Source organism: Streptomyces sp. NBC_01750, from assembly GCF_035918095.1.
Lineage (GTDB): Bacteria > Actinomycetota > Actinomycetes > Streptomycetales > Streptomycetaceae > Streptomyces.
Genome location: NZ_CP109137.1, coordinates 7,834,646 through 7,948,078, shown reverse-complemented (window position 1 = coordinate 7,948,078; position 113,433 = coordinate 7,834,646). Strand labels below are relative to the sequence as shown.

Below are 113,433 nucleotides of genomic sequence, written 5' to 3'. Positions count from 1 at the left end.
CGTGTTCGGCAGCGTACTGCCGCATTCCGGCGGCCCGGTGGGTGTTGAGATTGTCCCAGATCAAGACGATCGGGGCGCCGAGTTGCAGGTGAGCACGCACGACCAGGTCGCGGTAATCGCTCCAGGCGAAGCTCTTGCGCCCTGAACCGGGATGCTTGCGGTGACGATAGGGCCGGAAGATCAGCCGCGATGTCTCGCCGGGCTTATAGCAGCACAGGGCCGCGATCGAGAAGCGGCGCCAAGAGCGTCCTCGCACCCGCACCACCGGCGTGTGCCCCCGCCGGCTCCAGGTGCGGGCGAGGGACGGTGTCATCGAGAACCCTGCCTCGTCCTCGAACACCACGTACGCCCCGAGCGCCGCCGCAGTCATTCCACGTGCGGCCACACGTCCTTCTTCCACAACCCCACCGCGTCGTCGTCCCGTTCCACAGCCCGCCGGGCAGGCGACTGCCAGGACCAGCCGTGACGGTGCAGCAGCCGCCACACCGCCGCTGACGAGCAGTCCACCCCGAACTTCCACCAGATCAAGGCCCGGATCCGTCCCAGCGTCCAATGCTGGTCCTCCCAGCCATGCACGGCCGGCCCCCGCGCCAACTCCCGCTCCAGTTCGGCGAACCGCTCATCAGATACCTTCGGCACCTTCGCAGGCCCCGACGTCGCCAGAGCCTCCATACCGCCCGCCCGCCAGACGCGCCGCCACCGCTCCACCGACCGCGCACTGACCCGCAGATCCTTCGCGATCACCGCGTTCTTCTCGCCCCGCACGAACCGCTCACCAGCCTCGAAACGGACCCGCTCCCGAGCCTGCTGCCCCTCGGCGGTCAACCCGCCACCCTGCGCATACCGCATATCACCGGCCTACCGCAGGGATCACCACCCGTCACCCCCTCCGACAACACCTCGAAGAGGTCATTAGGTCTCGCAGTGCGTGGTGCACCAGCAGGAAGGCGAAGATCTCCTGCTCGGCGCCGCGGGGGTGCTGGGAGCGTAGGACGAGGCGGGGGCCTCCGAGATGAGTCTTGATCTCATCCAGCGTGCTCTCGATCTCCCATCGCTGGGCGTACAGCGCGGCCAGCGAGGCGGCAGGGCCGGCTTTCGGGTCGAGGATGGTGGTGATCAGCCGGTACACCGTGTCGCTGCCGTCGCGGCCGAGCGTGTACTCGATTACCCGGACCCGGGCCGGGTCCGCGCGACGGTTCTTGTCCCGGGCCGCAACAATCTCCGAGAGGTAGGAGCCGTCCTCCAGCAGGGCCCGGACGGGGAGTACGGCGTCGTTCCTGACCCGCCACGGCAGGTCGGCGCCGGTTGCGGCGGCGGCCCGCCACAGGTCGAAGCCGCGAAAGCCCCGGTCGGCCAGCAGTAGCATGCCCGGCGTCAGTGAGCTGAACAGGCGCTGGGCCAGCTCGGTTTCATGGACAGCCAGCGGTCCCGCCTCCGCCGCGAAGACAGCGTGGGTGCCGCACTCGGCCAGCGCGGCCACCCTCACCTGCGGATAGGCGCTCTTCTCCTGTCCGCGGCTGACTCCCGGGCGGCCGAAGAAGGCGGCATTGGCCTCGGTGTCCGGCACGTCGAAGGTGGTGCCGTCCACCGCGACCAGCCGCCACCCCCGATACCAGGCCCCGCTCGTGTCCTCGGTCGCCACCGGCCGGCACACCCGGGCAAACAGTGCCTTTAGCGGCTCCGGGCCCAGTCGCAGACGGGCCCGGCCGATCGCCGCGGTGGTCGGCACCTGCCAGGTCCCCTTCCACCGGCCCATCCGCTCCAGTCCGTGCGTCAGGAGTCGGGCGACCTCCTCATAGCCCTGCCCGGAGAACAGACACATCGCCAGCACGAAATAGACCACCACCCGGGCGGGCAGCAGCCGTTGGCGCTGCTCGACCCGGCCACATCCCGCGACCACCTCATCCACCAACTCCGGCGGAAACGCGCGGGTCAGCACCCCAATCGCGATCCGATCCGAAAATCGGTCATCCGACGACGACTTCACCTGTCCGGGCCTTGGCACACCACACCCAACGACCCGAAAACCCCAAAGTCACCGGTATTGGGTCTAGAGGGGGAGCGCGCAGTTGCTCAACGGTGCGAAGAAGCTGTGCCTCATCGGGGGGAGCAGCGAGTGGGAGGACCCGGACGTGCTCGGTGAGATCGAAGGATCGAGCATCGACCCACAGTGGCCAGCCCAGCCCCCGCCGAGGCGTGTAGAGCAGTTGCCGGAACCGGGGTACCAGAGGCAGACGGCTTTCGATCACCTCACGCACCGCCTCGACCCGGAAGCGACCATCCGGATCGAGCAGCCTGGTGCCATCGAGGATGGCGAAGGCGCCTATGGTCTCGGGCCAGCCGAGATCATCCGGCCACAGCAACATGAGATCCTGCGGACCCAACCGCTCCATGATCGCCACCCGGGGTCCGGGCTGGGCAGGCTTGGGCGCTCCACTGGACTTGTTCATGATCCCACCTCCCGTCCAGGACGAGGTCAGGAACATCCCTGCCAGACTCCATTGTCACGCTTACCCGAGTTGCGGTGAAAGGTGCAGAAGTCCCGCTCGCCTCAAGACGGGTCCTGCCCGCGGCCGACCGTTTTCAGGACGGGCAGTTTCCAGGGCAGCGCCCACATCGGCCCACCGCTGCGCACGCTGGTGCGGCAACGATCAAGCCGCAGAGATCGGCGGCGCCGGGCGTCAGCGCCGCCGGTGGCGTGCCGCCCTCCACACGCCCGTGCCCCGCCCGCGTCAGACGGAGTGCCGGAACCTCCGCGGGCCCTCCCCCAACCCTGCGTCCTGCCAGCGTCCCGAATTCCGAGCTCGCCCGCTGGACAGGCCGCCTGCCGAGGCTCGCACGGGGAACGGATCGAAGCATCCACCCAGGTCAGCGAAGCACCAACCACCTCCTACGGAACCGCTGCTGAACTCGTGACCAGCGGATTCAATCCGTTGAGCCAAAGTCCTGAATCCATGTTGGCGATGAGACGTTTCTGCAGGTCAGAAGCCTGCACAGTGGGGCGGGTGGGACTCGAACCCACGGCCGACGGATTATGAGTCCTTTCCGGATCTTCCGACCCCTTCCCGATCCTGCCTCGATCTTCCCATATCTGCAGGTCAGGGCACTACTGACCTCCGCCTGCCTCCGCCGGCTTCCTGATCCTTCCGGGTCCTTCCGTCCACTGCGGGTCCACTGCGGGTCCGCTCGTACCCGTCCTCACGCACCGCAGGCACGGCGCGTTCAGCCGTCCGCCCAGGTCAAGGTCTTCGAATGGGAGGGGAGTTGAGGTCTGGCGCAGCGGAGTACCTTACCGACGAAAAGGCCCCGCCCTCTTCGTCCGAGGGTGGAGCCGCACGACGTCTTCGCAGGTGAGCCGCCTATTCATAGGGTACTCGCTGCGCTTCAGGGGTGGCGTCGGGACAGCCACATGCCGCTTCGGTCGCGCCAGCATTCCGAGGGGATCGACGATCGCCGACAGCCGCTCCCCTTGGAATGGAGCCGCCACCCGATCGAGCAAACTCGAGATCCTGAAGCTGGACACCGGTTCGCTGGGTTGTGGCTTCTTGTCGATGAGGCCGTCGCCGTGTGCCCGCCCTACGGGCATCCTGCCGGCGAGAAGGAGAGCAGCCGGTGTCCATAGCCAGCCCCGAGATGAGAGGCCGACCGCGCGGCGCGCTGTGCGGTACGCCCGCTTCACCATCGGCTACAACATCTTCGACCTGCCCATGCTGCGACCGATCCGACCTCACACAACCTACGACATCGCTCAGCGTATCTATATAGTTACAAGGGGTAGCCATCTGGCTACCGGACCCAGCACGGGTGCCACAGTCGCGGCTTCGCCCCTGCACGGGCTGCCCGAGCGAGACCCAAGGAGTACCGGATGACCACTGCGGTCCAGAAGACGCGGGTCCAACGGCGTTTCGAGCTGTTGGACGTGGACAACAACGGAAAAATCGACGCCCAGGACTTTAAGGCCGAGGCGCAGCGCATCGTGAAGGCGTTCAAGGAGAGCGAGGAAACCCCGCGGGGCAAGGCCGTGATTGACGCCTACCTGAGCCAGTGGAGCTACCTGGCCCAGAAGGCCGGTATCCCGGAGGCCGGCTCGCTGTCCCCGCAGCAGTTCGCCGACGTGGGCGAAGAGCACATGTTCGGCCTGGGCGAGAGTGGATTCTCCAAGGTGCTGCGTCCGGCCATCCAGGCCATCGTCAACCTCGTCGACAGTGACGGTGATGGCCGGATCAGTCCGTCCGAGTTCAAGGTGTGGCTCGACGCCATGGGCGTGGACTCGTCGCAGGCTCAGGATGCCTTCGAGCAGATCGACATGGACGGCGACGGACAGCTCTCGCTCGAGGAGATGGTCGAGGCTGTCCGCAGGTTCGTTTACGGAGAGAGCGACGTCCCGCTCCTCGGCCGCTGACCCAGGCTGCATCCCGCCCGGGGGCGGCCGTTCCCCGGGCGGGCCACTTACGTCGGCGGACGCGGTCGCGCCCGCCGACGTATCGCAACGACCACATTGAGCGCATCACGCGATGTCAGCCGACGTGTTTCGGTTGTGGTCGGCCGTGCCTGGATCAGGATTGGCCGTCGGCGACGCTCGCCGACGGCGGCGAGATCATCGCCAACGTCACTCTCCTGAGTGGCCAGGCGTGATGTGTTCGGCCCCGGTCGCCTCCGCCCAAGTCAAATGCTGGGTGAACCGTGCCCGACATCCGAAAGGATGAATTCGAAGAGCGGGAAATTGAGGACCCGGCAAAGACTCCGCCTGCAGGCTGGCTGTCGAATCTTCCGGCGCCCGCACCGGTTCCTGATATGAGTCGTTCTGCTATTGGGAAGCGGACGTATGATTATGGCCTCGAGCGGCAGGATCGCCGCCGACTTACACTGCTGCCGGATCCGGGCTGCCAAGAAATGCGTAATGTATGCGAGATGAAGACCGTCAGCCTCCTCGACGTCGCCAGCTACCTGCCCAAGAAGCGTGTCAGCGCCGACTTTTACACTGATTGCCCTGGTGCTGACGGCAACCTTCGCGAGCACCCGATGTTCCGGCCACCGGAATACCGGCACCATATCGCCCCGGACGAGAGCCCGGTGGACATGATTGAGCAGGCTGTACAGCCACTCATCGCCCGACACGGGAAAGCCGCGATCCGTGACGTGGACGTGCTACTCGTGCACACCTTCCTGCCCGATCTGCCGTTTACCGGATGCGGCACTGAGGTCGTGCGGCGGCTGGGATGCCGGCCAGAGTGGCTGATCGACGTACACAACAGCGGCTGTGCCGCTTTCGTATACATGATGAAGCTAGCTCGACAGATCATCGCTACGACCGACGCCAGGTCCGCGTTGATCTGCACGGTGCAGAACATGGCGGGTCAGTGGTTCGTCCAATCCGATGTACGCAAGTTGGCCCAGGCAGCGATTCCTGGCGACGGCTGCGGCGTTGGCTACTTGACCGACTCGGAACAGTCACCGGTGCTCTCCGTGGAGTGTCAGCACATCGGCGAGTACGCAGGGGCCATGAGGGTGGCACTGGATGACGGGCGCAAGTACTGGGAACCCGGCGAGAGTCAGGTTCGGATCCACTTCACTGAGCAGGGCCTCGGTAACGTAATGAAGCGCGGCAGTCGGCTGATCCCTGAAGCCGTGACCAAGGTGTGCGCAGACATCGGAGTAGTGCCGTCGGCGATCGACGCACTGATCACAAACCAGCCGAACCGCACCTTCCTCCGCAATTGGCGGGAAGCACTGCAGCTGTCCCCGGAACAGCACCTGGATACCTTCGAGATGTACGGAAATTTGTTCGGGGCCGCCGTCCCGGTGACCTTGGATCAAGCTGTTCAAGAAGGCAAGCTGGCTGACGGATCGCTGCTTGTCCTCGGAGGCTTTGCGCACGCCGGTGACTTCGCTGGAGCGGCCGCCATTCGCTGGAACGGGAGAAGATAGACCGCAGTGGACCGGCAGGCAGAGGCATCGAACCCACTGGTCCTCCGGTCGCGCTTCTCCATTTTACCTGGTCACAGGGCTCTTCTGATGTCTATAGAGCTACTGAGGTTGAACTCGTGGAGTCGTAGGGGCTGACGGCTCGTGGGTCCTGCGGTATCACCAAGAGCATGCGGTATCCACAGGGAGGCGGGCTGACCGCCGAACGACAGCAGTTCCGCGAGGAGTTACGGCTCCAGGCGGCCGAGCGGTTCGCCCGGGGTGAGGCAAGCTCGCTGATCGCCAAGGAGCTGCGCGTCAGCGTCCGGTCGGTGCAGCGATGGCGGCAGGCGTGGGACGAGGGCGGTCCGCGAGCTCTGCGATCGCAGGGGCCGGCGTCACTGCCGAGGCTGAGTGAGAAGCAGTTCGCCCAACTGGAGGCGGAGCTGGCCAAGGGGCCGGCCGCGCACGGCTGGGAGGACCAACGGTGGACGCTGTCCCGGGTCAAAACCATGATCGGCCGACGTTTCCACCTGACCTACACCATCCAGGGCGTGCGGAAACTCCTGGTGCGCAATGGCTGGTCCTGCCAAGTGCCTGCCCGTCGGGCCATGGAACGCGACGACGATGCTGTCGCTGGGTGGGTCAAGGAGGTGTGGCCCTGCGCGGAAGACTCGCGGCGGCCCGTGGAGCCTGGCTGGTCTTCGAAGACGAAGCCGGATTCTCCATGACGCCGCCGCACGCCAAGACCTGGGGCAGGCGAGGGCGCACGCCAGTGGTCCGGGTCCGTGGCCGCTCCCGCAGACGGATATCCATCGCCGCGCTGACCTGCTACAAATCCGGCCACAGATCCCGGCTGATCTACCGTCCACGCAGGGACGACGGCCGGCGCGACGGACGCAAGAGCTTCTCCTGGCGCGACTACCGGGACCTGCTGATCGCCGCCCACCAGCAACTCGGCGGCCCGATCGTACTGGTCTGGGACAACCTCAATGTCCACAAGGCTGCCGGACTACGGGAGTTCGCCGCCTCACGGGACTGGCTGACCATCTACTACCTGCCGCCCTACGCACCCGACCTCAACCCCGTGGAAGGGATCTGGTCACTGCTGCGGCGCGGCTGGCTGTCCAACGTCGCCTTCAGCACGCCGGAGCACCTCATTCGACGCATCCGCCGAGGCTTACGGCACATCCAGTACCACAGCGACCTCATAGACGGCTGCCTCGCCGAGACCGGCCTGACCATCAACCCCTGACCACAGACGACACCACAAGTTCAATCTCAGTAATGCTCGTCAAGTTAGCGGTAGTTCGTGACTCACTCGATCGGGGCGCGTCGAACCAGTCAGCGGTTCGGTCGGGTCGAGCCGCGGCGGCGGGTGCAGGGCTACGTGCGCGGCTTGCTGGGCCGGTGGGCCTCAAGAACAGCCAGCAGATAGCCGAGTAGGCGGGCCACGACACCCCGTACGGACTGCAGCAGCTGCTGTCGTGGTGCCAGTGGGACCCGGATGAGATCCGTGACGATCTGCAGGACTAAATAGCCAAGCGGCTCGGTCAGCCGGACGGCGTGCTGATCGTCGACGAGACCGGCTTCCTGAAGAAGGGCGCTGTCTCCGCCGGGGTGCAACGGCAACACTCCGGCACCGCGGGCCACACGGAGAACTGCCAGATCGGGGTATCCGCCGCCTACGCCTCCGCCAGGGCCGCCCTGGTGGATCGCGAGCTTTACCTGCCCAAGTCCTGGACCGAGGATCCCGACCGATGCCGCGCCGCCCGGATCTCTGAGAGCAAGTCCTGCGCGACCAAGCCGGAACTTGCGCGCCATGGTCCGGCGGGCGCTGGAGTCCGAGCTGCCGATCGCCTGGGTGACCGCGGATGCGGCCTACGGGCAGGAGTGGCACTTCCGGCGGATGCCGGAGGAAGCCGGTGTCGGTTACGTCCTGGCGGTGCCCAAGTCGGAATCGAACGCGGACTCACCGGAAGGGCGGCGCACGTAGCCCATCGGCAGGGTGAAGCCCAGCTCGCCGCGCGGGCCTTATTCACCTTCCCGGCCTGCATTCGCTGCTTGATCAGGTGGAGTTCAACCTCCGGCATCGTCCCCTTCAAGCCCAGCAGCATCCGATCGTTCACATCGACGAGGTCATACACACCGTCGGTGTCCGCCAGCAGGGCGCCCGAGAGCGCGCACAGCTCAGTAGAAGTCTCTCCCCGAGCGTGCCAGACGGGATATCTCGATGCCCAGCACCAGCCCGACATGTCTCAAGGAGACCTCGCTGACCAGACGTTGGAACCCGGGACGGGTGACCGCGCTGGATCCCGAGCGGCCCAGATCGTCGTCGATCACCACCACGCGTGATGCCTGTCAGCCGAGTGCCACCGCGCGATCTACCAGGGCGTACTGCAATCGGGTCGATTCCCCGTGCTCAAGAGCCTGCTGTCGGGTCGACTGAGATCCGCCGCCGTAGTACCAGGCAGCAGCAACCTCTCACCGGCCACCAACGCCGGCCTCCAGCCGCGTAGGCAGGGGCAAGCCGAGTTCCGTGGCCATCGCCTCGGCGGTGCGCGTCAGACCTTCCTCCAGCGGCACCATGGTCTGCCAGCCGAGCAGGTCGCGTGCAAGGGAGGTGTCGGGGCAGCGCCTGGCCGGATCGTCTACCGAAGGCGGGAGAAACAGTAGCGGCACGGTCGAAGCAGTGAGTTCACGGATCACGTCGGCGACGTCACGAACTGTCTTCTCGTCCTGGCTGCCGATATTGATCGGACCCGAATGGGACGCGGCTGTGAACGCGAGCAGGCCACGCACAGTGTCGTCCACAAAGCAAAGTGACCTGGTCTGCTCGCCGCTACCGGTGATGGTCAGCGGTTGCCCGGTCAGCGCCTGCCGGATGAATGTCGGTACCATTCTCCCGTCATCCGGACGCATCCGAGGTCCGTAGCTGTTGAAGATCCGGACGATGCCGGTGTTTACGTCGAGTTCTCGCCGGAAACACGCCGTCAAGGATTCGGCGAACCGTTTCGACTCGTCGTAAACGGCCCGTGGGCCGACCGGATTGACGTGGCCCCAGTAGCTTTCCGATTGCGGGTGTTGCTTCGGGTCGCCGTACACCTCCGAGGTGGATGCCAGCACGAACCGTGCTCGCTTCGCCTCCGCAAGCCGCAGCAGGTTCCAGGTTCCCGCGCTGCCCGCTCGCAGCGTGGCGAGCGGCAGCTTGTAGTAGTCCACGGGCGAAGCCGGCGATGCGAGGTGCAGTACGGCGGCAACCTCATCTGCGATGTCGAACGGTTCGGAGATGTCGATTCGACGAAAGCGGAAACGTGGATGATCCACCAACACCGCGATGTTGTCGAGCCGGCCGGTGGACAGGTCGTCCAGGCATTCGACCGACACCCCGCGCGCAATGAGCGCGGCGCACAGGTGCGAGCCGAGAAACCCCGCACCGCCCGCGACGACCACCCGGTTGCCGGGTGCGAGTACCGGTTCCATTTTTCTCCCTGTCTCGCTTCTGTGTGCGTACTGACGGCAAGCGCGTTCGGGAAAGAAGTCGCGGGCACGTTCCTCATCAGGTCCAGGAACGGTGAGGCTCATTCAGCCTCGCTCGCGTACGGAGGCGAGTTCTCCCGCTTCCCGATCCGGATCGGCCAACGCCGGACGAAGCACCGTCTGTTTCCCGGAGAGTCTTGCGGCCGACGAGTTCACGAACTCCTCGATGTCGGCGACGAGGTGCTCGGCTGGCGGAAGCGCGAGCATGCGACGCTGAATTCCCTTGGCGCGCGCCCGGAACACCGGTTCGGTGAGCACTCGCTCAACCGTCGAGGTCAGCGAGTCGATGCTGAGGTCCTCCAGCCTCAGCGCAAGGCCGGCACCCAGCTGCTCGATGCGCTCCGCGTTGGCGGGTTGTTCGGCGAACAGCGGCAACCCGACCATCGGAACACCCGAGGAGAACGCTTCGCGCGTGCCATTGAATCCGCAGTGGGTAATGAAGACGTCGGTCGCCGCCAGCAACGTACTCTGCTGCACGAAAGACATCAGGTGAACGTTGCTGGCACGCGCTCCCTGCCACTCCGCGGGATCGCGCTCCGCGCCGAGCGCGACGACACCGGTCACCGGCATCTGCCCCAGCACCTCGATGATGGTGTCCAACGGGGACGGTCCATTCCCCAGCATCCAGCCGGCGATCGAACCCAGGCTGGCCAACACCAGCGGCCGGTCCGCAGGGAGCTCCGCCACCGCAGGATCCAGTGTCTCCGTTTCCGTCTCCGGTGGCCGGTAGTGACGCCCGCTCTGCAGCCGGAGTTCGTCCGGGTGGAACGCTTCCGGAACCACCGACGCCCGAAAACCGCGCAGGGGAGCCAAGGGATCGACGACCGGCGGCAGGCGCCAGGCAGCGCGTTGACGGTTCAGCTCTGCGAGCACTACAGGGTGGCCGTAGGGCGCGAGGGGTGCGATGACGTCGAGCGTGGCGTGCGGAACTCCGAGGTACTCGGCGGCCAGGTATCCGCCGTACTCGGTTGTCTCGCGCACCACCACGTCGGGTCTCCAAGACGACAGTGCCTCCACCAAGTCCGCCGCGGCGCGGCTGCCCATCAGGGTGATGAAGGCATGCCCGAACATCTCCGGCGTGCCGGCGGTCGTGACCCCGGGCCGGAGGCGCGCGCCCGACTTCCGGGCCAGTTCCTCATCGCCGAGGATGTCCGCCATCGAGATCGCGTTCGGCAGTACCAACGGCCGCAGCCCCGCCCGCTCGACGTGGTGCGCCAGCTCGGCTCCGGTCGCGACCACCACCTCGTGGCCTGCCCGCTGCGTGAGCGCCGCGATCGGCAGCACCGTTGGAACGAGATGCGAATAGATGGTCTGCGCGGTGAAGACTACGCGCACTGCGATCTCCTTCGTTGCCTGCCCCGGGGAAGCCTCGGACTGCGGGTTGTTCGCGATCCCATCACCGAACTTAGAAGAGCAGAAGGTTCCCCGCCTTCGGACTCACGCGACGCGCAGTCCCCCGATCGTGATGAACTTCAACCCGATCAGGTCATCTTCAGGGCCTCCAACGGATACCCCCGCTTGCAGATCGCGCGTGCGGGTCATGATTGCTGGTCGCGGCCTACTCACGCACGAACTTGACGATGCGTCGGACGGACGAACCACACCACGCCGCCGAACGAGTTACGGAGCGCGGCCCTCACGGTCCGCCGTGCCTTAGGGTTTCCAACCGTCGAGCTCCTCGGCATGCGAATGGAGCATTACCCCTCCGATGGAAGAGAAAGCAAGCATGGATGCGGAAGTTACGCGGACGGCACGGAAACAGCTCTTCGGTTTTTTCGAAGGGGGCTTGGCTGTCAACGTGCTGTCTGCCACAGCCAGGCTGGGTATCGCCGATCACCTCGCCGAGCGGCCGCACAATGAGGTCGAACTGAGCGATGCGCTCGGAGCCGCCGACCCCGAGATCGTCGTGAGGTTCTTGAGAGTCGCCGAATCCATGGGACTTGTCCGGCGAAGCCCAGATTCCGGCCGATTCGAGGAAACGCCGATGTTGACCCTGCTGCGCCGGGAGGACGGATCTTGCCGTAACACGGTGCTGGCGTTCACTGCTCCCAGTTACAGCCGTCCTGCCGAGATGGCTCACCTCGCGGTGCTCAGCGGGCGGTCAACCACAAAGCAGGCGTTGGGCAAGGATCTATGGGAACACTATGCCGATAATCTCGAAGAAGCCACGTGGTTCGCCGGTGCGATGCACGAACTGACCAATACGGTGGCGGACTGCGTGCTCGCCGGCTACAGCTTCGCGGGACGCGACACGGTGGTGGACGTGGGAGGAAGTCACGGAGTCTTCCTCTCTCGGATCCTGCTTTCCCATTCCGAAGCAAAGGGGATCCTGTTCGATCGTCCGGAGGTGGTCGAGCAAGCACGCCGGCCCCTGGACGACCTGGGTCTGACTTCCCGCGTGCGTTTCATCGGCGGAAACTTTCTTCGCGAGGTTCCCGACGGCGGGGATCTCTATGTGTTGAAGAGCGTTCTCTGCGACTGGGACGACGAAAACTGCACGCGGATCCTCTCTTGCTGTCATGATGCCATGGGAACCGACACCCCTCTGGTCATCGTCGACTGGCTCCGTCCGGATCAGTCCGACGTCACGCTGGACTCGATCGACTTCCTGCAAGCGGTTCTGGTCAATGGGCGCGTCCGCACTTTGTCACAATATGAGACTCTTCTTCACGCTGCGGACCTTCGGCTCAATCGAGTATTGAGAACCGCCACCGGGAGTGACATGCCTGCGACGGTGATGGAGGTATTCCGCCGCTGAAGTTCCGGACGGGGGATTCCGGATCACGGTCGCCATCGAACGGCGGCCGCAGCGGCAAAGTCGCCGGTGCGCGAAGTCGGAGAGCATCACCAACGACCCGCTGCCGACTGTGCCGTCGCAGATAGCGCGGTCCAGAGCCACCGGGATGCCCGCACCGAAGAGATTGCCGCACTGGTCGAACGTTGTCAGGATGCCGTTCGACGGGAAGGCAGAGGGCAACCCGCCATTGACTCAGTAAAATGCGGTTGGGTTGGCCGGTCACGAGCAGGTCGCTCCTCGGTTCCCGCACCGATTCATCGGCACGCTCGCCTTACGTCCGCCGGGATCCGTGCTTCCGTGGTGCAGTACGTCCTCGGTGGTGTCCTCCGCGAACCGGATCTTCAATACTCCGATGCCCGGTTGCCAGTACTTGCGGCCATCGCTGGAGTCGAGGGTCATCTGACCGGCGAGTTCATTGGAAGGCGGCGTCTCGACGTGGAAAATCGGCGATTCCGCGGATCGCCTCAGCAGCGCGACCGCTGCGCCATCGCCGGAATGGCGGCCTCACGTCTCTTCCGCACCCCCAGGGCGGTTTCAAAGCCCCGGTGATCATGTGAGTGTGCAGGTCACGGCGGTATGACGATGTTCGACTGGCGCCCGGTCCGTACGCAACGAAGCTCCGGTTGACGGGGTTGTGACTTCGACAAGTCGCCCTGAAAAACCGCAGCTTCGATGTGCGTCAGTCTGCCACCGTCTGCGTGATCAAGGCGCCCGTCAGCACCGGGCGATCAGGCCGCTGGTCCAGCGGCCGCAGACCTTGGCCGATCCGCGGCACCGGCGCGGGAAGCGTCACCCGTTCGTGAGCGTGCTGCTGATCGCGTGCTCGGCAGTACTGACCGGGCCCCGCTCCTTCGCCGCGATCGGCCAGTGGGCACGAAGAGCCCCGCAGGACACGCCCGTCTGGCTCAGCGCCCGCACCGCGACGGCCTTCCAGGTGTGCATCGCGCCGAGTGCGGCGACCATCCGCCGGGTCCTGAACGCCGCCTGCCCTGGCGGTCTGGCCAGCCTGCTCGGCCACGACCCGGCCGGCGCCGAGACCCTGGCGGTCGACGGCAAGAGCGCCCGTGGCTCGCGCCATGGCGAGATCCCGGCCGCCCATCTGCTGGCCGCGATCACCGGGACGGGCCGAGTCGTCAGCCCACTGCGCGTGCCGGACAAGAGGAACGAAATCACCTGCTTCGCCGCCCTGTTGGCGCCCTATCACCTGGCCGGCGTCACAGTCACCGAGGATGCTCTGCACCGCCAACTCGCCGCTCTGCCCTGGAGAAGGCGAGAGCGAACTCGGTGTCGATTTTCCCCACGCGGTCCAGGTCGCGAAGATTGTCCGGCACCGAACCCAGCGCAAGACCGGCAAACGCAGCCGCGGGACCGTCTACGTCATCACCGACCTGACCAGCCGCCGAGCGTCCCCTGAACGCCTCGCGAAGATCGTCCGCTCGCAGTGGACGATCGAGAACCGGCCATTTTGTCCGTGACACCGCCTTCGCCGAGGACGCCTTCAAGGTCCGCACAGGACACGGCCCGGACAACATGGCCACCCTCCGCAGCTTCGCCATCAACACACTGCGAGCCTTCGAGACCACATGAACATCGCGGCCGGGCTTCGCGACATGTCCCACGACAGCTTCCGCCGCCCACTGGACCTACTCGGTCCCGCCTGAGCTGCACTCATCCAAGATCAAAAGACTTTGCAACAGCCCTGTCCGCACCCCAGGCGCGGTACTCACGCGTCCACCTTGGACCAGTCGGGAGTGATCGGCTGCCCATGGGCGTGCCTGTACTCGCAGATCTTCTTCAGGTTCTGCAGCTCGATCCAGTGACATGCGTAGAACAGGTCCCAGAACTCGCCGACCCACCGGCGGCTGGGGGCCGGGGAGAGTTCCGGCCACGGATTCCGGTCGTAGAAGGGGTGTCGGCAGTTCGTCCACAGCACCACCGAGCCCGGACGGTTGAGGACGAGCTGTGCGTCCACGACGCGCATCAGGTAGATCATCCAGAGGTGCTCGCCCTGGTCCCACGCGCAGTGGTAGTCCACCGTCATCGCCTCGGGGTTGGCGAGCGTACGGACGTAGATCTGGGTGCTGTTGTCGCACAGCATCTCGTTGGCGACGCACAGTCCGGGTTCACCGGTCTCGGTCACTTTGCGCAGGGTGAGCGTCCACTCGGCGAGACTCCTGGTGTCGGCCATGTAATCGTAGACCTCACGGGGCGGGGCATCGATGTGCTCGCTGAGTGAGCAGTACTTGCCGAAGATCTCTTCGTGGTGCCATTTCGGACGCGTGAGCCCCTGCATCTTCTCAAGGGCCTCGGGCTGCGGGCAGTTCTCGATGCGGACCAGGCCGGGAATAGCGGTCAACGTGGACACGGAACCATCTCCTTTTCCAGGAACAAAGTGACGGGTGGGACCTCATCGACGTCACAGTCGACCGAGATGAACGTCGGCCCCGGCGTGGTGTGCGCGTCGGCGAGTGCACGGGTGAGTTCTTCCGCCGAGGCGGCGTTCCGGGCATCGAGGGAAGGGAACATCGCGTTAATTCCGGCCGCCAGATCTGTCCGCCCGAACCGGTTATTGCTGTAGCCGTCTCCATGGAAGACCCGCACTCGGGTCGCGCACATGGCGTGAGCGTTATTGTTCAGAATGACGAACGTGATGGGCAGCCCGTACTCGACGGCGGTGTGCAACTCGAACCCGTGCATGTAGAACGAGCCGTCACCGGCAATTACGTAGACACGGCTCGGCCTGTTGGGGGCGGCGAAGCTCGCACCGATCGCGGCACCGAACGTGTAGCCCATGCCCCCCATTCCGAGGGTCACCACGAACCGGCCGTGCCGGGGCGCTGGAAGGTGGTGAATCGCCGCCGCACCGCAGTTGCCAGCGTCGACGAACACGGCCGCGTCGCTCGGCAACGCCTCCTCGATCACGGCCATGATGTCCCGGTAGCCAAGACCACCGCCCGGCCGGGCCGGCGCCTCCAGGTGCCTGACGTGCGGGCCCGGACCGAAGACGCCGCCGGGCGCTTCGCCCAGCCGCCGGATCAGCGCGGGCAGCGTCTCGGACAGGACCCCGGTCACCACGACGGCGTCGACGTATGGCTGCTCAGGGGACAGGCACACCACGGGCAGGCTCGCGAGCAGATCCTCCAGCCCGTCGCGCGCGACGATCGGCAGCCTGGTCCCGATCAGCAGGCAGGCCGAGGAACCTGCCAGGGTCTCGGCGACCGTCGGGTGTCCCCCCATGCCCCCGCACACGCCGACGAAACGAGGATCGGTGTTGTCAAAGACGTCCTTGGCATCCGGAGTCACCGCGATCTTCGCGTCCAGCTTGTCCACGAGCCGGGCCAGTGAACCGCGCGCATTGGCGCGCGCCACACCGTCACCGGCAATGACGAGGACTCCACCGGCGCGGCTGGCCGATTCCAATACGGACGACGCATGTGAGAGGTTCCGGTCGAGCGGCGCGGGGTCGGCCTGCGGCCGGGGGGACACGGTGGGCACGGAGTCGGTCAGCCCCTGTTGCACGTTCTTGGGCAACAGCAGAACAGCGGGGCCACCGGGCGACGACAAGGCGGCAGAGACCGCTTCGCCGAGTCGCCAAGCCACCTCGTCCGGCGAGCTCACTCTGGCGCAATAGCGTGACACCGGGCTGAAAATGCGCTCCGCGTCCAAAGTGCCGTTGCAGCCGCTTGAATCCTGGAAGGCGCCGCGCCCGTTGAAGTGGGTCGCGGATTCACCGATGAGCGCGAGCACCGGGATGCGCGACGTGTACGCCTCGCCGAGCGCGGCTACCACGTTCAGCGCGCCACCGCCCGATGTGGTGGTGACGACACCTAGGCCGCCTCCGATCCGGGCGTAGCCGTCCGCCATGGTCCCCGCGGAAAACTCGTGCTTGGCCAGGATCCCGGTCACTGTGGCGCTGCGGTGCAACGCGTCGTACAGGTCTTCAATGTTGGCGCCACTCACACCGAACACGTGAGTGACCCCAAGCGATGCGAGTTCACCCACGAGGCGGTCCACCGTCCGGACCTGGGTGACGTCGGCCCGCGTGCTGTGGTTGGCGATCCCACCAGTCGGCGGTGAGAAGCTGTCCGCGCTTTGCATGAATTCCTCTGGATAGGGGCATGGACGGCGAGTCCACCGCGTAGGCGATTCATCATTCGGAGTACTTACTAGCATGGATCAACGCTCAGACCATGGCGGACCCTTTATCGGAGCAGGGAGAGCAGGGGTGACGTTCAAAAAAGTTCAGCCGATCGGGGGCTGTGCGGGTCCGACGGGACCTGCCCCATGCGGTGCACCGCATGCCCGCGTCAAGTGAAACTGATGCGACTCTTTCGGGTTAATCATTTGACACCGGCAACAAATGGCGACAAGAATTCCGGGCGCAGCTGACAGGATCAGATGTCGGACCGGGGAGGAGGCATCGTGACGTCGGGTGCCCCGCATGAATCGACAGACTTTCTTCCGGATGGCCGCACAATTTCGTGCACGTCACCATCGGAAATGTTGGCCGTCTGGGAAGACGTGACCCAGAACAGCGCGTATCTCATGGCGGTGCAGGGGCTTGGCTCCGGTGCGCTGATCGCGGACGTGGGGGCGCACTACGGCCTCGCCGCCGTCTTCTTCGCCGATCACGTTCCCCATGCGAGGATCCTGGCGTTCGAGCCCGCGCCGCCGACCTTCGAGTGCCTGCGGGACAACCTGTCCCGACACGTGCCGGGCGGCCGTCCTTTCCGTTACGCGCTCGGGGCGAGGCCGGGGAACCGGAAGCTCACGTACTCGCCGGTTGCTCCCTGCACTTCGACGATCCATGTGGACAACGTGGACGACCGGCGCACCATCGAGGCACTCATCACCAACACGGGTGGCAACGCCCAGGAGGCGCTGGACCTCCTGCGGCTGCGGGATGCTGCCGAACAGAGTTTTTCGGTGCCGACCACCACGTTGACCGAAGTGTTCAAGGAGCACAACGTCGGAACCATCGATCTCCTGAAGATCGACGTCGAGCGCGCCGAGATCGAGGTGCTCGATGGGGTGAACGGCGAGTTGTGGCCGCGCATTCGTCGAATCGTCATGGAAGTTCACGACATCGACGACGGACTGGCGAACGTGGCAAACCGACTCCGAGCGCGGCAGTACGAGGTGACCGTGTCACAGCCGGCGATGTTCCGGCGAACGAGCCTCCACATGGTCACCGCGATGCGGTACTGAACCAGGATCCGCGGGCTTGATTGATGCCCTCTTTGTCGGCCTTGGGTGGGACGCCCTGCCCGGGCGGTCGGTCGCGCGGCGCTCAAGCCGCCCGGTGGCAGCGGATCCAGGCTGCCTGGCCGCCGTCGCTCAGGAGGTCGGTGCCGGTGATGTAGAGCGAGCCGGGGCCAGTGAGGAAGGCGACGGCGTCGGCGAGGGGCGCTGGGTGCGGGGGATGCAGTCAGTGTGGAGAACGGTGATCTGCCGCTGCTGCTGGCTCTGGCCGCTCACAACAGCCCTTGCCGTCAGCACAACGCCGTAACTTCATGGCCTTGGTCTTTGAAGAGAGGGTTGAATCCCGCGGGCAAGGGTTCCAAGAACGTCCCTGAGCAGGGAGTGAGCCGTTCGGAGTCGCTTCGGCGAGGGCTACGGAGCCCGCCGCCGTGCTTCTTGCGCCCGGCGGATCGCATGCGAATAGCCGGGAACGGTGCCGAAGGGAATGTGATTGGCCTTCAGCCGCTCGGGGTGGACGCCGCCGAGCGGGCGCTCGGTGCAGCCTTCACCGTGCCGGGCCTGGACTTGGGGCAACGGCCGGTGCGGCGCGGATTGCCCTTCGGTATCGCGCGGTTCCCTCTCGTACGACGGCAGACCTGGCGACCATAACCCTCTGCGGCAACGGCCGGTGCGGCGCGGTCGACAAGCGGCTGCCCAACAGCGAGCCCAAGCTCCGCGAGGTGTTCGGCAAGCTGGGCTGACGATGCGGCGGATCGCCGACCTCTATCCCGGCGAGGCCAAGACCGATGCCCGCGTCATGCCGCACACGCTCCGCTCGGTCGAACTGGAAGACGAAACCATCGCCGAGCTGGAGATGCTCGTCGGCTGGCGAGCATGGCGCTGTTGACGCAGGAGATCCAGGCAGCGATGGACGCGATCGCCCGCGTGCGCCCCAGAGGACTCCTCGTCTACACCGTCCGCCACACGGGCGCCGCCCCCCGATTCTCGATTGCGCGTGCATCCGGTGGACGCCTTCGAAGAGGGCGAACAGCCGCGCCGACTGTGGCGGATCACCCAGACCAAGCGATGGCCGACGGCGCGTGCGCCCACGGCGCCTTCGGTCAGGCCGCCCAGCCTCCTGCGAGCCTTCCATTTCCTCGTGTCCCCTGAGCGTCCACTGGATCTTGCTTTTCGGCTCCGCTGCGTCACTTCCAGCGGCCGAGCTTGTTCTGCATCGCCGCAGGTCAGCGCCTCGGAAGGAGCACCCACGCGCCCGCCATAACACTTCAAGCGGTACTCGTGAGCAGCGGATTCTCTCCGTTGGACCCGAGTTTGTGACTCAGAGCCACCGAAGAGACGTTTCTGCAGGTCAGGGCACGTGACTGGTGGGGCGGGTGGGACTCGAACCCACGGCCGACGGATTATGAGTCCTTTGGTGATCGTGACGGCCTTTGTCCTTCTGCTCAGATCTTGGGCGCTTACGCAGGTCAGTGGCGGTATTGCTTGTGACTCTTGAACACGCTTTGCAGGTCTGTGCAGATGCTTGTGTCCACACAGCGTCCACACAGCGCCCCTTCACGCGCTCGGTGGGCCACACAATCGGCTACTCGACACAGGCAACCGCGGGGAGGACGTACCAGCGCGCGGCGGAGAGCCTTTCCGATGCGACTGGGCTCCACCCCACAATGGGTGGAGCCCGGTGGCGAATCTGACTACCGAACCGACGGGTCTGCTCGCCGCGCGTCCCGACGGCATTCAGCAGGAGGCCGGGCACCGCTAAGCCCCGCTTGTCAGGCAGCAGCCGCCATGGCGGTCAACGACGCTGCCGCTGAACGCCGTCGGCGTTCGTTCAGGGGAGCTCGTGTCTGATCGACGGTTGACGTGTCGGTATCCGTGAGCAGGCCGATCAGCGATGTGCGGGCGCGCGCGACACGTGAGCGGACGGTCCCGATCGGACAGCCGATGGCCTCGGCCGCCTCGGCGTAGGGCAGCCCCAAGAGCTGGGTAATCACGAACGCCTCGCGGCGCTCCGCTGGGATGATCGCCAGAAGTTCTGCGAGTGCTATCCCGTCCTCGAAGCCCGGCACCCCACGGGGCTGGGCCTGCTCCGCTACTGCCTGCCAGTCGTCGCGGTCCGACACTCTGGGACGCGCGGCCGCATGGCGAAGGCTGTCCACCACCGTGCGGCGCGCGATGGACAGCAGCCAGGTCCGTGCCGACGATCGGCCCTCGAACCGGTGGAGACTGCCCAGCGCCCGGAGGAAGGTCTCCTGCGTGAGGTCGTCGGCGGCCTGTGCGTCGGCGCTGAGATAGGCCACATAGCGCCAGATGTCGCGGTGCAATGCGCGTACGAAGCGGTCCACGGCAGCGGGGTCGCCGCCACGCGCGGCCAGCGCCCACTGGGTCACGGCTTCATCGGCGCTGTGCACGGTCCGCGTCTGTTTGGTGTCGCCAGGGGCGGTGTGGTGTGGGGGCAGGGCAGGGGTCATCGCCACTTGTCCTTCGAACGATTCGGGATCCGGCTCCCGCGTGATCGGCAGGGCCGGTGAGTGGTACGGCCTGCCGGACGGCATGGCCGATGCCCGGAGCGCGCGGTGAAAGACGACGCGCGTCCGGGGAACCAGCTGTCAGACGACAGCGATCCCGGGTGGTGGGCCTCGTGTGGTGAAGGCGGTGATGAGGAGCAGTTTCCGCAGCACGACTGCTCGGCGTACCCGTCGAACGTGGATGCGCGGCCGGTGCGGTGGCGCGGTCAGACGGAAGATCAGGCGCAGGGGAGCTACCAGCCAGCCGGCGAGTGATCGCAGAACGCGGAATGCGCCCCGTTCGCCGTACGCGAGCCAGAAGCCGCACAGCAGCGCGGCCAGAAGATGGGCTGCGAGCATGCCGGTCGGCGACATGTGGGCGGCCATACCGTCTCCGGCAGACGGGAGCGTGCTGTCCGCCATCGCCCCCATGGCGTGGTGGATATGGCCGCCCCCGTCGGGAAGCACCATGTGGGCCGTGGTGGGGAGGGACGCGTGCACGTGACCGCCTGCGCTCCCGGCAACGCTCAGTGGTTCAGCGGTAGGGAGCGTGGTGAAGTTCTTTGATCCGCACAGCAGGTAAGCGACCCATTGTCGGGTGAAGGAAGCACTCTCCGGCAGTGCGGGGTTCACGGTCGCCTGGGCCAGTGAGAATGCTGTGTGCAGAACGGCCTGGGCCGCGACCGTGACCGATGTGACGACGAGGACGCCCCGCTCACGGGCCGCAAGCGCCCAAGCGGTTGCGCATGTGGTGGCGAACGCCGCCGACATGGCCCACCAAGGGACGGATTTCCCCGACATGAGCGCATGGCCGACGGCCGCGAGCAGCACGCAGGCGGCTGCGAAGGTGGCAGCCCGTAGCGCGCGGCAACATCGGCCTGGAGTCATGGCTGGCTCATCCTTGCATTTCCTCCCGTGATGGGCACGGGCTGGTACGGAAATTGAATGACCGACGCCTCACTTGAGGGGATGTGGTGTACGCCACAAGATGCTCCTGGAACTGGGGAGTTGGCTTGTCCGACTTCTCTGCATAGCCGCCGGAGGGACCGCGGCGTGGAAGGGGGCATCGGTGGCGGCGTCGACATCGGATACGGATGGCCGGACGGCGCGATGGCTGACGGTTCTGCTCACATGCGCGATGGCCTTCTCGATGCTGCAACTGTTCCTGCTGGGTGCGCTCGGTCCTCGGCTGGTGGACGAACTGGGGATCTCCGCCACGGTGCTCGGCCTGACGACGACGATCGGCTTCGGTACGGCGGCCGTGCTGTCTCCCGTGAGTGGGCGGATCGTGGACCGAATCGGCCCCCGGCGTGGGCTCGTTGTGCTGCTGGTGGTGACGGCGGCCGCGCTGGCGGCGATCGGTGCCGCGCCGGGAACCGGACTGCTCTTGGCTGCTGTGGCGCTGGGCGGTCTGCCCCAGGCGTTGGCGAATCCCGCGACGAACAAGGCCATTCTCGCTGCCGTTCCGCCCGCGCGGCGGGGGGCGGTTACGGGGATGAAGCAGTCGGGGGTTCAGCTGGGGGCCTTTGCGGCGGGACTGCCTCTTGCGGCACTTGCCGGTGGAATCGGATGGCGTGGCGCGGTGTGGACGGCCGCTGGTGCGGCTGTCCTGGCCTCCCTCTGGACGCTGCGTGCCATGCCACTCGATCCGCCACCGCCGGCAGTCGGAACGTGTGCGTCCCTCGCGCCCCGCGGGCATGTCGCCTGGCTGGCCGTTTTCTCGCTGCTCCTGGGCGGCGGCATCGCCTCCGTCAACACCTACCTCTCGCTGTTCGGGGCCCAGGAGCTCGACCTGGGACCTACCGCGGCCGGTGCCCTCGTCGCCGTGCTGGGTGTCGCCGGGATCGTTGGCCGGGTGGGGTGGTCCAAGGCGGCCCGGCCAGGGCGCGCCGAGTGGCTGCCGGGGTGGCTTGCGGCCGGTGCGGTCGGGTCGGCCTGGCTTCTCATGGCGGCGCTCTATGTTCCTCCGCTCGCATGGGTGGCTGCTGTGGCCGTGGGTGTGTTCGCCGTGTCGGGCAACGCCGTCTCCATGGTTCTGGTCATGCAGCGGGCCGAACCCGGCCGGGCGGGGCAGGATTCGGCGCTGGTCGCCGCCGGATTCTTCGCCGGTTTCGCCGTCGGGCCGCCGTTCTTCGGTCTGCTTGCGGAGGCCGGCCGCTACGGGACGGGCTGGCTGGTGGTGGCGGCGGAGTTCGCGGCAGCGGCAGTTGTGGCGTTCGTATGGGCGGTACGCGACCGGCGTGAGCGGGCGGGTGCATCGGCATGAGTTCGCAGGAACGCTTCGGCGAGGCACTGGCTGTGGTCCTGGAGAGAGTGGTTGTCACCAAGGCGGAAGTCGGGGCCCGTTTTCCGCTGTTCGCCGATCCGGTGAGCGGACGGTGGACAGCGACGGGCCGGGGTTCGTGGACCGGTGGATTCTGGGCGGGGCTGCTGTGGTTGCGGGCGAGGCAGACCGGCGAGAGCGACGACAGGGCCGCTGCATCGGCGTGCACGGCGCGCCTGGCGCCCTGGGCGGAGGCCGACACAGCCACCCGGGGGCTGATCCTCTGGTACGGCACCGCTCTGGCTGCCGGGGACGACCGGGCGGCTGCACTTCGCGCTCGTGCCGCCCGCGCCTGCCTGACGGCCATGGACCATGAACTCGGCCTTGTGCCTTGGGGATCGGCGCTCGGCGGACCCCGGATGCTGGCACGTGCTGACGGCGTTCCGGGTGTGGTGCAGTTGCTTGTTGCCTCAGGTCCCGGAGGAGCCGTGGCGGCGGGTCAGCATCTGTACCGCCACCTCGACCTCTGCCTGAGGGACGACCAGCTGCAGCCGGCCTGGCACTTCGCCGCAGATACGGGTTGGCAGCCCTGCGACGACCCGGCGCCGGGCTGGAGCCGTGGCCGGGCGTGGTTGCTGCTGGCGGTCGCTGACGCCCTGCACAGTCGCGAGGCCCGGGGGTGGCGGCCGGACCGCCTGGAGGCCGCAGCCGAACAACTGGTGGCCGATGGCGCTGCCTTGACCGGCTCACTCGTGCCGCTGGCCGACGAGAACCGTCCGGAAGGGCACCTGGACACGTCGGCTGCCGCTGTCACTGCTGTTGCGCTCCTCAAACTGGCGCGTCTTCGTGGGCCCCGGTCCACAGAGTTCTCGGACAGGGCCGCCGCGATCCTGGGGCGTCTGGTCTGCGCCCATCTGTCCGCGGGCGACGGTGACCGCCCCGCCGGCATGCTGCTGGACGGCTGCTACGACGCCGGAAAGGGCATTGCCGTGCAGCACGAACTGATTTGGGGCGACTTCTTCCTGGCGCTCGGCCTGGCCGCCCTCTCCGGGCTCGTCGACGTCACCGAGGTGTAGAGGTGAGCTCCTGCCCGTAGCCGCGCAGGACCCGGCGCGCCACGGACGTGATGTGGAGTTCGTCCGGACCGTCCAGGATGCGGGCAGCGCGACCTGTGCGGAACAGTGCCGGCAGCGCGGTGTCCGGTCCGAGGCCGGCCGCACCGTGCACCTGTATCGCGGAATCGGTGACCTGCTGGAGCATGCGGGCCGCTGCGACCTTGGCCAGACCCACCTCGGTGTGCGCGTCCCGCCCGGCGGCGATCAGCACCACGGCTTCGTGAACGAGCGGGCGGGTCGTGCGCAGGGCCAGCAGTGCGTCGAACACGTGCTGCTGGACGAGTTGGTGCCCGGCGAGCGGGCCGCGGGATCCGTTCCGGGCGACGGCCCGTTCACACATGAGGTCGAACGCCCGGCGGGCTTGGCCGAGCCAGCGCAGACAGCGCAGGGTGCGCCCCAGTTGGAGTCGCTCGCCCGCTATGGCAAGCGCCTGCCCTCGTTCGCCGAGCATGTGGTCGCCGGGGACGGTGACGTGATCGAGTTCGATCTCCCACTGGCCGGCCGCGCCGAGCAGGGGCAGTTCCCGCACCGGCCGGAAGCCTGGGGAGTCGGTGGGTACCAGCAGCAGGGAGAGCCCGGCACGGTCGCCGGTCGTCCCGTCGGTGCGGGCCAGGACCGTGACCAGGTCGGCGTCCGCAGCTCCTGAGGTGAACCACTTGCGGCCGGTGACGGACCAGCTTCCGTCCGCGTGTTGCTCGGCGCGCGTGCCGGTCATGAACGGGTCCGTGCCGGGCACGTCGGGCTCGGTCATGGCATAGCAACTGCGCATGTCCCCGGTCACCAGGGGTTTCAGGTAGTCCTCGCGGACGCGGGCGCTGCCGTGCCGCGCCAGCATTCTGACGTCGAGCAGCGAAGCGGATCCGAGTGCCGTCGCGCCGTGATCGCTCGCGCCTTCGGCTTCGGCGAGTTCGGCGTACCCGGCCAGGGTCAGGCCGCCGCCGCCCAGTTCCCCGGGCAGCGGCAGGGCCCACAGTCCGTCTGTCCGGGCCTGGCGTTGCAGGTCACCCATGGCCGCCGCGGCTGCGGGCCCGCCCGCGTCCAGGACCGGTTCTTCCGGGATCACCCACCCGCGGATGAAGTCCTCGACACGTTTCCGCAACTGCGCGGTGCCATCGCCGCTTTGTGGGCGTTCGGCGCCCCTGCCGTCTCGACTCTCCATTTTTCTCCTCCAGTTCATGGGAACCCATGGGAACGGCTGTCCGACTGCTCCTACGTGGAACTGGTCGGGTGCGAACCGGCCCGAGTTCCCGCGTACCAACAACCCGGGCGACGGCACCGCCGCCGCGCCAGGAGAGGAGAGGCATGGCGTCACCAGTCACCACGCGGACGGTCCGGCCACTCGACACTCTGCGCTTCGATACCTCGGGACCGCCGGAGATCATGAAGGTGATCGGCGACCATCTGCGCCGTCTCGGCGCCGAGACGGCCGCCCACGCCACCGGCGACTCGCCAACCGGTCGCACCCAGCTCACCGGCGGGGGCTTTCGACCGGCAGAGGCGCACACGACCTGGTCGGTTCCCGGGACCGGGATCAGCGACGAGGCCACTGTGCAGGCGGCCACCGGCATCATGGCCGTGCACGGACGAAGGGACGGCGCACCGCGGGGCCTGGCCGCCGACTACACGGCCACGGCCACCGCTGTCCTCACGGTGCAGGGGCTCCTCGCCGGACTGCTGGCCCAGGCCCGCGGCGTGGACGCACCGACCCGGCTCACGACACGCGCCGACCACGCCGGACTGCTCGCCGTCTCCCAGTACCTCGCCGCCGCCGGCGCCGACGAGGGGGAGGCGGCCGAAATCGCCCCCGGGGGGCCGCCGTTCACCTCGGCCGACGGTGTCCTCTTCGAACTCGAAACCCTCGATCCGGGCGCCTGGGCCGGCTTCTGGCGCGGACTGGACGCACCGGCCGACGCGATACGGGCCGGCTGGCGGCCTTTCCAGTTCCGGTACGCCACTGCCTGTGCCCCCTTCCCGCACGTCCTGCACACCACGACGCAGGCGCACGCCCTGGAGCGGATCCGGCAGGCCGCATCGGTCTCGGGCGCCGAGGTGTGCGTTCTCGGCACGCTCGCCGACAGGGCAGCGGAGCACGACGGCGCCGCGCCGTGGTCCCTGGACCTCATCGGGCCCACCGGCCGCAGAGGCGGCACGCCCGTCCCGACCCCCGTCCGGCCGCTGGCAGGGCTCACCGTCCTCGAAGCCGGCCGCCGCATCCAGGCTCCCCTCGCGGCACACCTGCTGGGACTGCTCGGTGCCGACGTGATCCGCATAGAGCCCCCGGGCGGCGACCCACTGCGCGGCATGCCACCCGCCTGTTCAGGGATTTCCGCCCGCTGGCTCGCCCTCAACCGGGGCAAGCAGGCCGTCGAGATCGACATCAAGTCTCCGGGCGACCGGCGCCGACTGCGGGAGATGGCGGCGGAGGCCGACGTCTTCCTGCACAACTGGGCTCCGGGCAAGGCGGCCGAGCTGGGTCTGGACGCCGAGGACCTCGCCGAGGCCAACCCGGCACTCGTCTACGCCTACACCAGCGGCTGGGCGGACCGGCTGCCCGATGCTCCGATGGGAACGGACTTCATGGTCCAGGCACGCACAGGTGTCGGCGAGGCCGTACGGCCCGAGGGCGAGCCACCAGCGCCCTCCCTGATGACCCTCCTCGACGTGCTGGGCGGGCTGATCGGGACCGAGGCCGTGCTCGCCGGGCTGCTGCTGCGCGAACGCACCGGCCACGGCGTTCGCGTGGACTCCTCGCTCCTCGGCGCCGCCGACACCCTGACCGCACCCGCCCTGGCCCGGGCAGCTCGGGGCGAGAGCCCCAGGAAACCGAGCGGATTCCGCCGTCCCCTGCCGACGGCGGACGGCTGGATCGCGCCCAGCGACGACCGCTCCACCGACGCAGCCGCGTACGACCTGCGCAACCTGCCCACGGACGAGGCCCTGCGGCAGCTCCGCGCCCACGGGCTCACCGCGACACCCGTCACGACCGACATGTCCGGCCTGCACGACGACCCGCGCTTCGCCGGCTCGATCAGCCGCGACACGCACGGCGCCCTCACCGTCCGCGACCCCTGGAGCTTCGTATGACCCCCGGCACGAACACACTGCACGACCTGCTGCCCGCCGAACTCCGCCGCTCCTGGGTGGTCGACGGCACCTGCCCCGACCTCGACCTCTACAGCCTGTTCCGCGCACGCCAGATCGCGGACCTGCACCGGACCGCCATCCTCGATGCCAAGGGCAAACTCTGTTACACCGCCCTGGACCGCAAGGTGCGATGTCTGGCCACCGGCCTCAGAAACCTCGGCATACGACCGGGCGATGTGGTCGGCACTCAACTCCCCAACAACCGGGGCGCCGTCATCGCCGATCTGGCAATCGCCGCCGTGGGTGCGGTTGCCCTGCCGTTCCCGGTCGGCCGCGGCAGCCTGGAGGCCGAGTGTCTGCTGCGCCGCGCCGAAGCCGTCGCGGTCATCACCGCGAGCGAATACCGGGGCTCGCATCACGCCGCCGACCTGCGCACCCTGTCCACGGCGCTTCCCTCACTGGCCCACGTCATCGCGGCAGGACCAGGGACAGCCCCTGAAGGAACGATTCCGCTCTCGCAGCTGATGCGCTCCGACCCCAGCGGCTTCGTGCCCGCCCGACCCGACCCCGAGAGTGCGGCCCGCATCCTCGTTTCGTCCGGCTCGGAGGCGGAGCCGAAGATGGTCGCCTACTCGCACAACGCACTGGCCGGCGGACGCGGCAACTTCCTCGCCTCACTCATCCCCGACAAGACCCCACCGCGCTGCCTTTTCCTGGTGCCCCTCTCCACCGCCTTCGGCTCCAATGGCACCGCGGTCACCCTCGCGCGGCACGGCGGCACGCTTGTCCTGCTGGATCACTTCACCCCGGAAGCCGCACTCGCGGCGATACGGGAGCACGAGCCCACGCATATCCTCGGCGTGCCCACCATGGTCCGCATGATGCTCGACCGGCTCCGCGAAGCGGGCGACAAGCTCCCCTCCCCGACCGCCCTCGTGCTGGGCGGGGAGCCTCTCGACGAGACGACGGCAACAGCCGCTGCGCAGGCGTTCGGCTGTCCCGTCGTCAACCTCTACGGCTCGGCTGACGGTGTCAACTGCCATACAGGGCTGGACAACACGACACCGCGCACCGACAACTACGGGGTGGTCGCCGGCCGCCCCGATGACCGCGTGGCCGAGATCCGCATCACCGACCCGCAAACCCAGGAGGCGCTGCCAGAGGGCCGCGTAGGGGAAATCGTCGCGCGCGGGCCGATGACTCCGCTGTGCTACGTGGGCGACCCCGGACTCGACGCCCGCTACCGCACGGCCGACGGCTGGGTACGCACAGGGGATCTCGGTTTCCTCGACGAGGACGGTGTCCTGCACGTCGTCGGACGCCTCAAGGACATCGTCATCCGCGGCGGCGCGAACATCAGCCCCGCCGAGGTCGAACGCGAGCTCACCTCGCACCCGCTGGTCCGTGACGTGGTGTGCGTGGGTGTGCCGGACGAGCTGATGGGCGAGCGGCTGGCGGTCTGCGTGGTGCCGCGATCCGGGGACGGCCCCACGCTCGAGTCGCTGTGTGAGCACCTCACTCAGTGCGGGCTGGAGCAACGAAAGCACCCCGAACACCTGCTGGTCGTCGAGGAGCTTCCGTTGACTCCGGCGGGCAAGCCCGACCGCGCTGCCCTCCGGGCAGACGTGGCCGAGAGCGCCCACCCGGCCCCCACGACGGCTCCTCTGGTCCAGGCGGGCTGACACACAAGCCCGTCCGAGACGGAACAGGGAGGGCGCGCGGGTGCGCGCCCTCCCGCCCTTCGCTAGGCCGCGCGGCCCCGCCGGACGAGCCCGACAGCCAGGTCCACCACGAGGAACCCGAGCAGCGTGACACCCAGAACCGGAAGTGCCCAGCCCAGGGCCGCGATTGCCGGTACACCCACGATCAGCACGGGCAGTGGCAGTCGGCGCCAAACCCCACGGGCCGGGGCCTTCCCGAACGTGGCCTTGCGGTCGTCGCGGGTCGGCCGCCGCTGCCACCACATGCGGTAGCCCCAGAAGGTCACGAGGACCAGGCCGATCGCGATGACCGCCAGCACGATCTGGTTGACGATCCCGAACAGCACACCCATGTGCCCCTGTACGCCGAGCTTGCTGAGCTTGGCCAGGACCGGATAGTCCGCCCACCGGCTGTGCGACGTGACGTCGCTCTTCTCCACGTCCACCGCGACCTGGTCGTAATGCACCGGCCACACGTTGTCGCCCTGGGCCACGGTCCACGTACTGGCGGCGTCCGCCGGAGGCGTCACCTCCACAGTGCCGCCCAGGCCCGCCTTGCGTGCCACGGCGAGCGCAGCATCGAAATCGGCAGGATCCGCCGAGGCCGGCTCCTTCTCGGCGCCGTGCCCGGCATGCTCTGCGTGCTCGTCCTCGGGGGCCGCCTCGGCGCCGGGCAGCGCGGTGTCGAGTTCCGGTGCATGTCCTCGGACTGCGTCCAGCAACTGTCCGAAGCGGTCACCCGCGTAGTGGGACCACGTCAGGCCGGTCGCGCTCAGGAACAGCAGACCGACGGCGAGCCAAACCCCTGTGGCTGCGTGCCAGCTGCGGGTGCGACGTACACCCCTTGCGGAGCGGTCCGGAAGCAGGACGCCGCGCATCGACTTGGCGCGCTGCCCGCGGCTGCGTCCGAGCCACAGCACGAGACCTCCGGCGACGATCACCCACAGCCAGCTGGCGGCGACCTCAGAGTAGAGGCGGCCGGTCTCCCCCAGGTGCAGATTCCGGTGGAGGTCGTCAAGCCATGTGGTGAGCGGCGTCGAACCCCACCAGGTGGTCAGGTCGCCCTGCACCTTCGCGGTGTAGGGGTCGACGAAGACTGTGCGCTGATTCTCGCCCAGCTCCGGAACCGACAGCACCACCCGGGTGGTGTCCTCGGGGCCGGTCGGGGTGATGACCGACGCCAGGGTGCCTTCCGGGTGGACGGCGCGGGCGGCGGCGATCTGCTCCGCCAGCGGGCGCGGTTCACCGGCGACCTGCTCGACGCGCAGTTCGTCGCCGTAGACGAGCTGGTCGAGCTGAGGCGTGAAGGTGTAGGCCAGCCCCGTCAAGGCGGCCACGAGCAGGAACGGGGCGACGAACACCCCGGCGTAGAAGTGCAGGCGCATCAGCAGAGCACGCACGCCCTGCCAGGATCGGCCCGAGCGGGCGGTGTCCGTCGCATCTTCGGACGCCGCTGCGGCAGGAGGCGCAGCGACGGGTGTGTGGTCGGGCTGCGATGTTTGTGGCGGTCTGGACGACATCGGTTCTCCCCATGGGTGCCCGCCGCAATGGGCGGGGCAAGCAAAGCCGGTAAGTGGACTCCGCCGGCCGGCGGTGGCGGGTGCTGGCCTTGGCCCGGAACCGACTTCGCCTCTGCGCACGCCTTATCGGCGCCGGTCGAGACCGTACGGCGCAGGAGAAGGGCCAGGGGACGTCAGGCCGGGCACGCCATGGGAGGGCCTCGCCGAGGGCGGCAACGGGCGAGCAGAACCCCGAAGGCTGCGTGCACCACCGCCGGAGGAGTGGCATGCGGACGGGGTACTACCGGGGATGTCACGGCCGGGTGGCGGCAGATGCGCGGCACGACCAGCGCGGCCAGTCGGGTCAGAACCCGTTCGCCGTAGATGACGCAGAGCGCGGTTCCGAGGGTGGCGAGGGCATGCGACGACACCGTTCCCGCGGTCATGGCAGGGGCCGCTTCGTGCCCGGCCGTCATGTGGGCGTCGGGCATGTGGCCGGCAGCGGAGTGGCCGCTGTGCGAGGCAGGCATCGGGTGCCCGCCGCCGTGTGGCATCGAGAGGTGGTGCAGGAAGAGGTGCAGGGCGAGCTGCATGCCGCCCAGCATCATCGTGGTCACCTCGAAGCGGCGCCAACGACCGCCGCAGACCACGGCGCCCGTCACGGTGAGAGCGGCGAAGAGCGCGAGCAGCGGTCCCGGGCCCGGTAGCCGGCCACCGGCGACGACATGGCTCACGGCACCCAGGAACAGGCATGCCGAAGCGCACAGCAGACCCCTTGAGGTCCGTGTCACCCAGCTTCCCGGTCTGCGCACCGGCTCAACTTAGCCAGTGCTCGGGGAGGCGTCGGCGGGTTCGGAAGAAGTCATTCCGTGGCCGATGAAAGGGGGCTTCGTCCGGTCGGCTGTCAACGCGCCGCTGTGGGAGCCCTGTTGTGTCCTGCGGACCGGACGGCGAACGACGCGCGCAAGGGACGTGGAGCTCCTCGGGTGGCGGGAATCACACAGGCTTCACGGGTGACGCAACCGGAAGGGGCAGCCCGTGCCGGGGCTGCCCCTTCCCGCTACGACGAGTGCCGTGGCGGGCTGATCAGGACGCCCCCATCCCCTTCTTCAGCTCAGCCGCCGCGTTGCGGTAGACCGGCAGCAGGTCCAGGTCCTCCCCCGGATAGTTGACGATCTTCACCTGCTTCGCGCCGGAGTCCGGCAGCACCGTGCCGGTCGACATGTGCGCGTTGTCCAGGACGAGGGCGGGCTTCTTCTTCGACAGCTCGGCGAGTTGCGCCGGGGTCACGGGCTCAGGGCCGTACGTTCCGACCACCGTGGCACCCGCGAGCTTCGCCGACCAGGCGGTGAAGACCTGGGTGACGACGTTGGGGCTCTTCCCGCCCGGCCAGGCAGCCTTCACGTCCTTGGACAGCTTGGCGTACTCGGTGTCGAAGGTGCTGTTCCACTTCGCCGCGGCCTCCTCGGTGCCGAACAGCTTGCCCAGTCGCGCCACCTCGGCGTTGACCTTGCCGGCGTCGTTGTCGAGGTTGACCTCGACCAGCTTGGCCTTGGAACCGGCGGCTTCCTTGATCTTCGCGGCGTACGGCTCGAAGGGCGCGTACAGCACGAAGTCGGCCTCGGCGACGGCGGCGAGGTCGGACGGCTTCGGGTCGTAGTCGGGGGCGTGGTGAACGGACTGCGGCACGATGACCTTCACGTCCTCGGCACCGGCGGCCTTGGCGAAGGCGCCTTCCCATGTGGTGGTCACGACCACCACCGGCGTCTCCTTGCCGTCTGCTCCTGCCTTGGCCGACGTGTCGCCGTCTTTGTCGCTGCCGCAGCCGGTGGTCAGGAGGAGCGCCGCGCTCAGTGCGACGAGGGAAGCGATACGGACGCAGGTGCGCGCCATGAGGTGTTTCTCCGTTCAGGTACGAGATGGACGGCGAGGACGACTGCCCCCGCCGTCAGGACGAGGACCGGTCCGGGTGGCCAGTCCAGCCAGAGGGCCACGAGGAACCCCGTCAGGTTGACGACGACGCCGATACCGACCGCCCACAGGGCGATCGACTTCAGTGAGCTGCCCAGGCGCCGGGCCGCGAGCGCGGGCAGCAGGGTCAGGGCGTCCACCAGCAGGGCGCCGGTCAGCTTGATCGCCCCGGCGACCGCGATGGCGACCAGGACCAGCAGCGCGACGGTCAGCGCGCGCACGGGTACACCGGAGCACTGGGCGAGCTCACGGTCGTACAGCAACAGCGCCACGTCCCTGCGGCGCCACCAGAACAGGCTCGGCACGACGACGGCGAGCACCCCGAGGACGACCAGGTCGGCGGTGCCCACCGAGAGGATGGACCCCCACAACAGGGCGAACGCGCCGGAGGCGTTGACGCCTGAGACGGCAAGGAGGAGCAGCGCGGCCGCGATCGCCAGGCTCATCAGCAGGCCCATCGCACCGGACAGTCCGTCCGGGGTGCGGGCCAGCGGGGCTACACCTGCGCCTGACAGAGCGCATGCCACGAGCGCGCAGAGCATCGGGTCGAGACCGGTCAGCAGGCCGACGGCGATGCCGAGCAGAGCCACATGCATCATCGCGAAACGCACCGGCATGATGTCCAGCCCAACGATGATCACTCCGACCACCGGCAGGCCGATCGCCGCGAGCAGAAGCGCGAACCCGGCCCGCTGTACGGGAACGAGCTGCAGGAGCGCACCGACGTCGGCGGCGGCCAGGTTCACCGGACCTCCCTCAGCCGCCCGGCGGCCATCTCCAGTACGCGGTCGCACCGTTCGGCGAGCGTCCGGTCGTGGGTCACCACGACGAGCGTGATGGGCAGAGAGGTCAGGACGTCGGCCGCTTCCTCCTGGCCCGCGAAGTCGAGCGCAGCGGTGGGCTCGTCGGCGAGCAGTACCTCCGCCCCTGCAGCCACGCAGCCAAGAGCCCGCGCGAGATACATGCGTTGCAGCTGGCCTCCCGAGAGGGTGTGGAGAGGGCGTCGGGTCAGCGCACCCACCCCCAGCCGGTCCGCCGCCTTCGCAGCATCGGACGGTGCGCCGCTGCTGGCGAGCAACTCGTCACCCCGTAGCGGGAACCGTCCGGCCGCCGGCTTCTGGGGGATCCAGGCACAGGCCTTCCGCCGCCACGCCCAGTCGGCCGCCGAGCGGGTGCCGCGACCGCCGATCAGGATGGTGCCGGTCACCTGCTGGTGCATGCCGAGAACGGCACGCAACAGGGTGGTCTTGCCCGAGCCGTTGGTCCCGGTCAGCGCCACGCGTTCGCCGGCCGCGATCTCGAGGTCCGTGTCGGCGACGGCCTGGACCCGGCCATGACGGCAGACGACCCCCCGCATGCGTACATCCAGCCCACCCATTCACGCACCCTTCTGACTTCCGCCGTCCCACGCGTCAGTAGTCGGAGGAGGTGCCCTGCGAGTTCCCGGGCAGAAGAGGGAAATTCACCGGGTGGTCAGCGCCGCACTGCCGGACCCGTACCCGTGATGTGGCTGACAGCCGGCCGAGCAGCATGAATCAGGACATTGCCGGTGGGCCGGCGGGCGCATTGATCCGGCACCGACAGGCACCGTTCTCTTGGCTGCGCAAGCCTGCTGATGCACCGATGCCCGTGCCTTGGCTACCGAGGATCGATGCGTAACCGACGGCGAGCGGAATCACGGGACCGTGGAGGGAAGGCGGTCCGATCGCCGGGCGGTGCACCCGGCGATCGGTGGGCGGGTCAGGCCAGGGCGATTCCGTCCAGCTTGCCGCCCCTGGCGTCGTCGACGAGTGAGGAGAACTGGTCGGCGCTCATCTGAATGCGCTGCCCGAAGTCGTCGGTGAGGACGACTCGGCGCTCGGCCGGGGCGCTGGAGTCGATGAACAGCTGGGGACAGCCGCAGTCGCACTTTCCGCAGAACGTCGCCACGGGCTCCAGGGCACTGATATCGGTCATGTTTCTTCACCTCCGTGGGTGCGGCCCGCCGGCGTCAGAGCCGGTGACCGCGGGAACTGTCCGGGGGATACCCCCTGCGGTGAGGGAAGACGCCTGCCGTCGCCACATGCTGGAGCGTGGTCGGCGGCCGGTGGGCGCCCCGTGCAACCCCGTGCTTCGGTCGGGTCGGAAAGACGGGAACCGCTGGTGCTCTGCAACCGACTGATGGAAGGGAGGCGTCGCCTGCACGCGCATTCCGCGGCGGCCCGGTTCCTGTAGACCACCCATCCGCATGGTCGTCGATGAAGTGCCCGCAACGACGGCGCCAGTCGGCCGCCCCGTCACGTGACGTGTGTCACATGCTTGCTTCGGAACCCCGCCTTCCCTGGATGCGACTTCTTGAGCCGGTAGGGGCGATCTGAATCTTGCGTATGAGATCTGGAGAACCGGTGATGGACGAGTCCGTGCAAACCACCCCCGGCGCGGGGCGGGCATTCCGGAGGGCGGCGCCGCCGCCGGCCCTCTGCGGCTTCCTTGTATTGATGGCAGTCGTGTTCGCGGTGTCGTACGTCGTGGGTGCCGCAGCCGGGCCCGTGTCGCCCGGAATGCACGGCGCGACCACCAGCGGTGGCGGGCAGCACGACGGTGGAGGCGAATCAGGCACTCAGCACGGGCACGGAGGAAGCCGCTGATGGGCGCGGAAACGGAGACCGTCCTCCTCACCACCGATCTGACCGTCGGCGGAATGACCTGCGCAGCATGTGTCAGGCGCGTAGAGAAGCGGCTCGCCAAACTGGACGGCGTCACCGCCACCGTCAATCTGGCCACCGGACTTGCCCGGGTCAGTCACCCAGCGGAGATCCAGCCCGCGGAACTCGTCTCAGCGGTGGAGAAGGCCGGTTACACAGCTGCTCTCCCCGAGCCCGTCAAGAAGCCGCAGCCCGAGGAAGAAGGCAATTCGGAAAACGCACGGCAGGACCGCGACCGGCTCCTGATCACGGCTCTGCTCGCGACGCCGGTGCTTGTGCTGTCGATGGTGCCCGGCCTGCAGTTCCGCAACTGGCAGTGGCTGTGCTTCGCACTCGCCGCGCCGGTCGCCGTGTGGGGAGCCTGGCCATTCCACGTGCGGGCGGTGCGCGGTCTGCGGCATTCGTCGGCGACCATGGACACACTGGTTTCGCTGGGCGTGGCGGCGTCCTTCTCATGGTCGGCCTACGCGCTGTTCCTCGGAGGAGCGGGCGAGCCGGGCATGCGGATGCCGTTCGCACTGGTGCCCTCCGCTTCGAACGGGGCCGCGCACATCTACCTCGAAGCAGCCGTCGGTGTGCCGCTGTTCGTGCTGGCGGGCCGGTTCCTGGAAGCCCGGGCCCGGCACGGCACGGGCGCTGCGCTGCGGTCGCTGGCCCGCCTTTCCGTCAAGGAGGTGTCGGTACGCGAGGACTGCGGCGAACGGCGCGTGCCCATCGCCGAGTTGACGATCGGGCAGGTCTTCGTCGTCCGTCCCGGCGAGCGGGTGGCCACCGACGGCGAGGTCGTGGAGGGCAGCTCCGCGGTGGATCTGTCCTTGGTCACCGGCGAGAGCGAGCCGGTCGAGGTCGGACCGGGATCGGCGGTGGTCGGCGGCGCGCTCAACGCGGGCGGGCTGCTGCTGGTACGGGCAACGGCGGTGGGCACGGGCACCCAGCTCGCCCGAATCACCCGGCTGGTGACCGAGGCGCAGGCCGGCAAGGCGAAAGCGCAGCGGCTGGCAGACTCGGTGGCAGGGGTCTTCGTGCCGGTCGTGCTGGCCCTGGCCGTCACCACGCTGGGGTTCTGGCTCGGCGCCGGAGCCGACCCGCAGGCCGCTCTCACCGCGAGCGTGGCTGTCCTGGTCGTGGCGTGCCCGTGCGCGCTGGGACTGGCGACCCCGACGGCGCTCATGGCCGCGACCGGCCGCGGCGCCCAGCTGGGTATTCTCGTCCGCGGCCCTCAGGCACTGGAAGGGCTGCAGCACATCGACACGGTCGTGCTGGACAAGACCGGCACGCTCACCTCCGGGCACATGACCGTCGCCCGGGTCACGGCTGTGCCAGACGGACTCGGCACCGACGCGGTGCTCAGGCTCGCCGGCGCGGTCGAGTACGGCTCGGAGCATCCGCTGGGCCGCGCGCTCGTCTCGTACGCGCGGCGGGCCCTGCCGGAACGTCCGTTGTCGGACGTGCGCGACTTCGGCACCCTGGTCGGGCGGGGAGTACACGGTCGGGTCGGGGACCGACTCGTCGAAGTCCGCGCCCCCGAAGGCGAGTTGCCCACACACCTGGCAGACGCGCTGACCGCGGCCGAGAGCGCCGCGCACACGCCTGTCCTCGTCCGCGTGGACGGGGTGGCCGAGGCCCTCATCGAAGTCGGCGACGTCGTCCGCCCCGGAAGTTACCGGGCGGTGGACCGATTGCGGCGGCTCGGCGTGCAGCCGATCCTCGCCACAGGTGACCGTGAGGGGCCCGCCCGGTCGGTGGCAGCGGCACTGGACATCGAGGAAGTGCACGCCCGCTGCACGCCCGAGGACAAGACCGGTCTCGTACGGGAGCTGCAGGAGCAGGGCCGCCGGGTCGCAGTCGTCGGCGACGGCGTGAACGACGCTGCCGCGCTGGCCGGGGCCGACCTCGGCATCGCCATGGGTACTGGCACTGACATGGCCATCGGCGCGGCCGACGTGACACTGGTGCGCGGCGACATCGAGGCCCTGGCGGACGCCGTCCGCCTGGCCCGGCGCACACTGGGAACGATCCGCGCCAACCTCGCATGGGCCTTCGGCTACAACGCCGTGACCGTACCCCTCGCCATCGTCGGCCTGCTCAACCCAATGCTCGCCGCGGTGGCGATGTCGGTGAGTTCACTGCTGGTGGTCGGCAACAGCCTGCGGCTGCGCGCCTGGCAGCCGTCGCCCACGCGGAGCCGCACAGAATGACAGAACAGAACCCCTGGCGGCCGACCCGTCGCCGGTTCACCGACATCCTCCTGGCTGCGCTGGCACCCGTCGCGGCGTGCAGCGTCGCGCTGGGCGGCCTCACCACATGGGTGGGAGCGGGAAATGCAGGCACGCCGGCCCGGATCGACGTCGACCCCGGTCGCGTGTACCTGCCGGACGGGGACAGCAGGTACACCGCGGCATTCTTCGTGATCGCCAACTCCGGCAATGCGGAGGACCGGTTGACCGCCGTCACCTCGTCGGCCGTGCTCGGGGAGATCACGGTGCCCCGTCATAGCAGCATCGGGAGCGGTGCGGCATACCGGGACGGAGTGAACTCGGCGACCGTCCCCGCCGGGAGCGAACAGTCCATGTCGCAGTACGGCCTGAACCTCACCCTGAGGCCGAAGTCTGGGTGGCGAGCCGGCGACATCGTGCCGTTCACGCTGCACTTCGAACACAGCGGGCGGATCGAGACCGTCGCCGTGGTGGTCCGTCCGAGCCGGCCCGGTGAGCCACGGGATGGATCCCAGGTTTGAGCAGTTCGGCCCCGCACTGGTCTGGACGGCTTCTTCCGCTTTGGCGGACACCGTCGGTGTGGTGGTCAGGCCGCTGATCTCGGATGTCCGTCAAAGCGCATCAAGCCCACATCGGCCTCGATCGCCACCGACGTCCGGTGCAGGAGTCTTGAATGCCCCGGCGATTCCCTGTGTCCACACAGCGTCCACACATCACGGCGTCTGGGCCTTGGGAGCAGGCTGAAGACCGGTGGGAGCGGCGCCTCATCGCAGGTCGCACACGGCCCGCCCACCGCGGACATGTCACGCGCCGAAGTCCTGAGCAGCGGATTTTCTCCGTTGCGGCAAAGTTTCAGGCCCCGACCTCGGAAGTAACGTTTCCGCAGGTCAGGGCCCTAGATGGTGGGGCGGGTGGGACTCGAACCCACGGCCGACGGATTATGAGTCCGCTGCTCTGCTCTACCAGGTAATTCGCCCCCTCAACACTTCCCGGTCGTCGGCATGCAACTGGCCGCAGCCAGCACCGGGAATGCCCTTGCCGCACCCACCGAGCCTTGCCAACCATGCGACAGGGCGTGTCGGCAAACCTGTTGTTGAGCTACTGGACGCCCCGGGATGGCCTGGGTCCTGTGTCCGAGACCCAGATCCGGGCCATTCCCGGACCAGGTCGCCATCCGCCGCCGGTCGCCGTTCCGTTTCCGCAGGCCAGAGCAAGGTGCCTCGTGTGTACCACCATGAGACGAAGAATCTCCTGGTGGGCTATTCGCCGAAGAAGTTGGGGTTCCTCTGGGGGGCAGTTGAGGATCTCTGAACTGCAACTGTGCGGGACAGAGGCCCTCTTGCTGCGGGCTGTATCACCTCGCCGGACCGCAATCGCGCGACGTGCCGTTTGCCCCAGCCTGTCTCAACCGGCTCCCACCGCCGACCAGTATCTCCGGATTACTGCCGGGTGTTCGGTGTCGCTCAGCCGAGGCAGTGCGGCTGGAAGCCCGGATCGGCCGGACCCTTGCGCTGCAGGGCGTTCTGCACCCACTGCGCGACGACCTGGTCCTTGGTGGCTTGGTCGTGTTCGGTGATGTCGAGCGGGCACTCGTCCTGCAGCAGGACGTTGGTGACGTCCTCTGCCCGGCCGCTGAGGTAGGAGCTGGTATAGGGGACGACTACCTCGTCATACTTGGTGGCGATCTGCGTGTAATCGGGACCTGCTGGGGCCTCGGGGGCGGCGTTGAGTTTCTGAAGCAGGCCGGAGCCGGCGGTCTGGTCCACGCAGGCCGGGCAGACGGTGGCTCCGGCCGCGAGCGCCAGCGGGTTCGAGGTGCCGTGGTTCGAGGGCGCGATGCCGACAAGGTCATCCACCTTGGAGGCACCGCCCAGGAACTTGATGTAGTAGCGCGGCATCATCCCGCCCTGGCTATGACCTACGAGGTCCACCTTGCGTGCGCCGGTCGAACCAAGTACGGCGTTGACGAAGTCGCGCAGCTCGGCCGCCGACTCGGGTATGGGGTCGGTGGCCGCATGCCCGTAGTTGAAGGCATACACGCAGTAGCCGGTGTTCGCGAGCTGCGGCGAAAGCGTGGCCCAGTTCTCGGCCATGGTCTTGAAGGTGCCATTGACCAGGACGACCGGCTCCGGGTGCGCCGAGTCCGGCTTGCAGGACCAGTCATTCGCGCCGGCCGGTGGGACATCGGTGACGTCGGCCTGAGCAGTGATGAGGGGACCCATGAAGCCGAGGGCTACCGCAGCGGCGACAGCGGTCAGAATCCGGCGGGCGGCGCGCAGGCGCATGGGGCGTTCCTAACGTCAGGCCTCACTCGAGGTCGGTTCCACAGTGCCGAACCAATAAGCGGAATAGTTACTTCCGAGTCAGTAGCGGTCAAGCCTGCGATCCGCGCTGCATGTCACACCGCCTGAGCCTTGAGGTCGGAGTCGATGTGTGGTCATTACGGTGCGGGGACGGAACGATCAAGCCGTGGTGCTCACGTATGACCTGATACCTCGTCGCCAACTGCCGGACGTCCCAGGGCGGTTGTGCATCGCGCCGTCGCCCGACAGCGGCCAGGTGGTTGCGCGCCCCTTACCGGCGGTCGAGTGACGAGGTTCGCAGTATTGGCAAACGTCGCAAGTTGCGCGCTGCCCGCATCCAACTCGCAGCTTGACGACGCGTCTTGGGGACTCCGACGATCTCCGGCCGCTGCGTGAAGAGGCCCTGTTATCTAATCCCCTTGCAGCGGCAGGGACGGGGCGGCGTGATCCTCTCCGGTCCTGTTCGAGTACCGAAGGTATGACGTCTTCTCTCAGCCGGGCACCCGATGCCTCGACGTAGATCGACGCAACCTCGCGTACGCGCGCGGTAGCGGTCGCGTGGACGCCGATGGGATGCCTTTTGTCGACACGACCCTGATGTCTCCCATGAGAGCGGCACCGTCGGCGTCTTCGTGACCGCCAAACTCCGTTGGGGCAACCGTCAAGGTACCTGAGCACGGACGCTCCACATGATGCGTCGCGGGAAACAGGTCCAACTCAAACAGTTGGAGCAAAACACCAGGTCAGAGCAGTGGAAACGCAAAGCGCCTCACCGAAAACGTGTGCAGTACGGGCGTTACGTGCGCGCCCCTGACGCAGACCGACCCACGTCGCGCGGTTGTGGCAAGTCGGTTCGACTAACACACCTCCATAACATGGGGCACCCCTCCAGGTGAGCCACAGTCAGGTCGAACCGGATGCCCGGCGAGCAAGCCAGACCCGGTCGGGTCGGACCCACCTGCTCGACGCAGCGCCCGCCGGCCGCTTGCGATTCACCACGCTCAGCACGCCGCCACAGCCTTCACCCACTACGTCGCAACCTGCGGGACGAGGCCAACCCCAGCCGCCTTGGCCCGTTCGACGCCGAGGCCGCGCCGAAGGGCGAGGCTGGAACGGCGAGATCGAAGGCATCGATCTCATTCTGTCCCTGTACCGGAAACACTCCGAAGCGCAGCGACTCGCCGATTCCGCGCACGTGCACCTCTGCATAACCCTTACCCATGCAAAGAACAGGCCACGTTCACCTGAATCGTCTGCACGGAGTGAGCAGTTGTGGCTGAACCGGCGTACTGAGGGTGGAGGGCAACCCACGAAGCCTTTCCATACCGGAGGTACTTCACCCGTGACCACCACCAAGCCGGCCCCGACCCGGGTTGACGATCGCGAGGCGGACGATCCGGAGGGTTGGCAGTTCAACTCATCCCTCGTCCTCACCATGTTGCTGCTCCTCGTGGTCATGCTGGAGGGGCCGATCCGCCGGGCGTTGTCCGCGCCGGTGATGCAGAGCTGGACGACCGTGTTCGTCGCGGTGTTCGTCCAGGCCCTGCCCTTCCTCGTCCTCGGCGTGCTGCTGTCGGCGATCATCGCGGTGTTCGTCCCACCCTCGTTTTTCGCCCGCGCATTGCCGAGACAGCCCGCCCTGGCGGTGCCGATCTCCGGGATGGCCGGGGCGGTCCTGCCCGGCTGCGAGTGCGCCTCCGTGCCGGTGGCCGGGGCACTGGTGCGCCGCGGCGTCACCCCCGCGGCGGCGTTCGCTTTCCTGCTGTCCGCCCCGGCGATCAACCCGATCGTGCTGACCGCGACCGCCGTAGCGTTTCCCGGCAACCCCGAGATGGTCCTCGCCCGGTTCGTGGCGAGTCTGCTCGTGGCGTGCGCAATGGGCTGGTTGTGGCAGCGGCTGGGCCGCACCGACTGGCTGCGCCTGCCGGACCACCCGTCGTTCGACAGCCTCACCAAGGGGGCGGCGTTCTGGGGATCCGTACGGCACGACGTGATGCACGCCGGCGGCTTCCTCGTCGTCGGCGCGATGGCCGCGGCCACCCTCAAAGTCGTGGTACCGGCGGGTTGGCTGCATGCCGCGGCCAACAACCCCGTGGTGTCGGTCCTCGCCCTGGCGATCCTTGCGGTGCTGTTGTCGATCTGCTCCGAGGCCGACGCGTTCGTGGCCGCGTCCCTGTCCCAGTTCTCGCTCACCGCCCGGCTGGCCTTCCTCGTCGTCGGACCGATGATCGACCTGAAACTGTTCGCCATGCAGGCCGCCACGTTCGGCCGCGGGTTCGCGCTGCGGTTCGCTCCTGCCACCTTCACTGTGGCCGTCCTGATATCGGCCCTGGTCGGGGCGGTGCTGCTGTGAACCGGCAGGCCCAAGCAGCCGTGCTGTTCCTCGTCGGAGTGGCGGTGCTGCGCGCCGGCTTCACCGACCTCTATCTGCGCTACGTCAAGGCCGGGTTGCGCCCGTTGCTGATCGTGGCCGGCATCGTCCTGATCGCCGCCGCCATTGCCACTGTCTGGTACGAAATACGACGGCCACGAGCGACCCAGGAGCACCAGCCCGAGCATGAGCACCAGGCCGAGCACGGCCACGCCCACCACGAACCACGAATCTCCTGGCTCCTGGTCCTGCCACTGTTCGCTCTGATCCTGGTCGCCCCACCCGCACTGGGCTCCTACAGCGCGATGCGTACCGGCACGGCCCTGCAAAAGCCCTGGGGCTTCTCAGCCCTCCCCGCCGGCGACCCCCTCAAGCTCAGCGTCGCCGACTACGCCGGCCGAGCCGTTTACGACCACGGACGCTCACTCGACGATCGGCAGATCAAGATCACTGGTTTCATCACCCTCGACCGCAACGGCGCGCCCTACCTGACCCGCATGGTCCTCAACTGCTGTGCTGCCGACGCCCAGCCCATCAAGGTCGGCCTGACCGGACAGGTTCCCCCCGTCATGCAACCCGACGCGTGGCTCGAAGTCACCGGCACCTACACCAGCAAGCAGACCAAAGACCCCGTCAACGACGGCGTCATCCCCTTCATCAACATCAGCCAGGCCAGACCGGTCCCGGCCCCACACAACCAGTACGGAGACTGAAGTAGTCAGGGACGCACATCCGCTGCCAGGCGGGCCGAGCCTGCCACGAGTGAAGCGGTGAACCGGTGCCGCGGCGCTGTGAGCACTTGCTGTGCCGGTCCCTGCTCGATGAGCTCACCGGCGTCCAGTACGGCGATCCGGGCGGCAGTCGCTGCGGTGTCGAGGTCGTGGGTGATCAGGACCAGGGCCAGTTCGGGTCGGTCTCGCAGCAGGACGGCGAGCGTGTCCAGGAGGCCACGTCGGGTGACTGTGTCGAGGCCGGAGGTGATCTCGTCGCAGATCAGCACCCGCGGCCGGGCGAGCAGGGCCCGGGCGAGCGCGGTCCGTTGGAGTTCGCCGCCGGACAGTCGGCCGGGTCTGCGGCGTACCAGCTCCTCCGTGAGGCCGAGTCCGGTCAGGGTGTTCAGGGCCTCGGCAAGAGCCTCTCGCGGGTCTGCTCCTCGCAGCCGCACCGCCGTGCGCGCCACCTGGTCCAGGACCGGTCGGTGTTCGTCGAACGCGGCGTTGGCGTCCTGGAAGACGTACTGGACCGCGGCCAGTTGTTCACGGGTCCGGGCGCGCAGGCTGCGCGGGAGCGGGGTGCTGTCGAGGAGGACTTCGCCTTCGTAGTCCCGGTGGAGTCCGGCGAGGCAGCGGGCGAGGGTTGTCTTGCCGCTGCCGGAGCGGCCGACGACGGCCAGGCACTCGCCGGCGCGGAGGGTGAGTTCGGGGATGCGCAACACCTCCCTGCTAGCGGTACCGTCGCGGTGCCGGGCGGTGAGGCCACGTACCTGGAGTGCCGTCTGTCCTTCGCGCGTCGGCGGGGTGTCACCCGTCTTCTCGTCTGCCGCCAGGAGTTCGGCGGTCCAGGGATGCTGCGGTGCAAGCCACAGTTGCTCCGCGGAAGCTGCCTCCACCACTCGGCCGGCACGCATGACCAGAACCTCATCGGCCAGGGCCCGGATGACGTCCAGGTCATGGCTCAGCAGGACCACTGCGATGCCCTGCCGGGCGACCGCAGCCAGCTGGTCGACGATGCGCCGCTTCGTCAGCACGTCCTGCCCCGTGGTCGGTTCGTCCGCGACCACCACCCTGGCGCCGAGCAGCAGTGCCTGTGCCAGGACGGCGCGCTGCTGCTGGCCGCCCGAGAGCTGGTGCGGATAGCGCCGAAGCAGGGACTCGCCCTCCGGGAGCTGTGCGGCGGAGAGGGCGTGCAGGATGCGCGTCCGGGCGGCGGCCCGGCGCTCGCGCCTGGGCAGGCTCCGCACCTGGTCGCGGGCGATGTCCCGCAGCAGTGCGCCGACCCGGCGTACGGGGTTGAGAACGGCGCCGGGGTGCTGGGGTACGTATCCGACGAGGCCGTTGGATACGCGTACGTCGCCGGTCACGCGGGCACCCGCCGGGTACTCGCCCAGCAGCGCGAGGCCCGTGGTCGTCTTGCCGCTGCCGGACGCGCCGACGAGCGCGGTGACCTTCCCCGGCCGGACCTGAAAGCTGACGCCGTCGACGATCGCGCGGCCGTCGATCTCGACGCGTAGGTCCTTGATCTCAGCGACCGCGGTCACGTGCGTTTCCTCTTTTCCAGTACGGCGTCGAAGAGCAGGTTGCCGCCCATGGTCAGGGCGACGATCAGCAGGGCCGGGACGACCACGGCCCAGGGCTGGACGAACAGGCCCGTACGGTTGCGGTCCACCATCACCGCCCAGTCGGAGGCGTCCGGCGCGACTCCCACGCCGAGGAACGCCGCAGTGGCCACCAGGTAGAGCGCGCCTGTGAGCCGTACGCCCGCGTCCGCGGCGAGTGTGCGCGCGATCGACCTGCCGACATAGCCGATGGCCATGCGCCACCAGGTCTCGCCCTGCATGCGCAGTGCTTCTACGGCCGGGCGTGAGGCCGCTTCGGCCGCGGCCGCGCGGACGATCCGCGCGGCGTCCGGGAAGTTGACCAGGGCCACCAGCAGTGCGAGGCCCACCGATCCCGGCGAGAAGACGGCGGCCACCAGCAGGATCAGCAGCAGCGACGGCACGGCGAGCAGCACGTCCACGGGCCGCATCAGCAGCTCTTCGAGCCACGTCCGATGGGTGAGCGCGCTGATGAGTCCGAGCGGCACGGCCACCAGGTAGGCCAGGGCAGTCGCGGTCAGGGCCACGAGGACCACGGACCGTCCGCCGAGCAGCACGTGCCGCCAGACGTCCCGTCCGACGAAGTCGGTGCCGAGCCAGTGTTCGCCGCCGAGGGTGAAGGAGGCGGCCCGTGGGCCAGGGGCTCCGGCGAACAGCGGTCCGAGCAGGGCGAGGGCGAGCGGTACGCCGACGATCAGCGCACCGAGCATGGCGCGGTGCCTCATGCGGCCACCCCCGCCCGGGGCGCGAAGCGGTGGGCGACCAGGTCGGCGCCCAGATTGAGGACGACAGCGGTCAGCCCGAAGATCACCGCGAGGCCCTGCACCACGGGAACGTCCCTTTCCGCGACAGCATTCATCAGCACCGTTCCGAGCCCGGGGATCACGTACAGCGCCTCCACGACGATCACTCCGCACAGCAACCAGTCGACCGTGCGGGCAAGTTGCTGGGCGGCAGGCGCAATGGCGTTGGGCAGTGCATGCGTGTAACGGATGCGGGCGCCGGAGATTCCGTAGCGGCGGGCCTGGGCGACATACGGCGAGGCCAGCGCGTCGATCATGCCTGCCCGTACCAGGCGCGCCAGTGAGCACACCGGCCGCGACAGCAGGACGAGCACGGGGAGGACCAGCGCCGCGGGGTGGGCGAGCAGATCGGTGCCGTATCCGACGGCGGTCGGCGGCAGCCAGCCAAGACGTAGGGCGAACACAGTGACCAGCAGCACGCCGAAGGCGAACTCCGGGACCGCGTACACGCCCAGCGTCACCGAACTGACGAGCCGGTCCACGAGCCGCCCCTCGTGGCGGGCGGACAGCACACCGAGGCCGACCCCGGCCGGTACCAGCAGCACCATCGTGAGCACGGCGAGCAGCACGGTCGGCCCGAATCCGCCCTCGATGTACGTGCTGACGGGCCGCCCCGAGGCCAGGGACGTGCCGAAGTCGCCGTGCAGCAGCCCGGCCGCCCAGTGCGCCAGGCGTTCGTGGGCGGGCTGGTCCAGGTGCATCGCCTCGCGGATGGCCGCGATCCGCTCCGGGTCGGGCTGGTCTCCGGCGAGTGCCACGGCGGCGTCGCCCGGCAGCGCCTCGGTGAGGGCGAAGACGAGCAGCACGACGGCTGCCGTCTGCGCCACGCCGAGCAGCAGCCGCCGGGCGACCCAGGACCGGAATCCGATCACGCCAGCCAGACCTTGTCGAAGCGCGCCCAGTCGAGGGAGTTGGCGGGCGCCTTCTGCTCGACGCCCCGGACGCCCCGGGCGGTGCCGAGGATCCAGTCGGCGAAGCCCCAGATCAAGAAGCCGCCCTCGGTGTGCAGGCGGCGCTGCATGCGCTCGTAGACGGCGGCGCGGTCCTTCTTGTCCTTGGTGGACTGGGCCTGCTGGTACAGGGCGTCGAAGTCCTTGTGGCGCCAGTGAGTTGCGTTGGTGGTCGACCCGGTGAGCAGGCGCTGGGAGATGTGGGACTCGATGGGCATGGCGCCGGAGCGGTAGGACGCCAGGGTCCCGGAGTCGAGAATGTCCTTCCAGTAGCTGTCCTTGCTGCCGGTCTTGATCTCGATTCTCACTCCGGCCTTGGCCGCCTGGTCGCGGAAGATCGCCGCGGCCTCAGTGAAGCCGGAGGCGACCGGGGAGGTGTCGAGAGTGACCTTCAGCTTGTCGGCCGCGGCCTCCTTCAGCAGCTTGCGGGCCCGGTCGAGGTCCTGTTCACGCTGCGGCAGGCTGCCGGCGTAGTACTCGTAGCCCTTGCCAAACAGGTCGTTGCCGATCTCTCCGGCGCCGGACAGGGCGCCGTCGACCAGTTCCTTGCGGTCAGCGATCAGGAAGAACGCCTCGCGGACCCGCCTGTCGTCGAACGGAGGCCGGTCGGTCTTCATGACGAAGCCCTGCATGGCGCTGTTGCGGAGCCGGACGATCTGGATCTGCCCCTTGTTCTCGTGGGCGCGGGCGGTGGCGGGGTTGAGCTCGTGGGCGTACTCGACCTGCCCGCCGAGCAGGGCGTTGGCGCGCGCCGATTCCTCGTTGGCGACGACGAACTCCAGCTCGTCGAGGTGGGGGGCGCCGTCCCAGTAGGCGTCGTTGCGCTTGAAGACGGCCGACTTGCCGGGCGCGAAAGAGACGAAGCGGAACGGGCCGCTGCCGACCGGCTTCTTGTCGAAGTCCTGAGCACCCTCGGGGACGATGTACGCGCCGAACGCCGCGAGCACGTTGGGGAATTCGGCGGTCGGGCGCTTGAGGACGAACTCGATGGTCCGAGCGTCGAGGGCTCTGCTGGCCTTCAGGTCGATGGGCTCCAGCGACGCCTTGGCCCGGAACGCCTTCGCCGGGTTGGCGATGCGGCGGTAGCTGTAGAGGACGTCCTGGGCGGTCACCGGCTTGCCGTCGTGGAAGGCGGCCTTGCGCAGGGTGACCTTCCAGCGGTCCAGTCCCGCGTTCGGCTCCCAGGACGAGGCGAGCCGGGGCTGCGCGGAGAGGTCCGGCCCGTAGTCGGCGAGCTTGTCGAAGAGGGCCTTGGCGCGGGCGGCATCAGCGAAGAGGTTGGCCAAGTGCGGGTCGAGGGTCTCGCTCGCACCACCGCCTGCGAAGGCGGCGCGCAACCGTCCGCCGCGCTTGGGCTTGCCGTCTGCCTTGGCGGGGTCAGCGGCGGTGCCGGAGCCGGCGCAGCCGGCGAGGGCGAGCGCGCCGAGCCCGGCCGCGCCTCCGGCTGCGGCGAGGAAGCCCCGGCGGCGCAGGCCGGGGAAGCGGGAGTCGTTGACGGGGACGTCGTTCATGAGGGTTTCCTTGCTGTGCGAGCGGATGTTGGCGCGGGGGGCGACGGAATGTGGGGTTCAGCGGGCGCGCGTGAGGCGGGCGACAAGATGGAGCCGGTCGGCATCGGCCGTAGCGGCCGGCAGGTCGCCCTCACGCCACGGCGGCTCCGTACGAGGACCGGGCCCGTCGTACAGGGCGAGCACCTCGAAGCCGTGAACGGCGAGGAGGTGGCGAAGTTCCTGGGGGAAGAGCAGCCGCCAAGCGGAGCGCTGCTCGACCGGTGGCGAACCGTCGTCGGAGGTCCACACCCGCGTGCGGCGCAGCAATTGCGCGGCCCGGTCCACGCGCAAGGTGGTGGTGGACCGGTAGGCGGTGCCCTGCCAGGTGAAGCCGTTGACGGACGGGCGGTCGAGGAGATCCGTACGACCAAGGAAGAAGGCCCCGTTGCGCATCTCCGCAACAAGCAACCCGCCGGGTGCCAGTGAAGTGCGGCACGAGCCCAGGAACCCGTCGAGCTCCTCGTTGGTGTGGCAGTACAGCAAGGCACTGTCCAGGCACACCACGGCGTCGAAGGACCGTTCGGCGAGGTCGAATCCGCGCAGGTCTGTCAGGACGTACTCCGGACCGGGGTAGTGCACGCGCGCGTGCTCCAGCATCGCCTCGGACAGGTCCGCGCCGACGACCGTGCGACCGGCCGCGTGCAGATACGCGGCGTCACGGCCGGTGCCGCAGCCGATGTCCAGAACCCGCGGACCGGCCCCGTACCGCCGCAGACAGTCCTCCGCCCAGCGCCCCGCCACCCGTGCCTCGTCGGGGAAACGGGCCTCGTACAGGGCCGGGTTGTCGGTCAGCAGGTTTGCGTTTCTCATTCTCGGTCTCCTCATGCCGGCACCGGTACGGGGGGCGCCACTTGGGCGGGAAGCACTCGCCGGCGGTGGAGCCAGGCGACGCCGGTGGCGGAGGCGAGTCCGAAGGCCAGGCAGCACGCCCAGGGCAGCCACTGGGCCCCCGCGCGCTCACCGGCGTCCATGGACCAGCCGACGACCGTGTTGCCCAGGGCCGCCGCGATGCCCGAGACCACGTAGAACAGCCCGAAGTACGTGCCGGTGAGCTCTGGGCGGCCGAAGCGGGGGATCAGCTCCATCACGAAGGGCTGGGCGATCATGACGCCCAGGTAGAGCAGCAGCGCCCCGGCCAGGACAGGCAGCGCGCCGAGCACCGCGTCGCCGACGCCGCCGTGCGCTGTCCCGGCCCCCGCCACCGCCATCGGCGGTAGGAAGGCCAGCCCCATCAGCGTGAGCCCCGCGCTGATCCATCTCGCCCGGCTGCCCCGGCTCTTCAGCGCCCGCGTGATGCGCAGTTGCAGCGAGAGGTTGGTGAGGGTGCCGACGAGGAAGACGATGCCTGCCGCGCCATCCCAGCCGGTGGCCCGGCGCGCGCCGGCCGGCAGCAGCAGATACAGCTGGTTCTCCAGGGTGAACATGCCGACCATGGCCAGGGCGAACGCCAGGAAGCTGCGGTTGCCGATCACCTCTCGCCAGTCCCCGAGGACGCTGTTCGCGGACGGTGTGACCTCGCGTGCCGGAAGCACCATGGCCTGGGCGACCGTGAGCACCGCGAAGATCCCGGCCGCGGTGAGTGCGGAGGCGCGGAAGTCGACCAGCAGCAGGGCGCTGCCGAGCAGCGGCCCTATCAGGGCGCCGGTGGTCGCGAAGACGTTGAACAGGGCGAACGCCTCGGCCTTGCGCTCCCCCGCCTCCAGGGCGAGATACGCGCGTACGGCAGGGTTGAACAGCGCCCCGGCCAGTCCGCTGAGCACGGAGGCGGCCAGCAGAACCGTCAGTCCGTCGCCCAGTGCGAAGAGCCCGAAGCCGACGGTGCGCAGCGCGCATCCGGCGATGATGACTCCGCGCGCTCCCAGCCGGTCCGATGCCGATCCGCCGATGAGGAACAGGCCCTGCTGGCTCAGGTTGCGCACGCCGAGCACGATGCCGACGACAGCGGCCGACAGCCCAAGGTCCTCGCTCAGGTGCACGGCGAGGTAGGGGATGAGCAGATAGAAGCCGGTGTTGACGCCGAGCTGGTTGACCAGGAGGAGCCGTATCGCGAGGGGGAAGCCGCGTATCTCGTGCCACGTCTTCACTCGCGGTTCTCCTCGGTGCGCGGGTGCACGCCGAGACCCGGGCGCGGGCTTGTCCGGATGTGTCCGTCGGTTCCGCCGATGCCGGTCCACGGGTCGTGGGCGAGCAGTAGATGCCCGTCGAGGTCGATCCACCGGGCGCGGTCGGCGAGATGCACGGCGGGGGCGATGCCGAGCGTGCTGGCGGTCAGACAGCCGAGCATCAGCTCGGTACCGGTGCCGGCGATCAGTTCGGCGATCCGCAGGGCCGCGGTGACGCCGCCGCACTTGGCGAGCTTGACGTTGATGCCCTGCACCCGCCCGGCGAGACGGCGGGCGTCCTCGTAACCGACCGCGTCCTCGTCGGCGATGACTGGCAGCGGCGAGCGTTCGGCGAGGTTTGCCAGCGCCTCGGGGTCGCCGGGTGCGATCGGCTGCTCCACGGCCTCGATTCCCAGCTCCGCGAGGCGGGGCAGGAGTCGTTCCGTCGTGGCAACGGTCCAGGCTCCATTGGGGTCCAGGAGCAGCCGAGCGTGGGGAGCCGCGGCCCGCACGGCCTGTAGACGCTTCAGGTCGTCCTCGGGTTCAGGGGCACCGGCCTTGATCTTGAGGACCGAGAAACCGTCCCGTACCAGGCGGGCGGCCTGGGCTTCGGCCTGCCTCGGCGAGGTGATGCCGATGGTGCGGGCAGTCGCGGCGGACGGCCGGGCGGAGGTACCCAGCAGTTCGTGGACCGGGATGCCTGCGCGCTTGCCCACGAGATCGAGCAGCGCGGACTCGACGGCCGCGATCACGGCGGGCGGGGTGCTCTCCCGGCCTCCGTTGCGCAGGGCGACCAGGGCGCTCTCCGGTTCGGCGAAGCGGGCCAGCCACTGGGATTCCGTGTGCAGCAGTCGTCCGAGGGTGTCGGCGTCGAGGCCGTAGTACACGCTGGTGACGGCCTCTCCGCGGCCGAGCCGGCCTTCGTGTTCGATGAAGAGCCAGACGGCGTCGCGGGCCGCCATCGTCGAGCGGGATATGCGCAGCGGCTCGGTGAGTTGGAGACGCACGGTGCGCTGACTGACCTTCACGGGCTCTCTTCCCAGCGTGGGGTTCGGCTGTGCAGCGGGTCGGTGACGGCGTGGCACCGGGCCCAGCCGGTGGCCTCCACGGCCCGCGGATGCGGGATCTCGACGGGGCGCCTTGCCGCGGTGGCCAGGTCGAGCCCATGGGCGGCGGCGAAGTTGTCGTCGTAGACGCTGCCGAGATAGCGATGCGGTCCGTCGGGGAAGATGGTGGCGACGACGGCTCCCGGGTGGACGCGAGCGGCCCAGGCCGCCACGAGCGCTACGGCTCCGGTGCTCCAGCCGCCGCTGACGAAGTTGCCGACAGCGAGCTTCCGGCAGGCGTCCGCGGCCTCGGCCGGGCCGACCCAATGGACCTCGTCGAAGGCGTCGTAGGCGACGTTGCGTGGATGGATGCTGCTGCCCAGTCCGCGCATCAGGCGGGGCCTGGCGGGCTGGCCGAAGATCGTCGAGCCGGTGGCGTCCACGCCGATCAGCCGGAGCCCGGGCCAGTGCCGCCGCAGCGGTCCGACCACGCCGGCGCTGTGGCCGCCGGTGCCGACGCTGCACACCAGTACGTCGAGGTGGTCCAACTGAGCCGTGAGCTCGGCAGCGAGGGAGGCGTAACCGATGATGTTGTCGGGGTTGTTGTACTGGTCGGGCCAGTAGGCGTCCGGCAGCGTCGACAGCAGATCCCGCAACCGGGCCAGCCGGGCGGCCTGCCATCCGCCCTCGGTCGCTGGGCGGTCGACCAGCTCCAGCCGGGCCCCGTATGTGCGCAGCAGCTGTCGCATCGAGGGCTCCAGCTCTGTGTCGCCGACCAGCACGATCGGATGCCCCAGGGCCTGACCAGCGAAGGCCAGCCCGATGCCGAGCGTTCCGGAGGTGGACTCCACCACCGGGGCGCCGGGCCGCAGTTCGCCGCGCTCCTTGGCCCCGAGCAGCATGGAGACGGCCGCCCGCGCCTTCATGCCGCCGACGCCGAGACCTTCCAGCTTGGCCCAGAAGCCGGGCTGCGGGCAGGGCAGGTCGACGGTGATGCGGGCGAGCGGGGTACGGCCTAGCAGGGCGAGCAGTTCGCGGTTGCCCGCGGGGCTGAGGACGGCCGTGGTCACAGGGCGGCTCCGGAGCACTCGCTGCCGCCGTAGCGGTGGACAATTCCGGGCCCGCCGTCGAGCCAGAAGAAGGGATACGGCTCGGCGGACACCGCACTGACTCCGGCGCCGATGAGGCGCGGCAGCACCGCGCTGCCGGTCTGGGCGAACATCACCAGCGGCTTGCCGTGCCGCAGTGCGTGCTCGCGCAACGGCTCGAAGCTGCCGTTGCCGAGTGTCATGCCCGAGGCGAGGACGGCGTCACAGCGTTCCAGTTCCGCGAGTGCGTCGGTGCGCACCGGCTCGCCCCACTCCGTTGTGCCGCCTTTGAGGTCGCAGGGTATGTACGCAAGCCCACGCGCCCGTAGGGCCTCCAGCAGCGAGTTGACCACGCCGACGACGAGGACAGTGCGCCCTGGGCGGACATCGAGCAGACCGGTGACGGCCTTGGCCCTGGCCCGGGACTTCTCCAGCGAGCTCCCGGCGGGGAGCGGACACGGCCGTGCGCCGCTCGCGGAACCGTGGGGAAGCACGTGCATCAGGTAGGCGTCCAGTGCGGCCACCCGTACAGGCAGCAGATCGTGCGCCAGCAGCCGGGCGATGTCCGCGCCGACACAGTCGTCGACCGCGCTGTCGGGGAGCCCACCGGGCTCGACCGCGCACGAGCCCACGGCCTCGGCCAGGCGCAGGCTCAGCACTTCGTTGCGGTAGCCGCCGCTGCGCCCGGCATGCCGTACAGCCTGGCGCGTGGTGAACGCCACGGCGATCCGCTCAGTCCTCGGGTCGGGTCCGAAGCCACCGCGGAGCACACGGTCGACGAGTTCGTCGTACGAGGCCGCGGTGATGTTCGTGTGGGTGATGGCGGTCATCGGCCGACCACCTTCGGACAGAGCGCCGAGAGCAGCGTCTCGACCCGGTCGCGAGCCCCGAGGCCCTCGGCATCACCGACCATGACGTGGCCCAGGTACTCGTTGTTGCTGCCCGCCGCCGTGACGACCTTGCCGGGCTCGGCGAGCTGGATCTCCAACAGGTCCACTGCCGTGCGCACGTCGTCGGCTCCGTCGACGGCCTCCAGCACTCCCCCGGTGTCCGGCACCAGGAACCCGATGGCGGCGCTGCGCAGACCGGTGGCTCGTCGGCGCAGGTCCGGTTCGCAGCCCAGGGCCACGTCGACACAGGCGGCGGCGAGATCGATCCCCGCCACATGACGGATCAGTTCGGTGATGCGGTTACCGGCGGGGCGGGGGTTGACCTCGACCACACGTGGCCCGTCGGCCGTCAGCTTGATCTCGGTGTGCGCCACGACCCCGTCCAGACCGAGGGCCTTCAGCGCCTGAACAGCCGTCTCCGCAACCGCCTCGCCGTCTGCGGCAGCGAGCGCCGCGGGGAACATGTGGCCGGTCTCGATGAAGGCCGGCGCCCCACCGACGCTCTTGTCGGTCACCCCGACCACCCGCGCCGTTCCGGCGAACGACACGGTCTCGACGCTGACTTCCGGCCCCTGGAGCAGTTCTTCGAGCAGCACCACGGGCTCGCGGCGCTGGCCTCGCGCGTTGACGGGGAAGTCGGCGAGCGCCCTGTAGGCGCGGGCCAGCCCCGACTCGTCGTCGACACGGCGTACGAACATCCCGGCGCACAGGTCCACGGGCTTGAGCACGAGCGGGTACCCGATCTCCCGCGCCGCATCGGCGGCCTCGGCCCAGTCCCCGCAGACCGCGAAGCGGGGCCCCGGCACTCCGGCATCGGCCAGGACACGGCGCGTCGCGTCCTTGCGGCAGGCGTTCTCGACCGCTGCAGAGGAGGGGCCCGGCAGCCCCAGGCGGCCGGCGATCCGTGCGGCCGTCGGGAGGTAGTAGTCGCAGGAGGTGATCACCCCGTCGAAGCCCAGCGCACCGTGGGCGCGCTCGACCAGGGGCAGCAACGTCTCGACTTCGTTGGTGTCGGCGGTCAGCACGTTGTGCGCGGCGAGCAGCGGGTGCGCGGTGCCCTCAGGGGCGGAGCGCAAGTAATGGTGCAGATCACGGGTGAGGAAGGTGAACTCGTGCCCGCCCTCGCGGATCGCTCTTGGCAGCAGCCTGCTCATCGATCCGACCCAGCTCTCGACCATCAGCAGATGGGCCACGGCTTCCCCTTCTCAGAACGCGGGTTGGACTCATGAGGCGTCGGCGGCACCCGTCCGGGGCTGCTCGGCTTGACGCAGCCACACGGTATCGACAATCGTTTTCATTGTCATCTGATCCAGTGTCGATTCTCTGAATGCGAGACCCGTGACTCCCGCCGTGTGGCACCGGGGGGCGCCGTGCGCGCTCGTGACCACCGCCGCCCGATCCCGGCCGCCTACTCGCACGGCGTGTTTGCCGGCCGCGGCAACACGTGCGTGGACAGCGCCGCCGCTGCGTATCTGGTCGACGGGACCGTCCCCGAGACGGATGTCCATTGCGGCGGCCCAGGTCTGCCGACACCCAGAGCCCCAACGAATGAGTTCTCAGCGAAAAGGAGTTACGCCATGACCGACACCCCGCAGGACGCACCGCACCCCTCGTACACCGTGCGCCCCGCCACGGTCGCCGACGTGGAAGGAGCGCGCCGCGTGATGCTCGACACCTTCTACCGGGATTTCGGGTACGGCTACGTACCCGAATGGCACCGGGACGTCGTCGACATCATGGGCACCTACCTGGACAACCCCCGGCATCTGCTGCTGGTGGCGGTGCGCGGCGGCGAGGTGGTGGCCACGACCGGCGTGCGATCGGTCGGTCCGGCACATCCGCCACACCCACGCTGGCTCGCCGAGCGCTACCCGCCGGGCACGACCGCGCAGATCGTCCGTGTCTACGTCAAAGCCGAGCACCGGCGGCACGGTCTGGCGCGGACCCTGGTGCGCAGGGCATGCGAATTCGCCGCCACCACCCCGGGCTACGACAGCATCTACCTGCACACCAATGTCCATGTGGAGGGAGCCGAAGCCTTCTGGCGGAGCATGGCCAAGGAGGTCTTCGACGCCCGGACGACCGGTGAGCACGGTCCCGGTGTCGGCACGGTGCACTTCGAAATTCCGATGCCTCGGTGACGCGAAGCCTGCATTAGAAATGGAATCCATTTTCATGTAGCGTCTGCGTCGCGCCAACCGGAGAGGACCCGAACCATGGCCGTACCCAAGCGGAAGATGTCCCGCAGCAACACCCGCCACCGCCGCGCCCAGTGGAAGGCCACCACGCCGCAGCTCGTGCCGATCACGGTTGACGGCGTCGCCTATCTGGTGCCGCAGCGGCTGGCCAAGGCGTACGAGCGCGGTCTGCTGCGCCCCGAAGGCTGAGGGAATGACGGAACAACTGCCTGTCACCGTCCTGTCCGGTTTCCTCGGGGCGGGCAAGACCACTCTGCTCAACCATGTGTTGAGCAACCGCGAGGGCATGCGCGTCGCGGTCATCGTCAACGACATGAGCGAGATCAACATCGACGCCGCACTGGTGCGCGGCGGCGAGGCCGTCCTGTCGCGGACCGAGGAACGCCTGGTCGAGATGACCAATGGGTGCATCTGCTGCACCCTGCGCGACGACCTGCTCGAGGAGGTGGACCGTCTCGCCCGCGAGGGCCGCTTCGACTACCTGCTCATCGAGTCCAGCGGCATCTCCGAACCGATGCCTGTCGCAGCGACCTTCGCCTTCCCTCGCGACGACGGCGCCACGCTCGGCGATCTGGCCCGCCTCGACACCATGGTCACGGTCGTCGACGCCGCCAATTTCCTGCCGGAACTGGCAGGCGGGGACGGGCTCGCCGAGCGGGGACTCGACCAGTACGAGGACGACGAACGCACCGTCAGCGACCTGCTGATGGACCAGATCGAGTTCGCCGACGTCATCGTGCTCAACAAACTCGACCTCGTCGACACGGAGAGCGCCGACCGGCTGCGGGCCGCCCTGACCCGCCTCAACCCGGTGGCCCGGATCGTGGCGGCCACCCGCGGGCGCGTGGACCTCAGCGATGTGCTTGGGACCGGTCTGTTCGACCTGGAGCGTGCACAGCAGGCCCCGGGCTGGGTGATGGAACTCAACGGCGATCACGTGCCGGAGACCGAGGAGTACGGCATCTCCAGCACGGTCTTCCGCTCCGAGGCGCCGTTCCACGCGGGACGCCTGTGGACATTCGTCACCGAGGGACTCGACAGCGGGGCCTTCGGGCGCGTCTTGCGCTCCAAGGGCTTCTTCTGGCTGGCCAACCGGCCCAACGTGACCGGCCTGTGGTCACAGGCCGGCTCCGTCGCCCGCTTCGAACCCTCCGGCGCCCGGGACGCGGACAGCGCGCAGGGCCAAGAACTGGTTTTCATCGGCACCGACCTGCGCGTCGAGCCACTTCAGGCTGCCTTGGCCGGCTGCCTTATGAAGGAGGGCGAAAGCCTGCCGGACGTCGATCCGTTTCCCGCGTGGGACACCTACGGAATCGACGACGCCTGCGAGCACGAGCACCCCGAACTCGTACCGCAGAGGTGAAGACTCCGGGGCGGGCAGTGGTCGCAGCCACGGCACTGCCCGCCCCGGAACCCCTGCTCGGCGCGGAATCCGGGTCGGACATCGGCAGACTCGCGGCATGCGGCACGCAGTCGCGGGGGCAGCGAACTGCAATGCCGGCCCGACCGTTTGTCCGACGACGGCGAGCGGCGACGAATCCGCCGGAGCAACGGATTCCACGGCTATCGTGATGCCTCCCCAGACACCGGAGCCGATCGTGAGCGAAGCGGACGGGTTGGTGAAAGACGTGCGGGTCGACGCACCCGGGCAGCCCGCCACGGGCAACGGCCCGGGTCGCCCCGCCCCGCCGTCCGTCCTCGTCGCAGGCGCAGCCTCGGTCCTGGCCGTCGTTGGGCTCGCCTGGGCTGGAGGAGCGGCGGACTGGCTGAGTCACCCCGGCTTCCGCGCCTGGCAGACGATCTGCGTGGCCGTCACCGTCCAGGCCCTGCCGTTCCTCATCCTGGGCACGCTCATCTCCGGAGCGGTCAACGCCTTCGTACCGGCGCATGCGTTCAGTAAGGGGCTCCCGCGCAATCCTGCCCTCGCGGTGCCGGTGGCGAGCGTGGCCGGGATCGTGCTGCCGGGCTGCGAGTGCGCGTCGGTACCTGTGGCCGGGAGTCTGATCCGTCGGGGTGTGACGCCGGCTGCCGCTTTCGCGTTCCTGCTGTCCGCGCCGGCCGTCAATCCGATCGTGCTGACCGCAACTGCCGTTGCTTTCCCGGGCAGTCCGGAGATGGTTGCAGCGCGGCTCATTGCCTCGCTCGCCGTCTCCGCGGCGATGGGGTGGCTGTGGTTGAAGCTCGGGCGCTCGGAGTGGCTGCGGATGCCGGACCGGCACACCGGGCACGAGGACGGGCACAGCCGGTGGGAGGAGTTCCGGCTCGGCTTCCAGCACGACTTCCTGCACGCCGGCGGGTTCCTCGTACTCGGCGCCATGGCCGCGGCCACCTTCAATGTCACCGTGCCACGATCGGTGCTGGAGACCTTCTCCGGATCGCCCTGGATGTCGGTGCTGTTCCTCGCCGGGCTCGCGATCGTTCTCGCCGTCTGCTCGGAGGCCGACGCTTTCGTCGCCGCCTCGCTGACCGGCTTCTCGCCCACCGCCCGCCTGACGTTCATGGTGGTCGGCCCCATGGTCGACGTGAAACTGATCGCCCTGCAGGCCGGAACGTTCGGCCGGTCCTTCGCGGTCCGGTTCTCGGCGGCCACCGCGGTGGTCGCCATCGTGTGCAGTGCCCTCGTCGGGTGGTGGCTGCTGTGAGACGCACCTTCCAGACGCTGCTGCTTCTGCTGACCGGAGCCGGGGTCCTGCGCGTGTCCCTGTTCAGCGACATCTGCCTGCGCTACGTCAAGCAAGGGCTGCAGCCCTTCCTCGTTGTGTCCGGGATCATCCTCTGCGCAGCGGGGCTGATCGGTGCTCGGCGCGACGGGCTGCGCCTCGGAGACCGCCAGGGGCCCGGCGGGTCCCCCGACGACGCCGCCATGGAGTCGGGGCATAGGCACGACCACACCCATGGGCCTCGCATCGCCTGGATTCTGCTGCCGCCCGCGCTCGTACTGCTCCTCTTCGCACCACCGGCCCTGGGCTCCTACACCGCGACACGCGACAATCCGAAGATCGTCGAGGACTACGAGCGCTTCGAGCCACTCCCCGCTCACGGCCCCGCCCCACTGTCACTGACCGAGTTCATCGCCCGGGCTCAACAGGACGACAAACAGAGCCTCAAGGGCAGCACCCTACTCATGCAGGGATTCGTCACCCCGGGCAGGAACGGGACCTGGGAGCTCACCCGGCTCCTGGTCGCCTGCTGCGCCGCCGACTCCCAGTCGTTGACCGTCACGATGCACGGTGCGACAGCACCGCCTGCCGACACCTGGGTGAAGGTGACCGGCACCTGGCACCCGGGCGGTGCTCTGGGTACCGCCTCGGCGGCCCTGGCACTCGACGTCGCAACAACCCAGAAAATCCCGGAGCCGCGGATCCCGTACATCGACAGGGCACCTTCCGTCGGCTGAAAGCCGGCTCCGGTGGAAGACACGAACCGGCCGGGCGATAATCCAAGTGATAACCGTTTCGGTTTCGCTTCGCTCGGAGGACGCACATGCGCGTCTCCTCGGCCCGCGGCCCGGCCCTGATCACCGGTGTCGCGCTGGCGTTGATCTGTGGCTGTGGCAGCTCCTCGGGCGCCGGTCCCCCCGGCGGTCCGGCGAGCGGGAGCGCGACCTCCGTCATCCCCGTCGTCGCCTCGACGAACGTGTACGGAGACATCGTCAAGGAGGTCGGCGGCGACAAGGTCAAGGTCGTCTCGATCATCAGCGACCCCGCGCAGGACCCCCACTCGTACGAGGCGGGCACGCGGAACCAGCTGGAGCTCTCCAGAGCGAAGGTCGTCGTCGAGAACGGTGGCGGCTACGACGACTTCGTCTCCAGGATGCTCCGCACCGCGAAGAACTCCTCAGCCGACGTCATCAACGCCGTGGACGTCTCGGGAAAGGCCCCCGCAGCGGGCGGGGAATTCAACGAGCACGTCTGGTACGACCTGCCCACGGTGGGGAAGCTGGCCGACCGAATCGCGGAGGCCCTGGCCGGCGCCGCCCCGGCGGACGCCGACGTCTTCCGGAGCAACGCCAAGACGTTCAAGGACAAGCTGACGCTGCTCCAGGCCGAGGAGGAGCAGATCAAGGCGGACCACGCGGGTACGGCGGTTGCCGTCACGGAGCCGGTGCCGCTGTATCTGATCGAGGCGAGCGGGCTGCACAACCGCACGCCCGCGGACTTCAGCGAAGCCGTCGAGGAGGGTGACGAGGTGTCTCCCAGGGTGCTTCAGCAGACCCTCGACCTGTTCACCGGCAAGCAGGTCCAGGCACTCGTGTACAACGAGCAGACCTCCGGTCCCCAGACTCAGAAGGTCCAACAGGCCGCAGAGGACAACGGAATCCCGGTGGTCCCCGTCACCGAGACCCTGCCCCCGGGCGAGGACTACATCAGCTGGATGACCGCCAACGTCGACGCACTGAAGAGGGCAATGGACAAGTAGCTGGACAACCAATGGACCGCACCGAGGCCGTTACACCGCTCTTCCGACCGGGCCCGAGTGCTCGCGAGAGCGCCCCGACCGCGCCGCTGATCAGCTTGCGGGGCGCCGCGCTTGCCTATGGCGACCGCGTGCTCTGGCGCGGCCTGGACCTCGATGTACGGCCGGGGGAGTTCCTCGCGGTGCTGGGCCCGAACGGTTCCGGCAAGACCAGCCTGTTGCGGGTGATTCTCGGCCGGCAACAGCTCACCGCGGGATCGCTCATGGTCCTGGGCCGGGCTCCCCGACGCGGCGGCACGCACATCGGCTATGTCCCCCAGCAGAAGTCCCTGCCGGCACACACCATGCTGCGGGCCCGTGACCTGGTGCAGCTCGGATTGGATGGGCATCGGTGGGGGCTGTCGCTCACCCACTGTGCCCTCCACCGCCGTGTGGACGGCATTCTGGCGTCGGTCGGGGCGATGCCCTTCGCGGATGTTCCCGTCGGCAGGCTCTCCGGCGGTGAGCAGCAGCGCATCCGTATCGCGCAGGCTCTCGCCACCGACCCGCGGATCATGCTCTGCGACGAGCCCTTGTTGTCTCTGGACCTGCAGTACCAGCGCACGGTCACCGACCTGGTGGACGGACGGCGCCGCGCTGCCGGCACCGCGGTCGTCTTTGTGACCCACGAGATCAACCCCGTCCTTGGGCTGGTGGACCGGGTCCTGTACCTGGCTCACGGGGGGTTCCGGATCGGGACGCCGGACGAGGTGATGACCTCGTCCACGTTGTCGCAGCTGTACGGGACGCAGGTCGACGTCGTCCGTGTCAGGGGTCGCATCGTCGTCATCGGGGCACCCGACGCAGCCACCGTGCACAACCATGCGGGCGGGGCGAACGGGGGCGGTCGTTCGTGATCGGACAGAGGCTGCTCGCCGAGGGGGAAGACGCCGGTGTCTGGCATCAGATCTTCAATTTCGACAACTACGGCGAACTCCTCGGTCTGGTCCACAACTCCCTGGTGGCCGGGGCCCTTCTGGGCCTGGTCGGCGGTCTGGTCGGGGTGTTCGTGATCATGCGCGACCTGCCGTTCGCTGTGCACGGGATCAGTGAGCTGTCGTTCGCCGGCGCCGCGGCGGCGTTGTTGCTGGGGGTGAACCTCGTGGCCGGGTCCATCGTGGGTTCCCTGCTGGCGGCCGCGGCGATCGGCCTACTGGGCGTCCGGGCCCGCGACCGCAATTCGATCATCGGCGTCATCATGCCGTTCGGTCTCGGACTCGGTGTGCTCTTCCTGTCTCTCTACAAGGGGCGGGCGGCGAACAAGTTCGGCATTCTGACCGGCCAGATCATCGCCGTCGACACTCCTCAGATGGCGTGGCTCGTCGGTACGTCCGTGGTGGTGCTCGTCGCGCTTGCGATCGTGTGGAAGCCGCTGACCTTCGCCAGCGTCGATCCGGAAGTGGCCGACGCGCGAGGTGTCCCGGTACGCGCGCTGTCGCTGGCATTCATGCTGGTCCTCGGCCTGGCGGTCGCCCTGTGCGTTCAGATCGTGGGAGCGCTGCTGGTGCTCTCGCTCCTCGTCACGCCGGCGGCGGCCGCCGCGCGGATCACGGCCTCGACCGTCCTGCTTCCCGTGCTGAGCGTCGTCTTCGCGCTCGTCTCGATGGAGGGCGGGATCCTGCTCGCCCTCGGCAGCACGGTCCCCATCAGTCCGTACGTCACGACCATCTCTTTCGTGATCTACCTCGCGTGCCGTCTGGCGACCACGGTCCGGGGCGACGGGACGCCCCGGACCGTGCGCTCCGCTCCGGAACAGCCCGCGGCACGCGTCTGACACGACCCCGCTCGTCGAGCCCGCGCCGGTTCGACCAGGGTCACCGCACGGGCGCACACTTGAAGGGAGGTTCGTCTTCGGCGGAGACGGAAGGAGCATTTCATGCATCCCCTCGCTCTCGCAGGTGCAGCAGCTGGGCGTCTCACGCACTACGCAGTCTCGGGAGTGGTGGGCGGGCTGATCATCCGAGGGGTTTCGAAGCGCCTTCCTGAGGCCAAACCGGTCGCCCGCAAGGCGCTCGTCGGCGGTATCGCGAACGGCATCGTCGCCAGCCGTTGGCTCGCATCAGCGGCCGAGGAAGCGCGGCTCAAGGCCGGTGACATGGTCGCGGAGGCCAGGACCACGCTCGGCGAGGAGGCACCGCCACCCTCCGCGGTCAGCATCGAGGACGACGATCACGGACACGAGCACTGATCATGTCCGGAGTTGTCGTCCGATCCGTAGCCGCAGGCCGCGCTCGTCTCACCGTCCCCTGGGTCCGGGCCCGTCCCGGCAGCGCCGGTCTGGTCGACGAGCGGCTGACCGGCATCAGAGGGTTCCGTGCACTGCGCATCTTCCCCCGTACCGGGAGCATCGTGATCTGGGTGGCGCCGGACCTCCTCGATGTCGACCGGCTGGTCGCCGTACTGGAGGAAGCCCCTCCGGCGTCCGCACCGGCCAAGCCCACCCGCTCCACGCCCGACTCCTCCACCGGCGAGGTGGCCCGGCTTGTCGTGGGGGGTGCGGTCCTTGCGCTCGTGGCACTGCGCCGCCTGCTGCGCAGGCCCCGGATCACGCTCGGTTCCTCGGGTCTCCTCGGCGCGGTCACGGTCTTCACCGGTCTGCCCTTCTTCCGCGGCGCACTGCGCTCGCTCCGCGGCCGCAGTTCTCCCGGGACGGACACCCTGGTCACGGCAGCGACGGTCATCTCGCTGATCCTGCGCGAGAACGTGGTGGCCCTCACCGTCCTTTGGCTGCTGAACATCGGTGAGTTCCTCCAGACGCTGACGCTGCGCCGTACCCGCCGCGCCATCGAGGAGCTGCTCTCCATCGGCGAGGAGCGGGTCTGGCTCGTACGGGACGAGGGCGTCGAGGTCGAGGTGGCGCTCGAGGACGTCGGGCCCGGGGACGTTGTCGCCGTCTACGAACACCACCGCATCCCGGTCGACGGACATGTCGACTCCGGAGAGGCCCTGGTGGACCAGGCCGCGATCACCGGCGAGGCCCTGCCCATCTACGCCCGGGCCGGCACACACGTCTACGCCGGGACCATCGTCACCTCCGGCTCCCTCACCGTCCGGGCCGACTCGGTCGGCCGGGACACCACCGTGGGCCGCATCATCAGCCGGGTCGAGGAGGCCCAGTCCGACCGGGCACCGATCCAGACCGTGGCCGCCCGCTTCACCCGGCGCTTCGTCCCCGTCTCCTTCGCGCTGGCCGCGCTGACCTACGTGTTCACGCGCGACGCGCGCCGCGCGATGACCATGCTGCTGATCGCCTGCCCCTGCGCCGCGGGCCTCGCCACGCCGACCGCCATCAGCGCCGCCATCGGCAACGGGGCACGCCGCGGCACCCTCATCAAGGGCGGCACCCACCTGGAGGGCATCGGCCGGGTCACGGCCGTGGTGTTCGACAAGACCGGCACGCTCACTTTCGGACGGCCCCTGGTCACCAGCGTGGTCACCTTCAGCGAGGCGTTCACCGCCGACGAAGTATTGAGCCTGGCCGCCTCCGGAGAGCTGCACGCCCGGCACCCGCTCGCCCAGGCCATCGTCGCCCGCACCGCGGAACAGCACCTGCACGTGCCCATCCACCAAGCCTGCGAGGTCGTCCTCGGCATGGGCATGCGCGCCGAACTCGACGGCACCCGACTGCTGGTCGGCAGCCCCGCCCTGCTCCGCCAGCACGGCGTCGAGCTGACCGACGAGGCGCAGGGCTGGACCGAACGGCTACGAGGAGGCGGCGAGACCGTCATCTGCATCGCCCACGACGAGGACCTGATCGGCATGCTCGGGGTCTCCGACGCCGTACGTTCCGGTGCCGAAACGGTCATCCAGCAGCTGCGAGACCTCGGCGTCTCCCGCCTGGTGCTGCTCACCGGTGACGCACCCGAGACGGCGCAGGTTGTAGCCGACACGCTCGGCATCAGCGAAGTCCACGCCCATGCCCTCCCCGAGGGCAAGCTCCAGCTGATCCGCGACCTGCAGGGCGAGGGGCACACTGTCGCCATGGTCGGGGACGGCACCAACGACGCCCCCGCCCTCGCCCTCGCGGACGTCGGCATCACGATGGGCGAACACTCCTCGCACGTGGCCCTGGAGACCGCCGACATCGCGCTGGCCGGCAACGATCTGCGCCAGGTCGCCGCCGTCGTCGAACTCAGCCGCCACACCCTGCGCGTCGTACGGCAGAACTACGGCCTCGCGATCGGCGTCAACCTCGTCGGCCTGCTCGCCGGCGCCGGAGGGTCCATGAACCCCGTCCTCGCGGCCCTGCTCCACAACACCAGCAGCATCGCCGTCGTCGGAAACTCGGCCCGGCTGGTCAACCACACCCCGCATCTGCCACGCGCGACCGACGAGGAGCTGAAGGCGGCCCCTCTGGAAGACCGCCGGGTGCACTGACTCAAGCCCGCACGGACAAGCGCCCCGCGGCGGGCCGCACCGAGGCATCCACCGGGTGGCTTCGGACACATTGCCGGCCGTGACTCCGCCGAGTCACGGCCGGCAGTTCATCCGCCGCGAGGGCGGGGACGATCACCAGGACGACTTGGTGACTCCGGGGAGGAATCCGGCGTGGGCCTGCTCGCGCATACGGACGCGTGACAGCCCGAACCGCCGCAGGTGTCCCCGGGGCCGGCCGTCGACGCTGTCCCGGTTGCGTACCCGGGTCGCGCTGGCGTCGCGTGGCTGGCGCCGAAGCTCCGCCAGAGCAGCAGCCCGCTCCGTCTCCGGGGTGCCCGGGCGGCGGATGAGCTCCTTCAACTCGGCCCGACGGGCGGCGTACCGCTCGACGATCGCCTTGCGCCTCTCGTTCTTGGCGATCTTGCTCTGCTTGGCCATCAGACCTTCACTCCCCGGGCGCGGATACGGGCCACGGCCGCCTCGATACCGATGCTGTCGATCGTCTTGATCGCCTTGGTGCTCAGCGTCAGGCGTACATGCCTGCCCTCGCTCGGAAGCCAGTACCGCTTGCGCTGGATGTTGGGGTCGAAGCGGCGCGAGGTGCGCCGGTGGGAGTGGGAGATGGTGTTGCCGAAGCCCGGCTGGGCGCCGGTCAGTTGGCAGTGGGCGGACAAGGTGTTACCTGCCTCTCTTCAGACGGCTTCTTTTTGGCAATGGAAACCATTGTCATATACTAGCGCCCATGGCCCGCAACGAAGTACGCCCGATCATCAAGCTCCGCTCCACCGCGGGGACCGGCTACACCTACGTCACCCGCAAGAACCGGCGGAACGATCCCGACCGGATGGTCCTGCGCAAGTTCGACCCGATCGCCCGCAGGCACGTCGACTTCCGCGAAGAACGCTGACCCCACCGCCCTGCCCCCGACCTGAAGGACCACGCCATGAAGCCCGGAATCCACCCCCCGTACGGCCCCGTTGTCTTCCGCGACAAGGCCGCCGGCTCCGCCTTCCTCACCCGCTCCACCATGACCAGCGACAAGACGATCGAGTGGGAGGACGGCAACACCTACCCCGTCGTCGACGTCGAGATCTCGAACGTGAGCCACCCCTTCTACACAGGCACCGCCCGCGTCCTGGACACCGCCGGCCGCGTCGAGCGATTCGAGCGCCGCTACGGCCGCCGCGAGGCGAACTGATGCAGAACCAGCCCCGACTGCCCGTCGTGATCGTCGGCGGGCTCCACTCCGACGCCCGCAAGCAAGTCGTGGAACGCCTCCTGCGGACCGTCCCCGGTAGCGTCGCCCTCCACCACGATCTGGCCACAGCGACCGAAGGCGCCCTGCGGCGCCTGGTGCGCGACTCGACGGGCGAGCTGTCGTACGGCGATGCCCCGCTCGTCAACGACTGCGCCTGCTGCGCGCTGCGCGAAGACCTGGTCCCCGAGCTGGAGCGCCTGGCCGCCGACGGTCTGACCCGGCTCGCGATCGTCGAACTGTGGGACTCCGTCGAACCCAAGGCGATGGCGGAAGTCATCGTCGCGCACGGCGGCGACGCCCTCGAACTCACCAACGTGATGACCGCCGTCGACCCCGCGCTCGTACTGCCCTACCTCGCCAACGGCGACGACCTGGCCGAAGTCGGCCTCGCCGCTGCCGCCACCGACCAGCGCACGGTCGGCGACACCTGGGCCCGCCAGCTGGAGTACCCGCCCGTGCTCGCACTCGTCGAAAGCGAAGACGCCGACGACGAGGACCGCGCACTGCTCGCCCAACTCCACCCGACCGCCCGCCAGGTGCCCGCCGGATCCGGTGAACTCGCCCAACTGGCCTTCGCCGGCTTCGACGTGGAAACGGCAGCCGCCGCCCAGCACCCGGCCTGCGCCCTGCTGCCCCAAGAAGCAGACGAAGCAGGAGTCGCCACCCTCGTGTGGCACCGCCGCCGCCCTTTCCACCCCGAACGCCTCTACCAGGCACTGGAAGACCTGTGCTGCGCCGCCGCCCGCAGTCGCGGCCGGTTCTGGCTCGCCGACCGCCCCGACACCCTGCTCGCCTGGGACGCCGCCGGCGGCGCGCTGTGCGTGGAGAACGCCGGCCCGTGGCTGGCATCCCTGCCGGACGCCGCCTGGGACATGGTGCCCCCGATGCGCCAAGCCGCTGCCGCTCTGGACTGGCACCCCGAGCACGGCGACTGCTGCCAGCACCTCGTCTTCACCTCCCCCGGCCTCGACCGCGACGGCCTGGCACAGCTTCTCGAATCCTGCCTGCTCACCGACGACGAGTACGCCGCCGGCCCCGAGGCGTGGAAGCACCTGCCGGCCGCGTTCGACTCCCTCCTCGATCCCGTCTCATAGCCCCAGCACCAGACACCCATCCCAAGTCAGCACCGAAACAGGAGCACTCATGGCCCGCCGCCACGACCCCCGCAAGCCCCCCAAGTCCCGCCCCAACCCCCTCGACGCAGCCGGGATCACGTACATCGACTACAAGGACACCAACCTGCTGCGGAAGTTCATCTCAGACCGCGGCAAGATCCGCAGCCGACGCGTCACCCACGTCACCGCCCAGCAGCAGCGGCAGATCACCGCAGCAATCAAGAACGCCCGGGAGATGGCCCTCCTGCCATACGCTGCCCGCGTCGGCGCGCAGTAACTCGGCGATGCTGCGCACCAGGGTGGTCTCGCCACAGCCGGAGGGGCCGAGGACGACGCCCTGGAGCTGCATTCACACGCCGGATCTCGGTGTCGAACCCTGAGCTGGTGGAGATGACCGACCGTCGGCCATGCATGTAGTCGTCCTGGCGTCCGCTCTTGGTCAGCGCGAGATAGAACCGGTCCTGGTCCATCTCGGCGTCGACCTTCGCGCCCCTGGGTCAACTTCCCGTTCCAGGTGGTCGACTTCACCGCCCGCATTACGGAACGCAGCTCTTGTTCGAGGTCGTCGGCGTCGTCGTTGAACTCGCCGTCGTTCCCGATCAGTCGAACGCTTGCCATCTCGTCCGCCGAAGTGCCCTCGGGCAGCAGACAAGCTGCGTCGCCGCACAACAGGGTGCGCAGGGCAGAGAACGGCAAGGGACAGGAGGGGCCACGGGCACCAAGGGGCGGCCGTGAGCGTCAATGAGCTGCGAGAGGCGGTGTTCAGGCGGCTGCTCGGTACTGGTGAGCGCGTGGGCGGCCATCACGGCAGCCTGCAGCACCATGTAGCGGATCTGAATGCCGGAGAGGGCGCCTGGATCCGCAGTCGGAGTGTCCGTCTGCCGAACGACAGGGAAGGCCACTGGCATAAGCGGCCCGATGACCGGTTGATCAAATGCGTTCAAATTCGGTCCGCTTATTCATCCGTTGAGAAGTACCCCCTAGGCCACACGATCGACAGATCGTCAAGCGCTCCCTCGACTGGTCAAAGTGATCGACCGCCCGCCTCGATCTCGGCTGTGCCTGCCATCATCAGCCCACTCTCTGCCGACAGTTACCTCCAAGGGGGGTCTGCGTGAAGCAGCAGCTCAACCAGCGTCAATTAACTGTGCTGCAGTGGGTGGGGCAGGGATGCCCCGAGGGCACGTGGAAGGACAGCTCACACAAAATCAGCTGCCAGGCTCTCCAGAACCGGGGCCTCGTAAGGATCTCCAAACGGCGAGGGCAGTGGAACGCCACTCTGACCAACGCCGGCCAGCACTACCTGAATCACGGAAACTACCCGCCCAGCCAACCGCGGCAGACACGCGCCACATCAACGCAGAAGGCGACATCGTCGACTTCTACCGTGCCCGCTCCGCGCATTGCGGCTTCAGAGCCGGATAGGCCAGTCGCGCCTCGGAAGGCGCCCCTTGCAGGGCAGACCCGCAAGACGGTCACGGAAGAGCTATTGGAGGAGCTAGCCGCAGCAGGAGGCAGGATTGTCAAGAGCAGCGCCCGCGGCCCGCGCACCATCAATTGGCCGTCCCGGGTGAGCGCAGCGCGTAGGTCCAAGTGGATGCCCAAGACGAAGGAACTCTACGGAAACTGGTGCCGCGAGGGGTACGAGATCCGGTTGGCGGACATCCCCGCCTGGCGCTTGGCGGTGCTTGAGCCCGTCCCCGTACCTGCCAGGCTCACACAACCCCACGCACTGGTGAGAACGCTGCAGACCGAGTCCCAGCCCATGGGACTGACCAAGGCCGTGCAAGCGCGGGCCCTGCGCCTCATCCAGGCACTCATCACCGCAACCGAGAGACGGGGGCATACGAGCAAAATCGGTGCCACACGCGGCGCGCCCCGACCACACCGACGTCGGAGCGCCCCTCCCCATTTCACGGTGACCGCGCAGGGACAAGAATGTGGCTTCCTCTTGCTCCAGGAGCAGGATCGCCGCGATCACACACCTACAGAGAAGGAACTCGCGGAGGCCAAGAAGTACTCCTGGGTCAGGATCCCCCAGTTCGACTACACCTCGTCCGGCCGCCTGCGGATCATCCTGAGCGGCGGCCAGCCGCACCGGGCCAGCGAGTGGGCAGACACCGCGGACCGCACCCTTGAGGACCAGCTCGCGGAAATCGTGCAGGAGGTGGATCTTCGCGGGGAAGCCGCGGAGCGTAAACGACTGGCCGACCTGGAGGCCGCTCAGCAGAAGCGCCTGCGCTGGGAAGCCGCGATGCAGCAGGCCCGCATCGCGTACGCCGAGTCATACCGCGTGAAGCACCTGGAAGCACAAGCGGAAGCATGGCGTCACGCGACCAGCCTCAGCGAGTACCTCAGCGCCATCCGCCTCCAGACGGAGGAGCTGCCCGCCGGACAGACAAAAGACCATGCAGAGACATGGACCCGATGGGCCGATGCGCACCTCCAACGCCTCAACCCCGTGAACACCCCGCCACGCCTCCCGAAGATCCCAGAGCCGCGACCCGAGGACTTGAAACCCTTCCTGCACGGCTGGAGCCCGTACGGCCCCTCGTACTGAGCGCAGCGCCCCCAACCCGCAAGGACGAAGCCCGGGCGCACACATCGGGCTCACCGATACCACCACAACCTGGACACAAGACGAGCACTTTGCCGACCGGACAGCTGCGAAAGACCGACCCTCCAGGCCCGCCTGACCTGCACCTAATCTCACCTGACGACCCATCAGAACGAGCGTCAAATGAGCGTCAAGACGCCTCGGAGAGCGTCATTTCAGCGTCAAGATATCGCCCGTAACGCCCACAGCGCGCATAACGCACACTTGGCGAAACCGCAGGTCAGCGTGCCTTCTCGGCAGGCTCAAGGATCGCGACGCATTCAACGTGGTGGGTCATCGGAATCACGTTGGAGCGGGCGTGATCTAGGAAAACAGCAGGTCAGGTGAGGTTCTCTCGACCCGTCGGGAGCGCGCTGCCAGGCGCCCGGCGCGTCAAGTGAGCGTCACGGCCGATACACCGTGACCACTCGTCGCAGGTGTGCCACCTACGCCAACAGCCGACCTCGGTGAGCCCAGGACCGGGTAGAGGAACCCGCACGTGGGCGAGACCGGACCCGCCTCTATCTTGGCCATCCACCTGCGGCAAGTCGAGTGGAGTGCGGGGGCGCGAAGTACGCGTTGTCGGAGAAGCAGGCCGCCATGCTCCGGGAGATCGCGGCGGCGTCCGATGCCGCCCGGGGCGCGGTGGTCGCGGTCGCCTCGGTGTCGGCCCTGCGCAACGGCGTGGGCAGTGCCGCCTACGCCACCTCCAAGGCGGCGCTGGTCCAGCTCTGCCGCTCGCTCGCGGTCGACTACGGGGCCGCGGGCCTGCGCGCCAACACCGTATGCCCGAGCTGGGTGCGCACCGACATGGCGGACCGCCGGATGAGCCGGTTCGCCGACGAAGCGGGGCTGGGTGCGGGCGGTGTCGACGCGGCGTACGAGGAGGTGACCCTCGTCCTGCCCGCCGGGCGTCCCGGTGAGCCGCGCGAGGTCGCCGAGGCCGTCGCCTGGCTGCTCTCGCCCGCCTCCTCCTTCGTCAACGGAGCCGTCCTCATCTTCGACGGCGGCGTGACCGCCCTCGACCCCGGCACGCTCGCCTGCGACTTCCGGATCGAACCGCGAGCACCGCACGCCTGACGCCTGGTCAGGGGTTCCGTCGAAGCCGTGCCGAAAGGTGGTGCTGCAGGGGTTGACCAACCGCCGCGAGGTCATGGACGAAGGCGAGCGTGTCCTCGTCCGTCACGGTGTAGCGGCGGCGGGTGGCGTTCACCTCCTTGGCTGTGGGAGTGAGAGCCACCTCGTGGGTGGTGAGGTCGACCGTGCCGGCGTCGGCGCTGCCGACCAGGATCTCCGCGATGCCGGTGGGCTGGGTGATCAATGCCTCCACACATCCATCGGGTTGGAGCCGCCACCAGCCGCTCTCCCGGGCCGACGGCCGCAGCGGGGTACCGTCCGCGCCGAGCAGCCAGGCGCGCGCCTCGTAGTGGAGAAAGGGCCGCCCGTCGTGACTGAAGGTGACCTCCTGCGCGTACGTGAACTCCTCGTCGAGCGTCGGATATCCGCCCCGGCCCCGGCCGGCCCAGGTACCCAGCAGCCCGATCACCGGCGCGAGCAGTGCGTGCGGTGCGGGTGCCTCGTCCGATCGCAGGGCGTCGGGATACGGGGGCTTCTGGGCGGGGTCGTACATGATGCGCGCTCCTGGGTCGAGGCCGGTGCCGGACGGCAGCTTAGGCGCCCGGGCGGACCGCCCGGGCGTAGGCTTCGCTCAGCATGAACACGGCACGGGGGCGGAGTCATGACGGCTGAGCCGGCACGGAGATGGGGGTCGGCCCTCCAAAGCCGTCTCGGAACGGCAACCGGGACTCTTCGCCCAGCCGTACCGGCTACGGGTCCGCGCGACTACGTGTGCGAGTACGCAGTTTCCCGGATGCCGGGGAGGCTCGCCGCTGTGAAGATCGCTCCACGAGCCGTGCGTCGGGGCAGGCTGGATGCTCTCTGGCGTTCGTCTCCCTTGGGTCGGAGCTGTTTCGGTCGACCGACGCGTCACCGGCGTCGAGCAATATGGGAGCGGTACAGGGAAGGCAACGCATGAACCAGCGTCAGCAAGTGGAATTCCACGCCTCGTGCGGGCACCTGATCTCGGCTCCGGCCGACCGTGCCGAGCAGGAGGTCCGTTGCCCCCACTGCCACCAGGTGGTCCGGGCCCCGTCGGCCGATGTTCCATACGCCTCGCCCGTGCTCGCGCCGGCCGGTGCGGCGGAGCCGACCGCCCTGACCGCCCTCTACGTGACCGCGCTGATGGCCGGTGTGCTGGGCGCCGCCCTCGTCTACCTGGTCATGTTCAACGAGCTCTCCGAGTCCGAACTGGTCACGATCACCCCGCTGTGGCTCTTCCCGATCGTCTTCGGCCTGTACGGTTTCGTCTCCCAGCGGCTGCTGCGCCGTATCGCCGCGGGGCGCGCGGGAACCCTTGGCCAGGCCGCCCGCATGTCGATCGACGTGGCCGGTCTTTGGGCGGCCCTGGTGCTCTTCCCGTTCCTGGTGCTGAGGTGGCGCAGCTCCCTGCTCGTGTCGCTGGCTGCGGCGGTCTTCTGGGCCGTGCTGCTGTGGCTCTTCTTCGCAGTGCTCTTCCCGACCCTCTGAGCGCCGCCACGGCATCACGCGACGCGACGAAGGGAAACAGCGATGTCGCCATCGGTCAGCTTGATGTTTGAGGCAGCTCGCACTGGCCTCTGAAAACGGTGAGAAGCAGGTAACGAACCCCGTGCCGCTGACCTTTCCGTCTCATGCCGCCGCCGTGACGCCGTTGAAGATACGGCGGCCTGACTGGTTCGACGGCGTCGCGCCAGTGGTCGAGTCCACCGCGCCGGATCTTCCCTACGCGGTGGGCGCGCCCTTGTTTACGTACGGACACACCTGGGCCGGACTCGCCCTGTGGGGAGTCCCCTTGAGCGTTGTCGCCACCCTGCTCATCTGGCAGTCGGCACCTACCGTCGCCGCGCTCCTGCCGGGATGGTGGCGTGAGTACGGCAGGTGCGCCATCGCTGGTACGTCACGGTGATCTCGGCGTGGGCCGGAGCGGTCACACACCGGCTCTGGGACGACGTCACCCACGACGGGCCGGCCGGGACGTCACTGGGCTTCGCGATGCTCGGCAGACCCGTGGTGCCCGTCATATCGTGGTGGGTCGCACTGCACACGGCCTCCATGCTGATCGGATTCCAGCCTGAACAGCCGAAACGGCCCGCCGAACACCCGACGGACCGTCATGAAATGCCGAGGTCAACGCGCGCTTACGTAGTCGAACTAAGTGGTTTCACCGATGCGCTCGGCCGTTACTCTGCGAGAGGGTGAGGGCGTTCTGGGAGGCGGGACAATTCCGAGGCTCTCGTCGTGTGACGGCGGAGCCGGAGGCTTCGCGTTTCCCACGGAAGTCAATCTCACAAGGTGAGTCTTCCTCAACTAGCTTCGTGGAGACGGATCATGCGCTTACCTGCCCTGGCTGTCACCGTCGCGGTCGTGGCCGCGACGGTAGCGGGAGGAGCGGCTCCAGCCGCTGCCGACACCGCGGCCAGCACGGTCAACCTGGAGGCCGGTGCCGGCCTCCACCACAATTCCGCGACTGTGACCTATGAGCGCGTCGACGGCGCGGTGAACTCGGTCAAGATCATCTCGCTGCAGGCCTTCTCCGGCGAGCCCGACTGCGTCTGGGTGGAGTGGAACGACCCGAAGGACGTGGGGGACGGTTGGACCGCCCTCAACTCCGAGCCTCCGTGTTACGGCGGCAGCATGGCGGAGACGCTCAACCGGATCATCAAGGCGCCCAAGGGCCATCAGCTCAAGGTGCGGCTGGCCGCTTACCACGACGGCGGAATGGAAGTGATCCACAAGGACATCGCAAAGCTCTAGGCCGTTTTTTCGGATCACCTCGCCGGCCGGATGAAGATGGCTGCGATGTGGAGTCCAGCGAGGTGGATGGTGGCGGTCTTGTCGTAGCGGGTGGCCAGGCCGCGCCACTGTTTGAGCTTGTTGATGCAGCGTTCGACCGTGTTGCGTCGCTTGTATGCCTCGCGGTCGAAGGCTGGCGGACGGCCGTCGTGGCTGCCCAGACGTTTGCGGTTCGCAGCTTGGTCGGCGGGCTGCGGGATCACGTGCGGATCCAGCGCCGTCGTAGATGTGTACGGATCGCGCGGGACGAGTACGCCTTGTCCGCGAGGGCCATGTCCGGTGTGATTCTGGGGCGTCCGGTGCGTCACCGGCCTGGCCGGGTGTGATGACGAAGGCGAGCGGGCGGCAGCGGCCGTCTGTTGCGAGGCGGATCTTCGTGGTCAACCCTCCTCGGGACGTCCGATCGCGTGGTGCGCGGGCTCGCCGGCCGGAGCCCCTCTTTGAGCAGCCCACAGACCGGCGAGCAGTAACAGGCGCTGCACCTTGCAGCAGCCCAGGAGTAGCCGCTTGCCACATGCGTTCGCGAGGCGTCGTCCTTCGCGCCTCTCGGCAGGAGGACGCTGTCCCGTTCCTGGACCAACGGCCCCTGGCCGCACATGGCCCACATTGCCTGGTGACAGGCCCCTGAGCGGGCGGCAATCCGGTCCACGCCTGGTCCACACACGGTGATCCAAGGCGGCACAGATCGGCTCAGAGTGAGACAGGACCCATGACGAAGGGGCGCCCCTGGCACGGGACACCCCTTCTGATCAATACGTTTGCTGACCGGGCGGTGGGTGTGGGATTTGAACCCACGGTGACATCGCTGCCACGACGGTTTTCAAGACCGGTCCTACGCAACGTGGCACGGTGCCACGACCTCGGAGAACGGAGCCGCTCCGCCCCTCGGATGGCCTTCCTGGCCGGAGGTTGGCCGTCCCGCGTGGGCTGATGAGGTCCTTCAGGGACGTGCACGGACGAGTTCGGGGACGTCCCTCCACACGTGACCACCGCGTACAGTAGGCCGTCGTCGTATGGGGGCTTGGGCACGGCTGGGCGCGGACCCGTTGTCAGCCGTTGACGTCGAACGCCAGCGCGGCCAGTAGTACCACCCAACTGAGCGTTCCGACCACGCAGATGTCGTAGATGCGGCGCCGCAGCCACCGCGGGCGCCGTTCGGGGTCCGGCCACACCATCTGCTGGAGGGTCAGCAGCAGCCCCAGCCCGAAGCCGCACAGGCCGAGGAGCGACACGGGACCCGGCACGAGCAGGCCGTTGCCGAACATCCACGCCTCGCCGCCGAGATAGCGCACCGCAACCGAGGTCGGCTGGTCACCCTTGCACCACCATGGACGGTCCGGCGAGTTGCCGTAGCACCAGCTTCCCGGCCGCGGCGGCACGTACGCGTCGCCGCGGCCGCCCTTGAGCGTGACGTGCTCGATCTCCGGTCCGCCGTCGTCCGGGCGGAAGGTGCCGGAGCACCAGTACGTCCGGACGACGTCACCGTCGGACGAGGTCGACTCGTGGTCCACGCACCGCTCGACCGCGAGCCGGCCCGGGGTGCCGACCCACCCGGCACCGGCGAGGAGCGTCGCGCCGAACATCCACGCCACGTACAGCCCAGCGATGGCCAGCGACAGGGCGAAATAGGCGGAGATGCCGCGAAACGCCAGAGAGGTTCGGTCGGTCGTGGTGGCCGACTCCCCGTCCTGCGTCGCCATCAGACCCGGCCCGGGCGGGCGCGCAGGGTACGCGTCACGCGCGTGATGCCGTAGCCGAGCAGCCAGGGCAGCGCCGTTGTGCCCAGGACCAAAACGTAGAGGACGCCCAGAAAGTCGTCCCTCTGGATCGGATCGTCCAAGGCGTCCAGGGGCAGCATCGTGTGGGTGACCGGAAACCCCACCGGCTCCAGCGGCACCAGCACCGACCACAACCGTGGCCGCCAGCCGGGTCTACGGGCGCACCACACCCCCAGGGTGCCCATGATGAAGGGCCCGAACGGCACCCACAGCACCACCGGGAAGAGCAACAGCACCCACCAGTCGTCCGAAAACCCGCCCGTCATCGAAGCCCCCGTCGTCGTCCGTCGCGTGAGTCTCCTCCGCGGCATCTCCTGGAGACCTCAGGGGAACTACGTAATCGAGTACGTAGGTTCAGCGCCCGGACCGGGTCGTCCAAGCCGCCGGAGCCTCACGGCAGCGCGTGTACGTGCGGCCCCACCGCGCCCCGACCACGCGTTGCCCGCCGCCGCGTCCCAGTTCATCGACCAGGTCGTCGCGCCCGCAGGCTGGGATACGTCTTCAACGGCTTGAACGAGCCGCAGCCCATGCCCTTGGTCAGACAGTCCAGGGCGTTGTTGACCACCGTCGGGGACACGTACCCGCTGCCCGCGCCACTGGGGCGAGGCAGACAGGCCCATGGCCCACCCGGGACGGGAACAGGCCGCCTCCAGCTGGATGCAGGCCAGCGCCGTCAGGAAGTCCACCGAGCCCTGTGAGTACACCTTGCCGTCGCAGCCCAGCACCGAACCGCTGTTGTAGTACCTGAACAGCAGGAATAGCGAAACGCTGCTGGAGTACTGGCTGCGTGACCACGTCTGCGGGCTGCTGGGCCCGGTCGGCCGTAAGAAGACCAGCGGCTGGTCATATACACCGGACACCAACCCCGGCCACCTCCACCCGGCCTGGTGACCCGCGTTGGGCTGGGCGTCGCCCGGGCCTGCCCCGGGCGGCACACCTGCGGAATACGTAGCCGGATACGTGGTTCTACTGAGGTCCCTTCCCTTTCAGCCGTCTACGTTCGACGAGTCGGATGGCGCGAACGGTGTTGAGGGGACTGAGTGACAGACAACGCCCATGGAATGCGGGGAAGTTGGGTGACCTTGCTGGTGGCGGGGAGTCTGCTGGCCGGGTGTTCGGCGGACGACGCGGCTTCCCGGCAGAGCGGTTCGCCCTCGGCCAGGACGTCGCCGAGCACCGGGGCAACCCCGTCGGGCGGCTCGTCCGCCGCCACTTCCGTCTTCACGCCCGATGCCTCCCTCGTCCCCCTGACCTCGAAGGACGGGCGCCGCCTGGCCGAGTCCGTCGTGCTCGCCCCGCGCGGCTGGGGCCGGGGTTTCGTCGCCCAGGATCCGGGCGAGAGCGCCCCGGGCACCTGGGCCGTGCTCAACGAGAGCTGTCGCTGGCAGCGTGAGAAGCTCCCGCACGGGGTGCTGGCGAGCGCCTCCCGCTACAGCAGGCTGCCTGCCGGCGGCGGCAAGGGTGCGGTCAAGGTGACGGCCGTGGCCACCGTGCACGCCTCCGTCCTCGGCGCCGACGAACAGCTGAGCACCACCCTCGAAGAGGTGCTGCGCTGCCCGGAACAGCGACCCCGGTCCGACGAGCGGATCACCGGTCTGATGTCGCTCGGCACCCCCTTCGGCGCCCGCGAGCAGGAGTACGCCGACGACTCCGTCCTCGAGGCCGGTGAGTACGTCGGGAACGGCGGTGCCGCACAGCCGTACCGGTGGATGGTCGCCCGGCTGGGCACGGTCGTCCTGGCCGTCTCCGTGACGGGCGCGAAGGGGAACACCGCGCAGGAACTCGAACAACTGGGCAGCAAGGCCCTGGCTCAGATGCTGACGCGCACAGAACTGCGGCTGAAGGGGAAGTGATGGAGCCTCTGCGTACCTCCGACCCCGCCAGGCTGGCGGGCCACCGGCTGCTCGGACGGCTCGGCGCGGGTGGCATGGGTGTGGTGTACCTGGCCCGCTCGGCCGGCGGAACCCTGGTCGCCCTGAAGGTGATCCAGGCCGAGTACGCCGAGGACACCGATTTCCGGGAGCGGTTCCGGCGCGAGGCGGACACGGCCCGCCGGATGACCAGCCCGTGGGTGGCGTCCCTCGTGGACGCGGACCCCGAGGCGGCGCAGCCCTGGCTGGCGACCGCGTTCATCCCCGGCCCCTCGCTCGGCGAGGCCGTCGCCGCACACGGGCCGATGCCGGTGCGGAGCCTGCGGGTGCTGGGGGCGCGGCTCGCCGAGGCGCTGCGGGAGCTCCACGCGGCAGGTCTCGTGCATCGGGACGTCAAGCCCGGCAATGTGCTCCTGGCACTCGACGGACCACGGCTGATCGACTTCGGTGTGGCCCGTGATCCCGAGGACACCGCGCTCACCTCGACCGGTGTCGTAGTCGGCACGCCGGGGTTCCTGCCACCGGAACAGGCGCGGGGCGAGCGGGATCCGGGACCGGCCGGAGACATCTTCTCGTTGGGCTGCGTGCTGGCCTTCGCCGCGACCGGCCGCCCTCCGTTCGGTACCGGCTCGCTCGACGCGCTGCTGTACCGCACCGTGCACGACGCGCCGGATGTGGAGGGTGTTCCGGCACAGCTCGCCGAGGTGGTGGACGGCTGTCTGGACAAGGACCCGGAGCTGCGGCCCACGGCCGAGGCGCTGTCCGAGGCCCTCACGAACGCCACGCCCTCATCGCCCGCCTCGCTCCCCGACCCACGGGAGGCCCTGCGGGCGGTACGTCCTCAAACGCCCGAGGATGAAATTCCCGGCGAAGAGGACCGGGCCCCCGGCGACGAGGCATGGCTCCCCGAGCCGTTGGTCCGGCTGATCGCGGAACGGTCGGCCGCCGGACTCGCGCTGCCCGCCGTCGACGACACCGAGGTCGACCCCGCGTCCGCCGGCGCCGCGCCGACGGACACCACAGCCACTCAGCCTCCGGCCCGTGCCGTCGGCAGGCGCCGTTTCCTACTCCTGACCGGGGGCGCGGCGGCTGTCACGGCCGGGGGCGGACTGGCCGCGTGGTGGGCGCTCTCCCGTGACGGCAACAACGACGGCCCCGCCCCGACGGCCACCGGTTCCGTGCACACCCTCGGTCTGCACGCTGACCTGACCGGCGATCAGAAAGCGGTCGGCCGGGCACAGGAGCGGGGGCTGCGGCTCGCGGTCGACGCGTTCAACTCCCGTGCGAACAGGCCCTTCACACTCGCCGTGAAGACGGTGGACGACGGCGGCGATCCGGCCCGGGCACCCGAAGCGGCCAAGAAGCTCGTCGCCGACCGTTCCGTGCTGGCCGTGATCGGTACCACAACGGACGCCACCGCCCTGACCTCGCTGGCGACGTACGACGCCGCCTCGCTGCCCCTGATCGCGGTGTCGCCCGGCGCCACCGTGCTGGGGGCGATGGGCAGCCGGTCCTTCCTGCACGCCCGGGTGACGGACACGATCCTGCCGTTCTACCTCAACGCGTATCTGCGCGGCACCGCGAAGTCGCGCACGGTCGGGATCGTCGACGACCGGGCGGCGGACGCCTACGCCTGGGAGATCAGCAGCACCCTCGCCAAGATCCGTCGGGACGAACGGCAGCCGGCCGTGCCGAAGGTGGTCAGCGCGTTGCGCACCGATTTCGGGCCGACCCTGGACGCCCTGCTGGACGGGGGCGCCGACTCGGTGGTCTTCGCCGGCCATCACGACCGCGCCGCGCTGCTGGCCCGGGAACTGAGCAGCCGTGACTTTCCGGGGGCCAGGGCCGCCGCGCAGGAGGTGCTTGACACCCGGTTCCTGTCCGCCGCGGGGGACGCGGCCGACGGCTGGGTGATCGTCGCCCCGGTCATGGACGCCACCGTGGCGCCCGGGGCGAAGGCGTTCACGGCCGCTTACCGCAAGCGTTTCGACGCGGAGCCGGAGCGGTACGCCGTCGAGACGTACGACGTGGCGCAGCTCGCCGTGAAGAGTCTGGGCTCACTGACCGCCGGGCGCCGCACCCGGCAGAACCTGACGACCGCCCTGCGCTCCGCCACGTACAAGGGGATCTCCAGGAACCTCGCGTTCAACAAGGCGACCGGGGCCCTGGTCGTCGACGGCAGCGGGGTCTACCTGTGGAAGGTCGACGGCGGCCGGTTCGCCTACCAGGGCGCGGCGTCCTTCCAGGTGTCCAGCTGATGGGACGCTGATGGAGTCGTTGCGCGGCGCCGACCCGGCCAGGATCGCGGGATACCGGTTGCTGCGTCGGCTGGGCGCGGGCGGCATGGGCGTGGTGTACCTGGCCCGCTCCCCCGGAGGTGCGCTCGCCGCGGTGAAGGTGATCCGCGCGGCGCACGCGGACGACGCGGGATTCCGGGCGCGTTTCCGCCGGGAGGTGGAGACGGCGGGCAGGGTCATCAACCCCTGGGTGGTGCCGCTGCTCGACGCGGACCCGGACGCCGAGTCTCCGTGGCTCGCCACGGCGTTCGTGCCAGGGCCCTCACTGGCGGAGGCGGTGGAGGAGTACGGCCCGTTGCCGTGCGGGACCGTCCGCGTCCTGGGGGCGCGGCTGGCCGAGGCGCTGGACGCGGTGCACGGGGCGGGTCTTGTGCACCGGGACGTCAAGCCCGGCAATGTGCTGCTCGCGGTCGACGGACCACGGCTGATCGACTTCGGTATCGCCCGGATGCCGGAGGACACCGCGCTCACCGCCAGCGGGATGGTGGTCGGCTCCCCCGGATTCCTCTCCCCCGAACAGGCCCAGGGCAGGGGCCGGGAGATCGGGCCGGCCAGTGACGTCTTCTCACTCGGCTGTCTGCTGGCGTACGTCGTGACGGGCGAGCGCCCCTTCGGGCGGAGCTCCGCGGCCGAGATGTTGGTGCGCACGGTCCACGACGAGCCGGACCTGGACGGCGTACCGGAGCCGTTACTGCCGCTGCTGCGGGCGTGCCTGCTGAAGGAGCCCGGCTCCCGGCCGGCCGTGGCCGAGGTACGGCGGGCACTGGACGGTGCGGGCGAGGGCGGGGGCTGGTTGCCGGAGTCCCTGATCCAGCTGATCGCGCGCCGTTCGACCGCCGTGCTCACCCTGCCCGCCGTCGAGGCGACCGAGGTGTCAGGGGCGACGGCGGCCGACGCACCGCCCGGCGACGAGACCGCCGTCGGCCCGGGAGGCGCCACGCGCCGCCGCTTCCTGGTACTGGGCTCGGCCGCCGGGGTCCTGGCGGCCGGCGGAACGGTGGCCTGGTGGACGGCGAACCGCCCCGACCGCACCTCGGCAACGGGCGGCGCCGAGGCGCGGCTGCCGCGTCTGGTGGTTGCCCTGCACGCCGACCTGAGCGGCAGCGGCCGTACGACGGGCCGCGCCCAGGAGAACGGCGTCCGGCTCGCCGTCGACCGCCTCAACTCCCGCGCCGGCCGCGGCTTCGACCTGGCGCTCCAGGTGCACGACGACGAAGGCAGCACGGCCCGGGCACGGCAGGTCGCCCGGCGACTGGCGGCCGACGAGCGGGTCCGCGCGGTGCTCGGGCCGACCACCGATGCCTGTGCGAAGGCCACTCTCGGCCTCTACCAGCAGGCACTGCTCCCGATGGTCTCCGTGTCGGTCGGACTCGACGATGTGTCCCCCACCACCTACCGGGTGTACACGGCCACCCGCCCCAACGACGCGACCCTGGCGGCGCCGGTCGTCGCGTACCTCGTCCGCACCGCCGGGGCCCACAACACGGTGCTGATCGACGACGCCGCTGAGGGCGACTTCAGCTGGCGTCTGTGCGCGGGCGTCGACGAGGCCGTGCGATCCGGGCACCGCTCCACGGTTCGGCGCACCCTCGCCGCCGAGGACGACTCGGCCGAACGCTTCCGTATCCTCGCGGAGTCGGTGACGGTTGCCGGAGCGGACGCGGTGGTGTTCGCCGGCGGGTACGCGCGGGCCGCGCGGCTGGCCCGCGCGCTGCGCTCCGCCGGCTACTCCGGTGCGCGGCTGGCCACCCAGCGCGCCCTCGACTCCCGCTTCCTCGCCTCGGCGGGCGACGCCGCCGAGGGCTGGGTGTTCGCCACCGCCTTCCTCGATCCGACCACGGTGACGGCCGCGAAGTCGTTCGTCACCGCCTACCGCGCACGCTTCGGCACCGCCCCGCCCTGGTACTCCGCCGAGGCCTACGACGCGACGCTCTTCTTGGCCGGCGCCATGACGGCGCTGGGCGCGTCGCGCGCGGAGCGGGGCGCGATCGTGGGCCGGTTGCGCGAGACCGACTACCGGGGGAACACCAAACGTCTGCGCTACGACTCGTCCACCTACCGCTTCACGGACGCGATGTACCTGTTCCGGGCGTCCGGGGGCGCCTTCCGCTGCCTCGGCGACTACCGGGACGCCACGGCCTGAGCCATGCGTCGTTCCTCAACTGTCGTGCGTTGTTCACGCGCGACGGTCGAGGGCCGCACGCGTCACGAGGCCTGCCAGTGCCGAGCGGGACGGCACGGAGGTCTTCCGGTAGATGGCCGACAGGTGCGTCTCGACCGTGCGGCGGCTGAGGTACAGCTTCGTCGCGATGGCTTGGTTGCTCAGCCCTTCGGCAACGAGTTCGGCGATCTCCCGTTCACGTGTGGTCAGTTGGTCGAGCTCCGTGGGTGCGCGCAAGGATTCCTCGGCCTGGGGGCGCACCATCGAGGCCAGGTCGGACAGCAGGCGCGCGCCGCCGTCGTCGGCGAGACGGCGGGCCCGCTCCCACATCGCCACGGCGCGCGAACCGTCGCCGACGGCCTGCGCCTGGACGGTCGCCAGCAGCAGGGAGTACGCCTCCCAGAGCGTCGCACCGGACGGCGCGTACGCCTGCGCGGCGCGCTCGAAGAGCTGTGCGGCCGCGCGGCTGTCTCCGTGGTGCTGGGCGAGTGCCGCCTCGGCGCGCAGTGCCGCCCCGCGCTGACCGTGAAGACCCATCCGGTCCGCTTCCTCGACGGCTCGTGCGGCCCAGCGCGCGGCCTGCTCGGCGTCGCCGATGGCGATGGCGGTGCTGACGAGGGTGTCCAGTTGGCCGGGGCGTATGGAGGGCTGCAGCCCCAGCAGTTCGGGACCGCCGGCGTTCAGGATGGCGTCCTGCGCACGGTGCGGGTCGCCGCTCACGAGCGCCGTGTGACCGAGCATGCACTTGGCCAACGACGCCCACCAGTGTCTGCTGCCACCGGCCGCGGCCACGGCCTCCTCGGCGGTCGTCAAGGCCCTGGTGTCACCCAGGGGGCACCGCACGAGAAGGATCAGCGCCTTGAAGCACAGGGTGAAGGCCAGGAGATCACTGCTGCCAATGGCTCGTGCGACGGCTTCCGCCTCCTCGGCCGACTCCAGGGCGGACGGCAGCCGACAGGTGTTGAGGTGCACGAAGGCCTTGCTGCTCAGCAGGTGTGGCAGGACGTGGACCTGACCGCTGCGGCGGGCGATGTCCAGACCCCGGTCGGCGTGGCGTTCCGCGTCGGCGTAGCGCTCGAGCAGGGCTTCCGCCCAGGCCAGCCACACCAGCGACTCGCACAGTTCCGTGAGGTTGGGGTCGGTGAGACCGTCTGCGAGCGCGGCGGCGACATCGGCGAACCGGCGGGCGGCCGCCGTCTCCCCTTCGTATGCCTCTCCCAACGCCCCCAGCGCCAAGGCCCCCAGCTCTCCCATGAGGTCGCCGTGGGAGCGGGCCACCGCGAGCGTCCGCTCGATCTCGTCACGTACGTCGGGGTAGGAAACGGTGTTCAGGGCGGCCATGCCCAGCGCGAGTCCCATGGAGACCGCCTGGCGGGGCTCGGGGCCGGGGCTGCGGGCCAGTTCCCGCTGCAGCAGGGCTGCCGCTTCCGGGGAGTGTCCGAGATGCCGTTCCATCATGGCGCACAGCGCTATCGCATCCCTGCGCAGTGATGCGTCGTCCTGGCCGGACCTACTGATCAGCGTGTGGAGCAGGTCACGGCTTTCGCGCAGGCTGCCGCTCACACCGAGTGCTCTGGCGCGCGCCAGCGTCAACTCTCCACGCTGCTGTGCGCAGGCGGGCGTGTCCGGCATGAGCCGGAGGACGACGTCCAGCAGATGAGCGGCCGTCGCGGGCGCCGTGTGGGCGCACTGGGCGGCCGCCTCAGTCAACACGGCCGCCGACGCGGGATCCCAGCCGACCAGCGACCGCTCGACGTGATGAGCACGCTCGGCGGCGGAGGCACCTGCCCGGGCCAGTTCGTCCGCCGCGCCGCGGTGGATCTCGGCACGGCGTGGTGCGGCGGTGTTCTCGTAGACCAGTGCCCGCAGCAGCGGGTGGCGCAGCGTCCAGCGGCCGTCGGACCCCATGCGCAGCAGATCGCGCCGCGCCAGTGCACCGATGCAGTCGTCGAGTACCTCCGGCGTGGTGTGTCCGGTCGTCAGGCTCAGCATTGTGGGCGTGGCATGGTCGCCGAGGACCGCCACTGCTTCGGCGGTACGGCGCTGCGTCGCGGTCAGCGCAGTCAGTTCGTCCAGGAGCAGGGATCCCAGTCCGCTCGGCACTGCGGACGCGGTGTCGTCGTGGGCCCGGACGGTCGTGCCGCACGACGACGCGCCATGCCGGTAGGCGTGCAGAAGGCAGTGGAGGTAGAGCGGGTTGCCCTCGCTGGATTCATAGATCTGCTTCGCGTCGCCCGGTGGCAGGTCGGAGGCGAGCGCCTCGATCGACGCCTGCTCGGGCAGCGGTCGCAGCGCCATGCGCAGTACGGCCCCACTGTCGACACCGCGTGTCAGAGCAGCGGCAAGGGAGTGCGGCGTCTGCCGTTCTCGTCGGGCCACGACCAGAAGCACCCGGCCGCCCACCGGGTGCCGGATCACATGGTCCAACAACTCCAAAGACGCGGGATCCGCCCAGTGCAGGTCGTCCAGGGCCATCACCAACCCGCTGCGCTCCCCGAGCCTGGTCAGCACTTCCGCGACGGCGCGATAGAGGCCGAACCGGTCACGGTTGCCCGAACCCGAATCCGAGCCCTGCACAGCGTCGGCTCCGCGCAGCACCGTTGCCGCCACCTCGGGCACGGCATCCGAGTCGAGAAAGGCACGATCGACGTCGGCGAACGCGTCCGTGAACGTCTGGAACGGAGTGTGCTGCTCGTACTCCGTGGCCCTGCCGCGCAGCACGGTCAGCCCATCCTGCCGCGCCCGCGCACAGAGCTCGCTCAGCAGCCGGCTCTTCCCCATGCCGGCGCCTCCGGCGATGTCTACGACAGCGGGAACGCCGTCCTGCCCCAGACTGCCGATCACCGAGATGAGCCGCTGCAGTTCGTCAGCTCTGCCGACCAGCATCGTCGCCGTCTCGTCCCACGCCGGTTCCACCGCGTCTCCATTCCCCACCACGTCCGCGTGTTCATTCCCGAGCGGTCGCTCCTCCGCAACCCTGCCTGCACAACCAGCCGATACCTTCATAGAAACGTCATCATCCCGGCGGGAGCCGACTGCCCAGTCCCTGGGGGCGTCATTCGACCAGGTAGATTCCGGTCTGGCCCTCCGTGTCCCACCGTAATGCCCGGCTGACGGTTCGCGGCAGGCGGCTGGTGGTCGGACGTGTCTGCGCCGGCCGCCCCATCGCACATGTCGCAGCCGAGATGGGCATCTCCCGCGCCACGGCCCACAAATGGACCCGCCGCTGGCGAGCCACGTCGTCGAGGCCGCGTTCCGGCGCTACAGGTCGCAGGACCGTGCCGCGGCCGTCCCCCTTTACGCCGACGACTTCACTTCACCAGCCCGCAGGACGACCACATTGACAAGGCGGCGTTCTTCGACCGCTGCTTCCCGACCGGATGACGGAGCAGCGGCTGCTGCCCGTCGTCCCGGCCGACGACGAACTCGTCTTCGTGCACTGTGAGTACAAGCTCACGACGGGCGCCCGGCACCACAGCGTCGAGGCGATCACCGTCCGGGACGGACTCATCCAGGAGGTGCAGGTCCTGTTCGGCGGCAGGGGATGTGAACATGCGGTCTCCGTAGCCCTTTACGTGGTTTCACCGATGTCTTGCGGCGACCCGGTGCGTGAGCATGGGGGGCGAACGGACTTCCCGGGGTGGAGCGAAAGGACGTACGTGGTGGGCTGGATCATTGGTTTCGCCGTCATCTTGGCCCCGTCCCTGATCGGACTCACCTTCGCGGTCCGTACCGCTCGCCGGGTCGGCAAGGCGGAGCGGGCGATGCGCGTCCTGGCCGCCCGTCCCGGCTGGCAGCGAATCGAGCGCGGCAAGGACGGTGAGGAGTGGGCCGGGTACGCGGGCCACTTCCCCTGGCTGTTGCGAACGTGGCACGGAATCACCGTTACCGGCCAACTCGGCGACCACCGGGTCACCGTCGCCCGGCGCTACGAGCAGATTTCGCGCAGGGACGACCAGCACTGGCTGATCGTGTGCTTCGACCTTCTGGGCAGCGGACCGAACCTACGTCTGGAGCGCCACTGGAGTGCGGCGGAGCTCAATCTCACCTTCTCCAAGGATCTGCCGTACCTGACGATGAGCGACGACTCCGCGGGGACGGCCGAGCGGTTCTACGCCTCGGATCTGCCGAAGCGCCTGGTGAGGTTCGCCGGACCGGCGGTCTCGTTCAGGGAGGACGGGGCGTGCTTCGTGTACCCGCTGCCCGAGGTCGTGGACATGGACAAGCTGCTGGAAGAACTGGCCGGGCTGCTTCCGGACCTCGCCGCGCTCGCCCGGGAGGACGAGGCGGACAACACATGACCGGTCGGCGCCCGCTGACCCACCTCGGCGAGCAGGGCGCGTCCCTGTTGATGCTGATGGCGCAGTCCTGACACAAGAAGCCGGAGAACGTCCGCCGCTACTTCAAACCGTCGCCAGAGGCGCCTGCCGAGCTCACGAGCCTGCTCACGCCCGGCGGCAGCAATCGCTGAGCCGCGTTCCTTGATCCTTCTCGGTGGCAACGGCGGAGGCGGAGAGGAGCGTCGCACCGGCGAGGCTGCCCCAGAGGGCGGCCGAGCCGTGGGGTGCGAGAGCGGTGATGACCGCCGGGGAGACGGCGAGGCCGAAGCCCGTGGAGAGCTCGAAGCGGGCGAGGGTGCGTCCCAGGACATGGGCCGGGGCGATGGCGGCGACGAGCGCGGTGGCGCTGCCGGCATAGATGATCTCGCCGATAGTGCAGACCACGGACACCGTGGCGACGGCCGGGGCACCCCAGCCGTGTCCCAGTGAGGTGGCCGCGAGGAAGCCGAGGTAGGACACGGCGAGTACCACGCCGGCGAGAGCCAGCACGGTCCGCCGGGAGAAGCGGGACATCAGAACGGTGACCGGAACCTGCAGGGTGACCACCAGCACCGTGTTGGCCACGAAGATGGCTGCCGACCACACCGGGGATGCGTGCAACTGTGTCACCAGGACCAGAGGGAGCGCGATTTCGGGGACGTTGAGGCAGAAGGCGTAGACCACGTTGGCGGCCAGCAGCGCGCGCATCCGGGGTGCGGGCCCTTCGGCCCTGTCCTTGGCCGGCGTAGCGGCCGGATGGGCGTGTAGGTGGACCGACCACGCCAAGGCCGCCGCAGCGAGATAGGCGAGCCCGGTGACGGCTGCCAGCGCCTGCAATGCGGTGGTGCCGCCCGCCAGGCAAGCGGTGGCGAGGAGCGCGCCCGCGCCCAGGCCGGCGTTGCGCAGGGCGCGGCCTCCCGCGAGAGCGGTGTCGCGTTCCCGGCCGTGGGCGACCGTGGCCACGAGAGCTGCGTGGGCGACCGGCCATGCCTGGTTGCCGATGCCGAGGAAGAGCGCCGCCGTCGCGAACACCCAGACGTGCCCCGCCGGGGTGGCCAGCAGCAGCGCCACGCCCACCACCCGCACCAGCATCGACGCTGCCACGACCGTGCTGCGTGCGCCCCGGTCCAGCCATCGGCCCACCGCGGGCATGCACACCAGACCCACGACGACGCCGACCGTCATGGCGATGCCGGTGGCCGGCGCGGACAGCCTCAGCACCGTCACCCCGTAGAGCAGCAGAAAGGGCCGCAGCAGGCCGGTGCCGAGCGCGTCCACGGCCAGGGCGACGGCATAGCGGGGGCCTCCGGAGGCACGGACGAGGGCGCGGGGCTGGATCTTGGTGGTGGTTGCCATGGCGTCAACGGTGCGTTCGGCCGCAGGGCTGGGTGCGTCGGTTGACGGACACCGTCAACCGACGCCGCCGCCGGCCAGCCGGTCAGGGATGCTGAGGGGGTGACGTTGAGGATCGACATCAGCGGCCTGCAGTCCGAGCGACTGCGGTTCGCCGCCTCCCCGCTGGCCGAGCTGACCGCGATGCTGCACGTGCTGGCCGAACCCGGGCATCATCCGCAGCTCGCCGGCTGGGCCGGGGATGTATGGGCCGGGCTGCGGCCGGAGCTGGCCGAGCGGTTGCGGGAGGCGGAGTTCCTCTGGCGTTCCTCACAAGCCGACTTCCTCATCCCCGCCCGACCTCGGCCGACCCTCGCCGAGGAGTTGGACGACGTGGACCGGATCGACGACAAAACGTATGTGACCGCCGCGCTCGTCACCACGTGCGGCAGCAACCGGGTCCACTTCGGCGCGCCGTCGCCGCTCACCGACGCGACTGCGCGCGAGCGGGCCCTGGACCTGGCACAGGCCCGCGGCGCGCGGCAAGAGGCCTTCGCGGAACGGCTGCTCGCGGACCCGGGCGCTGTGCGGGCGCGGGTGCGCCACACCCTCGAACAGTGCGCCGAGGCCTTCTTCGACGCCGCCTGGGCGGGCGTCGCCGTGCAGCTCGCCACCGACCTGCGCCTGAAGAACGACCTGCTGAAGCGCCAGGGCATCGGGGCGGCACTCGCATCGGTCTCCGGCGCAGTCACGCTGGCACCGGACGGCGGCTGCATCATCGTGGACAAGCTGCAGGACAAGGCGACCGCCGCCCACGGCACCGGGGTCACCTTCATCCCCAGTGTCTTCGGCCGCCCGCACCTGGTGGCGGTCCACGCGCCCGGGTGGCGGCCGGTGGTGCAGTACCCCGTGGCCGAGCCGAGTCCATCGGAGCCGGTATCGCTGGAAACGGTCACCCTACGGCTGGAGGCACTCGCACATCCGGTACGGCTGCGGCTGCTGCGCACCCTGGCCCGCGGCCCGCACACCACCCGTGAGCTGGCCCACGCCTGGGAACTCTCACCCCCGGAGGTTTCCCGCCACCTCGCCGTCCTGCGCCGCGCGGGCCTGCTCACGGCCCGGCGGCACGGTCGTTACGTCCGTTACACCCTCAATCTGCCCGATCTGACGGCGCTGGGAGCCGATCTGCTGGCGGCCGTACTGCGCTGAGTAGCTTCGGTCTGCCAGAACGCGGGCGACCGCCGCCTTCGCAGCATCGTCCGACTCGGCAGGCCGCCGAGCAGTACCGGCGCGGACGGATCGCCGGGGAGCGCGCGGTGCGCCGGATCCGGCGAAACGAGCCGCGTCAAGCCCAGTGGTGAAGGCGGGCGAAGGGCGTACTCCACACGGACCTGCCCAGGGCTGGAGGTGCGTGATCCGGTTCGCGCGGCTCAGCAGTCGCGGGGGTACGGTGATCGAAGGCGGTGCGTTGCGCTCCGTGGGCACAAAGATGCCGACCGCCGTCCGGCACGGCACGGCACGGCACACCAGGCAACGCCGAACCGACACCGCTCGCGGACCCATCCGCTCGGTCAGTACGGGGCCGGTTCGAATCGCGCCCACGGCCCCCGCACACAACGGGACGGAGAATCCGCCCGGACGCTCTCAGGAACGGAACGCTCGACGAAGGGTGCGCCATGAAGTTCACAGTCCTCGGGGGAAGCGGCCTGATCGGCACACAGGTGGTCGAACGGCTGGCAGCGGACGGCCACGACGTCGTACCCGCATCGCTGTCCACCGGAGTCGACGTGATCAGCGGCAAGGGCCTGGCCCAGGTTCTCGAGGGCGCCGATACGGTGATCAACCTGACGAACTCCCCCGTGTTCGACGAGACTTCCATCGACTTCTTCGAAACGTCGATGAACAACATCGCGGTCGCGGCAGAGGCGGCCGGTGTCCGCCACCATGTGATTCTCTCGATCGTCGGCGTGGACCAAGTGCCGCAGCTCGACTACTACCGGGCCAAGGTCGCTCAGGAGGACATCCTCGAGAACGCGCCCACGCCGTACTCGATCGTGCGCGCCACGCAGTTCGCCGAGTTCGTCGAACCGATCCTGGCCATGACGACCGACGGGGACACCGTCCGGCTGCCTTCCACCCCCGTGCAGCCGATCGCCGCCTCCGACGTCGCCGCGGCGGTCGTGAGGGCCGCCTCCGGCACCCCGTCGCAGGGCATCCACAATGTCGCAGGCCCCGACATCTTCCCCCTCGATGAGCTGGGCCGGATCACCCTGGCCGCACGCCCGGACGGCCGCCACGTGATCACCGACGACCAGGCGGGCATGTTCTCCGTGGTCATCGGAGACGTGCTGATCGCACCGGAGGACGCCGACCTCGCCCCCACGCACTACAGGGACTGGCTTCAGCAGCCGCGGCCGGACGCGCGATGACGGACCCGACGTGCCCCAGGGCCGCACATTCCGCACCGACAGGGGTGGCGCGGCACGTCCGGGCGCGCGAGAGCTTCAGGTTGCCGAGGACGGGAACGCACCCGGCGACAATTGTGGCTGGCATGTGATCCAACACCACGCTTGCCTATGGCAGTTGATGGGAATATCCCTTGCTTCTCAGGGGGAACAAGGGGGGCTTGCTCATGACCGCGGGGGATCCACAATGCCGTATTCCGGCCTATCCAGGCGTCGAGCGCTTCATCGACGCGTTCGACAAACTGGTGGTGCAGCCGCGGCGCAGGCGCAGCAGGGTGCCGGTCGTCCTGCTCAGTGAGCCGGGCAGCGGCAATGCCGGACGCCAGATCGTCACGGGGCTGCGGTCACGGATGCGCGGCCGCAGCGAGGTCCTCGCCCCGCACGCGTACATCCCGCAGATCCCGGACGGGACCGACCCGCCGCCGCTCGAACTCTTCGAGCATCTGACCCATCAGCTCGCCGAGACCATGCCGCCCGGCACCGGTGAACTACGGCTGCACAGCTACCGGCTGCTGCGCTCCGTCGTCACCGCGCCCGCCGTCGAGGGACTCATGGAGCGCCGCCACGCCGAGCTGCGCAACCACTGCTACGCGGAGCACCGCAACTGGTCCCGTACCGCCCAGACCCTGTGGTGGCTCGGCGGCCGCGACCAGGCCAGCGGTGGCACGTTGCTCGAGCTGCTGTGGAACTTCATCGCAGGCCCGCTGTTCCAGCGCCTGCCGCGCGCCTTCTACGGCTGGCGCGCCAACCGCCGCATGCTGGGGCGGGCTCGCAGCCGCAGCTGGTACGCGGAATGGGTGCGCCGTCAGCACGGCAGCCCGCCCACCGACTTCTTCCGCTCCGCGCTCGACCTCGTGCACGGCGAGCCGGCCAACGAGCCGGAGCGTATGGACCGGGTGCTGATGCACGCGCTGCTCGCCGACCTCGACCAGGCGTGCCGGACCCGTCTCTTCAACCCGTGGCGGCGACGCCGCGGCTCCCGCTTCGTGCTTCTCTTCGACGAGGCAGGGCCCGCCGACTCGCGCGTCCAGCGCTTCCTGCGTGAACTCCGCTCCGCCATGGAGGACTTGCGCTGTACCTCTGTGTTCGCGGTGGCGGGCGGCGTACGTTCGCTGGCCTCGCGCATCCCCGACATCGATGCGTCGGGCCTCGCCCACGCCGGCGCCGAGCTGATCAACATTGAGCGGCGCGGGATGTCGCCGGGTCAGCCGACCGGCATCGTCGTGCCGGTGGCCGAGGGACCCGAGGACGACCAGGCGGCGGTGTACTGGCTCGGCCGCTGGCCCACGCTGGTGACGCCGTCTCCGCACTGGGGCCCCGGGGCCGAGGTGGCCGGAGTACTCGGCATCGGAACGCTCGCGCTCGCACTCGCCGCCGTCCTGTTCCTCGTACCGGACATCGGGAGCCGCGACAAGGACGACCCCTGCCAGGGCTCCACCTTCCTCGGCACGGACGGGCAGTGCGTCGGTGTCGCCGAAGGCGCGGCCGGCTTCGGCAAGGAGCCCAGTGAGCAGGCCGTACAGGCCGTGCTCCAGCAGATCGAGCGGCAGAACGAGGCGGTCGACAGGGAGCTCGCGGGCCGGCCCGGCGACGACCCGCGCCCCGGTCGCCGCACCATCGTCTACTTCGGCCCGCTCACCGGTGGCAAGGACGCCGAGGACCCGGTGCGCGGCGGCACGCTGGCGGAGCTGCGCGGCATCGCGCTGGCACAGCAGCACATCAACGCCCAGGCGCTGCGTTCCGGCGAGCGCGTCCCGCTGCGGGTGCTCGCCGCCAACGCGGGTGACCGCTTCAAGGACGCACCCGCCGTCGCCGACCGGATCGCGGAGCTCGCCGCGAGCGATCCGTCCATCGCGGGCGTCGTCGGTTTCGGGCAGAGCCGCCGCAATACGTACGACGCCATACGCACCCTCGACAAGGCCGGTATCCCGATGGTCGGCACCTCGGGCACCGCGGATGAACTCCTCCGCCAGGGCGAGCACTACTACCAGACGGCCGCCACCGATGCGCGGGCCGCCGAGCTGATGGCAGCGTTCGCGTCGAGCGCCGGGATGACCACTGGCGGGCAGAAGGCAAAGCGGGTGAGTCTCGTCGCCGACGCCACCGACGCCTACAGCAATAGCCTTGCCGCGTCCTTCCGTGCCTCGTACGGGCCGGGGCGCACCGACGTACTCCTCTACACCCCGGCCGACGCACCGGAACCGGGACCGGTGCCGGGTGCGCTCGGCGGGCGGCCCGTGCCGACCGTGGAGGACCTGGCCCGCGAGGTCTGCCGTACCGTGCGTGAGGAGCCGCGGACAGCGGTGGTGTGGTCGGCGCGAGCCAGCCAGTTCCAGCTGTTCCTGGCCGAGATCGCCCGTATCTCCGGCGACTGCCCGAAGATCAGCGTGCTCGGCGGCGACGACGTCACCAACACGTTGACGGAAGAGCAGCGCCCCTGGGACGACTTCAAGGGCCTCACCCTCTTCTACGTCTCGCACGGCTACGCCCCCACGCTGGCGGCACGGAGCCCGGAGGCCGCGGCCTTCCTCGCCGCGTACGACCGCGCGTACGGCGGCGACCACAGCGCCAGGACGAAGGCCATGCGCGAGGACGGCCATGTCGCACTCGCCTGGGACGCGTTGCGCTATCTCGCCGAAGGCATCGACCAGGCCTGGCGCACCACCGGCGGGCATGACGACCGCCTCGACCGCGGGCTGCTGCAAGGCGTGCTCTACCAAGGCCTGGGCGGCGGAGGCTTCGACGGCGCCACCGGCCGTATCGACGCGCACGGCGCGGCGGGCGGGGGACGGCTGACGGAGGACAAGCTGCTCGCGGTGCTCCGGGGCAGCCGCGGCGAGCCGGCGACCGAGCTGCTGTGCGGCACGGTGGCGCGCGGCGACCAACGCATCACATGGGGGCCGGAGGGCGAGGAGCACCCGTGCCCGTAACCGCTTCGGCTCACATGACGCCGTGGAGCGGGCACCCATGAAACCGGGGGCCGCGGTGGCCGGTGCTCTCCACGGCACCGCCTCGTACGCCTCTCGGCCAGGGGCGTGACTGCCCGGCTCGGAGCCGCGGGAAGCACCATGGCTTCCCGCGGTCCGAGACGGGCGGTCGCCGACGGCGGTGGGCCCCGGCGGCAGTCGCCGACGCGCGCGGACGGCGGCTGAGCCTGCGGGCCCCGGCGGGCGGACAGGCCGTCTGCTCCGTTGGTTACGGCGCCATCTCGTACGCCCCGGACAGTGCCTCGACGCGCTCCCAGACTCGCGCCGAACGCGCTTCGTCGACAACGGGACGCCGGACCGCGCCCAGCGCCCAGCGCTGCTGTTCCGCCGTGGCGGAGTCCTTGCCGTACAGCTCGACGGCGTGCGCGGAGAAGTCGCGTACGAGGACGGAGAACAGTTCGTCGAGCACGTCCTCGTCGAGCCCGGTCAGGCGTGCCTGTTCCAGGATCAGCTGGCCGTGCACCACCAGCGCGAACAACTGCCCGACGGCGAGAAGGAGATCGAGGTCGCGGCTCTGCTCCTCGCCGGGGGCCGCGGTGGTGACGAACTCGCACAGGGCGTCCGCCTGCTCGCGGAAGCGGCCGACGTTGGGCACGGCGGCATAGGCGTCGTAGGCGGTGCGCCAGTCGTGGAAGCGCACGGAGCCCAGGCCGCGGGCCGGTCCCTGGCGGAAGAGGAAGGCGTCGTCGGCCGCGTCGAGGCGGGTCGGCACGGGCGCGTATTCGGCCGGGTCCAGCAGATGGTTGCGCATGAACTTGAGGATCAGCGCCAGGTTGACGTGGACCGTGCCCTCGAGCTTCGGGAGCCCACGGATCTCGGAGGCGGCCTGGGCGAAGTAGGTGTCCTTCTCGAAGCCCTTGGCGGCGATGACGTCCCACATCAGGTCGATGACCTTCTCGCCCTCGGTGGTCACCTTCATCTTTGTCATCGGGTTGAACAGCAGGTAGCGGCGGTCGTCGGGGCCGGCGGAGCGGAAATAGTCGACGGCCCGGTCACTGAACAGCTTCATCCCGACGAGACGGACGTACGCGTCGGTCAGCTCGCGGCGCACGTGCGGGAAGGCGGTGACGGGGCGGCCGTAGAGGATGCGGTTGTGCGCGTGGGTGACGGCCTCGTACATCGCGTGCTCGCAGATGCCTATCGAGGCGGTGCAGAGGTTGAACTTGCCGACGTTGACGGTGTTGAGGGCGGCGTCGAAGGCGGCGCGGCCGGTGTGCAGTACGTCGTCGGCGCCGACCGGGTAGTTGTCGAGGCGGAACTCACTGACGTACTTCGAGGAGTCGACGACGTTCTTCACGAGGTGGTACGCCGGGTGGCGGCTGTCGGCGGCGAAGAAGACGTAGCCGTCGGGGCCCTCGATGTCGGTGCGGCGGCCGAAGACCGAGACGAGCCCGGCCGCATTGCCGTTGCCGATGTAGTACTTGGAGCCGCCGGCCCGGAAGCCGCCGTCACCGTCGGGCTCCAGCAGCATGTCGGTGGAGTAGATGTCGGCGCCGTGGGCCTTCTCGGACAGACCGAAGGCGAACACCTCACCCTGGGCGAGGAGTTCCGCCGCGCGGGTGCGAGCGGCGGCGTTGTCGCTCTGCCAGACCGGTCCGAGACCGAGGATGGTGACCTGCCACGCGTACCAGTAGTCCAGGCCGTAGAAGCCGAAGATCTCGTTGAGGGCGGCGATCCGGGCGGTGTCCCACCGCTTGTCCTGCTGCCCCTCGGCGGCGGATGCCGGGGTCAGGAAGGTCGCGAACAGCCCTTCCTTGGCGGAGAACGCGAGGAAGTCCGCCAGCCAGGCACGGGAGCGGTAGTCCTCGATCAGCTTCCGCTTGCCGCGGTCCTCGAACCAGTCGACGGTGGCGCGCAGCAGCCTGCGGGTCTCGGGGTCGAAGTGTGCCGGGTCGTAGGTACGCGGGTTGAACAGCAGCGGGTCGGCCATGGGTGTTCGCCTTTCCGGCTCGGGGGTTGAGGGATGCGCTCCGGAGAGCTTCAGGTACGTGAGGGCGGGGCAGGTCGTCGTCGGGGCGGGCGGGCGGTTTGCCGGCGCCGGTTCAGCGATCGGGGCCGAGGCGGTGGAGGGTGGCGAGTACGTCGTCGAGCCAGGCGAGCGTCATCCGCTCGTACGCGATACCGCCGCGCAGCACGACGTGCTGGAGCTCCTGTCCGGCGTCGGTCGTTCCGGGGGCCTCGGGTCCGGTGAAGTCACGCAGCTCCCCCGCGAGATAGAGCGCGAGGCGGGAGGTGTGCGCCTGGTGGTGCCGCTCGACCTCGCGGATCAGCGCGGCCGGGTCGTCGAAGGCCGCGCCACGGATCTTCACGGCGAGGTCGTGCCGCACGCTCTCGGGTTCGATCGGCTCGTGCAGCCACTGGGAGAGGGCGGCCCGGCCGGGCGCGGCGACCGAGTACTCCTTCTTGTCCGGCCGGGCCTGCTGGGGCACCTCGCGGACGTCGATCCAGCCGTCGCTCTCCATGCGCTTGAGTACGCGGTAGATCTGCTGGTGGGTGGCGGTCCAGAAGTAACCGATGGACCGGTCGAACCGCCGGGCCAGCTCATAGCCGGAGCCCGGCTTCTCCAGCAGAGAGACGAGGATCGCGTGGTCGAGCGCCATGCCCCGATCCTTCTATGCAACTCGTTGCATAGACAAGGCGCACCGCCCGGGTGAGACGCGGCTCACCCCGGCGGCCGGGACGGAGCTGCAGCGCGCATGGACTGCTTGCGCATGGGCCGCTTCGAGCGGGAGCTGTTTCCGCTTCGCTGCGATCCCTGAGGCGCGTGTCCGTGGCTGATGACAGCATCGCCTGCGCGGCCTGACGACTTTCCTGGGGCTCGTCCCGAGACCGACGCCGCCGGAGCACGCCTATCGCGCGGGTGCGCCCGCCGTGCCGAACACTGCGCAGGCAGGACGCCTGGGCGCACGCCCGAGCCCGGCACCTGGTGACGCGATCGACGCGGCTACTCGAACCGCGCGGTGTCGCCCGCCCCGCGGCGTACGATCTCGGGTTCGCCGCCGGAGAAGTCGATGACCGTGGTCGGCTCGGTGCCGCAGTCGCCCGAGTCGACCACGATGTCCACGACGTGGTCGAGCCGTTCCTTGATCTCCCAGCCCTGTGTCATCGGCTCGTCCTCGTCGGGCAGGATCAGGGTGCTGGAGAGCAGCGGCTCACCGAGTTCGGCGAGTAGGGCCTGAGCGACGGCATGGTCAGGAATCCGGACTCCGACCGTCTTCTTCTTCGGGTGCAGCAGCTGGCGCGGCACCTCCTTCGTCGCGGGGAGGATGAAGGTGTAACTGCCGGGTGTCGCTGCCTTGATCGCGCGGAACACGTCATTGTCGACGTGCACGAACTGACCCAGCTGCGCGAAGTTCTGGCACACAAGGGTGAAGTGGTGACGATCGTCGAGGTTCCGGATCGACCGGATCCGGCTGATGCCGTCACGACTGCCCAGCTGGCTTCCCAGTGCGTAGCAGGAGTCCGTCGGGTACACGACGAGCGCGCCGGATCGGATGCTGTCGGCCACACCGCTGATGGTGCGCCGCTGGGGATTCTCGGGGTGCACGTCGAAGTACTTCGCCATTCGCCGAGTCTAGGTGATCAGGGCGTCCGCCCAGGTGACCAGGACGGCGCCGCCGGGGGCCGAGAGCGCCCCGAGCCGAACAGCATCGTGCACGGCGCCTTCCTGGGCCACGCGGGTCTCGGCGTGCTCGCGGTCCGCCCAGGTCCAGGGGCGGCGCCGCCCCTGCCATGGGTGGCGCCACCCTGTACGTCTTAGTATGAAATGCGGATGTACAAGCGCATGGAACCGCCGCAGCAGAGGGAGGATCCGTGACTGCTGAGGCTGAGGCTCAAAGGACCGAAGAATTCTCCGATGTGGCTCGAGGCCCGGGGAGTATCGGCGCTCCCCGGTATCTGCCGCTCTCCGAGCACGGGCTGATCGGGGATCTGCGCAGCGCCGCGCTGGTGGGGACGAACGGAACGATCGACTGGTACTGCTGCGGCCGTTTCGACGCGCCCAGTGTCTTCGCCTCGATCCTCGACGCCGAGAAAGGCGGCTCCTTCGAGCTCGCCCCTGATGTGCCGACCCGCACGAAGCAGTTCTACTTCCCCGACACCAACGTGCTCATCACCCGCTTCTTCGCGGAGGACGGGGTGGGCGAGATCCAGGACTTCATGCCGATCGTCGACGACTCGCGCGAGGCCGACCGGCACCGGCTGATCCGCAGGGTGGTCTGCGTCCGCGGATCACTGCCCTTCCATGCCTACGTGTCACCCCGCTTCGGCTACGGAGCCGACCCGCACACCATCCGTACCGAGCACGGCTGCCCGGTTTTCGAGTCGGCCTCGCTCGCCCTTGCGCTGACGTCCAGCGTGGCGGTCGAGAACGACGGCCGGGACGCATGGTCACTGTTCAAGCTGCACGAAGGTGAGAGCGCGGTCTTCGCGCTCGACCAGGTCGGGGGCGAGGTGGCCCCGCGGCGTTGTGCCGTCGCCGAGGCGGAGGAATTGTTCGAGGCCACCGTGCGGTACTGGCGGCGTTGGCTGTCCAGGTCGCGTTACCGCGGCCGCTGGCGCGAGATGGTCCACCGCTCCGCGCTGACGCTCAAACTGCTCACCTACGCGCCGACCGGCGCCATCGTGGCCGCGCCGACGACGAGCCTGCCCGAGCAGATCGGCGGCGAACGGAACTGGGACTACCGGTACGCCTGGATCCGCGACGCGGCGTTCTGCGTCTACGCGCTGCTCCGGCTGGGCTTCACCGACGAAGCCCAGGCCTTCATGAACTTCATGACCGAGCACCTCTACCTCTCGGAGCCCGGCACGGGCCCACTGCAGATCATGTACGGCATCGACGGCCGCTGCGAGCTGCCCGAGCGCGAGCTGCCCCATCTCGAGGGCTATCGGGGCTCCGGCCCCGTGCGCGTCGGCAACGACGCCGTCGGCCAGTTGCAACTGGACATCTATGGTGCACTCATCGACTCGGTCTACCTCTACGACAAGTGGAGGGAGCCGATCTCCAGCGCGCACTGGGACACCGTCTGTGATCTGGTCGACTGGGTCTGCGAGAACTGGGACAAGCCCGACGAGGGCATCTGGGAGACCCGGGGCGGGCGCAAGGACTTCCTCTACTCGCGGCTGATGTGCTGGGTGGCGATCGAAAGGGCGATGCGGATGGCGCAGCGCCGGGGGCTGCCGGCCGACATGGTGCGCTGGGCCGGGACACGCGACACGATCTACCGGCAGATCATGCGGCGTGGCTGGTCGGCCGAGCGGAACGCGTTCGTCCAGCATCTTGACGGCAACGTCCTCGACGCCTCCGTACTGATGATGCCGCTGGCCAAGTTCATCTCCCCGACCGACCCGAAATGGCTCTCCACACTGGACGCGCTGGGCGAGGAACTGGTCTCCGACTCGCTGGTCTACCGCTACGACCCGCAGGCCAGCCCGGACGGGCTGCGGGGAGAGGAGGGCACGTTCTCGATCTGCTCCTTCTGGTACGTCGAGGCGCTCAGCCGCGCCGGGCGCCTGGAAGACGCCCAGCTGGCCTTCGAGAAGATGCTCACCTACGCCAACCACCTCGGCCTGTACGCGGAGGAGATCGGCCGTACGGGCGAGCAGAGGGGCAATTTCCCGCAGGCGTTCACGCATCTGGGGCTGATCAGCGCGGCCTTCAACCTCGACCGGGCGCTGGGCTGAACGGCGCCCGCTGCCCGCGGTCCCGTCCGGCGCGCAACAGCCCCGGACCCTTCGGGTTCCGTGTCCGGTGGCGCGGCGTCACGTCCTGACTTGGACGAGCGCGTGCGTACCGCTCGTCCGCCAGGCACTGCCTGTCGTTTCCAGCTCCGCCCGCGTATGTGGGGCGAGACCGGTGATGACGTCGGACTTCAGTGTCCGCAGCGCGGCGACCGGTCCGGGGAAGTACGCGGTGACTCTCGAGAAGGGCGTGGTAGCGGGCCAGTGGCGGTCGCCGACGAGCCGGCGGTAGTTCAGGTCGCCCTTCATGACGGTCAAGGTGGCGGAGGCGAAGTCCTCCCCGAGCCCGGCCGGCATGTCCAGGTACGGGAGTGGCGCGCACGCGAATGGATGGCTGCGCAGGACGAGACGTCCGCCGCTCACCGCCTGCCGAAGCCGCTCACCGATCTCCGATGCCTGTCCGGAAGCAGCGGACATTCGTGCCAGACAGTCGAGCACGTCGGAGGTGGTGGCGTCGGAGACGTAGTACGGATACGGCTTGATGTGCAGGCTCACCGACGAGGCGCGGTCCGTGGTGAGCAGATGGTCGGCGAGAACCAGATCGGGCAGCAGCTCCGGCCCGGCATTGTCGGCGACCAGGCACACCTTTCCCGGACGTCGGCCATCCAGCAGGTTCCAAAACGCCGCCGTGTCGTCCACGACGAGCCCTGTCGCGCGCTCTCCCAAACCGGAGTCACCGGCCGACAGTTGGAAACCGAGGTCGGCCCTGTTCCCCCAGAGTGACGCGTGCAGCAGCGTGGTGTCCCGCTGCGCTGCCGGAAGACGGGGGATCTCGTCGAGGGCAGCGAGCTCGGCGTCCAGCGTCGCGCCCATGAGCTCGGCGCGTTTGAAGGGTGCGAACGGGTCGATGCCCTTCCACGGCCCGGGAGTGAAGTAGCCCAGCGCGGCCAGCAGCTTTCGGTAGAAGTAGCTCTCCGCCCACAGGAACGGTACGTCTGCCCAGCGGCGCCCGATATGGCCCTCGCCCCACTGCCTCCACTGAGCGGCATCCGGTTCGGTGTCGTCGAGAGCCTCGACGACACCTCCCTCGGCGATCTCGCGCAGCAGGGCGTCCAGCGCGTGCTGCTGTTCCACGGGATAGGCGGTCGCCTGGCGTACGCGCTCGATCAGCGCAGGGTGCCGGTCATGGAGCACACCCCAGGCGAAGGAGCCGACGACATTGCTGACCACGACAGGGGCGTGGCCCGCATCGGCCGGAGTTGGTTGCGACATGCTCGGCGGACTCCCTCTGTCGACGCCGCGGACGGACACGCGAGCGGCATCACCGTACGCCGCGTTCGGTCAGAGGCCGGCCTTCACGGCGAGTGCCCCGTCACCCGGGTCCTGCTCCTGCGGTGTCGGTGCCGGGTCGGCCGCGACGTGCCCGACGTGCCCGACGTGCAGGGCGTGCCCGACGTGCAGGAAACCGCGGGCTTGCTTCTCAGGCACGCCGATAGGGCGGTGGGTGAACGTCCTGGGCCGCCCGGCGGACAGGCACCGACACCTCCGGGCGAAAGGCCCTGGAAGCCGGAACCGGGGCCGACCGGGACACTCAGCGCACCGGGATGATGTCGGGGGCGCCGAGCCGTACCGCGTCGGCCGTCTGGTCGTCCGGCTGCTGCTGCGCCTCGCGTTCGGCCGCCACCCGCTTCAGGTAGTGGTCGACCTCACGGTCCTGGCGCGCCCGGTCCCACCCCAAACAAGGTGCCATGAGGCCGGCGACGGTACGCGCCGCGTCCACTCCGCGGTCCCAGGACTCGATCGAGATCCGGGTACGCCGGGCGAGCACGTCCTCCACATGACGGGCCCCCTCATGGGTCACCGCGTAGACGGCCTCGACGCGCAGATAGTCGTCAGAACTCGGCAACGGCTCACCGAGCGAGGGGTCGGCCACGACCATCGCGAGCAGCTCGTGCAGCAGGGAGCCGTAGCGGTTCAGCAGGTGCTCGATGCGGGCGACATGCAGCCCGGAGCGCTTGGCGAGTTTGTGCCGGGAGTTCCACAGGGCCGGATAGCCGTCGGCGCCGAGCAGCGGAACGCGCTGCGTGACGCAGGAGGCCACCTTCTCGTCCAGACCGCGGGCCGCCTCGTCGACCGCGTCCTTGGCCATCACGCGATAGGTCGTGTACTTACCGCCGGCCACCACGACGAGCCCGGGAACCGGGTGCGCGACCAGGTGCTCCCTGGACAGCTTGCTGGTCTCCGCGGCCTCGCCGGAAAGGAGCGGCCGAAGACCTGCGTAGACGCCCTCGACGTCCTCTGCGGCCAGCGGTGTGGCCAGAACACGGTTGACATGATCCAGCAGGTAACCGACGTCCCTGGAACTCAGCGCGGGATGAGCCTTGTCCAGTGTCCAGTCGGTGTCGGTGGTCCCGATGATCCAGTGCCGCCCCCAGGGGATGACGAACAGCACGCTCTTCTCGGTGCGAAGTATCAGTCCGGTGCGGGAGATGATCCGGTCACGCGGCACCAGCAGATGCACGCCCTTGGAGGCGCGGACGTGGAACTGGCCCCGGGTGCCGGCCATGGCCTGGGTGTCGTCGGTCCACACGCCGGTCGCGTTGATGACCTGCTTGGCCCGCACCTCGGTCTCGTTGCCGGTCTCCAGGTCCGTGACCACGGCTCCCACCACCCGCTCGCCCTGGCGCAGGAAGCGGCTGACGCGGGTTCGGTTGGCGGCCAGCGCCCCGTAGGCGGCTGCCGTGCGCGCGAGGAACATGGTGTGCCGGGCGTCGTCGACCTGGGCGTCCCAGTACAGGATCGCGCCGACCAGGGCGTCGGAGCGCAGAGCGGGCGCCTCGCGCAGAGCCTGGCGCTTGAGCAGGTGGCGGTGACGGGGCAGGCCTCCGGAGGTGCCGGAGGCCGCGGCCATGACGTCGTAGAGCAGCACGCCCGCGCCGACGTACGGACGCTCCCGGAACCGGTGCTGCAGCGGGTAGAGGAACGACACCGGCCGCACCAGATGGGGGGCCAGCAACTGGAGGAGCAGTCCTCGCTCCTTGAGGGCTTCGGCGACCAGCCGGAAGTCCAGCATCTCGAGGTAGCGCAGGCCGCCGTGAATCAGCTTGCTGGAGCGGCTGGATGTGCCCGAGGCCCAGTCCCGGGCTTCGACGAGGCCGACGCTCAGGCCCCGGGTGGCGGCGTCGAGGGCTGCTCCGGTGCCCACGACACCGCCACCGACGACGAGGACGTCCAGCTCGCCCTCCCCCAGCCGGACGAGGGCTTCCGCGCGTGCCTCGGGAGAGAGCGCGACCGGATTCGCCATCGGTTTCCTCCTCGTGCCGCGGTCGTGCGCCGCGCGTGACCGGGGGCGCCCCGGATGGGCGGCGCCCCCGGCGGAGGCCTACTCGACCTTGGCCCAGTCGAGTGTGCGCTCGACCGCCTTCTTCCAGCCCGCGTAGCCTTCCGCGCGCTGCTCCTCGGACCACGCGGGCTCCCACCGCTTGGACTCCTGCCAGTGGGTGCGCAGCTCGTCGGTGTCCCGCCAGAAGCCGGTGGCCAGACCGGCCGCGTAGGCGGCACCGAGCGCGGTGGTCTCGGCGACGACCGGGCGGCTGACCGGTACGCCGAGGACATCGGCCTGGATCTGCATGCACAGGTCGTTGGCCGTCACGCCGCCGTCGACCTTGAGCACGTCCAGGTGGACGCCGGAGTCCTGCTCCATGGCCTCCACCACGTCGCGGCTCTGGTAGCAGATGGCTTCCAGGGTGGCCCGCGCCAGGTGGCCGTTGTTGTTGTACCGCGCGAGGCCGACGATCGCGCCGCGGGCGTCCGAGCGCCAGTACGGGGCGAACAGGCCGGAGAAGGCGGGGACGAAGTACATGCCACCGTTGTCGTCGACGGTACGGGCGAGACGCTCGCTCTCGGCGGCATCGTTGATGATCTTCATCTGGTCGCGCAGCCACTGCACCGCGGACCCGGTGACCGCGATGGAGCCCTCCAGGGCGTAGATCGCCGGGCTGTCGCCGAACTGGTACGCCACGGTGGTGAGCAGGCCGTGCTGTGAGCGGACCAGTTCGGTGCCGGTGTTGAGCACCAGGAAGTTGCCGGTGCCGTAGGTGTTCTTGGCTTCGCCCGGCGCGTAGCAGACCTGCCCGACAGTGGCCGCCTGCTGGTCGCCGAGCACCCCGGTGATGGGGATGGCGGTGCGCAGCGGCCGGGAGGAACGGGTCTCGCCGTATGCCTCCCGGTGGGAGGACGGGCTGATGGTGGGCAGCATCGCCCGGGGAACGTCGAAGAAACCCAGCAACTCGTCGTCCCAGTCCAGGGTCTCCAGGTTCATCAGCATCGTGCGGCTCGCGTTGGTCACGTCGGTGGCGTGGATGCCGCCGTCGGGGCCGCCGGTGAGGTTCCACAGGACCCAGCAGTCCGTGTTGCCGAAGAGGGCATGGCCCTGCTCGGCCGCCTCGCGGACTCCGTCGACATTCTCCAGAATCCACTGGATCTTGCCGCCGGAGAAGTAGGTGGCCGGCGGCAGCCCCGCCTTGCGGCGGATGACATCGCCCTGGCCCGAGCGTTCCAGGGCGGCCGCGATGGAATCGGTGCGGGTGTCCTGCCAGACAATGGCGTTGTAGTAGGGGCGGCCGGTGCGGGGGTCCCAGACAACGGTTGTCTCGCGCTGGTTGGTGATGCCGATCGCCGCCAGGTCGGACGCGGACAGGTTCCCGTGCCGGAGGGCGTTCTGTATCACCGAGTTGGTGCGTTCCCAGATCTCCACCGGGTCGTGCTCGACCCACCCCGAGCGCGGGAGTATCTGAGCGTGCTCCAGCTGGTGCTTCGCGACTTCGTTCCCGTCGTGGTCGAAGATCATGAAACGTGAGCTGGTGGTTCCCTGGTCCACTGCGCCGACGAAGTCCGCCATGGCATGCCGCCTCTCCTGTGGGATGGACTGGGTTGCGGCCTCGCGCCGGGCCGGTCAGGCCTCGGGGGTCGGGACGCGTCCTGGGGGCTCCGGCTCCGCGGTCGGCAGGAACCGGCCGACGAAGAACTTGTACAGGAACGCGCCGAGCACGCCGCCGATCAGTGGACCGATGATGGGCACCCAGAAGTAGAAGTTCCCGTACTGATCTCGCCACGCTCCGCCGTACCCGGTGAGGAAGCTGGCCAGCCGGGGACCGAAGTCACGTGCGGGGTTGATCGCGTAGCCCGCGTCGGTGCCCCAGGCCATGCCGATCGCCACGACGACCAGTCCGATGATGAAGGGGGCCAGGTTGGCGCCTGGGGGCGTGTTGAGCAGGTCTGTGATCGCCATGATCAGCAGTAGCAGGATCGCGGTGCCGATGATCTGGTCGCGGAACGCACCCCATTCGCTGACCGGCAGATTCGGGTTGCCGTTGGCGGGCAGCGTGGAGAAGACGAACTGCGTCTTGATGGTGTGGCCGGGGTCCGCCTTCGCCAGCGCCTCGGTGTAGTTCCAGCGCACCAGCAGGGCTGCCACGAAGGCGCCGGCCGTCTGCGCCAGCGCGTAGGGAGCCACCTTGGTCCACGGGAAACCCCTGAACGTCGCCAGGGCCACGGTCACCGCGGGGTTGAGGTGAGCACCACTCATTCGCGCCGCCACATAGACACCGAGGGTGACGCCGAGACCCCATGCCCAGGCGATGCTGTCGTGGTTTCCGAGGCCGCCCGGGGGATCCGTGAGGGCTCCGCCGGCGACCACTTGGGCCACCACGCCGCAACCGAAGAGGATAAGAATCATGGTGCCGACGAATTCGGCCGAAAGTTCGCCGATCAACCCTGATCTTTTGAGTCGCTCAGCCATGGAAGCCCGCTTCCCGCCGGCCAGGGACCGGCCGTCAACTGCCCGATTCCTCCACATGTCAGCATAGGACGATCAAGGGCCAGCCGCACGCACAGGAGTGACGAACGCCGGAACCTGAGCTCCGGCGCTTTCGGCACTGCCAGGTACCGGTGGGGCCAGTGCAGCCGACAGGAAAGAGGTCTCGGCCACGACGGGGAGCAGCGGTTTCCTCCGGAAACCGGCAGAGCGCCGCCGGCCGGCGGAGACGTAGGCCCTGCCGGCCAGAGGCCCTCCGGCGCTCAGCTGTCCTAGGCCGCGGGCTCCAGCACAAAGACGGGGATCTCCCGGTCGGTCTTCTTCTGATACTCGGCGTAGTCGGGGTACGCCTCGACGGCCCGCTCCCACCACACGGTCTTCTCGTCCCCGGTCACCTCACGGGCCGTCATGTCCTGACGCGTCGGGCCGTCCTGCAGCTCGACCCGGGGGTCGGCGACAACGTTGTGGTACCAGACCGGGTGCTTCGGGGCGCCCCCAAGCGACGCGACCACCGCGTAAGCGCCTTCGTGCTCGACCCTCATGAGCGGCGTCTTGCGGATCTTGCCGCTCTTGGCGCCCCGGGTCGTCAGGAGGATGACGGGCATCCCCCGCATCGTCGTTCCCTTGGTACCGCCGGAGCTCTCGAAGAGCTCAACCTGGTCGCGGACCCATTTCTCGGGGCTCGGCTCGTACTCACCCTCAAGAGGCATGTCACTCATCCGATCGTCGGAGTCACCTACAGGGCTCAACGCCCCGGGGCAAGGCAATCATCCCGCCGGACGTTCGTAGCGGAGCAGCACGGTCCGAGCGTCGAAAGACCGCGACTCGACGAACGCGAGATTCAGCCGCTCCTTCCCCTGCAGGAAGAGCGGCCTGCCGCCGCCCAGGACCACCGGGTGCACGACGATGTGGTACTCGTCGATCAGGCCGAGCTCCGTGAGGGCTGCCGGCAGCGTGGAACCGCCGGTCAGCAGCAGGTCCTTGCCCGGGCTCCGCTTCAGGGCCGCGACCTCTTCGGCGAGGTTTTCGCCGATCACCCGGACGTTCCCCTCCGGCTGTTGCAAGGTCCTGGAGAAGACGATCTTCGGAGTACGGCGCCAGACCGGCGCGAAGGCGAGGTCGTGCGGGTCGTCGGAGATCGACTCGGCGTCGGGCCAGTAGCCGGACATCATCTCCCAGACCACACGCCCGTAGAGGAAGGTGTCGACGCGCGCCTGCAGGCCGTCTCCGTACACGCCGAGCTCGGGCCCCAGCACCGGCCAGTCGAAGGCTCCCCCGGGCCCGTCGATGTGTCCGTCGAGCGACGAGTGGACGAAGTAGATGATCTTCCTCATGGCCGTTCCTCCTGGTTGCGTGGCGCGCCCCTTTCGACGCCTTCACCGGTATGTCGAACGGGGTCGCGCCCGATCGACACCCGAGGAAAAGATCTTCCCCGAGGGCGCTGCAACGGCATTGCAACCTCCCGGGTGCTCTGCTGGCGGGATGACTGATGCCCCGCGCGTGGAGCTGACCCCCTCAGCCGCCGATCTGTTGCGGCGGCTGAGGGCGGCCCACGGTCCGTTGATGTTCCACCAGTCGGGCGGGTGCTGCGACGGCAGCGCGCCCATGTGCTACCCGGCGGGTGAATTCCGTACGGGCGCGTCCGACGTCCTTCTCGAGGACCTCCGGGTCGACGGCGTCGAGGAGTCCGTCTCCTTCTGGATATCCAGAAGCCAGTACGAGGTCTGGAGCCACACCCGGCTCATCGTCGATGTCGTCGAGGGCCGGGGCAGTGGTTTCTCGCTGGAGGCGCCGGAGGGAGTGCGGTTCCTGATCCGGTCGCGCGTCGTGGGTACCTGAGGCGTCAGCCACGGGCGCGTGCCCATGAGCAGTTTCCGGCGCCGCTCGCAGGTGCGGAAGTCGACGGCGGCCGGATACCAGGCGATGCTGGTACGCGTGAATGCCCCCACTCGCGGCGCCTGGCTGCGCTCCGGAATCAGCCGCAACGGCGGACCCCTGCAGGAGAACGATCAGGTGGTCTGGCTCCAGATCGACGCCTACTACGCGGACAGCCGCGGCTTCGCCGGCATCACCACGTACGACGGCGCCGATGTCCGCTTCCACCACGATGTCGGGACACCCGGCGAGGATGTGGGAACCCTTCGACGCGACGGCGACCGTCTGATCGAGACGGGTACGAACCCGGACGGCAGCACGTTTCGCGAGGTGTGGACGCCGCTGGTGGACAGCGAGGAAGAGTGCGGGTCCTGGCGGGTAGGCGAGGCGCAGATCGTCCGCGTCGGCACCCATGTGGTGCATGTGGATGCCGACGGCGGAGGCTACTTCGAACTGCCGCCGGACGTCGAAGTGCCTCCGCAGATCACGGTCTGAGGCTGCCCACCACATTCGCGGTGGCCGCGATGCCTTCCTGAATGGTCGGCGCCATGCTCGTGCCCGCGAGGAAGAAGCCGAGCAGGGCACAGACCACCGCGTGGGACATCTTCAGTCCGCCGTTCCGCACAAAGATCACCGCGAGCACCAGCAGGAACAGCACCACCGAGATCGAAATGGCCATCGCCAACCTCCTCCGCCGCCGCGCCGGAATTGCGGCATTCGGCCGTCAGTCTGGCGTAGTGGACGGCCCGTACGGCCGACTGGCGTGTCCGCCGTTCGGGTGGTCTGTGCCGGGTGACCTCGACGGGGAGAGATGCCGGATGCGGACTCCGAACGCGGCAGGCCGATCTCGCCGGGGCCCGCGGCACGGTCCACACCCACACAGCCGCACGGTCCACCCCCACAGCGGACGGACGGGAGCTCATTCATACCGGCCATGGCCGCTATACCGGCTATGGCCGCGACAGGAGCACAATCGAGTGAGGGGGAACCAGAAACAGCTCCGCCCGGAGGTTGTCGGATGCCACGGAACCGGGCCCCGTCCCGCTACGCCCCTGATCAGGGACTCACCACCCGCATGGTGACGACGATGTTCCTGATCGGGCTGCTCTATGTCGTCTTCGTGGGCGCCCTGCTGGCGATCCTCCGAAGCTCGTGGCCGATCATTCTGCTGATCGCAGGTGGTCTGTTCATCGCGCAGTTCTGGTTCAGCGACCGGATCGCGGCCTTCAGCATGGGCGCTCGCGAGGTCACGCCCGAGCAGGCGCCGGAGCTGCACGGCGCCGTCGACCGTATCTGCGCGCTCGCCGACATGCCCAAGCCCCGGGTCGCGATCGCCCACAGCGATGTGCCGAACGCCTTCGCCGTCGGCCGCAATGAGAAGACCGCGCTGGTCTGCGCCACCACCGGTCTGCTCCGCCGGCTGGAGCCGGAGGAACTCGAGGGCGTCCTCGCCCACGAGCTGTCGCACGTCGCCCACCACGATGTCGCAGTCATGACGATCGCGTCGTTCCTCGGTGTGCTGGCCGGCGTGATGACCCGTATCGCCGTGTGGGGCGGCTTCGGCCGGGCGGGCCGCGACAGCAACACCGCGATCGCCGTGCTCCTGATACCCGTGATCAGCGCCGTCGTCTACGTGATCAGCTTCCTGCTGACCAGGCTGCTCTCCCGCTACCGCGAACTGTCGGCAGACCGCGCCGCCGCCCTGCTGACCGGCCGTCCCTCGGCGCTCGCGTCCGCGCTCACCAAGGTGACGGGCGAGATGGCGAAGATCCCGACGCAGGACCTGCGCAAGGCGGAGCCGTTCAACGCCTTCTGGTTCGCGCCGGCGTTCTCCTCCAAGGAGAGCCTGAGCCGCCTGCTGTCCTCGCACCCGACGCTGGAACAGCGCCTGGACCAGCTGGGCAAGATCTCGACGCAGCTGGCCCGCCCGTAACGGCCCCACGACGATGACGGACGACTGACAGAGGTGCTGCTGTGGGACTCCTCGACACGATCCTCGGCCGCAGCAGGCCGGTACGGCCCAACCTCGACCAGCTCTTCGGCCTGCCCGCCGCCGCCATCACCCTCCAGGCGGGCGCAGGCTTCACACCGACCGGCATCGGCTCGGTGTGCTTCGCCAGTGTGGAGGGCGGCGCCTTCGCGCAACTCCAGGAGGACGTACGAGAGCTGCTCGACGCCGACACCGACCGGGGAGGCATCCCGGTCGAGTTCAGCCAGGACGCGTACGGCTACACCTGGCTCCTCGCCCGCCACCCCGCCGACGACACGGCCTCACTGGTCAACGATCTGCACGCGGTCAACACCCTGCTCCAGGACGCAGGCTTCGGCCCCCAGCTGCTCTGCTCCCTGATCACCTTCCGCGAGACGTCCGGCGAGCGCCCGCTGGCGCTCGTCTACCTGTACAAGCGGGGCACCTTCTACCCCTTCGCGCCGCTCGCCGGGGCGAAGGAGAAGCGCGACAACGCCCTGGAACTGCAGACCAGGGCGCTGCTCACGGACGATCTCCGCATCGAGACGGACCTGGCCCGCTGGTTCCCGGTCTGGGGCGCGCCCGGCCTCGGAGGTCCGATGCCGTAGGCCGGCTACCGGCCCCGGGCCCGGAGGAAGCGCTCGAGCGCGGCCAGATCGTCCGTATTGATGTGGTCGACACGGGCGGCGAGCAGCTCGGTCCACACGGCGTCGCGGTCCGGACCGGCCACGTCGGGCGTCGCCCAGAACCGGACGCGCTGCCCGTGGTCATGGGCGTCGGCGACGATCGAGTGCAGCTTCTGCCGCTCGGCGGCCGGGAATGGGCCGGTGCCCAGCCAGCTGAAGCTCTGCGTCCAGTTGCTGGAGATCAGCGGGACGAAGGAGACGGGGGCGGTGGTGCCGAGGTCCTCGAGGCGGCCGTCGTAAAAGGCGTACCGGACGCGCTGTGTCTCCATGGGTACGCGGGCGGCGCGGTCGCCGGAGATGACCGGGGTGACAGCGCCGAGGCGGACATGGCCGTAGGCGCAGGTGCTGAGCATCCGCCGGTAGTGGCGCAGCTGACGGTCGAGTTCCAGATAGGCGGCGGCGCCGTCCGTCTTGATGTCGACCAGCAGTTGGACAGGCCGCCGGTAACCGCGGTACACGGAACCATGGTTGGCCTTCACCCGGGCCAGCAGCGGGTCGAGGTAGAGCGAGCGCAGCGTGCGGTTCGGGTCGAGGTCCGCCGGCTCATGGGCGACGAGCAACTCGCCGTTCACCAGGAAGACGTCGGCCTCCACGCTGGTGAAGCCGTGTGACAGGGCGTCGTGGAGGGGCCGTTCATGCAGGTAGTCGTTGTGGGCGTGGGCCCGGCGGAGCGGCTGCGGGCCGGTGCGCCCGCGGTGCTTCTCGGCGGACTGAGCCTGCGCGGGCACGGCGACGGCGCCGGCCAGCGCGGCGGCGAGGGTGGTGACGGCTCTGCGACGGGTGGTCAGCACGATGGTGCCTCCGGGCTCTGCGGGTCGGGAGGGACACCGGTGAGTATCCGCCCGGGGCAGCCCAAGTGGCAGAGCAGCGCGAAGAGTTCGGCCACCCGTCACCTACTGCTCAGCGTGGCCCCGGAGTGCGGGAAACTCGTCGTCCAGCGGCCGAGTCGTCCCGGCCCGCGTCGTCGCCAACGGGTCGGGGGGCGTGGCGGAGCCGGGGGGCTAACGGCGGGAACTCGTCGTGCGACTGCCGTGTCGGGCGGCGCGGGCAGTCCCATTGCGCCGCTCACGCGGAGTGGAGTTCCGGCAGCATCGAGCAGGCCGCCGCGCCGATGGTCGGCGCGGCGGCCCGAGTTGCGGTGAACAGTGCCTGGGTGCGCAGCCCCCTACGGGGCCTGCAGGTCGACCAGTGCGGCCAGCGCCTCCTTGTGGCGGCCCGGCGTGCCCAGGGCGATCTCGTCGGACTTGGCGCGCTTGAGGTACAGATGCGCGGGGTGTTCCCAGGTCATACCGATACCGGCGTGCAGCTGGACACACTCCTCGGCCGCGCGCACGGCCACCCGCGAGCAGTACGTCTGCGCGACGGCCACCGCGAGGGCGGCGTCGGAGCAGTCCGTGGCGAGGGCGTCCGCCGCGTTGCGGGCCGCGGCACGGGCCGAGACGACCTCGAGCCACACCTGAGCCATGCGGTGCTTGAGCGCCTGGAACGAACCGATGGGCCGGTTGAACTGGTGGCGCTCGCGGGTGTGACGGACCGTCTCCTCCAGGCACCATTCGGCGAGTCCGAGCTGCTCGGAGGCGAGCAGCCCGGCCCCGGCGAGCAGTCCGCGGCGTACGGCCTTCTCGGCGGTCTCCGCGTCCGCCAGGCGGGTGGCGTCGGCCGGGTCGTCGAGGGTGACGGCGGCGAGCGGACGGGTCAGGTCCAGCGGGGTCAGCGCCTCGACGGCGACGTTCGCCGTCTCGACCGCGTACAGACCGTCGGCCCGGAGCACGAGGAGGACATCGGCGACGGCTGCATCCGCGATACCGGTGATCCTGGGTTCGCCGACCGGGAGGTGTCCGTCGTGCGACCCCGACAGCGGCACGGCGAGTACGGCGGTCCCGCGGCCGGCCGCCAGCTCGGTGAGCAGCCCGGCGACGGCCTCCGTCTCCGTGTCGAGCGCGAGCAGCGTCTCGGTGGCGATGACGGAGCTGGTGAGATACGGCGCGGGGGCGACGCTGCGGCCCAGCTCCTCCAGCACCACGGCGGCCTCGCGGTGGCTCGCACCGTGCCCGCCGAGCTTCTCGGGTACGAGGAGTCCGGCCGCGCCGATGTCCCCGGCGAGCGCTTTCCAGAGCTCGGGGTCGTACGGCGTACCGGACTCGGCGCGCACCAGGACGGACGCCGTATCGCTGCGGTCGGCGAGCAGGGAACGTACGGCTGCACGCAGGTCGTCCTCGGCCTCGGAGTACAGCAGATCGGGCTGCGTGGACTGAGTTGTCATCGGGCCAGGTCCTTCCAGGCGACGTCCTTGTCGTTGCGCGGCTCGGAGGGAAGTCCGAGGACACGTTCGGCGACGATGTTCAGCAGCACTTCGCTGGTGCCGCCCTCGATGGAGTTGCCCTTGGAGCGGAGGTAGCGGTATCCGGCGTCGCGCCCGGTGAAGTCGACGAAATCGGGACGGCTCATGGTCCAGTCGTCGTACAAGAGGCCTTCCTCGCCGCGGAGTTCGACCTCGAGACCGCTGATCTCCTGGTTGAGGCGGGCGAAGGCGAGCTTCATTCCGCTGCCTTCGGGGCCCGGCTGGCCGGCGGCGAGCTGCTGGCGCAGCCGCTCTCCCGCCAGCCTGGCGACCTCCGCCTCGACCCAGAGCGACAGCAGCCGCTGGTGCAGATCGTGGTTGCGCAGCTCGGGGCGTTCGCGCCAGGTCTGCGCGATCGGGCCGATCATGCCTCCCTCGCGCGGGAGGCGGCTGCCGCCGATGGAGACCCGCTCGTTCATGAGGGTGGTCTGTGCGACCTTCCAGCCCTCGCCGACCTCGCCGAGGCGGTGTGCGTCGGGGATTCGCACATTGGTCAGGAAGACCTCGTTGAACTCCGCCTCACCGGTGATCTGGCGCAGCGGCCGCACCTCGACACCCGGGTCGGTCATGTCACAGATGAAGTAGGTGATGCCCCGGTGCTTGGGCAGATCCGGGTCGGTGCGGGCGATCAGGATCGCCCAGCGGGCCACATGGGCACTGGACGTCCACACCTTCTGGCCGTTGATGACCCAGTCGTCGCCGTCCCGTACGGCCCGGGTGCCGAGGGCCGCGAGGTCGGAGCCCGCGCCCGGCTCGCTGAACAGCTGGCACCAGACCTCCTCGCCGACCCACAGAGGACGGAGGAAGCGCTGCTTCACCTCTTCGGAGCCGTACTTGAGGATGGTCGGCGCGGCCATGCCGAGGCCGATGCCGATACGGCGCGGGTCGTTGTCCGGCGCGCCCGCAGCCGTCAGCTCGGCGTCGACGGCGGTCTGCAGCGTCCGCGGGGCGTCGAGTCCGCCGAGGCCCTTGGGGTAGTGCACCCAGGCGAGGCCCGCGTCGAAGCGTGCCTTCAGGAAGTCGGTGCGTTCCGTTCCGGCCGGTGGGTGCGCGGCCAGCAACTCCTTGGTGCGGTTGCGCACATCCGTGGCGTCCGTCATCGTGCTTCTCCCTCCGGGATGACGACCAGGCGGCCCGTGGTCGTGCCGTCCGCGACGCGCTGGACGGCGCCCGCGGCGTCCTTCATGGCGACGCGATCGCTGATCAGCGGCTTGATCACGCCCTGCGCCGCGAGCTTGGTCAGCTCCTCGTGGCAGTCGCGGATCGCGCTCGGCTCCCTCGTGTTGTAGAGGCCCCAGTGGAGGCCGACGATCGAGTAGTTCTTCACCAGGGCGTGGTTGAGGGCCGGGGTGGGGATCGAGCCGCTGGCGAAGCCGACGATCACGATCCGGCCCTCGAAGGCGATGCACTTCACGGACTTGGCGTAGGCGTCACCGCCGACCGGGTCGTAGACGACGTCCGCGCCGCGGCCGCCGGTCGCTTCCTTCACCGCCGCGACGATGTCGTCCTCGCGGCGGTCGATGACGACGTCGCAGCCGAGCTCCCTTGCCGTGCGCGCCTTCTCCGCGCCGCCTACGACACCGATCACCCGCGCGCCGGCCGCCTTGCCGAGCTGGACGGCGGCGCTGCCGACGCCGCCCGCCGCCGCGTGCACAAGCAGCGTCTCGCCCGCCTGGAGGTGCGCACGGCGGTGCAGTCCGAACCAGCCCGTCTGGTAGCCGATGTGCAGTGCGGCCGCCTCGGCATCGTCCAGGGCTTCGGGTGCGGGCAGCACGGCCGCCGCGTCGGCGACGACGTACTCGGCGAGTCCGCCGTTCGGCAGTGCGGGGTTGGCGATCACCCGGCGGCCGTCCTCTGTCTCGCCGCAGATCTCCACACCCGGCGTGAACGGCAGCGGCGGCCTGATCTGGTACTGACCGCGGCAGAGCAGCGCGTCGGGAAAGTTGATGTTCGCGGCGCGGACCTTCAGCAGCAGCTGCCCCTCGCCCGGCGTGGGCCGGTCCACCTCTTCGAGCCGCATCACCTCGCTCGGCTCGCCGTTCCGGTGCACTCGCCATGCCTGCATTTCGGGGCCTCCACAAACCGTAGGCGGTACTGCGCTCCATCGCATACTAAGCGGTCGCTTGCCTCTACGGAAGACCCGGTCAGGCGTGCTCGGTCCGGTTCGCACAGGCGGCCGCTCGCCCTGCGGACCGGACAAAGCCCGGAGAACGGCGCGGCTCTCAGTAGAGGGCATCGTGCCGGTGGCGGGTCGGCGGGATGTCGAGATCGAGGACCGCACCGGCCCGGTGCGCCCGCCGGATCTCGGCGCACTTCATCCGTACGGCACACCGGGCCCTGCGTTCGGCCTGACCGGTGACGCTGCCGAGCCGTCTGGACCGGTGCGCCCGGTCGTGCTGATGGATCGCGAAGCCGGTCCGTACGAGCCGGGGCCGGGCGCGATGGGGCGTTCAGCGGCGGAACAGCTCGAAGGTGACGGCGGGACGGCCGCCGAAGCGCTCTGCCGCAGCCTGGGCGCTTGTGGTGAGGAAGCTGCGGCAGTACGTCTCCGGGTCCTGGTCGGTCAGCACCTCGATATAGCTGCGGTGCTCCAGCAGCGAGAGTACGGAGCGCTCCAGGCCGGGCGTCGCGTCGACCGCGTGCGTGGGCGCCGTGGAGCCCGCGACGGCCACCCAGCGCACCCCGCTCCACGGCTCGAGGCCCTGCTCGGCGATGAGTTCGGGGAAGATCCAGCGGTTTCCCGCATCAGCCGCCGCGTCCAGCGTGGCCCTGCCCACCGCCCGGTGGTCGGGGGTGTTCCAGGAGGTGCCGCCCCAGGTGTCACGGTGGTTGAGGGTGATGACCAGCTCGGGCCGGTGGCGCCGGATGGCCGCCGCGATGTCCCGGCGCAGCCCCGTCCCGTACTCGATCACGCCGTCCTTGTGGTCCAGGAACTCCACGGTGGAGACGCCGACGACGGCCGCGCTCGCCCGCTGCTCCCGCTCGCGCAGCGGGGCGCACTCGGCGGGCTCCATGGTGTCGATACCGGCCTCGCCGCGGCTGGCGAGGAGGTAGGCGACCTCACGTCCGCCGTCGGTCCAGCCGGCGACGGCCGCGGCGCAGCCGTACTCGAGATCGTCGGGGTGGGCGACGACGGCCAGCGCGCGCTGCCAGTCGTCGGGCATGGGTTCCAGCTGCTCGGTCATGGGCGCAGGATACGGCGCTGAATATGCGTCAGAGCTCCGCGCGGGCGAGGGAGAGCAGCCGGTCCAGGACGCGCGGACCGCTCGCCCGCACCCCGTCGTGCTCGTACTCGTCGGTGACCCAGGTGCGCAGTCCGCGGATGGTGCGAGCCGTTCGCAGCGAGTGCTCCGTGTCGACATACATGTCGTCGTGATAGATGGCCGCGGCGACCGGCACACGATTCGCGGCGAGCCGGGCCGGGTCGTACAGCGGGGTCCAGTCGGTGCGCGCGGCGAGGAGCTCGGCGGCCTCGCGCAGCGGGCTCAGCGCCGGGTCAACCTCGAAGTGCCAGGGGTGGACGCTCTCCCCGGTGAACATCAGTGGTCCGTCACCGGCCAGGGCTTTGGCGGCGTCGAACTGCGGGAATTCGGCCCGGACGCGTTCGGCCGCCCAGGCGGTCGGCTTCGCGCCCTGGGCGTAGATCGCTTCGTGCAGCACGGCGTACAGCGGATGAGCGGCGTGCGAGAGGGTGGCGAGCACGCTCTCCTGGAACGCGTCGGAGAGCTCGTACCCCGCTCCCGTACGGACGAAGGCGTCCTCCAGCAGATAGTGCAGCTGGTGACTGCCGTCCCCGCCGCCGAGCAGGATGCCGAGTGACTGGAATGCCTCGGGCGTGAGGGTGTAGCCGCCGGGCAGCACGGTCTTGTGCTCAGCGAGGTGGGTGGCGATACGGCGGGCCCGTTCCACGTCCTGCGGGTAGCGGCTGTAGTGGGCCTCGGCCTTGCGATGGATGCGGGGGTACGCGGCCCGGTAGACGTCCTCCACGCCGGCGTCCAGGGAGGGCAGACCGCCGGCGACCAGGACCGTGCGCAGGCCTTCGGGCGCGGTGGAGAGATAGTGCGTGGCACAG

Annotated in this window: 100 protein-coding genes, 1 tRNA gene and 8 pseudogenes (2 of these 109 only partly in view); 52 read left to right on the top strand and 57 right to left on the bottom strand. The window is 69.2% G+C overall.

Annotated elements, in window-relative coordinates; translation table 11 throughout:
• From OG966_RS41025 to OG966_RS35935, 3 genes are all read right to left on the bottom strand, one after another.
• Positions 1-849 (bottom strand): IS630 family transposase gene (locus OG966_RS41025; RefSeq protein WP_442806643.1). Its coding sequence is split into 2 segments (ribosomal slippage): positions 1-385 and positions 388-849, totalling 1,092 coding nucleotides (it extends 245 nt beyond the left edge of the window); the frame shifts between segments, so codons are not numbered across the junction.
• Positions 850-880: 31 nt separating this feature from the next.
• On the bottom strand, positions 881-1,939 hold the full coding sequence (locus OG966_RS35940) for an IS4 family transposase (RefSeq protein ID WP_326654252.1): 1,059 nt from the start codon (positions 1,937-1,939) through the stop codon (positions 881-883).
• Between the two features lie 28 nt (positions 1,940-1,967).
• Positions 1,968-2,450 carry a wax ester/triacylglycerol synthase domain-containing protein gene (locus OG966_RS35935; RefSeq protein WP_326654251.1) on the bottom strand — a complete coding sequence of 161 codons (483 nt, stop codon included), beginning with the start codon at positions 2,448-2,450 and terminating at the stop codon, positions 1,968-1,970.
• A 1,415-nt stretch (positions 2,451-3,865) separates the two neighbouring features.
• Here OG966_RS35935 and OG966_RS35930 point away from each other — a divergent pair.
• The 4 genes and pseudogenes from OG966_RS35930 to OG966_RS41015 form a co-directional block, all read left to right on the top strand.
• The gene (locus OG966_RS35930; protein ID WP_326654250.1) at positions 3,866-4,402 is read left to right on the top strand and encodes an EF-hand domain-containing protein; all 537 of its coding nucleotides are present in this window, start codon (positions 3,866-3,868) and stop codon (positions 4,400-4,402) included.
• A 281-nt stretch (positions 4,403-4,683) separates the two neighbouring features.
• Positions 4,684-5,928 (top strand): 3-oxoacyl-ACP synthase III family protein, encoded by a 1,245-nt coding sequence (locus tag OG966_RS35925; RefSeq protein ID WP_326654249.1) that lies wholly within the window; start codon positions 4,684-4,686, stop codon positions 5,926-5,928.
• 167 nt (positions 5,929-6,095) lie between these two features.
• A protein-coding gene (locus OG966_RS41020; protein WP_442806706.1) for an IS630 family transposase occupies positions 6,096-7,159 on the top strand; the annotation gives its coding sequence in 2 pieces (ribosomal slippage) (positions 6,096-6,542 and positions 6,545-7,159; 1,062 coding nt in all).
• A 57-nt stretch (positions 7,160-7,216) separates the two neighbouring features.
• Positions 7,217-7,864, top strand: a pseudogene (locus OG966_RS41015) (IS701 family transposase); the annotation flags it as partial.
• A 230-nt stretch (positions 7,865-8,094) separates the two neighbouring features.
• Here the strand turns inward: OG966_RS41015 and OG966_RS35900 are convergent.
• The 3 genes from OG966_RS35900 to OG966_RS35890 form a co-directional block, all read right to left on the bottom strand.
• Complete coding sequence (locus OG966_RS35900; protein WP_326654247.1) at positions 8,095-8,253, bottom strand: recombinase family protein; 159 nt, start codon at positions 8,251-8,253, stop codon at positions 8,095-8,097.
• A 135-nt stretch (positions 8,254-8,388) separates the two neighbouring features.
• On the bottom strand, positions 8,389-9,387 hold the full coding sequence (locus OG966_RS35895; RefSeq protein WP_326654246.1) for an NAD-dependent epimerase/dehydratase family protein: 999 nt from the start codon (positions 9,385-9,387) through the stop codon (positions 8,389-8,391).
• A gap of 102 nt (positions 9,388-9,489) precedes the next feature.
• Positions 9,490-10,779, bottom strand: coding sequence for a glycosyltransferase (locus OG966_RS35890; protein WP_326654245.1), 1,290 nt, complete (start codon positions 10,777-10,779; stop codon positions 9,490-9,492).
• Between the two features lie 373 nt (positions 10,780-11,152).
• On the opposite strand from OG966_RS35890, the gene OG966_RS35885 reads away from it, so the two are divergent.
• On the top strand, positions 11,153-12,202 hold the full coding sequence (locus tag OG966_RS35885; protein WP_326654244.1) for a methyltransferase: 1,050 nt from the start codon (positions 11,153-11,155) through the stop codon (positions 12,200-12,202).
• Here OG966_RS35885 and OG966_RS41010 read toward each other — a convergent pair.
• Positions 12,092-12,421, bottom strand: a complete 330-nt coding sequence (locus OG966_RS41010) for a 3-oxoacyl-[acyl-carrier-protein] synthase III C-terminal domain-containing protein (protein WP_442806785.1) — start codon at positions 12,419-12,421, stop codon at positions 12,092-12,094. The genes OG966_RS35885 and OG966_RS41010 overlap by 111 nt on opposite strands.
• A 454-nt stretch (positions 12,422-12,875) precedes the next feature.
• On the opposite strand from OG966_RS41010, the pseudogene OG966_RS35880 reads away from it, so the two are divergent.
• Together OG966_RS35880 and OG966_RS35875 are read left to right on the top strand one after the other, a co-directional pair.
• Positions 12,876-13,184 (top strand): annotated as a pseudogene (locus OG966_RS35880) (transposase family protein); the annotation flags it as partial.
• A gap of 286 nt (positions 13,185-13,470) precedes the next feature.
• Positions 13,471-13,716 carry a hypothetical protein gene (locus OG966_RS35875; RefSeq protein ID WP_326655589.1) on the top strand — a complete coding sequence of 82 codons (246 nt, stop codon included), beginning with the start codon at positions 13,471-13,473 and terminating at the stop codon, positions 13,714-13,716.
• 248 nt (positions 13,717-13,964) lie between these two features.
• On the opposite strand, the gene OG966_RS35870 is transcribed toward OG966_RS35875, so the two are convergent.
• Positions 13,965-14,606, bottom strand: a complete 642-nt coding sequence (locus OG966_RS35870; RefSeq protein ID WP_326654243.1) for an SRPBCC family protein — start codon at positions 14,604-14,606, stop codon at positions 13,965-13,967.
• Positions 14,594-16,339: a thiamine pyrophosphate-binding protein gene (locus OG966_RS35865; protein WP_326654242.1), complete on the bottom strand. Its 1,746-nt coding sequence runs from the start codon at positions 16,337-16,339 to the stop codon at positions 14,594-14,596. The genes OG966_RS35870 and OG966_RS35865 overlap by 13 nt, the downstream gene beginning before the upstream one ends.
• 324 nt (positions 16,340-16,663) lie before the next feature.
• On the opposite strand from OG966_RS35865, the gene OG966_RS35860 reads away from it, so the two are divergent.
• Both OG966_RS35860 and OG966_RS35855 read left to right on the top strand, forming a co-directional pair.
• A complete protein-coding gene (locus OG966_RS35860) occupies positions 16,664-17,449 on the top strand; it encodes an FkbM family methyltransferase (RefSeq protein WP_326654241.1) in 786 nt (261 codons plus the stop codon).
• 727 nt (positions 17,450-18,176) lie between these two features.
• A pseudogene (locus OG966_RS35855) lies at positions 18,177-18,311 on the top strand (IS110 family transposase); the annotation flags it as partial.
• Positions 18,312-19,212: 901 nt separating this feature from the next.
• On the opposite strand, the gene OG966_RS35850 reads toward OG966_RS35855, so the two are convergent.
• The gene (locus tag OG966_RS35850; RefSeq protein ID WP_326654240.1) at positions 19,213-19,911 is read right to left on the bottom strand and encodes a sigma-70 family RNA polymerase sigma factor; all 699 of its coding nucleotides are present in this window, start codon (positions 19,909-19,911) and stop codon (positions 19,213-19,215) included.
• Between the two features lie 138 nt (positions 19,912-20,049).
• Positions 20,050-20,835, bottom strand: a complete 786-nt coding sequence (locus OG966_RS35845) for a hypothetical protein (protein WP_326654239.1) — start codon at positions 20,833-20,835, stop codon at positions 20,050-20,052.
• A 262-nt stretch (positions 20,836-21,097) separates the two neighbouring features.
• Here OG966_RS35845 and OG966_RS35840 point away from each other — a divergent pair, with 262 nt between their 5' ends.
• Positions 21,098-22,213, top strand: a complete 1,116-nt coding sequence (locus OG966_RS35840; protein WP_442806784.1) for an MFS transporter — start codon at positions 21,098-21,100, stop codon at positions 22,211-22,213.
• Complete coding sequence (locus OG966_RS35835) at positions 22,210-23,286, top strand: sugar ABC transporter permease (RefSeq protein WP_326654237.1); 1,077 nt, start codon at positions 22,210-22,212, stop codon at positions 23,284-23,286. The genes OG966_RS35840 and OG966_RS35835 overlap by 4 nt, the downstream gene beginning before the upstream one ends.
• Here OG966_RS35835 and OG966_RS35830 read toward each other — a convergent pair.
• Positions 23,273-24,484 carry an acyl-CoA dehydrogenase family protein gene (locus tag OG966_RS35830; RefSeq protein ID WP_326654236.1) on the bottom strand — a complete coding sequence of 404 codons (1,212 nt, stop codon included), beginning with the start codon at positions 24,482-24,484 and terminating at the stop codon, positions 23,273-23,275. The two genes, OG966_RS35835 and OG966_RS35830, sit on opposite strands and share 14 nt — an antisense overlap.
• A gap of 143 nt (positions 24,485-24,627) precedes the next feature.
• Between OG966_RS35830 and OG966_RS35825 the strand changes: the two genes are divergently transcribed.
• Both OG966_RS35825 and OG966_RS35820 read left to right on the top strand, forming a co-directional pair.
• Entirely contained in the window at positions 24,628-26,409 is a 1,782-nt protein-coding gene (locus OG966_RS35825) for a CoA transferase (protein WP_326654235.1), read from the top strand.
• Entirely contained in the window at positions 26,406-28,091 is a 1,686-nt protein-coding gene (locus tag OG966_RS35820; RefSeq protein WP_326654234.1) for a class I adenylate-forming enzyme family protein, read from the top strand. Before OG966_RS35825 ends, OG966_RS35820 begins: the two co-directional genes overlap by 4 nt.
• A gap of 62 nt (positions 28,092-28,153) precedes the next feature.
• Here OG966_RS35820 and OG966_RS35815 read toward each other — a convergent pair whose 3' ends face one another.
• The 6 genes from OG966_RS35815 to OG966_RS35790 form a co-directional block, all read right to left on the bottom strand.
• On the bottom strand, positions 28,154-29,629 hold the full coding sequence (locus OG966_RS35815; RefSeq protein ID WP_406730393.1) for a PepSY-associated TM helix domain-containing protein: 1,476 nt from the start codon (positions 29,627-29,629) through the stop codon (positions 28,154-28,156).
• Positions 29,630-29,802: 173 nt separating this feature from the next.
• Positions 29,803-30,342, bottom strand: a complete 540-nt coding sequence (locus OG966_RS35810; protein WP_326654233.1) for a hypothetical protein — start codon at positions 30,340-30,342, stop codon at positions 29,803-29,805.
• Between the two features lie 352 nt (positions 30,343-30,694).
• On the bottom strand, positions 30,695-31,501 hold the full coding sequence (locus tag OG966_RS35805; RefSeq protein WP_326654232.1) for a metal ABC transporter solute-binding protein, Zn/Mn family: 807 nt from the start codon (positions 31,499-31,501) through the stop codon (positions 30,695-30,697).
• Positions 31,459-32,325 (bottom strand): metal ABC transporter permease, encoded by an 867-nt coding sequence (locus tag OG966_RS35800; protein ID WP_326654231.1) that lies wholly within the window; start codon positions 32,323-32,325, stop codon positions 31,459-31,461. The genes OG966_RS35805 and OG966_RS35800 overlap by 43 nt, the downstream gene beginning before the upstream one ends.
• A complete protein-coding gene (locus OG966_RS35795) occupies positions 32,322-32,957 on the bottom strand; it encodes a metal ABC transporter ATP-binding protein (RefSeq protein ID WP_326654230.1) in 636 nt (211 codons plus the stop codon). The genes OG966_RS35800 and OG966_RS35795 overlap by 4 nt, the downstream gene beginning before the upstream one ends.
• Positions 32,958-33,319: 362 nt before the next feature.
• Positions 33,320-33,535, bottom strand: coding sequence for a hypothetical protein (locus tag OG966_RS35790; protein ID WP_326654229.1), 216 nt, complete (start codon positions 33,533-33,535; stop codon positions 33,320-33,322).
• A 670-nt stretch (positions 33,536-34,205) separates the two neighbouring features.
• Here OG966_RS35790 and OG966_RS35780 point away from each other — a divergent pair.
• Together OG966_RS35780 and OG966_RS35775 are read left to right on the top strand one after the other, a co-directional pair.
• Positions 34,206-36,461 (top strand): heavy metal translocating P-type ATPase, encoded by a 2,256-nt coding sequence (locus OG966_RS35780; protein WP_326654228.1) that lies wholly within the window; start codon positions 34,206-34,208, stop codon positions 36,459-36,461.
• Positions 36,458-37,000 carry a copper chaperone PCu(A)C gene (locus tag OG966_RS35775; protein ID WP_326654227.1) on the top strand — a complete coding sequence of 181 codons (543 nt, stop codon included), beginning with the start codon at positions 36,458-36,460 and terminating at the stop codon, positions 36,998-37,000. The genes OG966_RS35780 and OG966_RS35775 overlap by 4 nt, the downstream gene beginning before the upstream one ends.
• Before the next feature lie 379 nt (positions 37,001-37,379).
• Here OG966_RS35775 and OG966_RS35770 read toward each other — a convergent pair.
• Together OG966_RS35770 and OG966_RS35765 are read right to left on the bottom strand one after the other, a co-directional pair.
• Positions 37,380-37,457: transfer RNA gene (locus OG966_RS35770), tRNA-Ser, on the bottom strand.
• Positions 37,458-37,942: 485 nt separating this feature from the next.
• Positions 37,943-38,764 (bottom strand): alpha/beta fold hydrolase, encoded by an 822-nt coding sequence (locus tag OG966_RS35765; RefSeq protein ID WP_326654226.1) that lies wholly within the window; start codon positions 38,762-38,764, stop codon positions 37,943-37,945.
• A gap of 1,360 nt (positions 38,765-40,124) precedes the next feature.
• On the opposite strand from OG966_RS35765, the gene OG966_RS35760 reads away from it, so the two are divergent.
• Together OG966_RS35760 and OG966_RS35755 are read left to right on the top strand one after the other, a co-directional pair.
• Positions 40,125-41,135: a permease gene (locus tag OG966_RS35760; protein WP_326654225.1), complete on the top strand. Its 1,011-nt coding sequence runs from the start codon at positions 40,125-40,127 to the stop codon at positions 41,133-41,135.
• On the top strand, positions 41,132-41,866 hold the full coding sequence (locus OG966_RS35755; RefSeq protein ID WP_326654224.1) for a TIGR03943 family putative permease subunit: 735 nt from the start codon (positions 41,132-41,134) through the stop codon (positions 41,864-41,866). The genes OG966_RS35760 and OG966_RS35755 overlap by 4 nt, the downstream gene beginning before the upstream one ends.
• Positions 41,867-41,871: 5 nt before the next feature.
• On the opposite strand, the gene OG966_RS35750 is transcribed toward OG966_RS35755, so the two are convergent.
• Genes OG966_RS35750 through OG966_RS35705 form a run of 10 tightly spaced genes read right to left on the bottom strand, consistent with a single transcriptional unit; the run spans position 41,872 to position 53,089 of the window.
• Complete coding sequence (locus tag OG966_RS35750) at positions 41,872-43,410, bottom strand: ABC transporter ATP-binding protein (protein ID WP_326654223.1); 1,539 nt, start codon at positions 43,408-43,410, stop codon at positions 41,872-41,874.
• The gene (locus OG966_RS35745; protein WP_326654222.1) at positions 43,407-44,192 is read right to left on the bottom strand and encodes an ABC transporter permease; all 786 of its coding nucleotides are present in this window, start codon (positions 44,190-44,192) and stop codon (positions 43,407-43,409) included. Before OG966_RS35745 ends, OG966_RS35750 begins: the two co-directional genes overlap by 4 nt.
• Positions 44,189-45,142 (bottom strand): ABC transporter permease, encoded by a 954-nt coding sequence (locus OG966_RS35740; protein ID WP_326654221.1) that lies wholly within the window; start codon positions 45,140-45,142, stop codon positions 44,189-44,191. The genes OG966_RS35745 and OG966_RS35740 overlap by 4 nt, the downstream gene beginning before the upstream one ends.
• Positions 45,139-46,731 (bottom strand): ABC transporter substrate-binding protein, encoded by a 1,593-nt coding sequence (locus OG966_RS35735; protein ID WP_326654220.1) that lies wholly within the window; start codon positions 46,729-46,731, stop codon positions 45,139-45,141. The genes OG966_RS35740 and OG966_RS35735 overlap by 4 nt, the downstream gene beginning before the upstream one ends.
• Positions 46,732-46,788: 57 nt before the next feature.
• On the bottom strand, positions 46,789-47,580 hold the full coding sequence (locus OG966_RS35730) for a class I SAM-dependent DNA methyltransferase (RefSeq protein ID WP_326654219.1): 792 nt from the start codon (positions 47,578-47,580) through the stop codon (positions 46,789-46,791).
• 11 nt (positions 47,581-47,591) lie between these two features.
• The gene (locus OG966_RS35725) at positions 47,592-48,854 is read right to left on the bottom strand and encodes an MFS transporter (RefSeq protein ID WP_326654218.1); all 1,263 of its coding nucleotides are present in this window, start codon (positions 48,852-48,854) and stop codon (positions 47,592-47,594) included.
• Positions 48,851-49,900 (bottom strand): dipeptide epimerase, encoded by a 1,050-nt coding sequence (locus OG966_RS35720; RefSeq protein WP_326654217.1) that lies wholly within the window; start codon positions 49,898-49,900, stop codon positions 48,851-48,853. The genes OG966_RS35725 and OG966_RS35720 overlap by 4 nt, the downstream gene beginning before the upstream one ends.
• Positions 49,897-50,988 carry a PLP-dependent cysteine synthase family protein gene (locus OG966_RS35715; protein WP_326654215.1) on the bottom strand — a complete coding sequence of 364 codons (1,092 nt, stop codon included), beginning with the start codon at positions 50,986-50,988 and terminating at the stop codon, positions 49,897-49,899. The genes OG966_RS35720 and OG966_RS35715 overlap by 4 nt, the downstream gene beginning before the upstream one ends.
• Positions 50,985-51,836, bottom strand: a complete 852-nt coding sequence (locus OG966_RS35710; RefSeq protein WP_326654214.1) for a Rossmann-like domain-containing protein — start codon at positions 51,834-51,836, stop codon at positions 50,985-50,987. The genes OG966_RS35715 and OG966_RS35710 overlap by 4 nt, the downstream gene beginning before the upstream one ends.
• Entirely contained in the window at positions 51,833-53,089 is a 1,257-nt protein-coding gene (locus OG966_RS35705) for an ATP-grasp domain-containing protein (protein WP_326654212.1), read from the bottom strand. The genes OG966_RS35710 and OG966_RS35705 overlap by 4 nt, the downstream gene beginning before the upstream one ends.
• Before the next feature lie 159 nt (positions 53,090-53,248).
• Between OG966_RS35705 and OG966_RS35700 the strand changes: the two are divergent.
• The 11 genes and pseudogenes from OG966_RS35700 to OG966_RS35650 form a co-directional block, all read left to right on the top strand.
• A pseudogene (locus OG966_RS35700) lies at positions 53,249-53,395 on the top strand (alpha/beta hydrolase); the annotation flags it as partial.
• Between the two features lie 78 nt (positions 53,396-53,473).
• The gene (locus OG966_RS35695) at positions 53,474-54,037 is read left to right on the top strand and encodes a GNAT family N-acetyltransferase (protein ID WP_326655507.1); all 564 of its coding nucleotides are present in this window, start codon (positions 53,474-53,476) and stop codon (positions 54,035-54,037) included.
• Between the two features lie 75 nt (positions 54,038-54,112).
• On the top strand, positions 54,113-54,283 hold the full coding sequence (gene rpmF / locus OG966_RS35690) for a 50S ribosomal protein L32 (RefSeq protein WP_326654211.1): 171 nt from the start codon (positions 54,113-54,115) through the stop codon (positions 54,281-54,283).
• Between the two features lie 4 nt (positions 54,284-54,287).
• The gene (locus OG966_RS35685; protein WP_326654210.1) at positions 54,288-55,457 is read left to right on the top strand and encodes a GTP-binding protein; all 1,170 of its coding nucleotides are present in this window, start codon (positions 54,288-54,290) and stop codon (positions 55,455-55,457) included.
• 208 nt (positions 55,458-55,665) lie between these two features.
• Positions 55,666-56,736 carry a permease gene (locus OG966_RS35680; protein ID WP_442806783.1) on the top strand — a complete coding sequence of 357 codons (1,071 nt, stop codon included), beginning with the start codon at positions 55,666-55,668 and terminating at the stop codon, positions 56,734-56,736.
• Entirely contained in the window at positions 56,733-57,491 is a 759-nt protein-coding gene (locus OG966_RS35675) for a TIGR03943 family putative permease subunit (protein WP_326654208.1), read from the top strand. Before OG966_RS35680 ends, OG966_RS35675 begins: the two co-directional genes overlap by 4 nt.
• A gap of 86 nt (positions 57,492-57,577) precedes the next feature.
• Positions 57,578-58,513 (top strand): metal ABC transporter solute-binding protein, Zn/Mn family, encoded by a 936-nt coding sequence (locus OG966_RS35670; RefSeq protein ID WP_326654207.1) that lies wholly within the window; start codon positions 57,578-57,580, stop codon positions 58,511-58,513.
• Between the two features lie 11 nt (positions 58,514-58,524).
• On the top strand, positions 58,525-59,406 hold the full coding sequence (locus OG966_RS35665) for a metal ABC transporter ATP-binding protein (protein WP_326654206.1): 882 nt from the start codon (positions 58,525-58,527) through the stop codon (positions 59,404-59,406).
• Entirely contained in the window at positions 59,403-60,323 is a 921-nt protein-coding gene (locus OG966_RS35660; RefSeq protein ID WP_326654205.1) for a metal ABC transporter permease, read from the top strand. The genes OG966_RS35665 and OG966_RS35660 overlap by 4 nt, the downstream gene beginning before the upstream one ends.
• A 102-nt stretch (positions 60,324-60,425) precedes the next feature.
• Positions 60,426-60,737 carry a DUF1490 family protein gene (locus OG966_RS35655; RefSeq protein WP_326654204.1) on the top strand — a complete coding sequence of 104 codons (312 nt, stop codon included), beginning with the start codon at positions 60,426-60,428 and terminating at the stop codon, positions 60,735-60,737.
• A gap of 2 nt (positions 60,738-60,739) precedes the next feature.
• Positions 60,740-62,926: a heavy metal translocating P-type ATPase gene (locus tag OG966_RS35650; RefSeq protein WP_326654203.1), complete on the top strand. Its 2,187-nt coding sequence runs from the start codon at positions 60,740-60,742 to the stop codon at positions 62,924-62,926.
• Positions 62,927-63,058: 132 nt separating this feature from the next.
• Here OG966_RS35650 and rpsN read toward each other — a convergent pair whose 3' ends face one another.
• Positions 63,059-63,364: a 30S ribosomal protein S14 gene (rpsN, locus tag OG966_RS35645; RefSeq protein WP_326654202.1), complete on the bottom strand. Its 306-nt coding sequence runs from the start codon at positions 63,362-63,364 to the stop codon at positions 63,059-63,061.
• Positions 63,364-63,600 carry a 50S ribosomal protein L28 gene (gene rpmB / locus OG966_RS35640; protein ID WP_326654201.1) on the bottom strand — a complete coding sequence of 79 codons (237 nt, stop codon included), beginning with the start codon at positions 63,598-63,600 and terminating at the stop codon, positions 63,364-63,366. The genes rpsN and rpmB overlap by 1 nt, the downstream gene beginning before the upstream one ends.
• A 68-nt stretch (positions 63,601-63,668) precedes the next feature.
• On the opposite strand from rpmB, the gene rpmG reads away from it, so the two are divergent.
• From rpmG to OG966_RS35605, 6 genes are all read left to right on the top strand, one after another.
• Positions 63,669-63,833 (top strand): 50S ribosomal protein L33, encoded by a 165-nt coding sequence (gene rpmG / locus OG966_RS35635; protein ID WP_266992509.1) that lies wholly within the window; start codon positions 63,669-63,671, stop codon positions 63,831-63,833.
• A gap of 36 nt (positions 63,834-63,869) precedes the next feature.
• Positions 63,870-64,124 (top strand): type B 50S ribosomal protein L31, encoded by a 255-nt coding sequence (locus OG966_RS35630; RefSeq protein ID WP_326654199.1) that lies wholly within the window; start codon positions 63,870-63,872, stop codon positions 64,122-64,124.
• Complete coding sequence (locus OG966_RS35625; protein WP_326654198.1) at positions 64,124-65,278, top strand: CobW family GTP-binding protein; 1,155 nt, start codon at positions 64,124-64,126, stop codon at positions 65,276-65,278. Before OG966_RS35630 ends, OG966_RS35625 begins: the two co-directional genes overlap by 1 nt.
• A gap of 49 nt (positions 65,279-65,327) precedes the next feature.
• Positions 65,328-65,576 carry a 30S ribosomal protein S18 gene (gene rpsR, locus OG966_RS35620; protein ID WP_326654197.1) on the top strand — a complete coding sequence of 83 codons (249 nt, stop codon included), beginning with the start codon at positions 65,328-65,330 and terminating at the stop codon, positions 65,574-65,576.
• 1,674 nt (positions 65,577-67,250) lie between these two features.
• Complete coding sequence (locus tag OG966_RS35610) at positions 67,251-67,859, top strand: hypothetical protein (RefSeq protein ID WP_326654196.1); 609 nt, start codon at positions 67,251-67,253, stop codon at positions 67,857-67,859.
• Positions 67,860-68,495: 636 nt separating this feature from the next.
• Positions 68,496-68,975 carry an SDR family oxidoreductase gene (locus OG966_RS35605; RefSeq protein WP_326655506.1) on the top strand — a complete coding sequence of 160 codons (480 nt, stop codon included), beginning with the start codon at positions 68,496-68,498 and terminating at the stop codon, positions 68,973-68,975.
• A gap of 7 nt (positions 68,976-68,982) precedes the next feature.
• Here OG966_RS35605 and OG966_RS35600 read toward each other — a convergent pair whose 3' ends face one another.
• On the bottom strand, positions 68,983-69,525 hold the full coding sequence (locus tag OG966_RS35600; protein ID WP_326654195.1) for an FABP family protein: 543 nt from the start codon (positions 69,523-69,525) through the stop codon (positions 68,983-68,985).
• A gap of 401 nt (positions 69,526-69,926) precedes the next feature.
• Here OG966_RS35600 and OG966_RS35595 point away from each other — a divergent pair, with 401 nt between their 5' ends.
• From OG966_RS35595 to OG966_RS35585, 4 genes are all read left to right on the top strand, one after another.
• Positions 69,927-70,481, top strand: a complete 555-nt coding sequence (locus OG966_RS35595; RefSeq protein WP_326654194.1) for a hypothetical protein — start codon at positions 69,927-69,929, stop codon at positions 70,479-70,481.
• A gap of 121 nt (positions 70,482-70,602) precedes the next feature.
• Positions 70,603-70,899 carry a DUF4184 family protein gene (locus tag OG966_RS35590; protein WP_326654193.1) on the top strand — a complete coding sequence of 99 codons (297 nt, stop codon included), beginning with the start codon at positions 70,603-70,605 and terminating at the stop codon, positions 70,897-70,899.
• Positions 70,872-71,192: a DUF4184 family protein gene (locus tag OG966_RS41005; protein ID WP_442806782.1), complete on the top strand. Its 321-nt coding sequence runs from the start codon at positions 70,872-70,874 to the stop codon at positions 71,190-71,192. Before OG966_RS35590 ends, OG966_RS41005 begins: the two co-directional genes overlap by 28 nt.
• 129 nt (positions 71,193-71,321) lie before the next feature.
• On the top strand, positions 71,322-71,747 hold the full coding sequence (locus OG966_RS35585; protein WP_326654192.1) for a hypothetical protein: 426 nt from the start codon (positions 71,322-71,324) through the stop codon (positions 71,745-71,747).
• A 14-nt stretch (positions 71,748-71,761) separates the two neighbouring features.
• Here OG966_RS35585 and OG966_RS35580 read toward each other — a convergent pair.
• The 4 genes and pseudogenes from OG966_RS35580 to OG966_RS35565 all read right to left on the bottom strand — a co-directional run.
• Positions 71,762-72,182: pseudogene (locus OG966_RS35580) on the bottom strand (IS5 family transposase); the annotation flags it as partial.
• 653 nt (positions 72,183-72,835) lie between these two features.
• Positions 72,836-73,486: a hypothetical protein gene (locus tag OG966_RS35575; RefSeq protein ID WP_326654191.1), complete on the bottom strand. Its 651-nt coding sequence runs from the start codon at positions 73,484-73,486 to the stop codon at positions 72,836-72,838.
• The gene (locus OG966_RS35570; protein ID WP_326654190.1) at positions 73,486-73,830 is read right to left on the bottom strand and encodes a hypothetical protein; all 345 of its coding nucleotides are present in this window, start codon (positions 73,828-73,830) and stop codon (positions 73,486-73,488) included. The genes OG966_RS35575 and OG966_RS35570 overlap by 1 nt, the downstream gene beginning before the upstream one ends.
• A 125-nt stretch (positions 73,831-73,955) precedes the next feature.
• Positions 73,956-74,310 (bottom strand): annotated as a pseudogene (locus tag OG966_RS35565) (chitinase); the annotation flags it as partial.
• A 330-nt stretch (positions 74,311-74,640) separates the two neighbouring features.
• Between OG966_RS35565 and OG966_RS35560 the strand changes: the two are divergent.
• The 3 genes from OG966_RS35560 to OG966_RS35550 are packed head-to-tail and all read left to right on the top strand — an operon-like array spanning position 74,641 to position 79,875.
• Positions 74,641-75,417 (top strand): hypothetical protein, encoded by a 777-nt coding sequence (locus tag OG966_RS35560; protein WP_326654189.1) that lies wholly within the window; start codon positions 74,641-74,643, stop codon positions 75,415-75,417.
• The gene (locus tag OG966_RS35555; RefSeq protein ID WP_326654188.1) at positions 75,417-77,693 is read left to right on the top strand and encodes a bifunctional serine/threonine-protein kinase/ABC transporter substrate-binding protein; all 2,277 of its coding nucleotides are present in this window, start codon (positions 75,417-75,419) and stop codon (positions 77,691-77,693) included. Before OG966_RS35560 ends, OG966_RS35555 begins: the two co-directional genes overlap by 1 nt.
• 10 nt (positions 77,694-77,703) lie before the next feature.
• Positions 77,704-79,875: a bifunctional serine/threonine-protein kinase/ABC transporter substrate-binding protein gene (locus OG966_RS35550; RefSeq protein ID WP_326654187.1), complete on the top strand. Its 2,172-nt coding sequence runs from the start codon at positions 77,704-77,706 to the stop codon at positions 79,873-79,875.
• A 33-nt stretch (positions 79,876-79,908) separates the two neighbouring features.
• On the opposite strand, the gene OG966_RS35545 is transcribed toward OG966_RS35550, so the two are convergent.
• On the bottom strand, positions 79,909-82,809 hold the full coding sequence (locus OG966_RS35545) for an ATP-binding protein (RefSeq protein ID WP_326654186.1): 2,901 nt from the start codon (positions 82,807-82,809) through the stop codon (positions 79,909-79,911).
• Positions 82,810-82,982: 173 nt separating this feature from the next.
• Between OG966_RS35545 and OG966_RS35540 the strand changes: the two are divergent.
• Positions 82,983-83,129: pseudogene (locus tag OG966_RS35540) on the top strand (helix-turn-helix domain-containing protein); the annotation flags it as partial.
• A 75-nt stretch (positions 83,130-83,204) separates the two neighbouring features.
• Here the strand turns inward: OG966_RS35540 and OG966_RS35535 are convergent.
• Positions 83,205-83,447, bottom strand: a complete 243-nt coding sequence (locus OG966_RS35535; RefSeq protein WP_326655588.1) for a hypothetical protein — start codon at positions 83,445-83,447, stop codon at positions 83,205-83,207.
• 108 nt (positions 83,448-83,555) lie between these two features.
• Here OG966_RS35535 and OG966_RS35530 point away from each other — a divergent pair, with 108 nt between their 5' ends.
• Positions 83,556-84,194, top strand: a complete 639-nt coding sequence (locus tag OG966_RS35530) for a hypothetical protein (protein WP_326655587.1) — start codon at positions 83,556-83,558, stop codon at positions 84,192-84,194.
• Between the two features lie 14 nt (positions 84,195-84,208).
• Positions 84,209-84,364 (top strand): annotated as a pseudogene (locus OG966_RS35525) (site-specific integrase); the annotation flags it as partial.
• On the opposite strand, the gene OG966_RS35520 reads toward OG966_RS35525, so the two are convergent.
• Positions 84,339-85,568 (bottom strand): MFS transporter, encoded by a 1,230-nt coding sequence (locus OG966_RS35520; RefSeq protein WP_326654185.1) that lies wholly within the window; start codon positions 85,566-85,568, stop codon positions 84,339-84,341. The pseudogene OG966_RS35525 and the gene OG966_RS35520 overlap by 26 nt on opposite strands.
• 99 nt (positions 85,569-85,667) lie before the next feature.
• On the opposite strand from OG966_RS35520, the gene OG966_RS35515 reads away from it, so the two are divergent.
• From OG966_RS35515 to OG966_RS35505, 3 genes are all read left to right on the top strand, one after another.
• Positions 85,668-86,753 (top strand): helix-turn-helix domain-containing protein, encoded by a 1,086-nt coding sequence (locus OG966_RS35515; RefSeq protein ID WP_326654184.1) that lies wholly within the window; start codon positions 85,668-85,670, stop codon positions 86,751-86,753.
• A 467-nt stretch (positions 86,754-87,220) separates the two neighbouring features.
• A complete protein-coding gene (locus tag OG966_RS35510; protein WP_326654183.1) occupies positions 87,221-87,973 on the top strand; it encodes an SDR family oxidoreductase in 753 nt (250 codons plus the stop codon).
• A 203-nt stretch (positions 87,974-88,176) separates the two neighbouring features.
• Positions 88,177-90,939, top strand: a complete 2,763-nt coding sequence (locus OG966_RS35505; RefSeq protein WP_326654182.1) for an ABC transporter substrate-binding protein — start codon at positions 88,177-88,179, stop codon at positions 90,937-90,939.
• A gap of 265 nt (positions 90,940-91,204) precedes the next feature.
• Here the strand turns inward: OG966_RS35505 and OG966_RS35500 are convergent, their stop codons facing one another.
• The 3 genes from OG966_RS35500 to OG966_RS35490 all read right to left on the bottom strand — a co-directional run bounded on the left by OG966_RS35500 (position 91,205) and on the right by OG966_RS35490 (position 94,561).
• Positions 91,205-92,926, bottom strand: coding sequence for an acyl-CoA dehydrogenase family protein (locus OG966_RS35500; protein WP_326654181.1), 1,722 nt, complete (start codon positions 92,924-92,926; stop codon positions 91,205-91,207).
• Between the two features lie 112 nt (positions 92,927-93,038).
• Entirely contained in the window at positions 93,039-93,596 is a 558-nt protein-coding gene (locus OG966_RS35495) for a PadR family transcriptional regulator (protein WP_326654180.1), read from the bottom strand.
• Between the two features lie 344 nt (positions 93,597-93,940).
• Complete coding sequence (locus tag OG966_RS35490) at positions 93,941-94,561, bottom strand: L-threonylcarbamoyladenylate synthase (RefSeq protein WP_326654179.1); 621 nt, start codon at positions 94,559-94,561, stop codon at positions 93,941-93,943.
• A gap of 293 nt (positions 94,562-94,854) precedes the next feature.
• Between OG966_RS35490 and OG966_RS35485 the strand changes: the two genes are divergently transcribed.
• The gene (locus tag OG966_RS35485; RefSeq protein ID WP_326655504.1) at positions 94,855-96,678 is read left to right on the top strand and encodes a glycoside hydrolase family 15 protein; all 1,824 of its coding nucleotides are present in this window, start codon (positions 94,855-94,857) and stop codon (positions 96,676-96,678) included.
• A 78-nt stretch (positions 96,679-96,756) separates the two neighbouring features.
• Here OG966_RS35485 and OG966_RS35480 read toward each other — a convergent pair whose 3' ends face one another.
• From OG966_RS35480 to OG966_RS35450, 7 genes are all read right to left on the bottom strand, one after another.
• Entirely contained in the window at positions 96,757-97,947 is a 1,191-nt protein-coding gene (locus tag OG966_RS35480) for a damage-control phosphatase ARMT1 family protein (RefSeq protein ID WP_326654178.1), read from the bottom strand.
• 69 nt (positions 97,948-98,016) lie between these two features.
• Entirely contained in the window at positions 98,017-98,163 is a 147-nt protein-coding gene (locus OG966_RS35475; protein WP_326654177.1) for a hypothetical protein, read from the bottom strand.
• Positions 98,164-98,266: 103 nt separating this feature from the next.
• Complete coding sequence (locus tag OG966_RS35470; RefSeq protein WP_326654176.1) at positions 98,267-99,979, bottom strand: glycerol-3-phosphate dehydrogenase/oxidase; 1,713 nt, start codon at positions 99,977-99,979, stop codon at positions 98,267-98,269.
• Positions 99,980-100,057: 78 nt separating this feature from the next.
• Positions 100,058-101,575: a glycerol kinase GlpK gene (gene glpK / locus OG966_RS35465; protein WP_326654175.1), complete on the bottom strand. Its 1,518-nt coding sequence runs from the start codon at positions 101,573-101,575 to the stop codon at positions 100,058-100,060.
• Between the two features lie 54 nt (positions 101,576-101,629).
• A complete protein-coding gene (locus tag OG966_RS35460) occupies positions 101,630-102,475 on the bottom strand; it encodes an MIP/aquaporin family protein (RefSeq protein WP_326654173.1) in 846 nt (281 codons plus the stop codon).
• 287 nt (positions 102,476-102,762) lie between these two features.
• Positions 102,763-103,200 (bottom strand): nitroreductase family deazaflavin-dependent oxidoreductase, encoded by a 438-nt coding sequence (locus tag OG966_RS35455; RefSeq protein WP_326654171.1) that lies wholly within the window; start codon positions 103,198-103,200, stop codon positions 102,763-102,765.
• Positions 103,201-103,257: 57 nt separating this feature from the next.
• The gene (locus tag OG966_RS35450; RefSeq protein WP_326654170.1) at positions 103,258-103,824 is read right to left on the bottom strand and encodes a dihydrofolate reductase family protein; all 567 of its coding nucleotides are present in this window, start codon (positions 103,822-103,824) and stop codon (positions 103,258-103,260) included.
• Between the two features lie 148 nt (positions 103,825-103,972).
• On the opposite strand from OG966_RS35450, the gene OG966_RS35445 reads away from it, so the two are divergent.
• Together OG966_RS35445 and OG966_RS35440 are read left to right on the top strand one after the other, a co-directional pair.
• Positions 103,973-104,329 (top strand): DUF779 domain-containing protein, encoded by a 357-nt coding sequence (locus OG966_RS35445; protein ID WP_326654169.1) that lies wholly within the window; start codon positions 103,973-103,975, stop codon positions 104,327-104,329.
• A 24-nt stretch (positions 104,330-104,353) separates the two neighbouring features.
• On the top strand, positions 104,354-104,860 hold the full coding sequence (locus OG966_RS35440) for a hypothetical protein (RefSeq protein ID WP_326654168.1): 507 nt from the start codon (positions 104,354-104,356) through the stop codon (positions 104,858-104,860).
• On the opposite strand, the gene OG966_RS35435 is transcribed toward OG966_RS35440, so the two are convergent.
• The gene (locus tag OG966_RS35435) at positions 104,850-105,044 is read right to left on the bottom strand and encodes a hypothetical protein (protein ID WP_326654167.1); all 195 of its coding nucleotides are present in this window, start codon (positions 105,042-105,044) and stop codon (positions 104,850-104,852) included. The two genes, OG966_RS35440 and OG966_RS35435, sit on opposite strands and share 11 nt — an antisense overlap.
• 339 nt (positions 105,045-105,383) lie before the next feature.
• Between OG966_RS35435 and htpX the strand changes: the two genes are divergently transcribed.
• Positions 105,384-106,298, top strand: a complete 915-nt coding sequence (htpX, locus tag OG966_RS35430) for a zinc metalloprotease HtpX (protein ID WP_326654166.1) — start codon at positions 105,384-105,386, stop codon at positions 106,296-106,298.
• A 41-nt stretch (positions 106,299-106,339) separates the two neighbouring features.
• Complete coding sequence (gene pspAB, locus OG966_RS35425; RefSeq protein WP_326654165.1) at positions 106,340-106,942, top strand: PspA-associated protein PspAB; 603 nt, start codon at positions 106,340-106,342, stop codon at positions 106,940-106,942.
• A gap of 5 nt (positions 106,943-106,947) precedes the next feature.
• Here pspAB and OG966_RS35420 read toward each other — a convergent pair whose 3' ends face one another.
• The 6 genes from OG966_RS35420 to OG966_RS35395 all read right to left on the bottom strand — a co-directional run.
• The gene (locus tag OG966_RS35420; RefSeq protein ID WP_326655503.1) at positions 106,948-107,814 is read right to left on the bottom strand and encodes a phosphatidylinositol-specific phospholipase C/glycerophosphodiester phosphodiesterase family protein; all 867 of its coding nucleotides are present in this window, start codon (positions 107,812-107,814) and stop codon (positions 106,948-106,950) included.
• Between the two features lie 371 nt (positions 107,815-108,185).
• The gene (locus OG966_RS35415; RefSeq protein ID WP_326654164.1) at positions 108,186-109,283 is read right to left on the bottom strand and encodes an acyl-CoA dehydrogenase family protein; all 1,098 of its coding nucleotides are present in this window, start codon (positions 109,281-109,283) and stop codon (positions 108,186-108,188) included.
• Positions 109,280-110,461 carry an acyl-CoA dehydrogenase family protein gene (locus OG966_RS35410; RefSeq protein WP_326654163.1) on the bottom strand — a complete coding sequence of 394 codons (1,182 nt, stop codon included), beginning with the start codon at positions 110,459-110,461 and terminating at the stop codon, positions 109,280-109,282. Before OG966_RS35410 ends, OG966_RS35415 begins: the two co-directional genes overlap by 4 nt.
• Positions 110,458-111,426 carry an NADPH:quinone oxidoreductase family protein gene (locus OG966_RS35405; RefSeq protein ID WP_326654161.1) on the bottom strand — a complete coding sequence of 323 codons (969 nt, stop codon included), beginning with the start codon at positions 111,424-111,426 and terminating at the stop codon, positions 110,458-110,460. The genes OG966_RS35410 and OG966_RS35405 overlap by 4 nt, the downstream gene beginning before the upstream one ends.
• Positions 111,427-111,811: 385 nt before the next feature.
• Entirely contained in the window at positions 111,812-112,546 is a 735-nt protein-coding gene (locus OG966_RS35400; protein WP_326654160.1) for a PIG-L deacetylase family protein, read from the bottom strand.
• Positions 112,547-112,574: 28 nt separating this feature from the next.
• A protein-coding gene (locus OG966_RS35395; protein WP_326654159.1) for an alpha/beta fold hydrolase crosses the window boundary here: on the bottom strand, positions 112,575-113,433 show its 3' portion. Its footprint extends 440 nt past the window's final position; only the last 859 of its 1,299 coding nucleotides appear in the window; the start codon falls outside the window, past its right edge — the gene reads right to left on this strand; it ends in the stop codon at positions 112,575-112,577.

What these genes read in the sequence shown, in the direction of transcription:
- OG966_RS35935 (WP_326654251.1), bottom strand. Translation starts at nt 2,450, where the DNA reads ATGAACAAGTCCAGTGGAGCGCCCAAGCCTGCCCAGCCCGGACCCCGG.
- OG966_RS35930 (WP_326654250.1), top strand. Translation starts at nt 3,866, where the DNA reads ATGACCACTGCGGTCCAGAAGACGCGGGTCCAACGGCGTTTCGAGCTG.
- OG966_RS35895 (WP_326654246.1), bottom strand. Translation starts at nt 9,387, where the DNA reads ATGGAACCGGTACTCGCACCCGGCAACCGGGTGGTCGTCGCGGGCGGT.
- OG966_RS35885 (WP_326654244.1), top strand. Translation starts at nt 11,153, where the DNA reads ATGGAAGAGAAAGCAAGCATGGATGCGGAAGTTACGCGGACGGCACGG.
- OG966_RS35875 (WP_326655589.1), top strand. Translation starts at nt 13,471, where the DNA reads ATGCTCTGCACCGCCAACTCGCCGCTCTGCCCTGGAGAAGGCGAGAGC.
- OG966_RS35865 (WP_326654242.1), bottom strand. Translation starts at nt 16,339, where the DNA reads ATGCAAAGCGCGGACAGCTTCTCACCGCCGACTGGTGGGATCGCCAAC.
- OG966_RS35850 (WP_326654240.1), bottom strand. Translation starts at nt 19,911, where the DNA reads ATGACCCCTGCCCTGCCCCCACACCACACCGCCCCTGGCGACACCAAA.
- OG966_RS35845 (WP_326654239.1), bottom strand. Translation starts at nt 20,835, where the DNA reads ATGACTCCAGGCCGATGTTGCCGCGCGCTACGGGCTGCCACCTTCGCA.
- OG966_RS35840 (WP_442806784.1), top strand. Translation starts at nt 21,098, where the DNA reads ATGCTGCAACTGTTCCTGCTGGGTGCGCTCGGTCCTCGGCTGGTGGAC.
- OG966_RS35835 (WP_326654237.1), top strand. Translation starts at nt 22,210, where the DNA reads ATGAGTTCGCAGGAACGCTTCGGCGAGGCACTGGCTGTGGTCCTGGAG.
- OG966_RS35830 (WP_326654236.1), bottom strand. Translation starts at nt 24,484, where the DNA reads ATGGAGAGTCGAGACGGCAGGGGCGCCGAACGCCCACAAAGCGGCGAT.
- OG966_RS35825 (WP_326654235.1), top strand. Translation starts at nt 24,628, where the DNA reads ATGGCGTCACCAGTCACCACGCGGACGGTCCGGCCACTCGACACTCTG.
- OG966_RS35820 (WP_326654234.1), top strand. Translation starts at nt 26,406, where the DNA reads ATGACCCCCGGCACGAACACACTGCACGACCTGCTGCCCGCCGAACTC.
- OG966_RS35815 (WP_406730393.1), bottom strand. Translation starts at nt 29,629, where the DNA reads ATGTCGTCCAGACCGCCACAAACATCGCAGCCCGACCACACACCCGTC.
- OG966_RS35805 (WP_326654232.1), bottom strand. Translation starts at nt 31,501, where the DNA reads ATGGCGCGCACCTGCGTCCGTATCGCTTCCCTCGTCGCACTGAGCGCG.
- OG966_RS35795 (WP_326654230.1), bottom strand. Translation starts at nt 32,957, where the DNA reads ATGGGTGGGCTGGATGTACGCATGCGGGGGGTCGTCTGCCGTCATGGC.
- OG966_RS35790 (WP_326654229.1), bottom strand. Translation starts at nt 33,535, where the DNA reads ATGACCGATATCAGTGCCCTGGAGCCCGTGGCGACGTTCTGCGGAAAG.
- OG966_RS35780 (WP_326654228.1), top strand. Translation starts at nt 34,206, where the DNA reads ATGGGCGCGGAAACGGAGACCGTCCTCCTCACCACCGATCTGACCGTC.
- OG966_RS35775 (WP_326654227.1), top strand. Translation starts at nt 36,458, where the DNA reads ATGACAGAACAGAACCCCTGGCGGCCGACCCGTCGCCGGTTCACCGAC.
- OG966_RS35765 (WP_326654226.1), bottom strand. Translation starts at nt 38,764, where the DNA reads ATGCGCCTGCGCGCCGCCCGCCGGATTCTGACCGCTGTCGCCGCTGCG.
- OG966_RS35745 (WP_326654222.1), bottom strand. Translation starts at nt 44,192, where the DNA reads ATGAGGCACCGCGCCATGCTCGGTGCGCTGATCGTCGGCGTACCGCTC.
- OG966_RS35735 (WP_326654220.1), bottom strand. Translation starts at nt 46,731, where the DNA reads ATGAACGACGTCCCCGTCAACGACTCCCGCTTCCCCGGCCTGCGCCGC.
- OG966_RS35730 (WP_326654219.1), bottom strand. Translation starts at nt 47,580, where the DNA reads ATGAGAAACGCAAACCTGCTGACCGACAACCCGGCCCTGTACGAGGCC.
- OG966_RS35710 (WP_326654214.1), bottom strand. Translation starts at nt 51,836, where the DNA reads ATGACCGCCATCACCCACACGAACATCACCGCGGCCTCGTACGACGAA.
- OG966_RS35695 (WP_326655507.1), top strand. Translation starts at nt 53,474, where the DNA reads ATGACCGACACCCCGCAGGACGCACCGCACCCCTCGTACACCGTGCGC.
- rpmF (WP_326654211.1), top strand. Translation starts at nt 54,113, where the DNA reads ATGGCCGTACCCAAGCGGAAGATGTCCCGCAGCAACACCCGCCACCGC.
- OG966_RS35685 (WP_326654210.1), top strand. Translation starts at nt 54,288, where the DNA reads ATGACGGAACAACTGCCTGTCACCGTCCTGTCCGGTTTCCTCGGGGCG.
- OG966_RS35680 (WP_442806783.1), top strand. Translation starts at nt 55,666, where the DNA reads ATGCCTCCCCAGACACCGGAGCCGATCGTGAGCGAAGCGGACGGGTTG.
- OG966_RS35670 (WP_326654207.1), top strand. Translation starts at nt 57,578, where the DNA reads ATGCGCGTCTCCTCGGCCCGCGGCCCGGCCCTGATCACCGGTGTCGCG.
- OG966_RS35665 (WP_326654206.1), top strand. Translation starts at nt 58,525, where the DNA reads ATGGACCGCACCGAGGCCGTTACACCGCTCTTCCGACCGGGCCCGAGT.
- OG966_RS35655 (WP_326654204.1), top strand. Translation starts at nt 60,426, where the DNA reads ATGCATCCCCTCGCTCTCGCAGGTGCAGCAGCTGGGCGTCTCACGCAC.
- OG966_RS35650 (WP_326654203.1), top strand. Translation starts at nt 60,740, where the DNA reads ATGTCCGGAGTTGTCGTCCGATCCGTAGCCGCAGGCCGCGCTCGTCTC.
- rpsN (WP_326654202.1), bottom strand. Translation starts at nt 63,364, where the DNA reads ATGGCCAAGCAGAGCAAGATCGCCAAGAACGAGAGGCGCAAGGCGATC.
- rpmG (WP_266992509.1), top strand. Translation starts at nt 63,669, where the DNA reads ATGGCCCGCAACGAAGTACGCCCGATCATCAAGCTCCGCTCCACCGCG.
- OG966_RS35630 (WP_326654199.1), top strand. Translation starts at nt 63,870, where the DNA reads ATGAAGCCCGGAATCCACCCCCCGTACGGCCCCGTTGTCTTCCGCGAC.
- OG966_RS35625 (WP_326654198.1), top strand. Translation starts at nt 64,124, where the DNA reads ATGCAGAACCAGCCCCGACTGCCCGTCGTGATCGTCGGCGGGCTCCAC.
- rpsR (WP_326654197.1), top strand. Translation starts at nt 65,328, where the DNA reads ATGGCCCGCCGCCACGACCCCCGCAAGCCCCCCAAGTCCCGCCCCAAC.
- OG966_RS35605 (WP_326655506.1), top strand. Translation starts at nt 68,496, where the DNA reads ATGCTCCGGGAGATCGCGGCGGCGTCCGATGCCGCCCGGGGCGCGGTG.
- OG966_RS35600 (WP_326654195.1), bottom strand. Translation starts at nt 69,525, where the DNA reads ATGTACGACCCCGCCCAGAAGCCCCCGTATCCCGACGCCCTGCGATCG.
- OG966_RS35595 (WP_326654194.1), top strand. Translation starts at nt 69,927, where the DNA reads ATGAACCAGCGTCAGCAAGTGGAATTCCACGCCTCGTGCGGGCACCTG.
- OG966_RS35585 (WP_326654192.1), top strand. Translation starts at nt 71,322, where the DNA reads ATGCGCTTACCTGCCCTGGCTGTCACCGTCGCGGTCGTGGCCGCGACG.
- OG966_RS35575 (WP_326654191.1), bottom strand. Translation starts at nt 73,486, where the DNA reads ATGGCGACGCAGGACGGGGAGTCGGCCACCACGACCGACCGAACCTCT.
- OG966_RS35570 (WP_326654190.1), bottom strand. Translation starts at nt 73,830, where the DNA reads ATGACGGGCGGGTTTTCGGACGACTGGTGGGTGCTGTTGCTCTTCCCG.
- OG966_RS35555 (WP_326654188.1), top strand. Translation starts at nt 75,417, where the DNA reads ATGGAGCCTCTGCGTACCTCCGACCCCGCCAGGCTGGCGGGCCACCGG.
- OG966_RS35550 (WP_326654187.1), top strand. Translation starts at nt 77,704, where the DNA reads ATGGAGTCGTTGCGCGGCGCCGACCCGGCCAGGATCGCGGGATACCGG.
- OG966_RS35535 (WP_326655588.1), bottom strand. Translation starts at nt 83,447, where the DNA reads ATGTTCACATCCCCTGCCGCCGAACAGGACCTGCACCTCCTGGATGAG.
- OG966_RS35520 (WP_326654185.1), bottom strand. Translation starts at nt 85,568, where the DNA reads ATGGCAACCACCACCAAGATCCAGCCCCGCGCCCTCGTCCGTGCCTCC.
- OG966_RS35510 (WP_326654183.1), top strand. Translation starts at nt 87,221, where the DNA reads ATGAAGTTCACAGTCCTCGGGGGAAGCGGCCTGATCGGCACACAGGTG.
- OG966_RS35505 (WP_326654182.1), top strand. Translation starts at nt 88,177, where the DNA reads ATGACCGCGGGGGATCCACAATGCCGTATTCCGGCCTATCCAGGCGTC.
- OG966_RS35500 (WP_326654181.1), bottom strand. Translation starts at nt 92,926, where the DNA reads ATGGCCGACCCGCTGCTGTTCAACCCGCGTACCTACGACCCGGCACAC.
- OG966_RS35495 (WP_326654180.1), bottom strand. Translation starts at nt 93,596, where the DNA reads ATGGCGCTCGACCACGCGATCCTCGTCTCTCTGCTGGAGAAGCCGGGC.
- OG966_RS35490 (WP_326654179.1), bottom strand. Translation starts at nt 94,561, where the DNA reads ATGGCGAAGTACTTCGACGTGCACCCCGAGAATCCCCAGCGGCGCACC.
- OG966_RS35480 (WP_326654178.1), bottom strand. Translation starts at nt 97,947, where the DNA reads ATGTCGCAACCAACTCCGGCCGATGCGGGCCACGCCCCTGTCGTGGTC.
- OG966_RS35470 (WP_326654176.1), bottom strand. Translation starts at nt 99,979, where the DNA reads ATGGCGAATCCGGTCGCGCTCTCTCCCGAGGCACGCGCGGAAGCCCTC.
- glpK (WP_326654175.1), bottom strand. Translation starts at nt 101,575, where the DNA reads ATGGCGGACTTCGTCGGCGCAGTGGACCAGGGAACCACCAGCTCACGT.
- OG966_RS35460 (WP_326654173.1), bottom strand. Translation starts at nt 102,475, where the DNA reads ATGGCTGAGCGACTCAAAAGATCAGGGTTGATCGGCGAACTTTCGGCC.
- OG966_RS35455 (WP_326654171.1), bottom strand. Translation starts at nt 103,200, where the DNA reads ATGCCTCTTGAGGGTGAGTACGAGCCGAGCCCCGAGAAATGGGTCCGC.
- OG966_RS35450 (WP_326654170.1), bottom strand. Translation starts at nt 103,824, where the DNA reads ATGAGGAAGATCATCTACTTCGTCCACTCGTCGCTCGACGGACACATC.
- OG966_RS35445 (WP_326654169.1), top strand. Translation starts at nt 103,973, where the DNA reads ATGACTGATGCCCCGCGCGTGGAGCTGACCCCCTCAGCCGCCGATCTG.
- OG966_RS35440 (WP_326654168.1), top strand. Translation starts at nt 104,354, where the DNA reads ATGAGCAGTTTCCGGCGCCGCTCGCAGGTGCGGAAGTCGACGGCGGCC.
- OG966_RS35435 (WP_326654167.1), bottom strand. Translation starts at nt 105,044, where the DNA reads ATGGCCATTTCGATCTCGGTGGTGCTGTTCCTGCTGGTGCTCGCGGTG.
- htpX (WP_326654166.1), top strand. Translation starts at nt 105,384, where the DNA reads ATGCCACGGAACCGGGCCCCGTCCCGCTACGCCCCTGATCAGGGACTC.
- OG966_RS35415 (WP_326654164.1), bottom strand. Translation starts at nt 109,283, where the DNA reads ATGACAACTCAGTCCACGCAGCCCGATCTGCTGTACTCCGAGGCCGAG.
- OG966_RS35410 (WP_326654163.1), bottom strand. Translation starts at nt 110,461, where the DNA reads ATGACGGACGCCACGGATGTGCGCAACCGCACCAAGGAGTTGCTGGCC.
- OG966_RS35405 (WP_326654161.1), bottom strand. Translation starts at nt 111,426, where the DNA reads ATGCAGGCATGGCGAGTGCACCGGAACGGCGAGCCGAGCGAGGTGATG.
- OG966_RS35400 (WP_326654160.1), bottom strand. Translation starts at nt 112,546, where the DNA reads ATGACCGAGCAGCTGGAACCCATGCCCGACGACTGGCAGCGCGCGCTG.